Annotated in this window: 102 protein-coding genes and 2 pseudogenes (1 of these 104 running past the window's edge); 37 read left to right on the plus strand and 67 right to left on the minus strand. The window is 36.2% G+C overall.

From position 1 onward, the window contains the following. Positions 1-206: 206 nt before the first annotated feature. From IE155_RS13905 to IE155_RS13920, 4 genes are all read right to left on the minus strand, one after another. A complete protein-coding gene (locus tag IE155_RS13905) occupies positions 207-3407 on the minus strand; it encodes a DUF3427 domain-containing protein (RefSeq protein WP_189378855.1) in 3201 nt (1066 codons plus the stop codon). A gap of 23 nt (positions 3408-3430) precedes the next feature. Beyond that, positions 3431-3979 carry a recombinase family protein gene (locus tag IE155_RS13910; protein ID WP_189378856.1) on the minus strand — a complete coding sequence of 183 codons (549 nt, stop codon included), beginning with the start codon at positions 3977-3979 and terminating at the stop codon, positions 3431-3433. Positions 3980-4215: 236 nt separating this feature from the next. Next, positions 4216-4491 carry a hypothetical protein gene (locus IE155_RS13915; RefSeq protein ID WP_189378857.1) on the minus strand — a complete coding sequence of 92 codons (276 nt, stop codon included), beginning with the start codon at positions 4489-4491 and terminating at the stop codon, positions 4216-4218. A gap of 97 nt (positions 4492-4588) precedes the next feature. Beyond that, positions 4589-5047, minus strand: a complete 459-nt coding sequence (locus IE155_RS13920; RefSeq protein ID WP_189378858.1) for a hypothetical protein — start codon at positions 5045-5047, stop codon at positions 4589-4591. A gap of 529 nt (positions 5048-5576) precedes the next feature. Here IE155_RS13920 and IE155_RS13925 point away from each other — a divergent pair. The 5 genes from IE155_RS13925 to IE155_RS13945 all read left to right on the plus strand — a co-directional run bounded on the left by IE155_RS13925 (position 5577) and on the right by IE155_RS13945 (position 10946). After that, positions 5577-6899 carry an ATP-binding protein gene (locus tag IE155_RS13925; RefSeq protein ID WP_189378859.1) on the plus strand — a complete coding sequence of 441 codons (1323 nt, stop codon included), beginning with the start codon at positions 5577-5579 and terminating at the stop codon, positions 6897-6899. 378 nt (positions 6900-7277) lie between these two features. Next, the gene (locus tag IE155_RS13930; protein WP_189378860.1) at positions 7278-7856 is read left to right on the plus strand and encodes a DNA-binding protein; all 579 of its coding nucleotides are present in this window, start codon (positions 7278-7280) and stop codon (positions 7854-7856) included. A gap of 58 nt (positions 7857-7914) precedes the next feature. Then, positions 7915-8163, plus strand: coding sequence for a hypothetical protein (locus tag IE155_RS13935; protein WP_189378861.1), 249 nt, complete (start codon positions 7915-7917; stop codon positions 8161-8163). 384 nt (positions 8164-8547) lie between these two features. Next, positions 8548-10197 (plus strand): formylglycine-generating enzyme family protein, encoded by a 1650-nt coding sequence (locus IE155_RS13940; RefSeq protein WP_189378862.1) that lies wholly within the window; start codon positions 8548-8550, stop codon positions 10195-10197. A gap of 35 nt (positions 10198-10232) precedes the next feature. Then, positions 10233-10946 carry a hypothetical protein gene (locus tag IE155_RS13945; protein ID WP_189378863.1) on the plus strand — a complete coding sequence of 238 codons (714 nt, stop codon included), beginning with the start codon at positions 10233-10235 and terminating at the stop codon, positions 10944-10946. A 569-nt stretch (positions 10947-11515) separates the two neighbouring features. Here IE155_RS13945 and IE155_RS13950 read toward each other — a convergent pair. From IE155_RS13950 to IE155_RS13975, 6 genes are all read right to left on the minus strand, one after another. Then, complete coding sequence (locus IE155_RS13950; RefSeq protein WP_189378864.1) at positions 11516-11944, minus strand: hypothetical protein; 429 nt, start codon at positions 11942-11944, stop codon at positions 11516-11518. A 155-nt stretch (positions 11945-12099) separates the two neighbouring features. Continuing rightward, the gene (locus IE155_RS13955; protein WP_189378865.1) at positions 12100-13371 is read right to left on the minus strand and encodes a tyrosine-type recombinase/integrase; all 1272 of its coding nucleotides are present in this window, start codon (positions 13369-13371) and stop codon (positions 12100-12102) included. A gap of 191 nt (positions 13372-13562) precedes the next feature. After that, positions 13563-14426, minus strand: a complete 864-nt coding sequence (locus IE155_RS13960) for a YicC/YloC family endoribonuclease (RefSeq protein ID WP_189378866.1) — start codon at positions 14424-14426, stop codon at positions 13563-13565. 74 nt (positions 14427-14500) lie between these two features. After that, positions 14501-16213, minus strand: a complete 1713-nt coding sequence (locus tag IE155_RS13965; RefSeq protein WP_189378867.1) for a GMC family oxidoreductase — start codon at positions 16211-16213, stop codon at positions 14501-14503. After that, positions 16210-16920: a gluconate 2-dehydrogenase subunit 3 family protein gene (locus tag IE155_RS13970; RefSeq protein WP_189378868.1), complete on the minus strand. Its 711-nt coding sequence runs from the start codon at positions 16918-16920 to the stop codon at positions 16210-16212. The genes IE155_RS13965 and IE155_RS13970 overlap by 4 nt, the downstream gene beginning before the upstream one ends. Further along, complete coding sequence (locus IE155_RS13975) at positions 16917-17444, minus strand: thioredoxin family protein (protein WP_189378869.1); 528 nt, start codon at positions 17442-17444, stop codon at positions 16917-16919. Before IE155_RS13975 ends, IE155_RS13970 begins: the two co-directional genes overlap by 4 nt. Before the next feature lie 142 nt (positions 17445-17586). Here IE155_RS13975 and rph point away from each other — a divergent pair, with 142 nt between their 5' ends. Continuing rightward, positions 17587-18300 (plus strand): ribonuclease PH, encoded by a 714-nt coding sequence (rph, locus tag IE155_RS13980; RefSeq protein ID WP_189378870.1) that lies wholly within the window; start codon positions 17587-17589, stop codon positions 18298-18300. A 9-nt stretch (positions 18301-18309) separates the two neighbouring features. Beyond that, positions 18310-18951: an orotate phosphoribosyltransferase gene (pyrE, locus tag IE155_RS13985; protein WP_189378871.1), complete on the plus strand. Its 642-nt coding sequence runs from the start codon at positions 18310-18312 to the stop codon at positions 18949-18951. 61 nt (positions 18952-19012) lie between these two features. On the opposite strand, the gene IE155_RS13990 is transcribed toward pyrE, so the two are convergent. From IE155_RS13990 to bioH, 3 genes are all read right to left on the minus strand, one after another. Further along, positions 19013-19987, minus strand: a complete 975-nt coding sequence (locus IE155_RS13990; protein WP_189378872.1) for a putative metalloprotease CJM1_0395 family protein — start codon at positions 19985-19987, stop codon at positions 19013-19015. Positions 19988-19993: 6 nt separating this feature from the next. Then, the gene (locus IE155_RS13995) at positions 19994-20290 is read right to left on the minus strand and encodes a hypothetical protein (protein WP_189378873.1); all 297 of its coding nucleotides are present in this window, start codon (positions 20288-20290) and stop codon (positions 19994-19996) included. A gap of 131 nt (positions 20291-20421) precedes the next feature. Continuing rightward, a complete protein-coding gene (gene bioH, locus IE155_RS14000) occupies positions 20422-21210 on the minus strand; it encodes a pimeloyl-ACP methyl ester esterase BioH (RefSeq protein WP_189378874.1) in 789 nt (262 codons plus the stop codon). Between the two features lie 53 nt (positions 21211-21263). Between bioH and IE155_RS14005 the strand changes: the two genes are divergently transcribed. Continuing rightward, on the plus strand, positions 21264-22073 hold the full coding sequence (locus IE155_RS14005; protein ID WP_189378875.1) for a ComF family protein: 810 nt from the start codon (positions 21264-21266) through the stop codon (positions 22071-22073). A 27-nt stretch (positions 22074-22100) separates the two neighbouring features. Here the strand turns inward: IE155_RS14005 and IE155_RS14010 are convergent, their stop codons facing one another. Further along, positions 22101-24647, minus strand: coding sequence for a M14 family zinc carboxypeptidase (locus tag IE155_RS14010; protein ID WP_189378876.1), 2547 nt, complete (start codon positions 24645-24647; stop codon positions 22101-22103). Positions 24648-24848: 201 nt separating this feature from the next. Here IE155_RS14010 and nfuA point away from each other — a divergent pair, with 201 nt between their 5' ends. Further along, on the plus strand, positions 24849-25427 hold the full coding sequence (gene nfuA / locus IE155_RS14015) for a Fe-S biogenesis protein NfuA (protein ID WP_189378985.1): 579 nt from the start codon (positions 24849-24851) through the stop codon (positions 25425-25427). Positions 25428-25488: 61 nt separating this feature from the next. On the opposite strand, the gene IE155_RS14020 is transcribed toward nfuA, so the two are convergent. Then, a complete protein-coding gene (locus IE155_RS14020; RefSeq protein WP_189378877.1) occupies positions 25489-26829 on the minus strand; it encodes an MATE family efflux transporter in 1341 nt (446 codons plus the stop codon). An 87-nt stretch (positions 26830-26916) separates the two neighbouring features. Between IE155_RS14020 and IE155_RS14025 the strand changes: the two genes are divergently transcribed. Next, on the plus strand, positions 26917-27975 hold the full coding sequence (locus tag IE155_RS14025; RefSeq protein WP_189378878.1) for a polysaccharide deacetylase family protein: 1059 nt from the start codon (positions 26917-26919) through the stop codon (positions 27973-27975). Here the strand turns inward: IE155_RS14025 and IE155_RS14030 are convergent. Genes IE155_RS14030 through IE155_RS14050 form a run of 5 tightly spaced genes read right to left on the minus strand, consistent with a single transcriptional unit; the run spans position 27972 to position 31883 of the window. Then, positions 27972-28604 carry an SCO family protein gene (locus IE155_RS14030; protein WP_189378879.1) on the minus strand — a complete coding sequence of 211 codons (633 nt, stop codon included), beginning with the start codon at positions 28602-28604 and terminating at the stop codon, positions 27972-27974. The genes IE155_RS14025 and IE155_RS14030 overlap by 4 nt on opposite strands. 23 nt (positions 28605-28627) lie before the next feature. Beyond that, a complete protein-coding gene (gene cyoE, locus IE155_RS14035; protein ID WP_189378880.1) occupies positions 28628-29542 on the minus strand; it encodes a heme o synthase in 915 nt (304 codons plus the stop codon). 8 nt (positions 29543-29550) lie between these two features. Continuing rightward, positions 29551-30558: a COX15/CtaA family protein gene (locus IE155_RS14040; RefSeq protein WP_189378881.1), complete on the minus strand. Its 1008-nt coding sequence runs from the start codon at positions 30556-30558 to the stop codon at positions 29551-29553. Between the two features lies 1 nt (position 30559). Next, on the minus strand, positions 30560-31120 hold the full coding sequence (locus IE155_RS14045; RefSeq protein WP_189378882.1) for a redox-active disulfide-containing membrane protein: 561 nt from the start codon (positions 31118-31120) through the stop codon (positions 30560-30562). A gap of 1 nt (position 31121) precedes the next feature. Then, complete coding sequence (locus IE155_RS14050; protein ID WP_189378883.1) at positions 31122-31883, minus strand: SURF1 family protein; 762 nt, start codon at positions 31881-31883, stop codon at positions 31122-31124. 40 nt (positions 31884-31923) lie between these two features. Here IE155_RS14050 and IE155_RS14055 point away from each other — a divergent pair, with 40 nt between their 5' ends. Further along, on the plus strand, positions 31924-32133 hold the full coding sequence (locus tag IE155_RS14055; protein WP_189378884.1) for a DUF2909 domain-containing protein: 210 nt from the start codon (positions 31924-31926) through the stop codon (positions 32131-32133). 55 nt (positions 32134-32188) lie between these two features. Here the strand turns inward: IE155_RS14055 and IE155_RS14060 are convergent, their stop codons facing one another. The 6 genes from IE155_RS14060 to IE155_RS14085 form a co-directional block, all read right to left on the minus strand. Further along, a complete protein-coding gene (locus IE155_RS14060; protein WP_189378885.1) occupies positions 32189-33073 on the minus strand; it encodes a cytochrome c oxidase subunit 3 in 885 nt (294 codons plus the stop codon). 27 nt (positions 33074-33100) lie between these two features. Further along, the gene (locus IE155_RS14065; protein WP_189378886.1) at positions 33101-33679 is read right to left on the minus strand and encodes a cytochrome c oxidase assembly protein; all 579 of its coding nucleotides are present in this window, start codon (positions 33677-33679) and stop codon (positions 33101-33103) included. A gap of 11 nt (positions 33680-33690) precedes the next feature. Beyond that, positions 33691-35280, minus strand: coding sequence for a cytochrome c oxidase subunit I (gene ctaD, locus IE155_RS14070; protein ID WP_189378887.1), 1590 nt, complete (start codon positions 35278-35280; stop codon positions 33691-33693). Between the two features lie 12 nt (positions 35281-35292). Further along, entirely contained in the window at positions 35293-36810 is a 1518-nt protein-coding gene (gene coxB / locus IE155_RS14075) for a cytochrome c oxidase subunit II (protein ID WP_189378986.1), read from the minus strand. 575 nt (positions 36811-37385) lie between these two features. Continuing rightward, positions 37386-38009, minus strand: a complete 624-nt coding sequence (gene lexA / locus IE155_RS14080) for a transcriptional repressor LexA (protein ID WP_189378888.1) — start codon at positions 38007-38009, stop codon at positions 37386-37388. Positions 38010-38117: 108 nt separating this feature from the next. Further along, on the minus strand, positions 38118-38990 hold the full coding sequence (locus tag IE155_RS14085) for a DMT family transporter (RefSeq protein WP_189378889.1): 873 nt from the start codon (positions 38988-38990) through the stop codon (positions 38118-38120). 270 nt (positions 38991-39260) lie between these two features. Here IE155_RS14085 and IE155_RS18000 point away from each other — a divergent pair, with 270 nt between their 5' ends. Together IE155_RS18000 and IE155_RS14095 are read left to right on the plus strand one after the other, a co-directional pair. Further along, positions 39261-40052 carry a PEP-CTERM sorting domain-containing protein gene (locus IE155_RS18000; RefSeq protein WP_229817331.1) on the plus strand — a complete coding sequence of 264 codons (792 nt, stop codon included), beginning with the start codon at positions 39261-39263 and terminating at the stop codon, positions 40050-40052. 109 nt (positions 40053-40161) lie between these two features. Beyond that, positions 40162-40725, plus strand: a complete 564-nt coding sequence (locus IE155_RS14095; RefSeq protein ID WP_189378890.1) for a paraquat-inducible protein A — start codon at positions 40162-40164, stop codon at positions 40723-40725. Between the two features lie 75 nt (positions 40726-40800). Here the strand turns inward: IE155_RS14095 and IE155_RS14100 are convergent, their stop codons facing one another. Beyond that, the gene (locus tag IE155_RS14100) at positions 40801-41196 is read right to left on the minus strand and encodes an NYN domain-containing protein (protein ID WP_189378891.1); all 396 of its coding nucleotides are present in this window, start codon (positions 41194-41196) and stop codon (positions 40801-40803) included. A 236-nt stretch (positions 41197-41432) separates the two neighbouring features. Here IE155_RS14100 and plsB point away from each other — a divergent pair, with 236 nt between their 5' ends. Then, positions 41433-43874, plus strand: a complete 2442-nt coding sequence (plsB, locus tag IE155_RS14105; RefSeq protein WP_189378892.1) for a glycerol-3-phosphate 1-O-acyltransferase PlsB — start codon at positions 41433-41435, stop codon at positions 43872-43874. A 16-nt stretch (positions 43875-43890) separates the two neighbouring features. Here the strand turns inward: plsB and ubiA are convergent, their stop codons facing one another. Together ubiA and IE155_RS14115 are read right to left on the minus strand one after the other, a co-directional pair. Next, the gene (gene ubiA, locus IE155_RS14110; RefSeq protein WP_189378893.1) at positions 43891-44757 is read right to left on the minus strand and encodes a 4-hydroxybenzoate octaprenyltransferase; all 867 of its coding nucleotides are present in this window, start codon (positions 44755-44757) and stop codon (positions 43891-43893) included. Further along, positions 44757-45326 (minus strand): chorismate--pyruvate lyase family protein, encoded by a 570-nt coding sequence (locus tag IE155_RS14115; RefSeq protein WP_189378894.1) that lies wholly within the window; start codon positions 45324-45326, stop codon positions 44757-44759. Before IE155_RS14115 ends, ubiA begins: the two co-directional genes overlap by 1 nt. A 174-nt stretch (positions 45327-45500) precedes the next feature. Here IE155_RS14115 and IE155_RS14120 point away from each other — a divergent pair, with 174 nt between their 5' ends. Continuing rightward, positions 45501-45890 (plus strand): flagellar basal body-associated FliL family protein, encoded by a 390-nt coding sequence (locus IE155_RS14120; protein ID WP_189378895.1) that lies wholly within the window; start codon positions 45501-45503, stop codon positions 45888-45890. A gap of 56 nt (positions 45891-45946) precedes the next feature. Here the strand turns inward: IE155_RS14120 and glpG are convergent, their stop codons facing one another. The 5 genes from glpG to IE155_RS14145 form a co-directional block, all read right to left on the minus strand. Beyond that, a complete protein-coding gene (gene glpG, locus IE155_RS14125; RefSeq protein ID WP_189378896.1) occupies positions 45947-46804 on the minus strand; it encodes a rhomboid family intramembrane serine protease GlpG in 858 nt (285 codons plus the stop codon). Continuing rightward, positions 46804-47130, minus strand: a complete 327-nt coding sequence (gene glpE / locus IE155_RS14130; protein WP_189378897.1) for a thiosulfate sulfurtransferase GlpE — start codon at positions 47128-47130, stop codon at positions 46804-46806. Before glpE ends, glpG begins: the two co-directional genes overlap by 1 nt. Beyond that, a complete protein-coding gene (tdh, locus tag IE155_RS14135) occupies positions 47130-48158 on the minus strand; it encodes an L-threonine 3-dehydrogenase (protein ID WP_189378898.1) in 1029 nt (342 codons plus the stop codon). The genes glpE and tdh overlap by 1 nt, the downstream gene beginning before the upstream one ends. Before the next feature lie 9 nt (positions 48159-48167). After that, a complete protein-coding gene (kbl, locus tag IE155_RS14140) occupies positions 48168-49370 on the minus strand; it encodes a glycine C-acetyltransferase (RefSeq protein WP_189378899.1) in 1203 nt (400 codons plus the stop codon). A 204-nt stretch (positions 49371-49574) separates the two neighbouring features. Further along, entirely contained in the window at positions 49575-50372 is a 798-nt protein-coding gene (locus tag IE155_RS14145; RefSeq protein ID WP_189378900.1) for an alpha/beta hydrolase, read from the minus strand. Between the two features lie 177 nt (positions 50373-50549). Between IE155_RS14145 and waaA the strand changes: the two genes are divergently transcribed. Continuing rightward, positions 50550-51842, plus strand: coding sequence for a lipid IV(A) 3-deoxy-D-manno-octulosonic acid transferase (waaA, locus tag IE155_RS14150; RefSeq protein ID WP_189378901.1), 1293 nt, complete (start codon positions 50550-50552; stop codon positions 51840-51842). 48 nt (positions 51843-51890) lie between these two features. Here the strand turns inward: waaA and IE155_RS14155 are convergent, their stop codons facing one another. Then, a complete protein-coding gene (locus tag IE155_RS14155; protein ID WP_189378987.1) occupies positions 51891-52952 on the minus strand; it encodes a glycosyltransferase family 9 protein in 1062 nt (353 codons plus the stop codon). A gap of 56 nt (positions 52953-53008) precedes the next feature. Between IE155_RS14155 and IE155_RS14160 the strand changes: the two genes are divergently transcribed. Then, complete coding sequence (locus IE155_RS14160; RefSeq protein WP_189378902.1) at positions 53009-53752, plus strand: 3-deoxy-D-manno-octulosonic acid kinase; 744 nt, start codon at positions 53009-53011, stop codon at positions 53750-53752. Between the two features lie 16 nt (positions 53753-53768). Here the strand turns inward: IE155_RS14160 and IE155_RS14165 are convergent, their stop codons facing one another. Beyond that, complete coding sequence (locus tag IE155_RS14165; RefSeq protein WP_189378903.1) at positions 53769-54425, minus strand: TetR/AcrR family transcriptional regulator; 657 nt, start codon at positions 54423-54425, stop codon at positions 53769-53771. Positions 54426-54593: 168 nt separating this feature from the next. Here IE155_RS14165 and coaD point away from each other — a divergent pair, with 168 nt between their 5' ends. Both coaD and IE155_RS14175 read left to right on the plus strand, forming a co-directional pair. Further along, the gene (coaD, locus tag IE155_RS14170) at positions 54594-55088 is read left to right on the plus strand and encodes a pantetheine-phosphate adenylyltransferase (RefSeq protein WP_189378988.1); all 495 of its coding nucleotides are present in this window, start codon (positions 54594-54596) and stop codon (positions 55086-55088) included. Between the two features lie 41 nt (positions 55089-55129). Next, the gene (locus IE155_RS14175; protein ID WP_189378904.1) at positions 55130-55576 is read left to right on the plus strand and encodes a DUF6491 family protein; all 447 of its coding nucleotides are present in this window, start codon (positions 55130-55132) and stop codon (positions 55574-55576) included. On the opposite strand, the gene mutM is transcribed toward IE155_RS14175, so the two are convergent. From mutM to radC, 9 genes are all read right to left on the minus strand, one after another. Next, positions 55560-56372, minus strand: a complete 813-nt coding sequence (gene mutM / locus IE155_RS14180; RefSeq protein ID WP_189378905.1) for a bifunctional DNA-formamidopyrimidine glycosylase/DNA-(apurinic or apyrimidinic site) lyase — start codon at positions 56370-56372, stop codon at positions 55560-55562. The genes IE155_RS14175 and mutM overlap by 17 nt on opposite strands. 59 nt (positions 56373-56431) lie before the next feature. Further along, complete coding sequence (locus IE155_RS14185; protein WP_189378906.1) at positions 56432-57331, minus strand: ATP-grasp domain-containing protein; 900 nt, start codon at positions 57329-57331, stop codon at positions 56432-56434. Positions 57332-57351: 20 nt separating this feature from the next. After that, entirely contained in the window at positions 57352-57834 is a 483-nt protein-coding gene (locus IE155_RS14190; protein WP_189378907.1) for a hypothetical protein, read from the minus strand. A gap of 187 nt (positions 57835-58021) precedes the next feature. Further along, positions 58022-58177, minus strand: a complete 156-nt coding sequence (gene rpmG, locus IE155_RS14195; protein ID WP_189378908.1) for a 50S ribosomal protein L33 — start codon at positions 58175-58177, stop codon at positions 58022-58024. Positions 58178-58186: 9 nt separating this feature from the next. Continuing rightward, positions 58187-58423: a 50S ribosomal protein L28 gene (rpmB, locus tag IE155_RS14200; RefSeq protein ID WP_159822134.1), complete on the minus strand. Its 237-nt coding sequence runs from the start codon at positions 58421-58423 to the stop codon at positions 58187-58189. A gap of 248 nt (positions 58424-58671) precedes the next feature. Further along, positions 58672-59064, minus strand: a complete 393-nt coding sequence (locus IE155_RS14205) for a hypothetical protein (RefSeq protein ID WP_189378909.1) — start codon at positions 59062-59064, stop codon at positions 58672-58674. Further along, complete coding sequence (locus IE155_RS14210) at positions 59051-59719, minus strand: AAA family ATPase (protein ID WP_189378910.1); 669 nt, start codon at positions 59717-59719, stop codon at positions 59051-59053. Before IE155_RS14210 ends, IE155_RS14205 begins: the two co-directional genes overlap by 14 nt. Before the next feature lie 119 nt (positions 59720-59838). Then, the gene (locus IE155_RS14215; RefSeq protein WP_189378911.1) at positions 59839-60150 is read right to left on the minus strand and encodes a PilZ domain-containing protein; all 312 of its coding nucleotides are present in this window, start codon (positions 60148-60150) and stop codon (positions 59839-59841) included. A 72-nt stretch (positions 60151-60222) separates the two neighbouring features. After that, positions 60223-60894 (minus strand): RadC family protein, encoded by a 672-nt coding sequence (gene radC, locus IE155_RS14220; RefSeq protein WP_189378912.1) that lies wholly within the window; start codon positions 60892-60894, stop codon positions 60223-60225. 79 nt (positions 60895-60973) lie between these two features. On the opposite strand from radC, the gene coaBC reads away from it, so the two are divergent. The 5 genes from coaBC (at position 60974) to IE155_RS14245 (ending at position 67511) form a co-directional block, all read left to right on the plus strand. Then, complete coding sequence (gene coaBC / locus IE155_RS14225; RefSeq protein ID WP_189378913.1) at positions 60974-62188, plus strand: bifunctional phosphopantothenoylcysteine decarboxylase/phosphopantothenate--cysteine ligase CoaBC; 1215 nt, start codon at positions 60974-60976, stop codon at positions 62186-62188. Positions 62189-62258: 70 nt separating this feature from the next. Next, positions 62259-62843: a nucleoid occlusion factor SlmA gene (slmA, locus tag IE155_RS14230; protein WP_189378914.1), complete on the plus strand. Its 585-nt coding sequence runs from the start codon at positions 62259-62261 to the stop codon at positions 62841-62843. A 174-nt stretch (positions 62844-63017) separates the two neighbouring features. Then, on the plus strand, positions 63018-64475 hold the full coding sequence (locus IE155_RS14235; RefSeq protein ID WP_189378915.1) for an aminoacyl-histidine dipeptidase: 1458 nt from the start codon (positions 63018-63020) through the stop codon (positions 64473-64475). A 107-nt stretch (positions 64476-64582) separates the two neighbouring features. Further along, positions 64583-65242 (plus strand): response regulator transcription factor, encoded by a 660-nt coding sequence (locus IE155_RS14240; RefSeq protein WP_189378916.1) that lies wholly within the window; start codon positions 64583-64585, stop codon positions 65240-65242. Positions 65243-65492: 250 nt separating this feature from the next. After that, positions 65493-67511 (plus strand): HAMP domain-containing methyl-accepting chemotaxis protein, encoded by a 2019-nt coding sequence (locus IE155_RS14245; protein ID WP_189378917.1) that lies wholly within the window; start codon positions 65493-65495, stop codon positions 67509-67511. 35 nt (positions 67512-67546) lie between these two features. Here IE155_RS14245 and IE155_RS14250 read toward each other — a convergent pair whose 3' ends face one another. The 4 genes from IE155_RS14250 to IE155_RS14265 all read right to left on the minus strand — a co-directional run bounded on the left by IE155_RS14250 (position 67547) and on the right by IE155_RS14265 (position 73661). Beyond that, positions 67547-70990, minus strand: a complete 3444-nt coding sequence (locus IE155_RS14250) for a hybrid sensor histidine kinase/response regulator (protein WP_189378918.1) — start codon at positions 70988-70990, stop codon at positions 67547-67549. A 67-nt stretch (positions 70991-71057) separates the two neighbouring features. Beyond that, a complete protein-coding gene (locus IE155_RS14255; RefSeq protein WP_189378919.1) occupies positions 71058-71498 on the minus strand; it encodes a hypothetical protein in 441 nt (146 codons plus the stop codon). A gap of 163 nt (positions 71499-71661) precedes the next feature. After that, on the minus strand, positions 71662-73410 hold the full coding sequence (locus IE155_RS14260; RefSeq protein ID WP_189378920.1) for a sodium:solute symporter family protein: 1749 nt from the start codon (positions 73408-73410) through the stop codon (positions 71662-71664). After that, a complete protein-coding gene (locus IE155_RS14265) occupies positions 73410-73661 on the minus strand; it encodes a DUF4212 domain-containing protein (protein WP_189378921.1) in 252 nt (83 codons plus the stop codon). Before IE155_RS14265 ends, IE155_RS14260 begins: the two co-directional genes overlap by 1 nt. Before the next feature lie 284 nt (positions 73662-73945). On the opposite strand from IE155_RS14265, the gene IE155_RS14270 reads away from it, so the two are divergent. Both IE155_RS14270 and IE155_RS14275 read left to right on the plus strand, forming a co-directional pair. Further along, positions 73946-75790: a putative nucleotidyltransferase substrate binding domain-containing protein gene (locus tag IE155_RS14270; RefSeq protein ID WP_189378922.1), complete on the plus strand. Its 1845-nt coding sequence runs from the start codon at positions 73946-73948 to the stop codon at positions 75788-75790. 7 nt (positions 75791-75797) lie between these two features. Then, a complete protein-coding gene (locus tag IE155_RS14275) occupies positions 75798-76496 on the plus strand; it encodes an exonuclease domain-containing protein (RefSeq protein WP_189378923.1) in 699 nt (232 codons plus the stop codon). Positions 76497-76520: 24 nt separating this feature from the next. Here IE155_RS14275 and IE155_RS14280 read toward each other — a convergent pair whose 3' ends face one another. The 3 genes from IE155_RS14280 to IE155_RS14290 all read right to left on the minus strand — a co-directional run bounded on the left by IE155_RS14280 (position 76521) and on the right by IE155_RS14290 (position 79541). Then, the gene (locus tag IE155_RS14280; RefSeq protein WP_189378924.1) at positions 76521-76772 is read right to left on the minus strand and encodes an HP1242/YdcH family protein; all 252 of its coding nucleotides are present in this window, start codon (positions 76770-76772) and stop codon (positions 76521-76523) included. Next, positions 76762-77097, minus strand: coding sequence for a TraR/DksA family transcriptional regulator (locus tag IE155_RS14285; protein ID WP_189378925.1), 336 nt, complete (start codon positions 77095-77097; stop codon positions 76762-76764). The genes IE155_RS14280 and IE155_RS14285 overlap by 11 nt, the downstream gene beginning before the upstream one ends. 158 nt (positions 77098-77255) lie before the next feature. After that, positions 77256-79541 carry a S9 family peptidase gene (locus IE155_RS14290; RefSeq protein WP_189378926.1) on the minus strand — a complete coding sequence of 762 codons (2286 nt, stop codon included), beginning with the start codon at positions 79539-79541 and terminating at the stop codon, positions 77256-77258. A gap of 354 nt (positions 79542-79895) precedes the next feature. Between IE155_RS14290 and IE155_RS14295 the strand changes: the two genes are divergently transcribed. After that, positions 79896-80930, plus strand: coding sequence for a DcaP family trimeric outer membrane transporter (locus tag IE155_RS14295; protein ID WP_189378927.1), 1035 nt, complete (start codon positions 79896-79898; stop codon positions 80928-80930). Positions 80931-81153: 223 nt separating this feature from the next. After that, the gene (locus tag IE155_RS14300; protein ID WP_189378928.1) at positions 81154-82692 is read left to right on the plus strand and encodes a methyl-accepting chemotaxis protein; all 1539 of its coding nucleotides are present in this window, start codon (positions 81154-81156) and stop codon (positions 82690-82692) included. Positions 82693-82735: 43 nt separating this feature from the next. On the opposite strand, the gene IE155_RS14305 is transcribed toward IE155_RS14300, so the two are convergent. Continuing rightward, positions 82736-85060, minus strand: a complete 2325-nt coding sequence (locus tag IE155_RS14305; protein ID WP_189378929.1) for a Tex family protein — start codon at positions 85058-85060, stop codon at positions 82736-82738. Between the two features lie 163 nt (positions 85061-85223). Between IE155_RS14305 and IE155_RS14310 the strand changes: the two are divergent. Continuing rightward, positions 85224-85349 (plus strand): annotated as a pseudogene (locus tag IE155_RS14310) (transcription elongation factor GreB); the annotation flags it as partial. A 290-nt stretch (positions 85350-85639) separates the two neighbouring features. On the opposite strand, the gene IE155_RS14315 reads toward IE155_RS14310, so the two are convergent. The 3 genes from IE155_RS14315 to greB form a co-directional block, all read right to left on the minus strand. Next, a complete protein-coding gene (locus IE155_RS14315; protein ID WP_229817333.1) occupies positions 85640-86071 on the minus strand; it encodes a hypothetical protein in 432 nt (143 codons plus the stop codon). A gap of 67 nt (positions 86072-86138) precedes the next feature. Further along, complete coding sequence (locus tag IE155_RS14320) at positions 86139-87149, minus strand: alpha/beta hydrolase family protein (RefSeq protein WP_189378931.1); 1011 nt, start codon at positions 87147-87149, stop codon at positions 86139-86141. Between the two features lie 216 nt (positions 87150-87365). Beyond that, entirely contained in the window at positions 87366-87839 is a 474-nt protein-coding gene (gene greB, locus IE155_RS14325) for a transcription elongation factor GreB (RefSeq protein ID WP_189378932.1), read from the minus strand. Positions 87840-88097: 258 nt separating this feature from the next. On the opposite strand from greB, the pseudogene IE155_RS14330 reads away from it, so the two are divergent. Then, positions 88098-88274: pseudogene (locus IE155_RS14330) on the plus strand (GreA/GreB family elongation factor); the annotation flags it as partial. Positions 88275-88281: 7 nt separating this feature from the next. Here the strand turns inward: IE155_RS14330 and IE155_RS14335 are convergent. Then, positions 88282-92577: a PAS domain-containing protein gene (locus IE155_RS14335; protein WP_189378933.1), complete on the minus strand. Its 4296-nt coding sequence runs from the start codon at positions 92575-92577 to the stop codon at positions 88282-88284. Positions 92578-92748: 171 nt separating this feature from the next. Next, positions 92749-93693, minus strand: coding sequence for a response regulator (locus tag IE155_RS14340; RefSeq protein ID WP_189378934.1), 945 nt, complete (start codon positions 93691-93693; stop codon positions 92749-92751). A 263-nt stretch (positions 93694-93956) separates the two neighbouring features. Between IE155_RS14340 and IE155_RS14345 the strand changes: the two genes are divergently transcribed. The 3 genes from IE155_RS14345 to IE155_RS14355 are packed head-to-tail and all read left to right on the plus strand — an operon-like array spanning position 93957 to position 96413. Then, positions 93957-94892 (plus strand): DUF3369 domain-containing protein, encoded by a 936-nt coding sequence (locus IE155_RS14345; RefSeq protein ID WP_189378935.1) that lies wholly within the window; start codon positions 93957-93959, stop codon positions 94890-94892. 34 nt (positions 94893-94926) lie between these two features. Continuing rightward, positions 94927-95391 (plus strand): methyltransferase family protein, encoded by a 465-nt coding sequence (locus tag IE155_RS14350; protein WP_189378936.1) that lies wholly within the window; start codon positions 94927-94929, stop codon positions 95389-95391. 5 nt (positions 95392-95396) lie between these two features. After that, positions 95397-96413, plus strand: coding sequence for a WD40 repeat domain-containing protein (locus IE155_RS14355; protein WP_189378937.1), 1017 nt, complete (start codon positions 95397-95399; stop codon positions 96411-96413). A 30-nt stretch (positions 96414-96443) separates the two neighbouring features. Here the strand turns inward: IE155_RS14355 and IE155_RS14360 are convergent, their stop codons facing one another. From IE155_RS14360 to IE155_RS14375, 4 genes are read right to left on the minus strand one after another with little or no spacing between them, the layout of a single operon-like run. Further along, a complete protein-coding gene (locus IE155_RS14360; protein ID WP_189378938.1) occupies positions 96444-98201 on the minus strand; it encodes a sugar phosphorylase in 1758 nt (585 codons plus the stop codon). Next, positions 98185-99435 carry a glycosyltransferase family protein gene (locus IE155_RS14365; RefSeq protein ID WP_189378939.1) on the minus strand — a complete coding sequence of 417 codons (1251 nt, stop codon included), beginning with the start codon at positions 99433-99435 and terminating at the stop codon, positions 98185-98187. Before IE155_RS14365 ends, IE155_RS14360 begins: the two co-directional genes overlap by 17 nt. Positions 99436-99437: 2 nt before the next feature. After that, complete coding sequence (locus tag IE155_RS14370) at positions 99438-100274, minus strand: HAD-IIB family hydrolase (protein WP_189378940.1); 837 nt, start codon at positions 100272-100274, stop codon at positions 99438-99440. After that, positions 100274-101155: a kinase gene (locus IE155_RS14375; RefSeq protein WP_189378941.1), complete on the minus strand. Its 882-nt coding sequence runs from the start codon at positions 101153-101155 to the stop codon at positions 100274-100276. Before IE155_RS14375 ends, IE155_RS14370 begins: the two co-directional genes overlap by 1 nt. A gap of 232 nt (positions 101156-101387) precedes the next feature. On the opposite strand from IE155_RS14375, the gene IE155_RS14380 reads away from it, so the two are divergent. Continuing rightward, positions 101388-101990, plus strand: a complete 603-nt coding sequence (locus IE155_RS14380) for a PepSY domain-containing protein (protein WP_189378942.1) — start codon at positions 101388-101390, stop codon at positions 101988-101990. A gap of 29 nt (positions 101991-102019) precedes the next feature. On the opposite strand, the gene IE155_RS14385 is transcribed toward IE155_RS14380, so the two are convergent. Next, the gene (locus tag IE155_RS14385; RefSeq protein ID WP_189378943.1) at positions 102020-102361 is read right to left on the minus strand and encodes an outer membrane protein assembly factor BamB family protein; all 342 of its coding nucleotides are present in this window, start codon (positions 102359-102361) and stop codon (positions 102020-102022) included. Positions 102362-102418: 57 nt separating this feature from the next. After that, on the minus strand, positions 102419-103276 hold the full coding sequence (locus IE155_RS14390; protein ID WP_189378944.1) for a peptidylprolyl isomerase: 858 nt from the start codon (positions 103274-103276) through the stop codon (positions 102419-102421). Between the two features lie 146 nt (positions 103277-103422). Here IE155_RS14390 and IE155_RS14395 point away from each other — a divergent pair, with 146 nt between their 5' ends. Then, positions 103423-104133, plus strand: a complete 711-nt coding sequence (locus tag IE155_RS14395) for a DUF445 domain-containing protein (protein WP_189378945.1) — start codon at positions 103423-103425, stop codon at positions 104131-104133. Positions 104134-104362: 229 nt separating this feature from the next. Next, on the plus strand, positions 104363-105550 hold the full coding sequence (locus IE155_RS14400; RefSeq protein WP_189378946.1) for an amino acid aminotransferase: 1188 nt from the start codon (positions 104363-104365) through the stop codon (positions 105548-105550). 97 nt (positions 105551-105647) lie between these two features. On the opposite strand, the gene IE155_RS14405 is transcribed toward IE155_RS14400, so the two are convergent. The 3 genes from IE155_RS14405 to IE155_RS14415 all read right to left on the minus strand — a co-directional run bounded on the left by IE155_RS14405 (position 105648) and on the right by IE155_RS14415 (position 110316). After that, on the minus strand, positions 105648-106511 hold the full coding sequence (locus IE155_RS14405; RefSeq protein ID WP_189378947.1) for a hypothetical protein: 864 nt from the start codon (positions 106509-106511) through the stop codon (positions 105648-105650). A gap of 224 nt (positions 106512-106735) precedes the next feature. Next, positions 106736-107902, minus strand: a complete 1167-nt coding sequence (locus IE155_RS14410) for a mechanosensitive ion channel protein MscS (RefSeq protein ID WP_189378948.1) — start codon at positions 107900-107902, stop codon at positions 106736-106738. A gap of 161 nt (positions 107903-108063) precedes the next feature. Beyond that, positions 108064-110316, minus strand: a complete 2253-nt coding sequence (locus IE155_RS14415; RefSeq protein WP_189378949.1) for a TonB-dependent receptor — start codon at positions 110314-110316, stop codon at positions 108064-108066. Between the two features lie 476 nt (positions 110317-110792). Here IE155_RS14415 and IE155_RS14420 point away from each other — a divergent pair, with 476 nt between their 5' ends. Continuing rightward, a protein-coding gene (locus tag IE155_RS14420) for an ATP-binding hybrid sensor histidine kinase/response regulator (protein WP_189378950.1) crosses the window boundary here: on the plus strand, positions 110793-115343 show its 5' portion. Its footprint extends 2112 nt past the window's final position; the window shows 4551 of its 6663 coding nt (coding positions 1-4551); its start codon is at positions 110793-110795; the stop codon falls past the right edge of the window.

Here is a 115343-nt window from a genome sequence, read left to right on the forward strand (position 1 = left end):
TCTTGTCATTTTGTCACCTAAATTATCTATGAGGCGATCATATCAGCCTCTAATTAAGTGGCCAAATTCGTTATACCACTACACTTTTTTAAGTAGGAATAAAAGTGCCAAAAATATCTTACAAGGAAATCCTATGGATTTTCATTTATTTGATAAGAGAGTAGATCAAGATACTGGGAAATATTCTTAAGTTAAGTTTATGTTTCCTACCCAACAGCCAACTTAGCAGTCTCATGCCACATATAAGCTGGCATGGAATGTTTAAGCTTCCATGTAATATTCATCGGTTGTGAACCTTCATACTTTACAAAATCAACAGGTCCGAAATTAACGAATCCCATCGTTTTTCCGTATTCGTCTTTAGCCTGTTCTCTAACAAATAAAATAAACGTTCTCTTACTCTGCTTTTGTTGAATGTAGCTCAGTCCTTTACCTGATGTTGGCTTCGAACTGTTCTGCGTTTGCCAGTGAAATAATGTTGGGCTGATAGCATAGTCGTGATACATAGTTGTTGCAGAAAACTGTTTTTCACATTTATCAAGAGTCACAAATAGCAGCTCTGTATTTGCGTCTGCAATGTTTAAAATACCTTCGCGACTTGAAGATTTTCTATCAATTGAAGTGTCACCAAATGCAACCAAAATGTGTTCTTTAGGATATCTAACGTGCATTTTAAGAGGGGAGCTATCAACAATCTCATTTTCCACTGTTGGCATTGAAAACTCTTGTGTTTCAAGACGCTCTATTAGCAGTTTAATGACTTCACTTAATTCATTTTTAAGAAGTGTGATGTTTAACGCCTCGATACTAGACGATATCGAACCAAACCCTGCTTGATTAGCTGTTTTATCCCAAAAGTCATAATGACACATAACAGCAAATAGGTCTTTGTGCCTTGCAGGCACGGATTCGATATCGACTAGGTTAGTTAGGGAAAAGTTAGCCTCGCATAGGGCTTTAACAAACCTTAAATATGAAATAGATGTATTGCCTAGGATTCGATTATTGATTGCTCGGTAATAAGCTACGTATATGGGAGACTCAGCTTCATTTATATCATCCTGATTGCTTGCAGCAATTAGAGCGTTCCATCCTCCAAACTTGCCAACTTTTATTTTATAAATATCTTCTAAAGTAATGTCCGGATAGATATGTAAGAAGTTTGTCAGAGTAAGCGGTAAATCTGTAACGTGAGGATAGTTAGAGATAAGGTTAAGCAACTTGTTTTTATTTAATGTTGCTTGAGATATGTTCCTCAAGATCATTTGCTGAGTTTTCTCTTGTAACTCAATACGGCAGCCAAGAGGAAGGTGAGGAAAACCTTGTTTCACCTCTTTTGAAATAGCTTGGTTAGTTTTGCCAACTAACGCCCTAAATTTATGTGAAAAATCATATTCAGGTCTTGAGTTGCCAACAAAATCTAAAATGGTGCAGCATTCTTTGTTTTCGATTAACCGGAGACCTCGACCTAATTGTTGCAAGAATATAGTTAAACTTTCTGTTGGTCTTAAAAATAGTAGGGTATCTAGTTCAGGAATATCGACACCTTCATTAAAAATATCCACTACAAATAGGACATTAATTTCTCTCGATTTTAAGCGTTGCTGCTGAATATCACGGTCCCTAGAATTGTCGCTAGTAAGCACTCCACAGGGGATATTGCTCAAAATAAACTTCTTAGCCATATAATTCGCATGCTCTTTGCTCACACAGAATGCTAGCGCTCGCATTTGAGAAATGTCAGTAATAATTTCATTGAGGCTTTGAATAATTCTAACTACCCGTTGATCATTCAACGTATACAAGTTAGTAAGCTCAGCAACATCATATCGACCTTTTGACCATGAAATTTTCGTAAGATCTGTTTCATCATCAATTGCAAAATACTGAAATGGAGATAAATGGCGTTGATTAATTGCTTCTGGCAACCGAATTTCCGCGGCAATAACATTGCAGAAGTCTTTGAGGATATCAGCACCATCATGGCGTTCAGGTGTTGCTGTTAAGCCAATTAGTATTGTTGGCTCAAAGTACTCTAGAATTGGACGATAGCTATTAGCTGTAACATGGTGAACTTCATCAATAACAATATAGTCAAAGTAATCGTTAGTTAAGCTCAAGCTAGAAAGTTGATTATTAAAACTCTGGATCGAAGCAAATAGGAGATTAAACTTTTCAGGCTTGTGTTTACCTACCAATAGTTCCCCAAATTGACTGTTTTTAAGAACTCCGCGATATGCGCTTCTGGCTTGCTTAAGAATTTCTTCTCTATGGGCTAAAAATAAAAATTTAGCTTCAGGGTTTTTATTGTAAAACCTTGCAAAGTCAAAAGCTGAAATGATTGTTTTCCCAGTTCCTGTTGCCGCGACGACAAGATTCCTATACCTTCCATGCAGCTCTCTTTCGACCTTTAATTTCTCTAAGATATTTTTTTGATGGGAGTGCGGTTTAATATCAAAATAAAAGCTAGGCATATTACCATCAAACGAACCTCTGGCAGTTTGTAGGGCGATATTAAGCCTTTCCTTGCTTTGTGCTTTGCCATCAAATTGTTCGAAATCTGACGATTCCCAGTAAGTTTCAAAGGTGCTGAGAGATTTCTCAATAATATGAGGGATTTCTTTAGAAGTTATTTTTAAGTTCCATTCTAAGCCGCTGGTTAAGGCCGAGTGAGATAAATTCGATGATCCAATATAACCAGTGTGAAAGCTGGTATCACGCATAAACAGATATGACTTAGCGTGTAGTCGTTCTCTATTTGTATTGTAACTGAGTTTTACTTCTGTATTAGGTAGTGATGCTAAAAACTCTACGGCCTTAGCATCAGTGGCCCCCATATAGGATGTGGTGATAACTTTAAGTTGCTTACCACTGCGAGTAAATTCCTCAAGCTCCTTCTTAAAAATCCTAATTCCAGCCCACTTTATAAATGAAACTAACCAATAAATTTTGTCCGACGACTGAATTTCTCTTTTAATCTCAGTTTCGAGCGAAATACCAACGTTACTACCACAAAATAATTCACTTTGAGTTAGTCCAGTCAGGGGCATTATTGATTCAATATATTTAGGAAGATCAGAAGCAACAGGATTTTGCTTGTCTAGAAGTGCTGTAAGTATCTTGCCTTGGGTATCAATTAAATTTTCGGTGATGATTTCTCTATCACCAATATTGTCGCTTAACCATTCAATGACCTTATTGGCTAAGTTTATTTGCTCAATAATTCTATTCTCACCGTTAGGCACCGAATCCATAGCTATTTCGATAATTCTAGTTAGAAATCGAGACAACCAAGACGCAGCTTCTCCATTTTCTAATGAACGCTCACCAACATAAAAAGTTTCACGATCTAACTTTTGCTCAACCAATTGGGTGATTAGTTGTTCATATATGCCAGCCTGATTCATAAAGATCCTTTTATGTTGTAATTTTATTTATTCAGCGCTTTATTTAATGTTGGTCTACTTACACCAAAGTGACGAGCTACTTCTGCTTTCGTCATTTCTGGATCGAGTAACATAGCATTAGCTTTCTTTATATCATTTGGAGACATTTTTGCTTTTCGACCGCCTTTTCTCCCCCGCGCTCGCGCGGCATCAAGTCCAGCCTTGGTTCTTTCCGAAATAAGCCGTCTTTCAAACTGTGCAATAGAGCCTATCATATGGAATGCTAATTCACCCACGGCAGTGGTGGTGTCAATATTCTCGTTTAATGAAATGAACTGCACTCCTTGTTGTTTGAAACCATCCAATAGTTCTATGAGGTCTTTTAAACTTCTGCCCAAGCGGTCTAAACGCTGAACGATGACAATATCACCTTCTCTTAATGTATCTATCATACGCTCAAGTTCTGGGCGTTTTTTTGACTTACCGCTATAACTTTCACGATAAACTCTTTCACAACCTGCCTCTGCTAATGCATCTAGCTGTGAATCTTGAGATTGATCGTCAGTACTTACCCGCGCATAACCTATCTTCATAAAATAAAGGTACCTTTTATTTACATAGAAAACTTTACGAGTTTATTTACGTCTATGCAAGTTGTTTTATGATTAATTTGGTAATTGATTGGTGTGTAAAATAAATGGTCGTTTTATTTACATTCTAGTGAACCAAAAGATTGGTGGTTTATGGGTTAATTAAGTTGAGGCTGTGCGCTTTGAGTTAAACGCTTATCCATTATTTTTACTCCAGCCCAAACTTTTTTTATTTTAGGTTAGAATTTATCGAGAGTTTCTACACTTATAGCATCAAAGCTTTCAGGTACATCTTCACCGGGTATCATATCTGCGGTGTAATATTCATTATCATAAAAACCAGTAAAAAGCGTTTCAATAATAACGTTATCTTTCGAGCCTTCGAAGAACACAATAGACTTATTAGTTACAAAGTACCCCCCGCGCGGCGGTCGGCCAAGGCCTTCTTTTTCGTCTCTATATCGAGCGATTTTTTCAATAATTTCGGGTGTAAATGCAGCCGTATTAGTAGACATATTTATTACCTTTTTGTTTGTTATGTGTTGACTGACCAACTCCATATAGTGGTTACTGTTATTTATTATTTCAGTCAACGGTTCTTATTTATTTCTATTACGGAATTTGGATACCACGTTTAGCGCACTCTTTAATAAGACATTCATCGGATAAATCCGGTAGAAATTTTATAAGCGGATTGAATTCTTCAATATCTGTTAATAATTCGATATCAAACTGATCTGGTTTGTTCTCAAATTCAGTGACTAATCTTGCATATAAGCCATTTACTCGAAATTTTGCTCCGCTTTCCACAACCGAAGTCCAATTTGCATTGGATCCACCAGATGTAATATCTCCATCCAATAAAGCAATACCATCACCTGTAGAAGCCCCCGTATCTCGACCATGTGCTCTAGCAAAGATCCGTCCAGCTATGCTAACGGGCCTCTTTCGCACTTCAACTGTACGTTTAAACGTAATTACAACGTCAACTTTTTCAGCCGAAACATCATCACATGCACCAAAATAGTGTATTAGTTTTGCTCTGATTAGATCTTCAAACTCAGTTTGCATAACCCATCCTTCAAGCTGATAAGAATATTCCGCTTTCCCAATTCTTTTTAGTGCAGCATTGACCTTGGGCATATAAGGAATTTGAACTAATAAATTGTGTTCTAAATGTGAGATTTTTAGCATGTTTTTTACCTCTTTATGAAAAACTAAATATATTAAACACTCTGTAACCTATTGTTACAATTAGATTTCTTAAATATTCTTAATTTTTTTAATTATTATTATATTTTTTAGTAACTTATTTTTGAGGACTCCAAAAATGTACAAAATCAGCTTTTCATGAAAAATTTGAGATTCATATTCTGTTAATTACAGTAAGATATTTATGTAATAGAACAATGGTGAACGAAACAATGAAAATTGTTCCGTTCTATCTATAAGTTCAATCCTTATTTATTCTATATACAACACAAATATGTGCATAAAAGTGTGAATTTACATCATTTTTATGCGCATAAAAATGTAAAAATACAACTTTTAATGCGCATAAAAATGTAATATATTTAAAAGAATATTTTTTGGGGGTCTTATGAGACGTTTATTACTAGCAGATTTATTGAAGTGGAAAGAACAAAAACAGAGAAAGCCTCTGCTAATTGATGGTGCTCGACAAACAGGAAAAACATATCTCTTGCAAAAGTTATTTGGCCAAAGCTTCAATAATGTTTTGCGTATAGATTTTTTGGAATCTCCAGAAGTGGCCGAAGCATTCACTGGGTCATTATCACCTGATGATGTACTTAACAATATTGAACTACTAACAGGGAGAGTATTTGACCCGCAAACAGATCTACTAATATTAGATGAAATCGGTGAATGCCCAAAAGCGGTAACCTCATTAAAATATTTTGCTGAAAAAGCTCCTAATATGTATGTCGCTGCTAGTGGATCCAATATTGGTTTATTGGATACTTTTCCTGTAGGTAAAGTAGAGCAGCACAATTTGCGTCCTTTAACATTTCGAGAGTTTTTAATCGCTGCAAATGAACCAGCCGTTCTAAAAGCTTATGAAGAACAAGTCAATTCTGCTCCTGCTCATACAAAGCTTTTCGACAAACTAACTGATTATTATTTTATTGGAGGTATGCCAGAAGCTGTAAGTACTTGGTTTTCTCTTGCAGATAAAAGTATTTTAGAACGAATTGAAGCTGTATCAAAAGTTCAGGCCGATCTAACTTCTGGTTATTTACGAGACTTTGGGAAATATTCAGGAAAAGTAGATGCGGGTTTAATCGAATCAATTTTTAAAGCAGTTCCTTCACAACTATCGTTGGTTATAGATGATTCAGTGAAACGATTTAAGTTTAAGAATGTACATGAACGTAAGTCTCGTTATCAAGAACTTGAGAGCGGTATCACTTGGCTTGAAAAATGTCGTTTAGTGCTAAAAAATTATCCCACAGAAGGCAATCCTCGCAGCCCGCTTGGAGCTTATAAGAAAGATAATTTAGTTAAACTATTTCTACTAGACGTAGGCTTATTGAATCACATACTGGGAGTTAATTACAAAGAAATAAAGCAACAAGGCTATGAATACAAAGGCTATGTAGCAGAAAACTTTGTCCAGCAGGAGATTGTTGCTACTGGCATTGACCCCACCTTCTCATGGAATGATGCAAGAGCAGAGGTTGAATTCATTATTTCAAATCAAGAGGGTAATATTATCCCGATAGAAGTGAAAAGCGGTAAGCGAACTAGAGCTAGATCATTAGAGTCCTACATAAACAAATGCGCCCCTTTGAAAACAATTAAATTAACGGGGACACAAGGTTCACCAAAAACAGAGCTAAAGAATCTAGTTTTTCCTTTGTATTATTGCGAATATGCAATCCGTGAGCATATTCTGAAATGAATATATGCTGGATGTTAACAGCCTTAAGCTGAGAATACCTAAATTTGCTCGTTAGAATTGATTCTTCCTAGTTATTGATAAAAAAAACTTTGTTTGTTTGTTTGTTTGTTTGTTTGTTTGTTTGTTTGTTTGTTTGTTTGTTTGTTTGTTTGTTTGTTTGTTTGTTTGTTTGTTTGTAAGCAGTATAATTTTTAAAATTAATTTCATAAGAAAATTTATTAATTTATCAACACGTTTATTAACTTTCGCCGCTTTTACCTAATTTTTATTAAATTTCTAACATAGCTTCACAACTTTATATCCGTATTATTGCTTTTATTAACGACTGACTAGTCGTTTTTATCAAACGTACTAAAATATTAGAAAAGTGAGGTATATATGGCAAAAGCTAAAGTAACAGATGAGCAGATCATTCAAGTAGGATCTGAACTACAGAAAGCAGATAAAAATGTAACGGGTCATGCATTATGCAAGGTTTTGGGAGGAAGACCTGATCGATTAATCGAAGTTTGGGAAAAACATTTACTAGAAAGTAATAGTGATGAAAACAGTCTACAATATATTCAATTATCAGCAGGGCTTGAAGAACTATTTCAATCAATGTCTAACGATATTTTAAAAAGCATTAAGTCGGTTTTAGCTACGTGCGAACAGAATATTCTCACACAAGCTGATAAACATGTTGAGAATGAAAAAGTTGCTTGCGCTGAACGCGTTTCAGCTTTAAGAGAACAACTTAACGACGCTAATGATATTATCAATCAGAACCAAGATCAGATAGATTCATTGCTTAAAGAAAACCAGATCATTAATAATAAATATCAAAAAACAATTGAACTGGAAAAATCAGTCGTTGAGTTATCAACAAAATTAGAGGGCTACACAACGGCGATTAAAGATAAAGAGCGCATTATCACAGAGCAAGCGGCTAGGATTGAATCAATTAACGCAGCTTAACTTGAGTACTTCTTCTGAGTTATTGATTCACATACAATTTATATGAAGGATATAAATTTTGAAGTTGACCAATAATTATTTTATTGAAAAATATCCAAAGCTATTTAATGGAAGTTCCACATTCTATTTTTACAAAGAAAATGAAATATTAAATGTGGAACAACAACTTAATGAGTTAGAAAAGGTTTGCAATCAAATATCTACTATTTGTCCCAATGAAAACCTTTTAATAGATTTTGCTACTTATAAATTTCAGAACATTCAAATCAGCTTTGTGGATGAGCCTAAAAATCACATCGTTATCTAGGGCGTGTTGTGTTGAAAATCTGGATATAAAACTCCGCTATAAAATATTCTATAGAGAATAGTTCCCTAAAGATCGCTTTGCCATATATTAAACGTGTACTTTGAGCGAAAATCTCCTTTAATAGTAACACAAAAATACTTGTTGAATGATTAAGGGCGTGAAACAGATTTTAGAATACCTTTAACTAAAATTCATTTTATTGTTGACAAGTTAGCTAAGAAACAAAGATACTAATAATAGGTTCGCTTAACCTGTGTTGGATTTCTACTTCATTCAAACAAAGAGCAATTCCCACTGATAATTCAGGGCTACTGACTTTATATTCTTGATTGCCAAGGAAGTAGGACGTTATTGCGTCTGGCGAAAATATAATGGAATACCCCTGTGAATAACACAAAAAAAACTGCATTTACCGCTAAATCGTCTTTTATTGTTTTTAAAGACAGCCATTTTGCTGAATTAACAGACTTATCTGTTGATGCTATCAAAAAAACAGCTAAAGAAGTTGTGGCTAAGTCGGAGCAACACAAGTCACCTGTTCGAACCCCTATCAAGCAGAGTTCAGCACTCAACTGGATAGCAAACTCGCTAGGAATCAAAGGTGGTTTTGCTGATTATCAACAATGGTACGATAACGAATTAACTCCTTTCCTCAAGAACAATGGATTAATCAATCGAAAAGATTTATTCAGTTTTAGACGCAAAGCGTATTGCGTCCCACTGAAAACATTGACTCGGCAAAAGCTGTCGGAGCGAATATTTTTTGGCGGAAAACCTCCGGTTCACAAGGTATTTACTGGTTATAATTTTCCATTTGATACAACATTCGACGATGGTCACTTTCTCGTCAATGGCACATATAACGTTCAAAGTATTCAAAAGCTAGGAATTAAAAGAAGAGGGCCTACTCTTCCTAATTTAATTGAAGAAGACATCAAAATTATCAAAGATATAGGTTCAAAAGTTCTTACTGACTTACCTAGAGGGTTTGGTAACCGCACAGTGAAAGATGTCGTTACTGGTAAATACCTCATGGATTTAGACTTATGCTTTAATCTCATAGGAGATAACGGCGAATTCGACTTCATATATAAAAACATGCGAGATGATCCTTTTATATTCAATTTTCATAATGGTTCATTGAAATTAACTGATCTCCCGACTTCTGTTCCTGACTATAAGTTTGCACAGTGGTATTACTTTGAGTACCAAGGCCAAAGAGATTTAGATAGCCATCAAGCAGAACAGTTACACTATGAAAGTGGTGGAACAACTAAAGATTACCCTGTTGATTTTAATCATCTATTAGCTGATTTTTACGAAGTAAATGAACTGTATTCATCCAAAATTATTGGAGAAAATGTTCCGTTTAATAAACTTGATGGCTTCAACCCTGTGGAGGGGACAAACTTATTAGTATCTGATTTAATCTCCATTTCTGAATTCCGCAATTTTCTTGACCTGAACAGGAATTATCAGAACTATCGAAAAGAAACTTTTGAAGGAGAACATGAATTAAAGAAACGATCTGGCGTAGATATAAATAATCTAGATAGCGACACCTCCCTGCCTGCCGCTTGCACATATTATGATGCTCTCGCATATGCTTGCTGGAAATCCAAACAAACGAAAGCACCCATAAGGCTGCTGACTCAAGAAGAATATATTTGCATTCGGAAGCAAGGTAACCTGCTTGATTGGCCTTTTGATAGCGAAAAGCATCTTTCTTTGGGGATTAAGAAGCCGATGCCAGTTGATATGGATGTTGAGAACCTGCAAAACCTCCCCATGTTTAATATGGTTAAATTTCCTAAAAACGTTCCGTGGGTTGAAATCAATGGTGGAACTCGCTTCATCTTACTTAACTACTTTGCAGAATGGGCACTTGAGGGAACCTGTGTTCGAAGTGGAAGCTGTACAAGTTTCTATGGCGATGACATTTATCGAGATACAAACAGAGCTACGACAGGCGCTTATAAAAATACAAAAATAGGTTTTCGTCTTTGTTACGAAGTTAACACATTAAACCAATAGTTTTGTGGTGTTAACTAAACAAAGGAGAAAGCGAAATGACTTACGTGAACGAAAGTTTGGCTAAGGGTTTAGCCAATAGAGTAATTAGATCTACATATCAATCTATTTCTAATAGAGAACCACTCATACTTAGTGGCTCTCAACGACGGATTTGTAAAAGTATTCACAGGTACTGTAATAAGTATGCCAATGCAGTAATTATTGATGAACGCTACACAAATTCGAATAAATGGCAGCTCGTTTGGGGAGAGTGGACATTAATATCAAACAAAGGGATACCCTTTTTCAAACAAGGTGACATCAAAGACTACGATAAAATTGGCTTTGATCTAACTATCAACACACGAAATAGCACCGTATTTAAAGTATTTTACGTTGTTTTGTCCAAGCACGCGCTGCAAAGGTTAATAATGAGAGCTAAGCAACCAATCAAAAACTCTCATGATATATCGGATTTTTTAAATCGGTTAACAAAAAAATTGCTATTTGCTTCCTTAGAGTTGGGTATACAAAGCGAGACGTCAGATAGTAAAAATGAAGGCTATGTAAACTTTGAAGGTAAATTTTTACCTTTATCATATCAATCAGGAATTAATGTTCTAGGCCAGAAAGTGGGGTATAGCACGATAAAAACTCTGATGCCGGAGCATTTTGATGGAGCAAAAAGTTGGATTGATAAAAATAATCCCTTAGCTCATAAAGACAGTTTTTTGATTATGAGTCCATGTTTTATTTTTAGTAGAAAATAGTATTTAACTGCTAGATAAGATCGCTAAACCGAAGACATCTAGCAGTTACTATAATAAAAAACTATCCTTTCAATATCATCTTTTGGCGTAAAGCTGATATTGAATATCAGGCAAACTCTTTGAAAATACAAATTGCCGCATTAGAGGAGTCCAATTTGGACACCTCATGGATTTGAACATCTCTTGACTAAAAAAAGAACAAAAATAAGATACTAATTTATTTTTCATAAGCCAAACAAAAGTATTTTATTTATCAAAAACGTTAACATGTTCAGAGTAAACACTCAAAAAATAATTCGCTATAGAGCAGTGCGAATAGGGCTTTCCACTTCAAATCACTTTAAATTCATGTTATAACTATTATAACGATTATGACCATTATAAAGTTATATAACCAATATAAGGTGAAAATCGAGAAATCTTCCTATTTTTCAAAAAAAGCTCTAAATAACCACATTCAAAAACGTGTCAAATTTGGCAATTCGTGTGTCAAGCTTGCCAATCTTTATGTCAAATTTGCCAATTTTGTTGTCAAAAGTTCGCACTCGGTGAGTGCGAACGCTTTTTAATTAAGTAATTGAATTAGTGCTAACTTGATGCAGATTTTTTATCGATAAAGCGAGTGCGACACAGCGATCAGCAGCATATTTTGTGTTCAATTGTTGAAGCTTAGTGTTATTAATAACTTCTTGTGCAAAATCCACTTCTCCACTCTTCTCTAGTAATGAAGTAATATCTGAGATACCAACCGTTATGCCATCTGAAAATTCATCAAAACTTAACGCTTTAAAATATGCAACTGATTCTCCAGCATCAAGTGAGTAAATGAAATTATATCCCCAAACAAGTCGGCAAAAATGTTGCACAACAACTTCAGGTGACACTCCTGTGTAAGTTAAGTATTGTAAGTTGTATTGATTAGATTCGCTTAATTTATATCCGTTCAGATACCATGCGTCTTGCGGTATTATATTCCATTGATAAGCAACTCCGTTCACGAGTAGGCCAATAGAAGTTGGGTATTCATTCGTGTCATCAGATAAAAAACTAACGACAGGTGGAAAAATCTAAGTTCTGGATAAATCATATTATCTCTCTTTAAAAGCATCCCCTGAGCAAGCTCAGGAGTAGTCTATATCGGATTAGGCTGAGATTAATCTTTTAAATCAGTAAGTAATGGTGAGTATTGAACCAATGGCATGATAAGTTCAGCCAATTGATTGAGTGCATCTTTACGCTCTGGGAAAAAAGCGTAGCAGTCATAGGTTTTCTCAACGCCTTTGAGACTGTGATTCATGCACTTTTCTGCAACATCTTTTCGTACACCTAATTTTGATAGCAATGTGCGAAAAGTGCGGCGTAAGTCATGGACAGTAAAATGGTCAACTCCAGCTTCACCAAGATGATTTGGCTCTGCTTTGCGATTTCCATATGCATTACCAAATAACGTAGCGATAGCATTGTTTAAAGTATCTGGGGATACGTGAGGTAGAGCGCTTTTCTTACGTCTAGGGAATAAATAATCAGAGTGCCCTGCGAGCACCTTAAGATCATACATTAACGGCATGACTAGATCAGGAATAGGAAGAACCAATGCAGCCTCTGTTTTAGTGTTGTCTTCTATTAAGCGAAATGTCTGTCGTTTGAAATCAATCTGCGACCACTTCGCTGACATCAATTCCATTTTGCGCATACCCAGTGCAAGTAAAAGCACTAACGCAATATAAGAAGCGGTAGGAATTTTTAGCGGATGCGCTCTGAAAACAGCAAATACTTGCTCAATTTCATTCTCTTCTAAATAGCGTTGACGCTTACGCTCTGCCCCACCTGCATCTTCGGATTGTGAAAATTCTGCGGCTATATTACTAAGTACTGCCCCGTATTTCGTTGCTAAACGAAAGACTCGCTTAATAAACAGGAGCACTTGATTAGCAACTGCTGGGCGACCGGATTTAACGGCTGTTAGCAGCACATGGTCTATATCGTAGCTGTGAATTCTATCAATTCGAATGTTGCCGATATGCGTTTTTATCTCATTTTTATAGATACGCTCATAAATATCTGCTGACTTTATTTTGCTACGCTTATTCTCGATAAACTTGTTTGCCCAATCATCAAACGTAATCAGTTTTGGTCTTTTTTGTCGTTCAATGTCTAGCTTAGGGTCAATGCCATCGTTTATCTTCATTCGAAAATCAATAGCTAACTTGATTGCTTCTTCTACATCAAGTAACTCCTGATGTCCCTTACCGTATGAACCAATTTTGAACTGCCGACGCTTTCCATAAAGCTGATAGCGAAAGATCCACGAGGCTACACCGGGTTCTTTAATATCAATATATAAACTTGGGTAGACTGTCTCAAATAAAGGTGCACCATTCTCGACTAATGTGGCAACTCGATTTTTAGTTTGTAGGATGGTCATATTCATTCCTCATTTTACTCATCAAGTGGTGAGTAAATGAGGAGGCGGGGGTCCAAAAGTCACCACTTTGGTCACCACTTGGACTCTAAATTAGCTTATTTTTTTACCTATCTCAGTTAAAAAACAGCCAATAACCCGTAAAAAAATAGGCTAAACAGCCTATTTTTACGTATAATTGGCTAGTAAAGTGTTTATTCTATGTTCTGGATCTGCTCACGCATTTGCTCAATTAGCACCTTTAACTCTACGGCTGAATTAGTGATATCTGCATTAATGGATTTTGAACCTAGGGTGTTGGCTTCACGATTAAATTCTTGCATCATGAAGTCTAAACGACGACCTTGTGCGCCGCCTTTGTTCAGAATGCTTCTGGTTTCTTTTACATGGCTGTATAAACGGTCAATTTCTTCGTCTACATCCATTTTTTGCGCTAACAATACAAGTTCTTGCTCAACTCGTGTAGATTCTAGCTCAATCTTGGCATCAGTAAATTTGTCGATTATACGATTACGTTGCCATTGAATCACTTCAGGCATAAAGGCTTTTACTTTTTCCGCTTCTGCGGTAATGCCATCTAAGCGCTGTTCTATTAACAGTTTCATGTTCTCGCCTTCACTTGCTCTGGCAGCAATGAAGTCGGTAAGGGCTTGATCAAAACCAGCTAACACTTCTGTTTGGATGATGCTCATGTCAGCTTCTTCAGCTTCCATAACGCCAGGCCAACGCATTATCTCAACAGGATTCAGTTGACTATTCAGTGTTTGCTCGTTAATCCAGCCAGCATGTTCAATAAGTTGCAAGGCGAGATCTTTATTTATTGATAAGTTTGTTTTAGCAGAAGCATTGGCATTGAAACGTAAGTTGCACTCAACTTTACCTCGATTTAAGGCTTTTCTAAAACGCTCGCGTAATACAGGTTCAATACTTCTAAATTGTTCAGGTAAGCGAAAATATGTTTCTAAAAACCGTTGATTGACACTACGAATTTCCCAAACTGCGTTACCCCAGTCACCTTTCACTTCTACGCGCGAAAAAGCGGTCATACTATGGATCATAATCTTTCCTATTTTACTCTATAAAGTTTGTTTTATAAGAATGAACGAAAGAATTATGCCTTAGCTAAAGGAATTTAGCTAACGAGGTTTTGCTGCCAATGCTTAACAATATGATCTGCAACACGAAAAGCATTGGCATAAATGGTAAAGGTATAAGGGACGCTTCCGCCTGTTGGCATAAATGAGCCATCAGTAACATATAAGTTACTTACTTCATGAGAACGACAGTTTTTATCAAGCACAGATGTTTTCGGATCAACACCAAATCGACATCCTCCAGCCATTAAATTTGTTGGAGGATAACTACTTACAGATATACTAATATTTTTAGCGCCCATTTGTTCAAGTAGCTTTTCACCTTTTTTCGCTAAGTATTCGCCGACCAGTAAATCATGCTCATGTGAGCCAATGCGTACTTTGGCTACAGGATCTCCCCATTTATCCGTAATATTTTCGTCTAAGCTAACAAAGCAGTCGTCGGTTGGTAGCCAATCGTTAAATACTTCAAAACGTAATGTTTTGTATGACGTAAACTCTTTATGTAATGCAGTTTGTAGTTGCTCACCCCAAATAAGTTCACCATTACTATCTCTTTCAGTTCCGTTAGCACGTGCAATTGGGTTTTGATAGAAGAGAAAGTCGATAGTACCGCCTTTGGCTTTTCCTTGCTTATTGACACCATCAAACTCTTTATCATCAATTTGATACCAATCTTGTAAGGCTCTATTAATAAAAGGCCCTACCTGCTTAAGTTCAGCTTGTTTTGTTTCCGAGAGTTCTTCGTAGATAAAATCGCCCCGCCCGGTTCCGCCAGCGCTAAATACTAAATTTTTTCCTACCTGACCATTATTATTAGCCAAACCATTAGGATACTGTTTACTTTTTGATGCTAGTAACAGTCTTGATGTTTCAATTGCCTGACAAGCGACTACATATAAACTGGCATTTACAGTTTTTTTATGTCCGAATTGATTGTAATAATGTACAGCACTTATATCACCGCTAGCGTTACTTGCTAAGTGATACACTTTTGCATTAGGAATAATGGTTAAGTTTCCTGTCGCAACAGCGTGATTTAATAAAGCGGCTCTACCACTACCTTTTGCTCCTGTTGAGCACCCATAACTAGAACAATATCCTGAATATTCACAACTGTTACGACCCATATCAGGGCGCGACAAAACCGCTCTTGGTACAGGAATACTATGATAGCCAATAATTTTTGCCGCTTGATCTATCCATGTCGAAACAGCATGCTCAGCAAGAGGGGGATAAGGAAAATCACTTGAACGAGGCTCTTGATGCGGATGCTTCACCACTTTGCCCGATACGCCAACTACTCGCTCAACACGTGCATAATAAGGTTCTAAGTCTTGATAAGTGATAGGCCAATCTTCAACATTTGCACCCGGTATTTCACCAAACTCCGTTTTTAATCTAAAGTCTATTGGTTTTAATCGATGGAAATAGCCACTCATAAAATTAGATGAACCACCCACTACATTACCGTTCCAGAAGCTCCACCCAGATTCACTTGTTGGCTCGCCTTGCCAAAAGCTTTCTCCGCTTTCAGTTTCATATTGTTCTTCAATTACATGCTGCTCATCATTTAAGCTAGGGTTGTATGCATCACGTAAACTAATAGCAAGTTCATCTTTAAAGAATTCTTTTTCCGTTAACCATGGGCCTTTTTCTAAAATCAGAACTTTAGCCCCTGCCTTTGCTAATGTATAAGCTACAGGTGAAGCCCCTGCACCACTCCCTACAATACAAATGTCATATTTCATGCTTTAGATCTTCTTTTTACGCTTAGCTTTTTAGCTAATAAATCATGTGAGGGGGTTATTGTGCGACTAGTTTTACTATCTACTTGATTATGAACAGATATTTGGCTCCGCTTAGGAAGTTCGAAATAGCGCTCTCCCGCCTTAGGCAACGGGAAACCGGCTTGATGTTCAAGCCACTTCCAACCGACACCATCAGGATTTCCACCATACGAAGGTGGCGATAACATTGCTTCATATATATTAATTATCAACATTGCTATCCAATTATCACCCGCTGATGAACGGCTAATATCGCGTAAAACGGTTTCTTTTTCTGTATTACTTAACGATATAAAAGGTAAGGTAGTTTTCTTTTGACTATAACCATTAAGCCAACCAACACCTTTGTATATAAATTCTATTTCATCGGTGGCAGTAGGTTGTTGGTGGACTAATTGATAAAGATAATAAGTTGCTCGTATATCTTTTGCACTGATCCCTTTATTCGAAGCAGGTAAGAGATGATTAAGCACTGCATCTAATGTCAACCATGGCTCTATATTTAGTGTCGATTCAATATCTTTTTTTTGAGCAAATGACAACTGACTATACGGAATAACAGCTAAAGCACTTGAGCCAGCCGCTGATTTTAATAATTGTCGACGTGATAGTTTATCTTTCAACCATTGAGGAGTTTTGTAGTTAGAGTCGAAAAAAGTTTGTTTCATGAGGATGTATTCAGCTTCTGTAAATTTTCACTATTTTTATCTAAGCGCCATTGCTCAAGGAAAGACAGCCATGCTGTTCTTGAATAATTATCACCTTCTAATAACTCTGCTGTATCTTTAGATAACATCATTTTGCCTGTATCAGTTGAAATATACATATGAGGATAGCCTAAAACAGGTGGCAATGATTTCATAAATTTTTCATTTTCGTTTGTATCACTCACATTAATTTTTAGTAGCACAAAGTTACGATGTAAACCCTGATATATATCAGGGTTCTTTTCTAAAAATGCATCCATTTTATGACACCATGAACACCAATTACCGCCTATTTCAATCAATATATTACGCTTGGTTGCCTGAGCTAACGCTATTGCAGCTGTTGCATCTTTAAAAGGATCCCGCTTTTCATCATATACTTTACTGTATTCGGGCAAAGCAACTTTTAACTGCTCAATATTACGACTATATGTCTGGAATGATAGACATACCGAGGAGATTAAAAAGATCAAAAGTACTTTCATTTGTTATCTCTATTATTAGACTATTTAATATGACCCTGTATCTCAGTACTATATTTCAAATTAGTTACCCCGTCATTATGTCAAAATGTTACTCAAGCGATTATAATACGCAACAATTAAATAAATTTTAGGGAACCATATCATGCGTCCAAGCGGCAGAACTCTCGGTCAAATTCGTCCAGTTACTATCACTCGTCAATATACTGCTCATGCAGAAGGCTCTGTATTAATCGAATTTGGGGACACTAAAGTTATATGTACTGCATCGGTTGAAGAAGGCGTTCCTCGTTTTTTAAAAGGCCAAGGTAAAGGTTGGGTAACGGCTGAATATGGCATGTTACCAAGATCAACACATACGCGTATGCGCCGCGAAGCTGCTAATGGCAAACAAAGTGGCCGTACACTTGAAATTTCTCGCTTAATTGCACGTGCTTTGCGTGCCGCAGTAGATTTAGTGGCGTTAGGTGAAAATACCATTACGATCGATTGTGATGTCATTCAAGCCGATGGCGGCACTCGAACAGCATCAATTACAGGTGCTTGTGTCGCTCTAGTTGACGCACTTAATTACATGCGCGCTAAAGATATTATCAAAACAAACCCACTTAAACATATGATCGCGGCGGTATCAGTTGGTATTTATCAAGGTGAACCTATTGCCGACTTAGATTACCCTGAAGACTCAGCTGCTGAAACTGATATGAATGTTGTAATGACAGAAACCGGTAAATTAATCGAAGTTCAAGGTACTGCTGAAGAAGAGCCTTTTAGCTTTGACGAAATGCAAGCAATGATGGCGCTAGCTAAAAATGGCATTAATGAATTATTTGATGCACAAAAATCAGCTCTAAGTTAGGAATCAATAATGAAAGCTTATCAAAAAGAATTTATTGAATTTGCCTTAGCAAAAAAAGTGCTTAAATTTGGCGAATTTACACTAAAGTCAGGTAGAACAAGTCCGTATTTTTTTAACGCGGGATTATTTAATACCGGTGGCGACTTAGCTCGTTTAGGCCGATTTTACGCGGCAGCACTTGCCGATTCAGGTATTGAATTTGATTTACTTTTTGGCCCTGCCTATAAAGGCATTCCTATTGCGACGACAACTGCTGTAGCACTTGCAGACCATCACAATACCGACATACCTTATTGTTTTAACCGAAAAGAAGCCAAAACTCATGGTGAAGGTGGTAGCTTAGTTGGCTCGCCACTAGCAGGCAAAGTTATGCTAGTTGATGATGTGATCACCGCAGGCACAGCCATTCGAGAGTCGATGGAAATCATTCAAGCCAATAAAGCACAGTTAAGTGGTGTATTAATTGCCTTAGACCGTCAAGAAAAAGGCAAAGGTGAACTTTCAGCAATTCAAGAAGTTGAACGTGATTTCGGCACAAAAGTTATTTCAATTGTAACCTTAACTGATTTAATTCATTATTTAGAAACACAACCTGAGATGACAGAAAGTCTTGCTACCATAAAACAATATCAAGCAGATTACGGTATTTAATAATACTCAGTGATTATAGAAAAAGGAGCATCAGCTCCTTTTTTCTAATTCATATTAAATCTTAAGCGGTTAACTCGAAGCGAGAAACTGGCGGTTTTTCGTATGCTTGATTAATATTTGCGTAGAAATGTTCAATTCGATGGGCCCGTTGATCGACTTCGAGATCACGAGAAGGTGCTATTGCATCCTGAGCATTTAGCGTTTGATTAACAAAAGCATCAAAATCTTGAGATTTTTGGCTAGTTGTTTTTTCATCATCACTAGAAAGTACATCACTATTATTTATAACATTATTAGTTTCCCTCGCTTGGCTAGGGTCTTCTAGTTGTAATGCTAATAGCTCTGACTGTGCTTGTGCGATTAACTGTGCTGCTTGATTAGCAACTCGTGTATCTTGAACAGATGGGTTAGCTGGAGCAAGTGCGGCAGAATATACTTTCTGCATTTTAGCAATGGTTGCTCTAGGGTTACCTTCAACTGTTGACAAATCAACAGAAACTTCACCCTCAACCGCATAGCGTTTACCGTCTGGACCAACTTCAAAAGTGTAAGAAGGCGCTCCTGTTGTTGCCCCTCCTGCTGCTGCATGAGCCTGTTCGTGTGAGCGTACTTCTAAATCTCTTCGTTTTAATTCAGTGACTTCTTGTTGTTCAGCAAAATCGAGTCCTTTTTTATCTATTTCACTACTTTCTGAATTTTCTTCCCCACTTTCATTGCTTGCTTGTGTGCTTTTTGAATCTGAATCTTGTTCAGCGTTTTGCTGTTCTTCTTGGTGTGGCGATTGTTCATCAGAAATAGTTTTATTTTCTAATTCGGACTGTTTTTGTAATTGGGCAAAATTAATTGCTTCATTTTGTTGTCCTGGAGTACGAGCCCTGTCTTTATCGGAAGATACTCCCTTTTCTCCAGCAGATTGGCTTGCCGCAGCAGGTTGAGCAATCACTTCTCTTTGATTGTTTTCACGACGCAGAGCATCAGTCTGTGGGTTAACCACAGTTGCTAAAGGTAATGTGATATTTTGCGGCGTAATATTCATGGGAGGCTAGACAGTTACGTCAAGTAGTGTCCCCAATGTTTCATCTGCTGTTTTTACTACATTCGCGGAAGCTTTAGCCTGAAACTCGGCAACCTTAAGGTCAACTATATTTTGGTTTATATCTGGTAGATCATTTGTTTGAGTGGTTGGAGACAAATCACTTTCAACACTTTCTTCATTTGCAATGTAAGCTTGATCATTAAAATTAGCCGCTTGAGCTATATTAGATGCAGCTTGGGTCGCCTGCTCTTGCGCATTCTGAAAGCCCTGTAGACCCGAATTAAAAGCTGATTGAATTTCCATGGGTTCTCCTCAATATCTAAGTAAACGTTTATTAATTATTAACAAATGTTTACATTACAACGGATATCATCTCGGTATTTACTTGGCTAATTATTAACCAAAAAAGATAAAAAGTAAAGCTTAATGGTCGTCTAAGCCGCACCGTAATTTTCTTTTAACCAGAGTTTAAGCTCATCAAGAAAAGCATCGGGATCAGAAATAAACGGTGCATGAGACGCTCGTTCAAACATAACCTCTTCACTTTTTGGAGCTAATGTTGAAATTAATGGCACAACTTTTTTTGGTACTAAGCCATCAAGTTTTCCATACATACGTAAAAAAGGTACTGAAATTTCTTTTAACTGATGCCGTAAATCAACCTTCTCAAGTATAAGTAATGAATCTGTTAATGTTTGCTGTGTCGGTAAATTATACTGCATTACTAAATCGCGAATATGCTTGATATCATCACGAACACTAACACTACCCATCGCTTGAATTTTTAAGAAATTATCAATTGTTTTTCTAGTGTCTGTAGATAATTGACGATGAAATAGCGATAGGACTTTACGGTCAATCCCTGCCCATGAATCTTCTGCAACAAAATAAGGGGAACTAGCGACAGTTACTAATCCTAGTACTTTCTCAGGGCATGATAAAGCAATATGAGTAGCTATCAATCCCCCCAATGACCAACCTAAATAAATCGCCGGTTGGTTAATCGTATTAACAATAAGTTCAGAAACATTAGCTAAAGAATACGGCTCAACTGTTCGTTCAAAATTATCTCCAAAGCCCGGCAAGCTAATACTGATAACTCTTACTTCTGATTGTAATTGTTCAGCTAAAGGTTGCCAAATAGCGGAATTTAATCCCCAACCGTGAAGAAGAACAATAGGAATACCTTGTCCTACACTGGAAAATTTCAATAACTCTGTCATGCTTATTAACACAAGTTTAAAAAGATGCTCAGTCTACCCAAAGGCAATGAAAAATGGAATTTTTAGCCTCACTTTTAAAACATGGTGTTAATGTTGAATATTGTCGAATTTTAGTAAAAAATTTTTATCATAAGTGTGTCAAAAATACCCATTTAATATTTCACCTTTTCAAGCAGCATACGGCACGATGTGACCTTTGTAATAATTTAAGTAATGGTGAATTACTTTGCCAAACTTGCCAGCAAGATATCCCACACTTTCGCTTACCTCAAGGCGCTAATAATTTATTGTTATGGCCCGCTATAGATAAAATATTCCCTAAAAGAAAGTTCGATCGGCTTTTATGTTACGCCCCCTATGTATGGCCCTATGATGTGTGGTTAAAACAGTTTAAATATAATGCTCGCTTTGAAATAGCTCCCCTTTTAGCCCAATTATTAACAGCATCATGGCAAGAACACCTTAAACACTTTTCTAATAGTCAATGGTTAGAGGAACATTGCCTTATAACTTCAGTCCCTATTCATTTCAGTAAGTGGAAAACAAGAGGGTTTAACCAAGCCCATCTTATTGCTAAAAAGTTTGCAAAAGTCAATAAATTACCCTATCAGCCTAATTTACTTTCTCGTATTAAAAAAGGAGATAGTCAAGTTGGACAATCAGGTGCTTTTAGGCGTAAAAACTTAAGTAATGCCTTTGAAATCAATAAAGTTTTACTTAATAACGCTAAATATATTATTGTAATTGATGATGTTATTACGACTGGTACCACTGTTAATGAGATAAGTAAAATACTGAAAAATCATGGGGTAGAACAAGTGTTGGTAATGACTATAGCTCTGTCATTACCAACAAAAAATTAGCTTAGTTTATAATGTACGACTTTTTATCTATTTAGCATTCGCGCTAAACGCCTTAGCAAAAAATAAACTATTCGCTATTATTTTGGCACTACCAAACCAATACCCTCTAAACATTAAAAGATCAGAGGTGGCTATAACGCGCCCTTTACCTAAGTTATGAGCTATTATTGCACTACTATTGCTAATTTGATTAACCAAATTAGGGTCAGTATAGCCGCTTAATAATGGTGTCTTATTGTACTTAGCTACCGTAACAAAAGGGCTTTTTGCCGCTTCCATTATTATTGTGCTATTACGAAAAAGAGGTAAGCTACTGTCAGCATAGCCATAAGTAAGTGGATGACTTTGATCTAACTCACTTTCAAAAATAGCACCCGCAATACGCTTTTTAGCCGAAAGTTTTTCTTTATCTTGATAAGTTAAGTTGTCCGTTACAAATAAACTATCAATTTTATCTTTAGAGATAAAAGAAGCTTTTAAAATTTCTTTCTCCGATAACCATTGGCTAGCACGTTTTTGTGCGAAAATAACACCCCCTTGCTTAATCCAAGTTTCAAGTTTTTTACTAACACTGCTATCGAAGGCTTTATAATTACCATCAACCATTAAGATATGGCTATAAACACTTAAATCTATTGAATTAAGTCTATTTTTCTCAACTACACTAACAGGAATGTTAAGCAAATTATCAAGGTAATATAACAACTCTGCCGCTTCATATTGTGACGTTGGTTTGCCTCCAACCAATAACACTTTAACTGGATTCACAACACTAAAAGAATTACTACCAATATCTATTCCTTTGATAGTTAACCCCGTGCCTAAAGAATATACTGGAATATCGTATTCAGAGATAACTTTGTTGACCTTACTAAGCCATTGTTCTTCTTGTTGAATACCTGCTGGAATTACAATACTACCAGCAGAAAATGAGCGTGTGTTTCCAGAAATTTCGCTGCTAAATGCTTGAGTCGCAACCTTGGTTTTTATCCCTTCTTCTAAGAGCGCATTCAACATTTTGGGTGCATAAAAATCATGCCATTCAAATACGTAACTATAACTTTCTGATAAAGGTGCTGTTGTCTGTTTAACGGGCATATCCCACGTATTTTCAGATAAACTTAAGCCACGTGTGCTATCCACCTGAAAAAAATCGATATTCATGGCTAATGGCATAGTCCAACCGGACACATCATAAAAAGTGTTATCTTTAAAGTTAGTGCCTTGATTAAATAATGCTTGAATAACATGGTATTGGTTTTGGGCTAAAGGCACATAATAACTATATGCTTTACTATAAACATTTCCTTCAAAGCGAAAGTCTTCCTTTAACGGGTAAACATCAATTTGATGCATTTTTAATTTATTTAAAAATGTCGTTAATCGAGCTTTATCAAAGCGCTCACTGATTAGATAACCGTTAAAATCTGCTTTTTTAATGAGTTTAGGAATGTTGTCATAGAATGTTTTACGATAATCTTTAAATTTTTGTTTATTTTCCCAAGCACCTTTTATGGTTGAAAGCGATGTAAGTACATGATTTTTAATGCCATATTCAAATGTTAATAGTCCATTAATGCTATCTTGCTGAAACCCTCGGCTACTCGCTTGCTCAAATAAAATACCTACACCACCATGAATATCAGGGTAAGTAGAACCTTTACCATAATAAAAGTCATCAAAACTTTCTTGGCTATAATATAAACGATTCTCTTTATCTAACGCACTTGCATGAAATGTTGCGATTAATTGCGTTAATTCCGTTCCTTTTTTAGGTGTTAATGGATGTGTACGTGAAGGAATACCCGGTTGAAAAAAGTAACTACTATTTGCCCCCATTTCGTGAAAATCACCGAGTACATGAGGTTGGTACTGATGGAAAAACGGTAAACGATTACGACTTTCTTTTTGCGCAAGTAATAACCAGTCTCGATTTAAATCAAATCCAAAATGATTGGTGCGCCCTGTGCGCCAATCTTGATGATGTTCAATATGATTTGGATCTGAATTGGGTGCTATACCTCTATGTGTATTTACCCAACTGACAAATCTGTCCATACCATCAGGGTTTAGGCTGGGCTCCATTACAATCACAGTATCTTCTAACATTTTCTGAACTTCAGAGTTAGTACTAGCTGCTAAATGATAAGCGACAACCATAGCAGCATTTGCACCACTAATTTCATCCCCATGAACGCTATAACCCAACCATACAACTAATGGGTCACCCTGACGTTGTTGACCCACTTTACGATTTAATAGCTGTGGCAATTTGGCTAAATTTTCAGGTGAGGAGAATGTTAATAATATTTGCTTTCTATATTCTGTGGTCAATCCAATATTTGTTAATTTAACACGCTCAGATTGATTCGCTAATGTTGATAAATAACTAACAAGTTGATCATGGCGAGCATGACGTTCACCAATACCAAAACCCAATATTTCTTCCGGCTTTAAAATATTGGCCATATAGTTTTGCTCACTAGGCAGATACTTTTCAACTTTTGCGGCACTAACTTGGGCAGTCAAGAATGCCAAGATGAGGGTGAACAATGGATAAAAATGTAATTTCATGATTAAATTCCTCAATAACTTCCCCTTAAAATATCAAAGTCTTATGAGTGCTTCCAGTTTATTAGATCTTTTCTATCTCGTTTTTATCTATGGTAGGGAGTTTAATCACTTGAGTCTCGGTAATACGAGGAGTAAAATGGTATTACCTGACTAATTTAGTCGGGTATAATGTTTATTTTCAAAGAGAGCGAACCAAGCACTATGATTACTATTTCAGAAACAGCTCAAGCCCATTTTGTAAAATTGTTATCTCAACAAGCTGAAGGCACTAGCATTCGCGTTTTTGTTGTAAACCCAGGAACCGCATCGGCTGAGTGTGGTGTATCATACTGCCCTGCAGATGCTGTTGAAGAAGATGATATTGCCATACCTTTTGAACACTTCTCGGCCTATGTTGATGCTGATAGTAAACCTTTTCTTGAAGAAGCTGAGATTGATTTCACCTCTGACCAAATGGGCTCGCAGCTCACATTAAAAGCACCAAATGCTAAATTGAAAAAAGTAGCGGATGATGCTCCATTGTTTGACCGCGTAGACTACTTTCTAAAAACAGAAGTAAACCCACAGTTAGCTGGACATGGTGGTGAATGTACTCTCATGGATATTACGGAAGATGGTTTTGCCATTTTACAGTTTGGCGGCGGATGCAATGGCTGTAGCCAAATAGACGTAACAGTTAAAGATGGTATAGAAAAGCAGTTGCTAGAAACAATGGCAGGTGAAATTAAAGGCGTGCGTGATATGACAGAGCATGAGCGCGGTGAACACTCATATTATTAAGACTGCCCTACTATAAAATTGAAAGCCAAATTAGCATAATTTGGCTTTTTCGTTATTGCCCTTAGCTAGATTTTTTTGTCCATATATTAAAGTAGAAGTGCCAAGCTAAGCCTGTTCCTCTTAGTAGCATTAAAATAAAAAATGCACCCCAAAGCCCCTGATTTTCAAAATCTTTTAGCATAAACCACGCGGGATAAAAGCCTAAAAGTGTTGCCACTATCATGCTATTACGCATAGTTTTAGCTTGCATTAAACCAATATAAATCCCGTCTAATAAGTAACTCCAACATGCAACTAAAGGTAAAGCAACAATCCATAATAAATAACTATTTGCTAAAGTTACTACACTTTCTATATTAGAAATTAAACCGATAAACTTATCTCCAAATATTAAAAAGATTATGCTATAAATAATTGCAAATATTATTGTCCATAAAGTTGAAACTAGCGTTGCCTGTTTTAGCTGACTTTGTTGATTTCTACCACTAGCATTACCCACCATAACTTCTGCTGCGTTAGCTATACCATCTAAACCAAAAGAAATTAGAAGCAGAAAGTTCATAAGAATAGCATTAGCGGCTACAACATCATCGCCTAATCTTGCTCCTTGAAAAGTGATAAAAATAAAACATGACTGTAATAACAGTGTTCTTATCATAATGTCACGGTTAAGTTTAAAATAACCAGATAATGCAGCTTTATTAAATATCTCTTTGGTGCTAACTATTCGCCATTTTTCATGTTTTAGGCGAGTATTCATACCGGTTAAGAATATAATTAAACAACCAACAAAAAGTCCTATATATTCTGCGATCAAAGTTGCCCAAGCGACACCTTTAACTTGCCAGCCAAACCCCCAAACAAATAATAGATCTAAACCAAGGTTGGTTAAGTTAGTAATGATTAAAATCCACATTACCGCTTTAGCTCGATGGTTACCAAGTAACCAACCTAGTATGACTAAATTTGCTATAGCAGCAGGAAGCCCAAAAATACGTATTTCACTATATTCTTTCGCATAAAACTGTACTTCTGGAGAGCCTCCTGCAAAATAAATAGTTGCATTAAGGTAAGGCCCTTGAAATAAAATAAGGGTAAGACCAATCATTATCGCAACAACTATACCGCGCAATAGGACTAATTGGCTTTCTTTAGCTGAACTCTTACCATAGGCTTGTGCCGCAAGCCCTGTTGTCGACATGCGTAAGAAACCTGAAAACCAAATTATAAAAGTAATAACCATTGCACCCACAGTGCTACCACCAAGAAAATACGAATGTTCTAAATGCCCAATTACCGCTGTATCAACCAAACCCAATAAGGGCACAGTAATATTTGATAAGATCATGGGAATTGCTAAAGAAAATAATTGTTTATGGGGTAAATTTCTCAATGACTTCAATTAAATCTGCCCTTACATTGAATAATGATTAAATAAAAATAGCGAACACTGTATTATAGGTTTACTACATTGCTAAAGGATAGGGATATGATACATACAATTAAGTTAACGGCAGTTTTATTATTACTAACCGTATCAAAATTGGCCTTTGCGGCTGTAATTCTTCAATATCATCATGTAAGTAATGACACGCCTGAAAGTACAAGCATTTCACCGTTACAATTTGAAGCTCATATGCAATATTTAGCGGATAACGACTTTACCGTGGTGTCATTGTCTGAGCTTATGAATACCATAATGAAACAACAACCACTAAAAGACAAAATGGTAGCGATTACTTTTGATGATGCATACTTAGATATTCTCACTCAAGGGAAACCTATTCTCGACAAATTCAATTACCCTTTTACCATTTTCATTAACCCGAATATTGTTGAACGAAACCCTAATGGCTACTTGAGTTGGCAACAATTAAAAGACATGGCCGATGATGGTGTTATTATTGCTAATCACGGATTAGAACACGATTCTTTAGCACGTATAGTACATAACTCCACTGACAAAAATTGGCGCGATAAGCTCACAGACGACTTATTAAGCTCAGAAAAAATTATAGAAGAGAAAACTGGACAGAGTTGGCGCTATTTTGCGTATCCTTATGGTGAATTTACACCTGAAATACAATCTTGGTTAATGGAGAATAACTTTATTGCTTTTAGTCAACAAAGCGGTGCTGTTAGTTTAGCAACTGATTTAACCAACGTTCCTCGTTTTCCGGCTTCAAAACCCTATGACAAAATAGCAAGCTTGCGAGATAAACTTTACTCATTACCTTTCATGCTATCGTTAGATAGCCAAAATGCTCAAACTATATACCCACAAAACACATTAAAGTCTGTCTCATTTAATATAGTAATAGATGACTTTCATAAGTCACAACTCAATTGCTATGTATCAGGTTTAGGGAAACAAAAAGTTGAGTGGCAAAGTGATAAAAGTTTTACCATCAACTTTAGCCAACCTTTATCTACAGGAAGAATTCGCTGTAATTGTACAGCACCTAGCATTAGTCAGCCTGGTCGCTACTATTGGTATTCAAAACCTTGGTTTATTTTAACCGAAGACAGCCAGTGGTACCCTCTTTAGTCAGTATATAATTTAACTATTTTTGTAAAGTCGCTCACTAACTGACTGCCATCTACGCTTGGCACTTGACCCAACTCATGTTGCGGTTTAAAAATTGCCGCAATTTTGCCTTTTGGATTTAGCAGAACAATAGAGCCACTATGATCAACTAAATAACTATCTTCACTTGAGTCATCAGCAATGGCATACATTAAGCCTAGATTACGGGCAAATGGATACAATACATCATGACCAGCCGTCACTGCTTGAAATTTAGCATTAAAATACGCAATATATTGGGCTAATTTCTCTTGTGTATCTCGTTTAGGATCAACAGACACCAAAACCACTTGACTACTTGGTGCTATAGCCTCAAGGTCATCATAAATAAAATTTAATTCCTGTAACGTTGTAGGACAAACATCTGGACATGATGTATACCCAAAAAACATCCACGACCAGCGACCTTCTAAATTTTTATTCGAAAAATTATTACCATGATGATCAACTAACGAAAAAGGTTGAATCTCTCTTGCTTGTTGGTAATAAAGTGCAAACTCTGGTTGCTGTAATGTTGAAGTTGACTTAAAAACAAAAAGACCACTTGTTAACGCGACCACTGCAACAATCACTATTAATAATTTATTCATACTAATATTAAATTTTGACCTTGTTAATGTATAGGAAGTAGATAATGATCAAGTAATAGCACTATAAATAACGCCATTAAATGAATAATAGAAAATTTAAACGTATCCATTGCAGTATTCTCATCTGCATTAAATTTTAATTTCCATGCATATACAAAGAAACCTAAATTTAATACTACGGCTCCCACCAAGTAGAGCCAGTTGCTCATTCCAACTAAGTAAGGCAATAGTCCTACAATAAATAGCAAAATGGTATAGAGTAATATTTGAGTTTTAGTAAAATTAACGCCATGCGTAACAGGTAGCATCGGAATATTTACTTTAGCATAATCATCTTTTCTATGAATAGCTAACGCCCAAAAATGGGGGGGTGTCCAAGTAAAAATTAACAGTACTAGCAATAATGCATTAGGATGAATTTCATTTGTCATGGCCGTCCATCCGAGAAGCGGCGGAATAGCGCCAGCTAAACCACCAATGGTTATATTTTGTGGCGTTGCCCGCTTTAAATACATTGTATAAATAAAGCCATAACCCACTAAACCAGCCAAAGTTAACCAAGCTGTTAACGGATTAACTAAGCTATACAGCATTGCAAAACCTAAAATCGCAAGTAGAGCAGCAAAAGTAATGGCATTTTTAGTAGTTAAACGACCATTAGGAATGGGACGATGGTGGGTTCGCCCCATAATACTGTCAATACGTTCATCACAAATATGATTTATAGCTGCGGCCGCTGAAGACAACATACCAATCCCCAACATTGCAGGAATTAGCAACTGCCATGGAATAGCACCAGGTACTGAAAGACACATACCAACGAGTGCCGTTAACACTAATAAAGCAACAACCCGAGGCTTAGTTATTTCATAATAGTCACGCCAACTTGTTTGTAAAACAGTATCGTTTGCAAGCTCTTGTGCTGATGTGTTACTCATAATGCCTCCTATGTTTTTCTTGCTAAACTATACGTTAATGCAATCAACATTAACATTAAGCCCGCCGCTACAATATTATGACTCACAGCAATTGCTAACGGCAGTGAAAATACAATATTACTAATACCCAAACCGACTTGTGCTATTAAAAAGACTACAACAGCAACTGCCATATTTTTAAAAAACAGCGTTTCTGCCTTGAGAAATATACTAAGTGTAAGCCACAATAAATATAATGTTGTTATGATTGCTCCAATTCGATGCACTACATGAATAGTAATTCGTTCATCATGTTCAAAATGACCAAATTCATAACTATTTCGTTGAGGAGGAATAGGATCAAATGATTCTTCAAAATTTAACTCTTCTATCCAATTACCTTGGCAAATAGGTAGTTCTACGCACACTAAAGCTGCGTAATTCGAAGATGTCCATCCCCCTAAAGCGATTTGTACTGTTAGAATTATAATACCTAAAACACCAAAACGCGTATAACGCCTAATTCGAATATCTCCACCAGGCACCCGATATGGTTCAAGCCGCAAATAAAGCAAAAATAGCAAGCACAAAGTAGTGAATCCGCCAAGTAAATGCCCCATAACAACTATAGGCATTAACATTAAGGTTACCGTCCACATCCCTAAAAGTGCTTGAAAAATGACAACTAAAAGAATAAGTATGGGTAAGAAAACAGGCGTACCTTCTTTCCTATTTTTAATCGATAAAAAGGTGATTGCTAAAATAAATAACCCAAGGGCACCCGCAAAGTACCTATGAATCATTTCGTTCCAGGCTTTTTCAGTATCAACAGGCCGATCAGGAAAAGCTTGCTGTGCCTTTTCTATTTGCTCTGTCGTTTTCGGTACATCCAACATACCATAACAACCTGGCCAGTCAGGACAACCTAAACCAGCATGGGTAAGTCGCGTATATGCACCTAAACTAACTACAATAATAGCTAAAAATATACTTACTAAAACTAATAGTTTGAGGTTCTTTTTTTTATCATCTCTCATACTAGCCAATCCTTGAATATTTTAATAATTTTTTCATGTCTGCAATAATTGCGTTACCTAGTTGAGATACGTTCTCTGCCTCTGTAGGTAATTTATAAGACAATACTACATTACTTAAAGGATCAATAATTATCAGTTGCGGCTTATCTAGGTTTTGTTTCGCTTTCTCAGGTAATGTTTGTGATTGCCACTTTGAATGATGCATAGATTGACGCATTTTGTCAGTAATTGCAGTTTGTGTAAGAGCAACAGGTAATACTCGGGGGATTTCTTTGCCTAAAAGAACATAAGCATTATTAATAGTAAGTAAAGTGCTCTCACATAAATCATCGCATTGCTCTGGAAGGTTAACCAGCATTAACCATTTATGATTAAATTCATCAGCTTTTAGCCCCAAGTCAGCTAAAGTAAGATGATTATTTACCAACTCACCTTGGTTAGTCACTCCATAATCAAACCAACGATTATCTAGTGCTAATTTGGCTAATATCACGGGTACTAAAAATACACCAATGACGAGTAATAAATATTGTCGAGATTTTGTCAACTTCAAATCAGACATGTTACCCCTTTTTATTATTGTTTTTATTATCATAACGAGCCCAGTAAAGACTCGCATAAATCATTAATACTAGCCAAGCTATCGCCAAACTAAACCATTGAAATGCATATCCTCGGTGCTTTTCAGGCGGCATAACTATCGGTTGCCAATTTTTTTCAAAACCTATCACTTCTGTTTTATCTAAGTAAACAACAAAGGGCAATAACTTTTGATTAATAATGTGTGAGAATTTATTTAACTCAATTTGTTGTACTCTCAATGGCCAACTCACTTCATTAAACGTTTCTTCACTTAGGACAATACCATTATCTACAATACGTATGTGACCTTTAATAGAGTACTCTCCAGTCAATGCTTTGATATTCGGTAATATATTGCGATCTTTTGAACCTTGAACCCAACCTAAATTCACCAACACACTCTTATCGTTAAACTTCAACACTTGTAACACTCTATAACCTAATCGGCCTTTATATGTTTGGTTATCATGTAAAAATATAAATCGCTCATCAAAGCGACCCGTTAACTGTAGTGGTATATCATTAATATCTTGTAATTTATTCATGACCTGTTGAAATGAGTCAAAACTAAGTGCTTCTTGAGTTTTATAAGACGCAATGCTGGCTAAACGCTGCTCTTTTTCATGCGCTCTTTCACTTTGCCATAATCCGAGCTTGATTAATCCAGCAAAGACAAGCAAAGTAAAAATAACCATAAGCCAGTTTAATTGGCTAATATAAAAACGTATTACAGCTAACTTCATATATTACCGAATAACATTAAAACTATAAAAAGAGAGAGTTATGATCATTAAAATAATTATTGTTGGATTACTTGCTTTTATGATTTACAACTTATTTAGGGCGTTAGTTTTAATGAATAAAAACGATCCTAACCAACCAAGTATGTCTAAATTTATCGGTCGAAGAGTTATGACTTCTGTCTTTATTGTTGTGTTATTACTTATCGGAATTTTAACCGGAGTGATTACACCTAATCCCAAACCTTTTTAATAAAAATAGCTCTACCGAAGCAGAGCTATCGATCTTATTTTTACTTCGCTATTACTTATAAAATATAAACAAATACAAATAAAAGCACCCAAACAACATCAACAAAATGCCAATACCAGCTTGTTGCTTGGAAAGCAAAATGACTTTTAGGAGTAAAGTGGCCTTTAAAAACACGCACAAGCATAACAAACAGCATAATGGTGCCTAATGTGACATGCATACCATGAAAGCCCGTCAACAAATAAAAGGTATTACCGTAGATACCACTTGTTAAATAAAGCTTCATTTCATCAGCATAGGCATGGGCATACTCTAAACCTTGGCAATATAAAAATACCACACCTAATAAAACCGTTAACCCCAACCAAAATTTAAGTTGACCTCTATTATCTTTTTCTAAGGCAATATGTGCAAGGTGTGCTGTTACAGAAGAAGTCAAAAGCAAAATAGTATTAATTAATGGTAAGCCATACCAGCCCATTCCTGTAGTTTCAGTACCGTCTGGTGTTTTTATCAAAGGCCAGGTAGCACTAAAGTCTGGCCATAATACCTCTCCTGTCATTGCATTATTGCCTGCACCATCTAACCAAGGTATTGAAAATGTTCTAGCGTAAAGCAATGCCCCAAAAAAAGCGGCAAAAAACATAACTTCTGAAAAGATAAACCAACTCATTCCTTGTCTAAAAGAGTTATCCATTTGCCCGCTATATTTACCGGACATAGATTCATTAATAACATTATTGAACCAACCAAACATCATATAAACTACCATAGCAATACCGGCAATTAAGATATAACCACCATAGCCTGATTGTTCATTCTTAAGTTCAGTCACATAGTTTGCAGCACCCACTGCAATTAAAAATAAAGCAACGGCTCCGATAATTGGCCAGTGACTTTGAGCGGGTACATAATAATTTTCATATTCTTTTGTTGTCATAACTTCCCCCTGTGTTGAAGTAAAAACCTAAGATGCAACCTTGCCAGTGATATCGTATAACGTGTATGACAATGTAATTGTCGACACATCTTCTGGTAACTCAGTATCAACATAAAATTGTAATGCCATTTCAATATCATCCTGAGCTTTTAATGGTTGATGGTTAAAACAAAAACACTCTATTTTTTGAAAATAAATAGCGGCTTGACCAGGAGAAACTGATGGGACAGCTTGACCTACAATGTCATTTTGCGATTCATTCTTTGCATAAAATTTAACGAGTTTCATTTCACCAGGATGGACTTTTATTTCATTTATCATAGGTTCGAACAGCCAAGGGATCCCTTGCGCTGTTCTACTGATAAATTGCACAGTAATCACACGACTTTTATCAATACCATTTTCATTTATCGTTGCCGCGGTAGTTGCTGTTTTTCCATTTAATCCTGTTATGTCACAAAACACATCATATAAAGGTACTAAAGCAAAACCAAAGCCAAACATAGCAAAAACAATAAGAACCAGCTTTTTAACTGTTTTAGTTTTCGCCTTAGCTTGTTCATCTTGACTAATTTCTACATCATCTTGATTTTTTTTAGTACTCATATAACCCCCTATTAATCAATTTTAGGTGGTTTTTCAAAGGTATGGTATGGCGCAGGACTTGGCACAGTCCATTCTAATCCTTCTGCTCCATCCCAAGGTTTAGCTTCAGCTTTTTCTCCGCCGCGAATACATTTAATTACAACCGCAAGGAAAATTAATTGTGATAAACCAAAGGCAAAACCACCTATACTCACCCATTTATTGAAATCAGCAAACTGTAATGCATAGTCAGGAATACGACGAGGCATACCAGCTAATCCTAAAAAGTGCATGGGGAAGAACAGGATATTAACTGAAATTAACGAACACCAAAAATGGGCCTTACTTAATTTGTCGCTATACATATTACCGGTCCATTTAGGTAGCCAATAATACGTCCCTGCATAAATAGAAAATAATGATCCCGTTACTAATACATAATGAAAGTGTGCAACAACAAAGTAGGTATCATGATATTGAAAATCTACCGGCGTTAGTGCCAACATTAGCCCTGAAAATCCACCAATCGTAAACAATATAACAAAGGCAATCGAAAACAGCATGGGGACTTCAAAGGTCATAGAACCACGCCACATTGTTGCTACCCAGTTAAATACTTTCACCCCTGTTGGAATTGCAATTAACATCGTACAGTACATAAAGAATAGCTCGCCAAAAAGCGGCATCCCTGTAGTAAACATATGATGTGCCCATACAATAAATGATAGGAAGGCAATTGAAGCCGTTGCATATACCATTGAGCTATAACCAAATAGGCGTTTACGGGCAAAGGCTGGAATAATAGTAGAAACAATACCAAAGGCAGGCAAAATCATAATATATACTTCAGGATGACCAAAGAACCAGAATATATGTTGGAACATAACAGGGTCACCACCACCTGCGGCATTAAAGAAACTCGTACCAAAATAGGTATCAGTCAATACCATAGTAACAACGCCTGCTAACACTGGCATAACAGCGATCAATAGATAAGCTGTTATGAAAAATGTCCACACAAACAATGGCATCTTCATGTACGTCATACCCGGCGCACGCATATTCATAATGGTAACAACAACGTTAATTGCCCCCATTATTGATGAAACACCCATAATATGTACGGCAAAAACAAAAAATGCTGTGCTTCCATTTGAATACGTTGTCGATAGCGGAGCGTAAAAAGTCCAACCGAAATTTGGAGCACCTGATTCCATAAAAAATGAAGCAAGTAATATTGAAAATGCAAAAGGCAAAATCCAAAAGCTCCAGTTATTCATTCTAGGCAACGCCATATCAGGCGCTCCTATCATCATTGGAATCATCCAGTTAGCAAAGCCAGTAAAGGCCGGCATAATAGCCCCAAATACCATGATCAAACCATGGACAGTAGTCAACTGATTGAAAAAGTCAGGCTCAATAAACTGTAATCCTGGTTGAAATAGTTCAACTCGGATCATCATTGCTAGTGCGCCACCAGTTAACAACATGATGAATGCGAACCATAAGTACATAGTACCAATATCTTTATGGTTGGTTGTAAATAACCAACGCTTTATCCCCGTCATTTTATGATCATGATGATCGTGCTCATGCGAGTCATGAATAGCTTCTGTAGTCATTATTCTTCCCCCCTACTTAGCACTTGCAGCATCAACGTCTGCGGGTTGTATTGTTTCACCAGAGTCATTACCCCAAGCATTTCGCTCATAGGTAATAACGGCTGCAATATCTGTTTTTGACAACGTAGCTTTAAAAGCTGCCATCGCTGGATTTTTCTTACTACCATTTAAAACCATATCAATATGCGCACTAACATCACCTTTAATAATAGGACTTCCAATTAAACTTGGAAAAGCGGGAGGTAAACCAGCTCCTGTAGGTTGGTGACAAGCGGCACAAGAGGAGTTGTAAACAGCTTCTCCTTTAGCCATTAACTCCGCTAAAGAATATGTTTTAGATAAATCCTCAGTTGTTTCTAGAGCAACTTCAGTAGCTAAATCATCAGCTCCCTGCTCAACAACTTCACTTTCAGCAGACGGCGTTGACTGACCAGAAGCCGCTTGAACATCGGCTGCTTGTACAACATCACCGGTGTTATTGCCCCAAGCATTACGTTCATAAGTAACAACTGCAGCGATTTCTTTCAAACTAAGCTGCTTGCCATATCCCTGCATACCAGTACCAGATCGGCCATTAACTACGATATTAATATGGTCATCAATACTTCCAGTTGTTGTAAAAGGAGTACCTTTAAGTGCAGGAAATGCCGGTGGTAAACCTAAACCTGTAGGTTGATGACATGCAGCGCAATAAGCGGTATAAGTTTGTTCACCAAGCTGCATTAATTCCTCTTTAGAGGCGGTTGCATTTAACGAGGCTGCTTCTGCTGCGGCAGCATCAGCTTTTAATTGATGCTGTTCTTCTAGCCATATCGCGTAATTTTCTTCCGATTTAACTTCAACCACTACAGGCATAAAACCATGATCTTTACCACAAAGCTCTGCACACTGCCCACGATAAATACCCGGTTTAGGCACTATTGCCCAAGCTTCATTAATAAACCCAGGGTTAGCATCTTGTTTTACTGCAAAATCAGGCACCCACCATGAATGGATAACATCATCAGAAGTAATTAAAAATCTGACTTTTTTGTTCGCAGGTATCACTAAATGTTTATCTACTTCTAGAAGATAATGTTCACCTTTTTCACTGGTTTCACCATTATGATTTTCATATTGTTCACGAGGGGTAGATAGAACGGAATAAAACTCTATATCTTGACCAAAGTATTTATAATGCCATTTCCACTGAGAGCCAGTGACTTGAATTGTTAGCTCTGAGTCTTCATTATTTTCCATGGAAATTAATGTTTTAGTTGCGGGTATCGCCATACCGATCAAAATAAAAATAGGAACAACTGTCCAAATAATTTCAACCTTAGTACTTTCATGAAAAGTCGCAGCTTTAGCTCCTTTTGATTTGCGATGAAAAATCATTGACCAAATCATAGCTCCAAAAACTACTACACCAATTGCCGTACAGATATATAGTGCGGTCATATGTAAACCATACACTTCGTTACTTATATCTGTTACACCTTTGGTAAGGTTTAACTGTTTTTCTGCCCAAGCCATACTAGGGAGTAACATTCCTAGTAACAGCCAACTCAGGTTACGTCTTTTCACACGACATCTCCTTCACCCCTTTAGTCTACAAAAAACATTGATTAAGAGTTCGACTTAGCTCTAAAACATCTGTTTTTGTTATTTGTTTTATTGTTATTTTATGATGATTTTTTAACCAAGTTAAAATTCATCTTTTTATTATCATTGATTGATTTCTGTTCTAGAATTACTTAAAAGTTGATCTAGGTCAAATCAAAAATTATTAAAGGTTTTATAAAAAACCTAATAACAACAATAGAGTACAAACTCTAAACGAGTAAAGGTCTTATTTTACATGGCTTACGTCAATTGTTTATCTTTTGTGCAATTACTCTAATAAATAAAAATTAGAATAAAATAATTACTGAATGTTTTTTAATCTATTACTTTAATACAGCAATTTTTCTAATTTAATTCAAAAGCTTTGTTACAGACAAATAGAGAACGAGCTTTAATAAGGTCCGATATTAAAAAAAGATGAGCATACGACTTTTAATTTATTAGACAAATAAAAGAAAAGCCGCAGGGAATAGGCATGTTTAGTGTTTTTTTCTTGGTAATTACATCCAATCCGCAGATCGAATCACACCAACAGCAATACCTTCTACGTTAAACTGCTGTGTAGCTAAATCAACTTTAATTGGTGAAAAATCAGAGTTTTCCGCATGTAAGTAAACAATATTTCCTTCACGTTTAAATCGCTTCACAGTTACATCATCTTCAACACGTGCAACAATTACTTGGCCATTTTGTACATCAGTAGTTTGATGAACCGCTAATAAATCACCATCAAGAATACCAATATCTTTCATACTTTCGCCATTGACCCTTAAAAGGTAATTCGCTACCGGATGAAATAAATTCCCATCAATTTTATAATGATCTTCAACATGTTCTTGCGCAAGAATTGGTTCACCTGCAGCAACTCGACCTATTAAAGGTAACCCAGCTTCTTCTGCAAAAGTTTCAGCTAAACGAATACCACGTGAAGTACCTGGCAACATTTCTATATAGCCTTTTTTAGCCAAGGCTTTTAAATGTTCTTCTGCAGCATTCGCTGATTTAAAGCCGAAAAAGTTAGCTATTTCAGCCCGCGTTGGCGGCATTCCCGTGTCAGATATAGTTTCTTTTATTAAGTCAAAGATTTGTTGCTGTCTTGTTGTTAAAGGACGTAGCTCTGTCATAGTTATTGCTTTAGTTGCTCTAGATGATACTGTTATTGTATACAGACTGTTAATAAACACAAGTACTATATTTACTACAAGGTGTATACCCTAAACTTAACTATAAAACTACTTTGATGGTTGCTTATCTTTAGCAAAAATAACGAGGCCAATACCGCCTAAAACGAGTATTGACGATAAAATCAACCTAATAGTTAAAGATTCAGCGACAATGAAAACACCGCCTATTGCAGCTATAACTGGAACAGTCAATTGTAAAACAGCAGCTTGAGTTGTAGCTAAATATGGCAACACTTGATACCAAATAGCGTAACCAATACCAGATGTTACAACCCCTGAAATAATAGCTAATAATATGCCTTGATTAGTTACTTCAATTTGCTCGAAAGTGAATAAAAATAATACGACGACAAAGGGCAATGTTCGAACAAAATTATAGCAAGTATCAACTAAGGGACGATCACTCCCTTTACCAATAAGAGTATAAAGACCCCAAGTAATACCCGAAATAGCCATAAGTATCGCACCTATGAAACTAGGTTGAGACATTAATGGATATACCAAATAAACAAAACCACAAAAAGCAATGATAATACCTAGCCACTCTCCTACAAAAATTTTTTCTCCCTTAACGATGGAAACACACATAATAGTAAGTTGAACCGCACCAAATAAAATCAATGCCCCTGTTGCTGTATCTAATGAGATGTAACCATAAGACAGAGTACATGCATAAATAAATAGTGTAACTCCACCTGACCAAGATCCCTTTTTAGTGTTTAAATTACCTGCTCCCATATACACTAAAATTAGTAACGCAATAGCTCCAGACATTAAACGAATTGAAGTGTAACTGGCCGGATCTATTAATTGACTTTCTAGTGCTAAACGACACAGAACAGAATTGGCAGCAAAGGTGCATAAAGCAATAGTAGTTAAACAGGCTATTTTTAATGTTGATGGTTCATTTATGGAATTCATGCTTCAGTTTTAATTAATAAATTCAATTTATAGTGTTATACAGCATTCCCAGATCAGTAAACACTGAATTAATACCTGTAATGCGAATTTTATTTTCAACTGTCAGGTTTATTTACAACATATTAATTAGCCTCATTATAAAAAAATTAACCTACTGTAATTATTGGTATTTATTTATCGGTATGAAAATTGCTCAACTACATTATAAGTAACTTGTTCACGTATTAGGTTGCCCTTAGAAAATTAATAAATATAAATCTGGAGCAAAATATGACATTCAAACAAACATTCAAAACATTATTAGCTTGTGTTGCGTTAAGCTTTTCAGTCAACTCAACAGCTAACATCATTGATTTTGAAACCTTTAAAATTCGTAATAATAACGGGACGACAACAAGCCCTTACGATGCAGACTTAGAAATCACTGAAAATACAGCTGGTGATGGCTTCCACGCAATAACACCTCGTAGCGGCCAAAAAGTAGGATACGGTACTAACGCTTTTGATGGAATGCAAATCAACCAGTTTAATACGGTTAATTGGTCTACTGACAGTAATGCTACAGGCGCTCACCCTTATTTGAACATGTGGGTGACCGACGGTTCAAATTATGCTGTTATCTCTTCAGAAAACACTTATATGGGCACAGACTTTCAAACTAGACAGCAGTGGAAAATATTCGAATTTGATAATACTGTAAGTTTAGATTGGTTATTTGATTCAGGTACTGGAAGCCGAAGTAGTCAATACTTACAAAGAAACGGAACTAACGTTTCATTAGCTGATTTTTCTAATGATATTAAATTATATTCTGGTCCTGTTGGCGCTACTCCTGGTGTAGGTAGCGGTGCTCCACGCGGTGGCTTCGGATTTAATGTAATATTTGGTGATACTGCCGCTAACTTCACCCAAGGAGCAGGCTATTTCATCGAGAACTTAACTGTCTCTGTTGGGCAGACTGATTATGAAGCCGGTAATACAGCAACCGTACCAGAACCTTCTACACTAGCTATTTTTGCATTAAGTCTGCTAGGGTTGACCGCTAGACGCATTAAAAAATAAGATTAAACGTTATTGAAAAGCACCAAGCAGTTTGGTGCTTTTTTTTGTTTATAACTTTTGTAAAGCCATTTAAAATATATTAATTAAAACTTTGTTGGATTTACTTCTGTTGACTAAACATATTGGATTTTTTTTAAATATTGTTGCCATAGGGCTATTTATTCCAGGTATATTGCTACCTATGTTTTCATTAGATATGAATATGCTTGCTGGTATTGGCACATCGCAGTTAAGCACAAATATCATCAATAAAGAACTTTCATTGCTCGGCACTATAAGCGAACTTTGGCAAGATCAACGTATTTTAGTCGCAATACTTATTTTTATATTTTCTGTCATAATTCCCATAATTAAGAGTTTTTTATTAATCATTGCCTACCTAAAAAAACATACTCGGCTTGAAAAAAAATTAATTAGTTTTGTCGGAGCTATTGGTAAATGGTCAATGGCCGATGTTTTTATTATTGCCATATTTCTAGCCGTATTATCAACAAACCACGATGAAACAACAGCTGAACATAAACTCAACCTATTTGGTTTTAATATCAACTTACAAATGAGTAGTGAAACATTGTCATCTGTTGGGCAAGGCTTTTATTATTTTGCGGGTTACTGTTTAGTTTCACTGTTAGCATGCCAAATCGCCCAATGTGGACTATCAAAGAAAAAATAAAGAAAACACTTTAATTGCCCAGCCTTTGGTCTCTGATTAAACAACGGGCAATTAAATTGTGAACTAAGAGACAATTTAAAGTAAAAATTCTTCATTGATTTCGGTAAAGTTATCAACAGAATTAATTAACGATTGAGCCGTTAATTGATGAACACCATAAACATGAGTTTCAACACAAAATTTATTGCGGACTTTATCCATTAACATATCAAAATCACCTTTAGCTGAGCCATCACTCCGTTGGATAAAAGGTTTCAGCTTTACATTAAAACCAATATGCTTTAATGCTTTTTGAAACTTATGTTGTTGATCATCATTACTACGCGCTATCGCGTAAGCATTAGCAATAACGATATCTCCTTGTTGGCTGATATCTCGCCAAAATTGACGATAGTTGAATTGCTTAGAAAAACGATCACGAGTGGTATAATAAATATTCTGGACATCTACAAAAATTGCAATTTTAGTCATAATTAGGCGGTATTCATTTGAACAGTAATAAGGCTGACAACATAGCATATTTTACCTTTCGTATGCTGATAACGTTTTTAATTATAGTTGCCTATTCGTTCTCTTTTAACCAAACACTTCCTGAACTTCATCAACTCAGCTAAAATAAGCGATATAATTAAAAAATGTTAAGCTATACGCAATAGATGCGGGTAACACAAACTATATAACGCCCCTAATAACACTGAGCCGACAGAATGTTCCTTTTAAGAAAATTATTTTATTTTTTATTAACTCTTCCAATTCGTTTTTTAGTTAAATGTAAAATTGTTAAAGATGAACATTTAGATACAGATGGATACTCTAATAAAAATCCTATTTTTTATATTTTAAGGCATCAATCTGCTAGTGATTTATTGTCATTACAAAAAGCATGTAAGTCTTTAAACCTTCCTGATCCTTTAGCTAAAGTTAACATTAACGGGCAATATTTTTGCCGGACTCTCTGTTTAGAAAAACCAACACCTTTATTTAAATGGCGAAAGGCAGGTCAAACAAGCGCACTAATGGAAGGCACAGAAATACTCAAACAACATCAAATAGACTCTAAGATACACGCTCAATTAGTACCTGTTAATATTGTTTGGGGGCGAAAACCAAATAAAGAAAAACGAAATGCTAATGTAGGAACCATTCTAGCCGACCAAGAATCTCCAACGTGGCTGAGAAAACTATTTATTGTTTTATTTTTAGGGCGTAATACTATGGTTAGGTTTAGCGAAGGTGTTTCTTTTCGTTATATGGCTGATAAATACGGTACTAGCACTAAAACATCGAAAAAACTCTTACGTGTTGCGCGTTTTCATTTTTATCGCCAAACAATTGCCGCGACAGGGCCTCGTTTAATGCATCGCCAGCAAATGTTTAAAACTTTATTAGCGAATCCCTCAATAAAAAAACTACTTGAAGATGAATCTCAAGGCGATAAAAAACAATATATAAAAGTAAAAAAGCAAGCGTTATCGATTATGGATGAAATAGCCGGTGACTATCGGGAGTCTATGATACGTGTTGGCGAACGCATATTACATTGGCTTTGGTATAAAATTTATAATGGTATAGAAGTTAGCAATGCAAAAACGCTCCGTGACTTAGCTGATGAAGGGCATGAAATTATCTATGTACCATGCCATCGAAGCCACATGGACTACCTTTTGTTGACTTATATCATTTATCAACAAGGATTAGTAACTCCTCGCATTGCAGCAGGTATCAATCTAAATTTCTGGCCTGCCGGACCAATTTTTAGAAAGGCTGGGGCATTTTTTATCCGACGCAGTTTTCGAGGGAATCGTTTATATTCCACCATTTTTCGTGAATACCTAGGTTTACTTTTTGAAAAAGGCTATTCAGTTAAGTTTTATTCTGAAGGTGGGCGTAGCCGTACGGGTAAACTACTTGCTCCTAAAACAGGAATGCTCGCTATGAGTATTCAAAGCCTATTACGAGGTATTGATCGACCACTCACCTTAGTCCCTGTTTATTTAGGTTACGAACATGTAATGGAAGTAGGCACCTATCATAAAGAACTCAGTGGCAGTCAAAAAAAGAATGAATCAATATTAGGTGTATTTAAAGCGATTAAAAATCTACGAAATTACGGTAAAGGTTACGTTAATTTTGGTGAACCAATTAATATCAATCAATTCCTTAATCAACAGGTCCCAGATTGGAAAAAAGATATCGATCCGATTGATCCACAAAAACCAAATTGGTTAACTCCTAAGGTAAACCTACTTGCTGATCAAGTTATGATAGCCATTAACAAATGTGCTGCACTTAATGGTGTATCATTAATTGCTTTAATACTTCACGCAACAAAAAATAAAGCAATGTCACGCAATGAACTTGCAACTCAATTAGACTTTTTTTTAGCTATCCAAAAGCTAGCACCTTACAGCGAACAAATGACAATACCTTTGTGTAGTGGCGCTAAACTCTTAGATGATGTTATTGCGTTAGATAAAGTTGATATTAATCAGGATAGTTTTGGTGAAATAATCTCTCTTTCTGAATCAGCCATTTTAGAAATGCGCTATTATCGGAATAATATTCTTCATACCTTTATGCTACCAGCATTAGTATGTCGGGTACTCCAATGTAATACTAAGGTTAATATTGACACCCTCACTCAAGAAGTCCAACGTTTTATTAGTGTATTAAAAAATGATCTTTTTTTATGGCAAACTGAAGAAATGATTGAACAGCAAGTACATGCTATTATTTCAGTATTAGCACAAATGAACATTATTAAAGGCTCGAAAGCAGGATTTTGGTCAATTGTTAATAACGATGATAACAAAGCTAAAATTGCTTTATTAAGTGAGTGTGCCAATGAATCACTCCAACGACTTCATATTATTTGCTCTTTAGTTAAACGCCTATCACCTATTGGTAAGTCAGAGCTAGAAGAAAAAGTAGTTTCAATTGCTAAGCGCTTATCTGTTCTTAACAATATTAATGCTCCAGAATTTATTGATAAAAAAGCTCAAGCATCGTTAATTCAAACAATGAAGAATGAACAGTTTATTGGTGTAGACGATGAAGGGAAATTGATATCAAATAGCACATTGGATCTGCTTAAAAAATCTACAGCAAACTTGATTGATATCAGTGTATTACAGAGTGTTGCTCGATAAGTTAATGGTAATTAAATTATAAGTATTCAACCCAAATACCAAGAAAAATTACCAATCCAACCCAATGGTTATTTAAAAAAGCACGAAAGCAGGCTTCTCTTTGCCGATTAACAATCAGCATTTGTTGATAACAAAAAAAGCCTGCAGCAATAACAACGCTTAATTGAAATGGCCAACCAAATGCCATCAAATCTCCTACAGTTAACAATAATGCTAACGTGAATAATTGGAGTAAACCAACTATACGCTTGTCATGTTGGCCAAATAATATCGCTGTAGATTTAACGCCTATATTAACATCATCATCTCGATCAACCATGGCATAAATAGTATCGTAAGCAACAGTCCACAGAAGATTTGCGACAAATAATAACCATGCTTCTATGGGTATCTCTCCCTGACCTTCAGCAAAAGCCATAATCATTCCCCAGCTAAAAGCTGCCCCTAAGACCACTTGGGGTAAATGCGTATAACGCTTCATGAAAGGGTAACTAGCAGCCAAAAATAATGCCACTAAAGATAAATAAATACTAAACCACGATAATGTAAAAACCAAAGCACAGGCACAGCCGATAAGAAAACCAAAAAGGCTTAGAGCTTGCTGGCTTGTCATGAGTCCACTGACTAATGGACGCATTTCGGTGCGTTTAACTTTTCCATCAACATGCCTATCGGCATAATCATTTATTACGCAACCAGCACTTCTCATAATCCATACGCCTAGTGAAAAAACTATCAAGAGATGAAAGCTAGGCAAACCATCAGATGCAATCCATAATGCCCAAAATGTAGGCCACAACAATAAATAAGTACCAATGGGTTTATCAATCCGGGTAATTTGCTTTATTGCTTTCCAGCTTCCAAACAAAGCGTCTGCTGTCATTAGTTAATATCCTTGTTATATGCAAAAGCGCCAGGTAAAAAAACTTCAGCAACCATTAATGGTTTATCCCCTAACAAAAATACCGAACGACGACCCCAAAGCTCATTTTGTTGCCCAAGTGAAAAAGATAACGCTAGTTTAAATACCGAACTTTCCTCTGTAAAACTTGCTACCTCAATATCTTTACGGCATAGATCTGGTGAATTAAATAAAACTTGTCCTAATGATTGTTCACCTAATTGGGCCAATTGACGTTCTGACCCAGTTAAAGTTCTCAATGGGATTAAGCTTCGTGCAAAAACTTGTGGAATATCATCACAAAGTAAAAGCACTTCTCGTACTAATACTTGCTCTCCTTCATAAATATCAGCATTAGCTTCTTTAGGATGACAAGCTTCAATCTGTTGACCTAATAATTTAACACGAAAATATTGGCAGTGGTTTTTCAAACGAGCAGTTAACGAATTTGCATCAAGCAACCAATTCAATAAGCGATGATCTAATGTCACACTTGCGGCATTTCGCCATTGAGCATGCAGATTTACAGGAAAAAGTGAATGATGATGCATATTGTTTTTTGATAATATTAGTACTAAATAACGGGCAATATCATATCAGCTTTTAGCAAGTAGTGTTGAACTTTCCTTTAAACTCTCCTTGATAATTTAGGTGATAAGTTTCGCATTATCTCAATTTCAGGTTATGATAAATGTATGTATAAATTGCTTTATCAATAGAGCCCAATGAAAAGATTATTACTGCTACTCTCTTCCATACTAATGCTAGTTATTTCTAATAAAGCTTTATCAGCAGATTATGCTTATTTCGGTTTTGAACCAGAAATAATTACTAATTATGTCGCTGTTAAGAAGAAAATGGGATATGTCAGACTAACAGTAGAACTTATGATTGAGGAATCAACTAACTACGAAGTCGTAGAGCACCATGCTCCGCTATTGCGTGATGCTATTATTAATATTATTGGGCAACAGCCCGAAGCTAAAATAAAATCAATTAATGGCCGATTTGAAATTCAAAAACTATGCGAAGAAAAAGTTAAGAGTATTCTTCAAAAAGAAACCGGTAAACCGCTTATTAAAAAGTTACTCTTCACTCAGTGGCTTGATAATTAGTAGTTAAAAAACGAAGGATATTATTTTAAACATATCCTTCGGCTTCCACTAAAACTTTAGCTCACACGCTTGATTTTAAAACGCCACCAAGCTAAAAAACAGCCACTAATTAGTCCTAATAGATGGGCAGTATTTGCCATATTCACAGGCATAAAGTCTGTATAGCCTAATAATAACCAAATAAGCAAAAAACCCACAATGGGTTTTGACAAAGATAAACCTTTATCTGGCGCTAACCAACCAGCCCACCACGCATAACCAACTAAAGCATATACAACACCAGATAAGCCACCAAAGTTTGGACCGGACACAAGAAATTGACCTAAATTGGATAAGATTGCCGATAAAAAGAACAACTGAATTAGTTCTCCTTTTCCGAATATCTTTTCAATACTGCCTCCTATCTGCCACCACCACATTGTATTAAAAACAATATGCAGCCATGAAAAATGAAATAATGCAGGTCCAACTAATCGCCAAGGTTCCGTAAATAAAACGTCAATGTCATTATTCGTTGTATAAAAGCGCAGCCATTCAAATATACTCGCATGCCAACCTAATAGACTTAATATAAATACCAACCAACAAGTAGAAAATACAAGTAAAGTAACGACACCCGCATGCTTTAAAAACTGTTGTGTGAACGTATTAGCAGGTACACCACCATGAATTTCAGTTACTTGCGCATTATCCCATGCCGCTTGCTGATATTTAGGGTGGTCAGGTTGTTGAATAAACTCTTCAAATAAAATCCTCGCTTGCCCTAAATAATATCCGTTGACTAAAACAACAAACCTGCCGTTAGTCGCTTTAACTTCAGCCGTAATCGATTGACTAACCAAATAATTACAAAAAAGCAGAGCTATATTATGCTGCCCTACTTCGACAAGGGGCTCTAAAGATGAAGATTCCATTAGTTTTCCGTGGTATCAGGATACAACATAGACCATTGTGTAAAACCACCATCAAGAGAATAGACATCGGTGAAGTCTTGACTTAATAAGAACTGTGCGGCTTGTTGACTTGAAATCCCATGATAACAACAGACAACTGTAGGCGCGTCAAAATCAGCATCACGTAAAAAATCTGGCAATGATTCGTTTGTTAAATGAATTGCACCTGGAATATGACCATGCTCGAAAGAAGCTTGATCACGAATATCAAGCACTACATAGTTACTGCTTTCAATATCTTGAGCTAATTCATGACATTGCATATGTTTAAATGTTTCACTAGCCATTAACTTTCCCAATCTAAGATTACTTTACCTGATTGCCCTGAGCGCATAATATCAAAGCCTTGCTGAAAGTCATTCACTGAAAGACGATGCGTGATCATTGGAGTTATATCCAACCCAGATTGAATTAAGCTCGCCATTTTATACCAAGTCTCAAACATTTCTCGACCATAAATGCCCTTAATTGTTAGTCCCTTAAATATAATTTGGCTCCAATCAATTGCCATTTCGTTACCTGGAATTCCTAACATAGCAATTTTACCGCCATTATTCATATTTTTTAGCATATCGGTAAATGCAACTGGAATACCTGACATTTCGAGACCTACATCAAAGCCTTCTGTCATACCAAGTTCAGCCATAACATCGGTCAATTTTTCTTTGCTGACATCAACGGCTCGAGTTGCTCCCATTTTTTTAGCTAGATCAAGCCTATATTCATTGATATCAGTAATGACTACATGGCGAGCGCCTACATGCTTTGCCACAGCTGCGGCCATAATGCCAATTGGTCCTGCTCCTGTGATCAATACATCTTCACCCACTAAATCAAATGACAAAGCGGTATGCACTGCATTTCCAAAAGGATCAAATATAGCCGCTAAGTCATCAGAAATTTCATCGGGTAATTTAAATGCGTTGTATGCTGGGATGACTAAATATTCAGCAAAAGCTCCTGAACGGTCTACGCCAACACCTACAGTATTACGACATAAGTGAGTGCGTCCACCACGACAATTGCGGCAATGTCCACAAGTAATATGACCTTCGCCAGAAACGCGATCACCAATGGCAAAGCCTTTAACTTCTTGGCCCATATCAACCACTTCACCTGAGTATTCATGGCCAACTACCATAGGCACAGGAATTGTTTTTTGTGACCATTCATCCCAGTTATAAATATGAATATCTGTACCACATATCGCGGTTTTCTTTATTTTAATAAGTAAATCGTTATGACCCATTTCCGGCTTAGCCGTTTCAGTCATCCAAATACCTGGTTCTGCTTTTAATTTAGCTAAAGACTTCATATTATCTCCTTAGATCACAGCCATTTCTTGACCAATACGAACAAAGGCATCAATCGCTTTATCTAATTGCGCTTTACTATGTGCAGCTGATATCTGTGTACGAATACGTGCTTGCCCCTTAGGTACAACTGGAAATGAAAAGCCAATGACGTAAATTCCTTCTTTAAGTAATTTATCAGCCATATCACTCGCAACTTTTGCATCGCCTAACATCACAGGCACTATTGCATGATCAGCACCCGCACAAGTAAAACCAGCAGCTTCCATTTTGCTTCTAAAGTAGCTGGCATTATCTTTTAAAGTTTTTCTTAGCTCATCTCCATCAGCCAGTAATTCTAATACTTTAATTGACGCATTAACGATCGCAGGAGCAAGAGAGTTTGAAAACAAATACGGACGTGAACGTTGGCGCAACCAATTAATGACTTCTTTTTTACCTGAAGTGTAACCACCTGAAGCACCCCCCATCGCTTTACCCAAGGTTCCGGTAATTATATCCACGCGCCCCATAACTTTGCAGTACTCATGGCTACCTCTACCTTTATCTCCAACAAAGCCCACCGCATGAGAATCATCAACCATAACTAAGGCGCCATATTTATCCGCTAAATCACAAACTGCCGATAAATTAGCAATAACACCGTCCATTGAGAAAACACCATCAGTGGCAATTAATTTAAATCTTGCGCCTGCAGCATCGGCTTCTTGTAAACGAGTTTCTAATTCAACCATATCGTTATTAGCATAACGGAAACGTTTGGCTTTACATAAACGTACACCATCAATAATTGAAGCATGATTCAATGCATCACTAATAATGGCATCTTCAGGGCCTAATAATGTTTCAAATAGTCCCGCATTAGCGTCAAAACATGATGAATATAAAATAGTATCTTCCATACCCAAAAAGTTACTTAGTTTTTCTTCAAGTGTTTTATGAATATCTTGCGTACCACAAATAAAACGTACAGACGCCATCCCAAAACCGTGCTCATCTAAGCCTTCTTTTGCAGCTGCAATGAGTGCTGGGTGATTAGCTAAACCTAGATAGTTATTAGCACAAAAATTAACAACTTCTTGGCCAGTATTAACGGCTATCTGAGCTTGCTGTGCTGTAGTAATTACCCGTTCAGCTTTGTATAAGCCTTCTTGTTTTAGTTGTTCATGCTCGTTGTGTAAATGCGTATAAAAATTCGTTGTATTAGATGACATAAGTGCCTCAATATTTATAATTGTTTCTTTTGGCTATAAGGATCATCACCACCCATTTAAGACGGTAAAAATCACTATGCCTAGTATCAAAATTGGCATTATTATACGTTAATATTTATTTCATCACAGTGAGAAAAATGTTTAATTTGAATGTTGTAGCAGAATAGCAAAAACGAATGAGCAATATACAATATGAAAAAGGAATTACTGGCTCAATGTCTTATGTAACCAAATAGCTATGTTATCAATAAGATACTCTTTATCATAAAAAAGTTCATGACCAAAATTGTTACCTTTTAATATTTGCATTGTAGAACGGTCATCACCATTCCATTCATATAACTCTTTAGATATTTGATATGAATTTGCATGATGTACAGAACTTAGAAAATACGCAGGAATATCAATTAAATTTTTGTATTTTTCTTTCTCCATATGAGTAAATAATGGTGTAATCATAACAAAACTACGAATACGAAGTTTTTCAGCCAAAAAAACCGCTTGTGGGGCTGTACACCCTGTTGAAACTACAGATATTGGTTGTTCTAATCCGATTTTAGTTTGCAAGTATTTATATGCGGCGACCAAATCACTTTCCCAATAAGAAGTAATTCTCACAACTTCACTTTGATAAGTATTTAAATCTTTTGAGCTTTTTTTAATAAAATCATGTGAATAAATAACATTTGAACTATAACCATAACCGCGTAAGTCAAGCGCTAATGCATGTATTCCTTGTTGAGATAGTGCATTGGCTAAAGCGTTATAACTTGCGCCATTATTGGCACAATCGTGAAGCAGTAATACGCCTGGGCTTTGCTCGGAACCTGAATAGTAATAACCGGAGAGTAATAACTCATCCTGAGTTTTAAACTTCACTAAATTATCAGGTTCTTTTGTAACCTCATCTTCATAGAGTGCTGCTTGTTGTCCTAACCCCATAGGTATGTAGCTTAAAAGTGTAATAAATAATAGTGAGTTACATAATTTAAAAATTTTCATTGGGGCAATTAGCTTAATCCTTAATCAATTAATAATCAGAGTAACGCAATTTTTCTAATATCGCTAGAAGGGTATCAACCAACTCAATCTCTTTTATTATACCTAATATATTCTGAAACTCGCATCTTCAAGTAGATAAGGTATAATATCGGCAGTATTTATTGATGGTTCCTATGTGTGCGTCCATTTATTTCCTTACTTTTTTATCGTTTTTTACTACTGTGTATACTCCCTTTCGTATTGATCGCTTTAATCATTCGTTCTAGAAACAATGTTGGTTATCGTCAGCGCTTAAACGAGCGGTTTGGCTTGGTTAACTCCTCATTTAAAAAAAACACTATAATTATTCACGCATCAAGTGTTGGGGAAGTACTTGCGCTCAAGCCGTTTGTTGAAAAGTTATTACACCAAAACCCTAGTTTAACCGTGACTTTCACTACATTTACTCCTACAGGCTCCACACAAGTTATAAACCTGTTTACAGAGCGAGTACAACACTGCTATTTACCTTTTGACTGTTGGCCTTGCACATCTGTTTTTCTTAATGCCTTACAACCAAAAGCCATGGTTTTTATGGAAACTGAAATTTGGCCCAATTTATTAGCCCAGTGTAAGCATAAAAAAATAAAACTATTATTAATAAATGCACGTTTATCTGAAAAGTCAGTAAAAAGTTATCGAAAACTCAATTGGCTAATTCAACCAAGTTTATCGGCATTTGATCATATATATTGCCAAAGTTCGGATAACCTAGAGCGATTTATTAAGCTTGGCGCTGACATAAATAAAGCCAGTGTTTCCGGAAACTTAAAATATGACATAAGTATTAACCCTAGCCTTGCAATTAAACAAAAGGAGCTAAAGCAATTCCTGCATCACGATAGGAAGGTATGGGTTGTTGCCAGCACTCATCAAGGTGATGAAGATATTATTTTATCTGCTTTTAAGCAGATAAAAATTACCTGCCCTGATCTTCTTCTTATACTGGTACCACGCCATCCTGAGCGGTTTGATACGATTGCGAAATTATGTCAGCAGAATTTTAATACTATTCGACGAAGCCAAAAGTTAAAAATAGACACAAATACTGATATTTGGTTACTCGATAGCTTAGGTGAACTTTTAGCCGCATATTCTTTGGCAAATATTGTAACAATGGGAGGAAGTTTTAGTAACATCGGTGGGCATAATCCATTAGAGCCCGCATTATTTAAATTGCCTATCATCGTAGGACCAGATATGCATAACTTTACAGAAGTCATGCTCCAATTAACACAGCAGAAAGGTATTATTGAGCTTACCCACATGAACAACATAAATGAAAAGCTATGTGAACAGGTAATTAAACTATTACATAATCCAGAAATAGCAGAGCAATATGGCAATAATGCATTTCAAGTGGTACAAACTAATCAGGGTGCGAGTCAGCGTTCTCTCGATAAATTAATTGAGTTAATCAACAAATTCTAATACCCCATCATGCAACTCGATATATGGATTAAGTAGCGATTAATGGCTTTATTTCAATTCAGGATAATTATCAGCAATAAGCTGGCGAATTTTATCTTTAACTTGTTCTACTGTAATAGCGTTCATCAACCCTGCTCCCTTCGCACGGATCCCCCAAGGAAGTTTAGCTAGCACTTTGCCGTATTGTTGTTGCACCATTGCTTGATAACAGCTTACAACATAATGCTGATAATTATACGGCCCGGTTCGATGTGGATTACTGTGAGCATATAAGCCAATTACAGGGGTATTAACAGTAACCGCCATATGTGCGGGCCCCGTATCAGGAGCAATCACTAAATGCGCTAGTTTTAATACAGCGAGCAATTGCTTCAGTGACGTTTTTCCAACCATATTCGTCATTGTTATAGAAGCTCTAGACATAATATCTTCCGCCAACAACCTTTCTTGAGTGGTCGGCCCCCCACAAATAACCACACTAAAACCTAATGCATCCAAATGCTCCGCGACTTTAGCGTAACCTTCACTATGCCAATTACGTTCAGCTTTGCTAGCTGCTGGACTAATAACGGCAATAGGTTTGTCTGACAATAATTGCTCACTTGCCCATAGCATATCTTCGTCATCAATTGGCATTTGCCATTTTGGGGGCTGTATAGGTACATTTATCGCTTGAGCAAACCCCATAAAGCCATCAAGTACGTGTGGATGCGATTGCTCAGCAATCTTACTATTGGTAAAGAGCCATTGCCCTTCTTTAGCACGAGAGCGATCGAAACCTATTTTGACTTTTGCTGATATACATAAACTTGCCAAACTGGATCTTAGAGCCACCTGCATATGCAAAAGCACATCAAATTTATGCCCTTTAAGGTTTCGATGTAAATCTACATAGCCTTTAAACCCTGCTTTTTTATCAAAAATAACAAACTCAACCCCAGGTAAACCTTGCAATAACATCGCTTCTACTTTACCAATTACCCAAGTAATTTTAATATCAGGATAATAACGTTGAATAGCTTGCACCATTGCAACCGCATGGCAAACATCGCCAATAGCAGAAAGTCGTAAAATACATAATTTTTTTGGCGCAGTTATTTGACCTAGCATCACTGAATCACCACAATATAGGTTATAGTTATTAAATTCATTATTGGCGTATTATCTTGAACCCTTCGACAAATGTAAAACACTGTCATCAAAAAGTTTTTCAACAGAAAAATATATATGCTGTTTACGATGCAAATTTAGTGACCAACTTTACCCCTAAAATGCTCACCCCACACTATTGGCAAGAGAAAAATGCTGTTAAAGGGCAAGCACACGGAAGAGGTATTACCTACTTTGTAGAAAATAATAGTCAGCACTGGGTGTTAAGGCATTATTATCGTGGTGGTTTAATAGGTAAATTTAATAAAGATAGTTATTTTTTTACCGGTTATAAACATACGCGCGCCGCGAAAGAGTACCAATTATTGCATCGTTTAGTTGAGTTAAACTTACCGGCACCTGCGCCTGTTGCATACGCCATACACCGTTCTGCTTTTTTTTATCATGCAAATATTTTAACCAGTCGCATTATTGACTCTAAAGACCTAGTAGCTTTATTAACCAAAGCTCCTCTTCCTGAGTCGTTATGGTTTGCTATTGGCCAATGTATCGCAAATTTTCATAGCCATGGTATTTATCATCATGACCTTAATGCCCACAACATTCTTATAGATAAAAACAATAAAGTATGGGTAATTGATTTTGATCAAGGGGAACAACGTGTAATACAAAAAAGTTGGCAACAAGCTAATATTAAACGCCTACTTCGGTCTTTCAACAAGGAAAAACAAAAACTACCAAGTTTTCATTGGCAGTTTAATGATTGGAAAATCTTAATGGAGGGATATTTAAGTAAATAATTTATAATTAATAATGTTAAGCAAGTGACAATGCTTCGTTATAACGCTCACGATACATCTTACGTGCAGCTAAAAAGTCATCCATAGCAGAGTCTGTAATATAAGGACGGATCATCACTAAAATCTTTAAAACGCCACCGTAAAAAACTGAATCGTTTATTTCAGCATTTTCATTTTGTGTTTGATAAAAACTTAACCAAAACGTATTAATTAAACGTAAAATGCTAACAATATCAGGCAATTCTTCTTCATCAAAGATCATCATATCAGCATCGCGTAATGCGTTTAGCATCTCAGTTAAGCGTTCGGTAATCGTGTATTGAACTTCTACATATTTCTCCCGTAACACCGGATTCTTAGCTAATAGTACGGGAAGATTTACGTAAAAAAAACGGAACTTCATGAGAGCTTGAAAAACTGCATCCATATAAAGAATGACAGCGTCGAATGGCTTTATTTCAGGTGATACTTTGGGAAAAGTATCTAATAACAGATTTCTTGCATATTCCTCATATATAGACAAAATAATGTCTTCTTTATTACGAAAATGATAATACAAATTACCCGGGCTAATATTCAAATGAGCGGCAATATGATTCGTTGTAACATTACGCTCGCCTTGCTTATTAAATAACTCGATACTCGCTTGAATTATTTTATCACGGGTTTTCATTCTGTTTTCATCCACCATTTTGACTAATTATTCACTTATCATACTATCAAAGCTTAAATAGGGTAAATCTTTTTGAGTAAATACTTTAGAACTAAAGTCTTTTTTATTACTGATTTACGCCGAATAACTGTCTACAATATCATTTAAATTTTCATTAATTCAATAATTATACATATGAAAGCAATTTATCCTGGAACCTTTGATCCCGTAACTAACGGCCATACAGATCTTATCGAGCGCGCTAGCAAATTATTTAGTGAGGTTGTTGTTGGTGTTGCCGCGAGTCCAAGCAAAAAACCTTGTTTTGATTTAGCCACAAGAGTTCAAATGATTGAACACGTCACAGCCCACCTTGATAATGTAAAGGTTGTTGGCTTTAGTGGTTTATTAGTTGATTTCGCAGCATCACTTAATGCCAATGTGTTATTGAGAGGATTACGTACAGCATCTGATTTTGAGTATGAATTTCAGTTAACCAATATGAACCGACGTTTATCTCCAGAGCTAGAAAGCGTATTTCTAACCCCCGCAGAAGAGAATTCTTTTATCTCATCCACTTTAGTAAAAGAAGTTGCTTTACATCACGGTGATGTTAGCCAGTTTGTTCACCCAAAAGTTAAAAGTGCTTTGATAAAAGCACTTCAGTCGTCTATGATGAAATAAGTTAATGCCATTAACGCTGATTAATAAGGAACTAAATCGCGATGAAATATCTAATTACTCTAATCACCTTTCTACTCGTTGTCAGCTGTAGCCAAAAAAATCAATTAACTTACGAAGAGCGTGATATTGAATATAAGCAATATATTACACATAACAACATAGCCGACTTAAAAAAAGTAAAAAACTATCAATTTGCAGGCTGGCAGTTTTTATCTCGAAAATTTATAATTTTATCTGGTCGATTTAAACGCAAATATCTTATTGAGTCTTCTAGCAATTGTTACAATTTAGAGTTTGCCAAAAGTTTGATTATTAATCGGTCAAGCAAAGGGAATTTACATGCTAGGTACGATTCTCTCTCTACGAACGAAGACCCTAATTTACTTTGTCGAATTCAAACTATTTATCCGTTAACTGTTGAGCAAGCTAAAGAACTAGCAAATATTGGTGTTCCAACGAATGAAGATACTACTAGCCTTGACAGTTAGGGCAAAATACTGAGCTGCGATTCGATTGGCGAATCTCTTCTAAAATGGTTTCGCAAACCACACATTTTTTTCCTGCACGCCCATAAACATTAAGTTTTTGGGCAAAATACCCCGGCTTTCCGTCTGTTTGGGTGAAATCTTTTAAGGTGGTTCCTCCTTGTTTAATAGCCGCAGCTAATACTTCTTTAATTATTTGGGTCAGTTTGTCAAAACGTGCCTTCGTTATTTTGTTAACAGGTGTTAACGGTAAAATTCCGGCAAGAAACAAAGCCTCATTTGCGTAAATATTACCAACCCCCACCACAATATGACTATTCATAATAAAAGTTTTTACAGCCACTTTTTTATTTTTCGCTTTATCAAACAAATATCCCATTGAAAAACCTTCAGATAAGGGTTCTGGGCCTAATTTCGCTAATAAGCCTTGCTTGTCAACATGTTGGTCAAACCATAAAATTGCGCCAAAACGGCGTGGGTCGTTAAATCTTAAACATTTATTATTACTAAACATTAAGTCAAAATGATCATGCTTTTTTATTTCAGGAAATCCATCCAATACTCGGATAGTACCTGACATTCCAAGATGAATAACTAATGTCCCTTGTTTAAACCTCAATAACAAATATTTCGAACGGCGTTCTACAGAAAGTAAGTTATCACCTTTAATTTTATTAATCTCATCAGACACCGGCCAACGAAGTTGTTTATGACGAATAATAACATCAGTGACGGTATTGCCACACAAATGCGGACTAATACCTTGGCGGCACACTTCTACTTCAGGTAACTCTGGCATAATACTAATTTACTTTTAGGTTTAAATATATTGAAGGTTTAATTTTATAATGTACTGTTTTATAAAGTAAGATAATGCATACGTTCAACGAATGCTTTAGCAAAGCGTCTTGGTGATTCATTATCCATGTTAAAATATAATGACGGCTCAATAAGCTCCGCTTCCATTAATGCAAAACCATTTTTATAACGTACAAAATCAACTCGGGCATACAATGGCATTTGATGTAATGAGGCAATAGCCTTAATAGTATTATCCGCACGTTCGATCAATGCATTTTCAGGTGTTACCGACATTATTTGACCGCCATGTTCTTCTTGCACTCTAAAATCATTAGCTTTAGGTGTTTTCAAGATAGTATGACTATAGTGCCCATTAAAATAAAAAAGTGAAAATTCACCTTCACTAAGCACACACTCAACAAAAGGTTGTACCATGTAATCGCGTGTTTTAAAGGCATTGTTTATAGCATCAATACTCTCATTAATATTAGTTCTATTTAAACAAAATGTATTATCCGCATTTGCGCTAATACGTGGTTTAATAACAATCTGATCTTGATTAAATATCTCAAAATAACTCAGTATGTCATCAGCACTTAACTTATGTTGAATAAGTCGCTCATACCAAGCTGTTGGAACAATTAATATATTTTGTTTTTGTAAATCTTGCAGATATTGTTTATCAATATTCCAAGTTACAATGTCTAAACTATTTTCCAAATGTGCGCTTGAAGATTCAATAGCCTCTAATACTTTTAAAAAAGCAGTTGAATCTTCTTGGTAATCCCATGGAGAGCGAATGATGACAGCATTATACTTCGACCATTCAACATTGCTTTTTCGCCAAGAAACCATCTCAATATTCCAACCAAGATCCGCCAGAGGCAATTCTATTAACTGATCATAAGTTTCAAAACCATCCAAACAATCCATGGTTAAAATAGCACATTTATTCATTATTTTTACTCACAAAAGTATTAAGAAAAAACAGCGTCAGGAAAAAGTTGAGAATATAACTCCAAAGGTAAAGAAAACCACAATTTTGTCACATGATTAAACATCAATAACTCGTAGTCTGTTGCAATTAAACTTACGTTTATTATTTCTAGAGAATCTGCAACTTCAACTTCAATAACTAGCGCAAGTTTCAAATCAACACCATCAGGCTCATTTACCACTTGGCCTTCAAGTTGCTGCCATGAACGCATCATTTGTGTCAGTGCTTGTCCTGAAATGCGTTCAGGTGTTGCTCGCCAATTTCGACCAACACGCTCAATAGATAATTCATTATTAATTCGCAACGTCAGGATGACCGCATCAGCACCTAAAACAAATTGTTCACCTGATTGCTCTTCTTTACTTGTAAAAACATTTTTATGAGTTGCATTAATTAATAAAATAAACCCCATTATCGAAAAAATAATGACATTATTCCAACCCGAACGAGATAATTTAATCATAAAGACTATAATGAATAACTAATAACATAACGCCATGATAAAAGATTATACAAACAAATGTAATTTCATTTGATAACACTCTCCAATTTATAGCTAGAAAAGTGTCAACCTTATTTAGGACGGATCAAAATACAGATAAAAAAAAGCTCAGCATTTGCTGAGCTTTTTATAATATGAAAAACTAAAACTACTTAATTTTAGCTTCTTTGTAAACTACGTGTTGACGGATTCTAGGATCAAACTTTTTGATCTCCATCTTTTCAGGCATAGTCTTTTTATTCTTATCAGTAGTATAAAAATGACCTGTACCAGCACTTGAAACTAAACGAATTTTATCACGCATGATGGTTCCTTAAACTTTTTCGCCACGGGCACGAATGTCAGTTAATACTGCATCGATACCTTTTTTATCGATAATACGCATTCCTTTCGGAGTTAAACGTAATTTAACGAAACGGTTTTCACTCTCAACCCAAAAACGGTGAGATTGAAGGTTTGGTAAGAAACGACGACGTGTTGCGTTTCTTGCGTGAGAACGGTTGTTCCCTACGACTGGTTTTTTGCCTGTTACTTGGCAAACTTTAGACATATGAGTACTCCAAAATTAATTTCAGCTCGAGCTTTATTTCCCCAAGACCGTCGCCCCGGGATCCTGAAAAAGGTGGCATATTATAGAGAAACTAGTTAGTTAAATCTAGTTTTTATCATCAATCTGTTATATAAGTTTATTAACACAATATTTATCAATAACTTATCTTTATTTGTGGCACTATTAAAGTAATAGAAAACAAGCTTTTTGTTGTAAAAACAAACAAAGTGACCATGCTTTAAACATAATTAGTCTATATCTGATGCGAGTAACTTATTTATTTTTTCTTGTTGCTCTGCATTACAAAGTTCATCAATGAGGATTCTAATAATACGAGATTTAGCAAGATTACTATCAACCGCTAATGCTTGTAATTGCTCTATCGCCTGCTCACTCAAAGTAAAAGTTGCATGGCGGAATGGTTTGCTATTGGTTTTTCTTCGTTCTTCCCTCTGTTTTACTTCAAATTGTTTGGCTGCAGCTATCGCTTCTTTTAAGCCTAACGTTTGCGACTTTTCGCCGCTTACTATTTCAGGAGCACCTTTAGCGTAATTTTCAGCATCCGCAATAAATTCATCAACAGTAAACTGTTTTTTCTGTGTTTTACCTTTGTTAGACTTTTTTAAATCACTTAAACTCATGCGAGTCGTCCGGTTTCATTGCTAATAACTCTTCAGCTATTGCTTTCATTTCTTCAGCAGCTTTACTTGCAGGATCACTTTCTAACACTGAAGAACCACTTTCTTCACTATCATCATAAACATTTCTACTATAAGTAACGGCCTCTAATACATTAATTCCATAGGAGCTACACACTTCTTTAGCTTCAATTATACGACCTGCTTGATTAGGCAATGATGGGCACTGTGTAATAACAAATGAAGCAAGCATTTTAGGGTTAACCATTTTACACGTACTTAACATATCTTCCATATGAGGAACGGTTTTTAAGTCTCTGCGCTTAGGTCGTAACGGAATAATAACATGGTCCGCTACAGACATTGCAGCGCGTAACGCTAGATTATCCTGACCGCCACAATCAACCACTACATAATCATAATGTTGGTTTAAACTTAGTAAATCGTTGCGAATTTTGCCATATAGTTGGATACAATTAATTGCTGGTAATGTTGGATCGGCATTTCGTGCTTGAATCCAATCAGAAGTTGTTCGTTGCGGATCACAATCAACCATTAAAACTATTGCCTGTTTATCGCGAGCAAAATATACGGCAAGATTTTGAGCAAGACAGCTTTTACCACTACCACCTTTCTCTCCACCTACTAAAATCATCATATTGCCATTTCCTTCTTGTACTACTTAAATACTTACCCAAAACAACCCAAGGTTATCCTTGAGTATCATTGCAACGATCATTAAGTATAGTTCATAAACACGTTATTCGCGTCAAATCACTATTCATCAAATTTCAATGCGATTTCATACCAGCCATTTTCTTGTTTAATACAGCGTATCACACGTCCCGTTAACTTTTGACTACGAGGATCTGCGGCTTTAAAAATGACGGTTACCTGTGTGCGTATTTCAATCGGTTGATCACAATCTAATTTAAGACCACCACGCGAAAAGTCTAAACAGGCTATTTTTTTTACTGATTGTTGTCCTTGTGCGTTTAACCAAACAATATCAATAATCTCTTTTTCCATATCTAATCGAAATGACTGTCTACGCTCTTCATTTTCTAGTTCTTGCTCATCATCTGTCATCAGTTAATCCTTACATCCTGCTTCTGATTTTATAAAATTAACTGTCATTGCACATAGTTGCAACTATTTTCATTAAAGAATGCCGTGTTCTGCAAATGAATAACAATGATGATTCGCAATAATCATATGATCGAGCACGTTTACATCAATTAATGCTAATGCTTGTTTCAGGCGTTGTGTAATTTGTTTGTCAGCTAAACTCGGTTCAGCGATGCCAGAAGGATGATTATGAGCAAAAATAACAGCATTAGCACCATGTTTAAGTACTTGTTCAATAACAATTCTTGGATAAACAGCCGCCGCATTAACCGTACCTTGAAAAAGCCTTTCAAACGTAATGACTTGATGTTGATTATTTAATAGCAACATTGAAAACACTTCTCGTGTTTCATGCCTAAGTTCGGCCATTAGAAAATTTTTACTTGCTTGTGAAGACGTCAATTCATGCCCAAGAGTTAGCTCTTCAGCAAAATAACGCTTACTGAGCTCAAGACAAGCTTGTAGCTGTACATATTTAGCAATACCTAAACCGTTAACTTGACAAAAAGCATCTTTATCCGCTTGATAGATCGCCCCAATGCTTCCGAAGGTTTGTAGTAACTTTCTCGCTAAATCAACAACATGACACCCTTTAACTCCTGTACGTAAAAAAATCGCTAACAACTCGGCATCGCTTAAACTTTTTGCCCCTAAATTAAGAAGCTTTTCTCTAGGTTTTTCTTGCTCAGGCCAATCTTTTAACATAACTACTTCCTTGTAAAAAATTCAAATTATTATTATTTGGTGGTATCGTATCGCCAAACATTAATAAGATTAGCAGTTAATGAGTATTCTTCAGGGAAAAAATTTAGTACTAGGTATTACCGGTGGAATTGCAGCCTACAAAACTCCAGAGCTTGTCAGGCGATTAAAAGATCAAGGCGCAAATGTCAGAGTCGTTATGACAGAAGGTGCAAAAGCATTTATCACCCCGCTAACATTACAAGCCGTTTCCGCTAATGCTGTCTCTGATAGCTTACTTGATACACAAGCTGAATTAGCAATGGGCCACATTGAGCTAGCAAAATGGGCTGATTTGATTATTATCGCACCCGCTACTGCTGATGCGATTGCTCGCATAACTGTAGGCATGGCCAATGATCTATTAACCACTATTTGTTTAGCCACTTCGTCAAAAATTGCTATTGCTCCAGCAATGAATCAACAAATGTGGCATGCTCAAATTACACAAGAAAATATTACTCAACTAGGCAAACGTGGGACTGAAATTTGGGGGCCAGGCAAAGGTGAACAAGCATGTGGCGATGTTGGTTTAGGTCGCATGTTGGAAGTTGATGATCTTGTTGAGTTAACTTGCCAGCACTTTCAAAAAAATACGCAATCTAAGCTATTAACTGGCCAGCATTGGCTTATCACGGCAGGTCCAACAAGAGAAGCCATAGATCCTGTGCGATATATTTCAAACCATAGTTCTGGAAAGATGGGCTACGCTATTGCACAAGCGGCTGTTAATGCTGGTGCTACCGTTACATTAGTCTCGGGGCCTGTGACTTTAAGTACACCGAGTGGTGTGAACAGAATTAATGTCAGTAGTGCAGAAAATATGCACCAACAAGTCATGACTCAGGTTGAAAACACTGATGTTTTTATCGCTTGTGCCGCCGTTGCTGATTACAAGATAGCTGAAGTTTCAGCACAAAAAATTAAAAAATCAGCGGAAACCATGCAAATCAACTTGGTTAAAAACCCCGACATTGTTGCTGACGTTGCCGCATTAGCTAACAAACCATTTACTGTTGGTTTTGCTGCCGAAACACAAGATATTGAACATTACGCTAAAGATAAATTAAAACGGAAAAATCTCGATTTAATAGCCGCAAACGATGTCGCTAAAAATGGTCAAGGTTTCAACAGTGATAATAATGCGTTAACCGTTTTTAGTTATAATAAAAAGTTCGAGTTACCTTTAGCAAGCAAGTCTGATGTAGCTCAACAATTAGTTGCGTTAATTGCACAACAACGAGATGAAAAGCAATAAATAACAAGATACAATGCCTTTATAACCAAGCTATTTTTCAGCCAATAACACGTATTAGAGAACACTATTTATGTCGGTTAATCCAAAACCCAACCGTAAGCAACAAATATTAGAATGTTTAGCGTTAATGCTACAAAGTAGTCCAGGTGAGCGCATAACAACGGCCAAGCTTGCCGCCGAAGTAGGTGTTTCAGAAGCTGCGTTATATCGCCACTTCCCATCTAAAGCACGCATGTTTGAAGGATTAATTGAATTTATTGAAGAATCAACATTTTCACGTGTAAATATAATACTATCAGACCATAAAGAAGCGTTGGTTAGATGTCATCATATTTTGCATGTTTTACTTGTATTTGCTGAGCGTAATCCTGGTATGTGCCGAATATTATCTGGTGACGCTTTAATGGGCGAAAATGAACGCTTACGCGCTAGAGTTAATCAATTTTTTGATAAGCTAGAATCTCAATTTAAGCAAATACTACGCGAACGTAAACTACGTGAAGGCAAAAGCTTTTCCATAGCTGAACAACCACTAGCTAATATTCTAGTTGCTTTTGCCGAAGGAAAAATCGGTCAATATGTTCGCTCAGGTTTTACCAAAAAGCCTAGTGAAAACTTTAATGATCAATGGCAATTTTTAATGGCAAGCAAATAGTTTTTACTTCAAAATACATCTATATATGCTATCTCTGTCAGGGATAGCATACACTCTCAACACATTAACTTTTCCCATAGACATGCGTTTAATCTTATCTTTCGTTATTATATAAAAAATAATTACGTACAATTTTAAATATCACTCGACATAACAATAATAAAGGATGACTCTTTGACCACCCTATCGCAATTAAAACCAACACTTTTATGGCAACTTTTTGAGCAAATTTGTGCTATTCCACGACCATCAAAACACGAACAAAAAATTTCTCTATGGCTGCAAACTTGGGCCAAAAACCTCGGACTGGATGTTAGTGAAGATAGTATCGGTAATTTACGCATAGCAAAGCCTGCAACTTCAGGTTTTGAAGATCGAAAAGGCGTAATATTACAGGCGCACATGGATATGGTACCGCAAAAAAACACTAATACCGTTCATAATTTTATTACCGACCCTATTAAAGCCTATATAGATGGAGATTGGGTAAAAGCGCAAGGCACTACATTAGGTGCTGATAACGGTATAGGACTCGCTTCAACTCTCGCTATACTGGCAAGTGACGACATTGAACACGGCCCATTAGAAGTACTTATCACTATTGATGAAGAAGCTGGAATGAGCGGTGCATTCGGTTTGCAAGCGGGTTGGTTTACAGGTGATATTTTAATTAATACCGATTCTGAACAAGAAGGTGAAATTTATATGGGGTGTGCTGGCGGTATCGATGGTACAGCTAGCTTCGAGATTGAGTATCAAGATGTCCCCAAGAGCCAACAAGCTTTTAATTTAAATTTATCAGGGTTAAAAGGTGGTCACTCTGGAGTAGACATTCACTTAGGTAGAGGTAATGCTTGCCAATTACTTGCACGTTTCTTGTTATCTGCCTGTGAACAATTCGACATGCAATTAACAGATCTATCAGGCGGCAGCTTACGTAATGCTATCCCAAGGGAAGCTGATTCAAGTTTTGTCATTGCAACTAAAGATGTAGAAGCATTTAAACGCACTTTAGAGGTGTATCTCGCAACAATTAAACAAAACTTACATGCCGTTGAACCTGATATCGAAATGTTGCTTATGTCACCTGAAACATTTGATCAATGTTGGAGTAAACATTGTCAAATGACTATTTTACGTGCTTTAAATGCTTGCCCCAATGGTGTCATACGCATGAGTGATGACATTGAAGGCATCGTAGAATCCTCATTAAATTTAGGCGTAATGCGAACTAAAGGTACTAAGTTTGAAACATTGACGTTAATCAGAAGTTTACATGACGATGGCCGCCTTGCTACTCAAACAATGGTTGAATCTGTATTTAAATTAGCGAAAGCTAAAATTGAGTTTTCAGGAGCTTACCCAGGTTGGAAACCCAATACCCAATCTCCGATTATGGCGATAGTGCGTAACACTTATCAGCAACTCTTTGGTAAAGTTCCAGAAGTAATGGTGATTCATGCTGGGCTAGAGTGTGGCTTATTTAAATCAGCCTACCCACATTGGGATATGGTGTCATTTGGCCCAACCATTAAATTCCCTCACTCACCAGACGAAAAAGTAGAAATATCAACTGTTGAACTCTATTGGCAGTTACTTGTTGCCGTTTTAAAAGAAATACCCAAAAAATGATGTAGACTCTAAAAATTAATTAAAATGTTCATTAGTCGTTTGATTAGTGAACATTTTATATTATTTTAGGTATACTCTATGCTGTTTGTAATTTTGAGAAGAACACTATGATCCAGCCAGAAAAAATTATAATAGCTGATGATCACCCTCTATTTCGTCAAGCGCTATTAGATACATTAAAAGTACAATTAACCGAAACATGTTGGGTAGAAGCACAAACAATCGAAGAATTAGAACAGCAGCTAACAACGAACAATGATGCTGACCTCTTGTTACTCGATTTAAATATACCGGGTGCTCACGGCTTTAACACTTTAATTCACGTGCGTAATCATTTCCCACAAATTCCTGTCGTAGTTGTTTCTGCGCATGAAGACCAAGAAACAATAGCCAAAGCAATGGAATACGGTGCGTCAGGCTTTGTCCCTAAATCAACTCCAGTAGTAACCATATTTACCGCTATACAACATGTATTAGCTGGAGATATATGGGTGCCTGAATATTTCCAAGCCCAACAAGACAGTAGTGAAAATAGTAACATTGCCGAAAGGGTAGCGAGTCTGACACAGCAGCAATATAAAATACTAATGATGTTCGCTCAAGGTATGCTTAATAAACAAATTGCCTATGATCTGAATGTCTCAGAAGCAACAATTAAAGCACATGCAACTGCCATTTTTCGTAAGTTAAATGTACGAAACCGAACGCAAGCAGTTATTGCAATTGGTCAATTAGATATTTCTGAATCAAGCTTTTCTGACGAATAAACTCTATATTTGAAACCAACTGTCGCTTTATAGATCATAAAATTAATACATTACAACTAATCCTATAAAAGGTTTCAAAACATTAACTATTGTCAATGTCATGTTGTAATATTAATAGTTACTCGCTATGGTTAAACTGGATATAAAAAAACTTACACCATTATAAAAATAATATTCAAAGCATAAGAGGGGCATAATTTTGGTTAAATATACTGTCTTTTAGCGTATTCTTCCAAAGTTAGAACGATTCATGAACTTAAAAGTAACTCATAAAGTCATTCTAGGCTTTACAGTTATATCGCTTTTACTATTTATTACTAGCATAAGCGCTATTCGTATATTAAGTGACATTAAGAATGCTACTAATCAAGTAGCAGACTTTGCAATACCTGTTCAACATATCAGTAGTAAAGTGCAAATTTCTTTATTAAAGCAAGCTAAGTTGTCTTCTAGTATTCCCCTCACAACTAACTTAGAACAGTTAAATATTATAAAACAGAAATTTAATGAAGAGCATACACAGCTAAACCAGCAAGTAAAAGAAATAGAAAACTTGTTTTCTAAACAAAAAGAATCAGTATTTATAAAAGAATTTAATGAGCTTTATTCTCCTTATTTGGCAACTGTTACGACTATGTTTGCCAAGAAAAAATTTGTACTAGAGCAATACGCCCAGTTAAGTGATATGCAAACTCAGCTCACAGCACGTTTTCGCAGTGTTGAAGATAAGTTGGTCGATCTCTCTTATATTGAGGATGATAATGAAGATTTGTTAGCACAAATATCATCAGCTTCCGTCCCCATAGAAAGCTATGTCATGAATATGGGAGAAACTATTACAAACTTAGTTGATATAGTTAGCTTTGAAGAAGCTTCTAGTGTTAAAGATACCTTGGAAGTTGGTTTAAACAACACTACGCCCCTTTTTGATTTCTTAAAACGTATAGTCAAAGATCATTTTAGCTCAGAAACTGTCAACAACATATCAATAGAGTTTGAACAACTAAAATCCGATTTACTTGTAAAAGATAATATTTTCGCTGTAAAAATGGAGCAGCTGGAGCAAATACAAGCATTAAACACCTTATTAATAACCTCAGATCAACAAGCTGAGATCTCTATCGATAGTATTGATAAAATAAGAGAAGCGTTTGATAACAAAGTCAGTCAATTACAAAATGGAATATTTAACGATATCAATCAAGGACAAACAACCAGCTGGGCACTCTTAACAATTATTATTATTGTTAGCTCGATTATTTCTTATTTCACAGTACGCTCAATGAGCACTCCGTTAGCACGCATTAATAAAATACTCTCCTATATTGCTAAAGGTGATTTATCCCACCAATTAACCGTTTCTTCTGATGATGAATATGGCGAACTATCAAAAAATGTGAATTTAGTCGTTGCTCACTTACGTTCGTTGGTTGGGGAGATTAGTAGTAACTCTCATTTACTAAATAATGCTGCCGAGCTTTCAAGCACAGAAATTGCTGAAGTAGTGGCATCAATAAAACGTCAACAGCAAACAGTCACAGAAATGACAACGGTAACAAACCAACTAAGTCAAAATGCTAACCATGTATTAGCACAAGCTAAAACCGCTGAACAACAAATGAATGACGCATTATCTCAAAGCGATGATTTAAAAGATATTGCCAATAAAACCAATACTCGCATTTCTACTTTAGTTAATGAGCTTGATGCCACCAGTAATTTAATGGCTACTTTACAGCAAGAATCAGACAATATTGGTGGTATTATTGAGACAATTCAAAGCATTGCTGATCAAACAAACTTGTTGGCATTAAACGCCGCAATTGAAGCAGCTCGTGCTGGCGAATCAGGGAGAGGTTTTGCTGTTGTAGCCGACGAAGTTAGAATGCTTGCAAGTCGTACTCAAGAGTCTACCGCTGAAATAAATAATATGATCACCTCTTTGCAAACACAAACCAAAAAGGCGGTTATAGATTTAAGTGAAGGTAAATCTGAAGCTAACAACTGTAAAGAATATACAGATAAACTTTTAGAAACCCTATTACTCATCAATAGTGCCATTGAACAAATGCACTTAACGAGCTTAAATATTGCCGAATCAACCACTGAACAAAATTCGTTAAGTAATCAAATTAATGACAACATAAAAGATGTAGTTGAGTTAAGCCAGCACAGTAATGATAAATCCCTTGCCACTTTGTCATACAGTGAACAAGTAGCCGGCTTAGCGCAAAAGCTAGATCAATCTGTTGATAAGTTTAATATTTAATTATGTTAGTACGCCAGAGAGCCCCTATAATTAATTTAATCTATCGTCGAGTATTTTGCCTGTAATTTTTGCGCTAGCATCGCTCCCATCATCGCTCTTAATGCCGCTGGTTTAACTAGTTTACGCATATAACCAACATCAGCTTCATCTGTTTTTTGCTCAATATCAGGGTCTGTCGTTGCTGTAATTAATATAGCAGGAAGATAATGATTACATTGCTTACGCATTAACTCGATTAAATTTAGTCCGTTGTGATCGTTATCCAACTGATAATCCACAAGTAATATTTCAATTTCATCAATATGATCATTAAACAACTGTTGTGCTTGTTGAAATGACTCTGCCGAAATGACATTACACTGCCATGCTCCTAATAACTCTATCATGCCACTGAGGACATCTTGATCATTGTCAATACACATCACAGTTACCCCCTTTAAGCCAACTTTAGCTGCGGGTTTTTCAATGGCTAATTTAAACTGGGGTTTTGATTTTTCAACCGAAACGCTAAATTTACAACCTTGATTATTTTCTGATTTTAGCCCCAATTTATGACCTAATAACTGACTTAAACTTTGAGTAATATTTAAACCAAGTCCTAATCCGCGCCCACCATTAACTTGAGTGTTATTAAGCTGGATAAACTGTTCAAATACTACTACTTGCTTATCTACCGGAATACCAGGGCCATTATCTAATACATAAATATCTACATTATTATTGAGCGCTCTTGACGTTAATAAAACGGTGCCAGGACTGGCATAACGAAAAGCATTAGCAATAAGATTCTGTAAAATTCTACGAAGTAAGCCTCGATCTGAACGTATCCAATGTTTAGTGGACGACACTTTAAATTTAACTTTATGTTCAATTGCAGAGGCAGAAAACTCTTGTGCTAGATCTTTAAATAATTCATTTAGTGAAAAAGACGTAAATTGTGGCTTAATATTACCACTTTCAATACGAGCTATTTCTCCTAACTCCGACAACAAATCATTAGCCACTTTCAATGAGCGGTCGATATTTGACACTTGTCGTTTTTGATCATCATTTAGATTATCTTGGCTAGACAACGCCGAAGTAAATAAACGGGCAGCTTCTAATGGTTGCATTAAGTCATGTGAACAAGCTTTTAAGTATAAACTTTTTTTAACATGTGCTTGTTCTGCTCTTTCTCTGGCTATTGCTAACGCCTCATTGGTTTGTTCTAATTTTTGAGTACGCTCTTGAATAATGGTTTCCAGATCGACATTAGTTTCTTTTAATACTTTTTCAGCTTGCCGATAAGCCGTGATATCAGAAAACAACATAACAAAACCGCCACCTGGTAATGGGTTACCTTCTATGCGAATAACTTTACCATCATCATGTACACGTTCCGAGCTATGTGGACTACCATTACGTAAATAATGCAACCGCTTACTCACTTGTTGTTCAATATCGCCCTCACCGACTAAGCCTCTTGCAATGTTAAATCGAATTAGTTTTTCAATTGGGCAGCCTTTATAAATTAATTCATCAGGGTACTTAAATATATCGAGGTATTTTTTATTCCAAGCAACCAAATTAAGTTCGTGATCTACAATCGAGATACCCTCACTGGCATTTTCAATCGCACTTTGAAGTAAGTGTTCACTATACTGTAACTTTTGACTTGATGCTTCTTCTACTAATAACGCTATTTCGTCTATTGCGATATCTCGGCCATCAATAGCCGACGACAATACCAAGCGAGCACTAGACGATCCCATAACACTTGCCAAGGTATTTTCTGTATGCTGTAACAACATTTGGTTATAGGGAACGTTACCAAGCTGTTTTCTAATGGTATTACGTTGAAACTTCGCGAAACTGTTTTTCGCTTTTTTAACTCCAACAAATCGAGAAACTAATAATTCTAATTCTCGATAATCAATATGACGATTAATTTGAGAGGTTAATACTTTAGGCGTTTGCCATTCTAAAAATAGTGATGCTTGAACTCGCTCTTGTACACTTTGTCGACTTATTTGTGATAATGCCCACATAACAAAAACGTTAGAAGCTAAGCTTACCAAGCTTGAAATACTCGTTGCTGGTAACAATCCATCATTAAACGGTTGTTGGTATAGACCAAATTGCGGTAAAAAATTTAAGATAAGCCACAGCATAAAACCAACTAAAATTCCCCCATAAACCCCAGTTAATGTAGAACGACGCCAATAAAATGCTGCAATTAATGCAGGTGTTAACTGGGCAAATGCACCAAAAGCCACTTCTCCTAGTGAGCTAAGGGTATCAGGCGATGCCATCAAAAAAACACCGTAACCTAATAAAATAACAATAAGAACTAAGAACTTACGAATATAAAGTAAACGTGAGCGAAAGTGATCGTAATTAGTGGTGTTGGCTTTATGAGACCTAAACAACATTGGAAACACAATTTCATTACTCAGCATCGTACTTAATGCTATTGATGAAATAATTACCATAGAACTAGCCGCTGAAATGGCCCCAATAAATGCCACTAATGTTAACCACGTCTGTTGCTGTGACCAGGGTAAAAATAATACATAAGCATCGGCAGGGACAGTATCGCCAAGCAGCATATCGCCCGCCAACCCAAGAGGGGCAGCAAACAAAGCAAACACCAATAAATATAAAGGAAAAACACGACGCCCTAACCAAGTATCTTTTTGATCTTTTAACTCCACTACCATCACTTGAAACTGTCTCGGTAATGATAAAAAAGCCGCCATAACAATCACTAGCATCGCAGACATTGATAGAATATTCGAAAGATTAGTATTGTGATATAACTGGCGATCCGCGCCTGATTGCTCCCAAATAACATGTGGTGAATCAAATAAGAAAAAAGTTACGAATATTCCAACCGCAAGGAAAGCCAATAGTTTTACAAGGCTCTCAAAAGCGATGGCAAGCATAACGCCAGGGTGACGTTCAGTTACATCAATATTTCGGATACCGAAAACAATGGTAAACCCCGCCAATATAAAGCTAACCACTAACCCGAAACGCCAAGTACTGAAAACAGTATCTGCTTGAAGCTGCTGAAACGAATAGACTATAGACTTAAGCTGTAGCGCTAAGTATGGCAAGGTGCCGATTAAAGCAACCAATGTAACTAAAATGGCAAGATTATGAGATTTACCAAAGCGTGCGGCCAGTAAATCAGCAACAGACGTTAAATTTAACTTTAGACTGACACGGATAATTCGTTGAATAAACGGCCAAGCAAAAACAAAGAGTAAAATAGGTCCAAGGTAAATCGGGACATGAGAAAGAAAATTAGTGGAAGCTTGCCCCGTGGTACCCAAAAAACTCCAAGAAGTACAGTAAACCCCTAACGTTAACGCATAAATAATTGCCTGACTTTTTTTAACAATTTTATGGCGATACTTATCACCTAAATAGGCAATTAAAAATAATAGACATATATAACCAATACTAATAATGGATAATTGCCAATTAGGGAACATATGCGTCTCTTGTTAGTCAGTCTAATTAAAAGGTTATTTATAATAAAATACGACCATAAAAATGATATTACCTATGAGTTTGGGTGATAAATTCAGCAATATACTTACCCCCCTTAATTTCAGTAATCAATCGTAGTTTATATTTATTTCCATGGTTAGCCACTAAATCAGCTAACGGTGTTTCTCGCTTCCAATAATACGGGTTATCTTTCATACCTAATTGATAAACAGTAGGCTTATTGTTTTCATCAACTAAAAATACCGTGGCAGTATCTAAAGGGTAAGTAGAATTTACCGTTGTAATACCTGCATGGTGTGTAACATTAACTTCAAATTCACCTGACTTTAAGACACATTGCTGGTTAATTACATCACAACTGCCCTCTACCTGTAATTCAATGACTTTATTTTCGTGTGCTTTATTTTCAAGATACATATCCGACAAAATATAGCCACCGAGAATTAATATTGGAGCAACAAAAAGCGCTGTTTTAGTATGACGATTCATTAATAATCCTATCGTTCTTTTGAATGTGTTTTTTATTAATAATAATTAGCTTAATCTACTTTTAATAGGCCTAGTTAAACTATCATAAACTAAGCTAATTATTATTGCTTTAGAAAATAAAGGCTCCGCTAATGGGAGCCTTTATAAAGGTTGTCACATTAATCTAATGATCATGTGCTTTCGCAATTTCACCGTGAGGTGTACGGAAGTTTGTTACCATTTGTTGGATATGAGCTGGCGCTGGGCCAGTAAATGTAAGGACGATAAATGCAACCGCAAAGTTCACTAATGCACCAACAGCCCCAAACGCATTAGGTGAGATACCGAAGAACCAATTTGGTCCCATGTCACCTAAGAACGAAGTACCATGAATAAACATAATCCCTTTGTGTTGGAAAACATATAGCATGGTTACACCAATACCTGCACACATACCTGACACTGCCGCTTTACCACTCATTTTCTTTGAGAATATTCCCATCATTAGTGCTGGGAAAATACTAGATGCAGCTAACCCAAAGGCGAGTGCAACAGTTCCTGCGGCAAATCCCGGCGGATTTAAACCAAGCCAACCAGACACTAACACGGCTATTGTCATTACTATACGACCTGTTAATAGCTCATTCTTTTCTGATAAGTTAGGCGTTAACACCCCTTTCATTAAATCATGAGAAATAGAGGAAGATATCGCTAATAACAAACCAGCTGCTGTTGAAAGTGCAGCAGCTAAACCACCTGCAGCCACTAACGCAATAACCCAGTTTGGTAAATTAGCAATCGCAGGGTTAGCCAATACCATAATGTCTTGATCAACTTTTACCATTTCATTGGTAGTTGAATCAGCAGTATATTGTACTTTGCCGTCGCCATTTTTATCTTCAAATTTTAGTAAGCCTGTATTTTCCCAGTCTTTAAACCACTGAGGACGTTCGTCATATACAAGGTTTTGACCTGCAGCTGGTTCAATCGTATTCATTAGGTTAAAACGCGCCATAGCACCAACAGCTGGTGCAACTGTATAAAGTAATGCGATAAATACTAGCGCATAGCCCGCGGATTGACGTGCTGCTTTAACACTAGGCACAGTAAAGAAGCGCATAATAACGTGAGGTAAACCCGCAGTACCGATCATTAATGACATGGTATAAGCGAACATATCAAGCGTACCACCCATATTAGCCGTGGTGTACTCTTTAAAGCCTAACTCAGTCACCACTGTATCTAACTTATCTAGTAAATAAACACCACTACCATCAGCAAGTGTAGAGCCTAAACCTAATTGTGGAATAGGGTTACCTGTTAACTGAAGTGAAATAAAGACTGCTGGAATGGTATAAGCAAAAATCAATACACAATATTGGGCAATTTGCGTGTAAGTAATACCTTTCATACCACCTAGTACCGCATAAACCCAAACCACAAACATACCAATATATAGGCCAAGTTCGTAGTCAACATCGAGGAAGCGAGAGAATGCAACACCCACACCTTTCATCTGGCCTATGATGTAAGTTAATGAAGCAAGAATTAAACATATAACGGCAACAATACGCGCCGTATTAGAATAATATCTGTCCGAAATAAATTCAGGTACGGTAAATTTGCCATGTTTACGCATATAGGGCGCTAAACACATCGCCAATAATACATAACCACCGGTCCACCCCATTAAAAATACTGAACCACCGTAACCTAAAAAGGCAATTAAGCCTGCCATTGAAATGAACGACGCAGCACTCATCCAATCGGCACCAATTGCCATACCATTTTGCATTGGTGTTACACCACCGCCAGCAACGTAGAAATCACTCGTTGACCCTGCTCGAGCCCACCATGCAATTGCAAAATAAAGTGCGAAAGAGCCCCCGACAGCAATCCACGTATAGATTTTTAATTCATCTACTCCGCTCATTACTCTTCCTCCACATTATGTTTTTTATCAAGATCGTTCATTTTCTTGGTATACCAGAAAATTAACGCTAAGAATGTATATATTGAACCTTGTTGTGCAAACCAGAAACCTAGTTTGTACCCACCTAGACGAAATTCATTCAATGGCTCGACTAAAAGTATACCGAAACCAAATGACACGACGAACCAGATAGCAAGACATATGAATATTAGGCGAAGATTATCTTGCCAATATGATGTGTTGTCTTCCATTATTCTCTCCTAGCAAAATTACTACTTGAACAATTGTTCTGTTAGTAACGCGTTTTATATTTATTAGTACGCTTGTTTACCTGTTATTGTAATTAGCAAAATTCGCTCTAAGGTGCTGTTCAAGTAGAACAAATCTTCATTACGAATTTTAGCTATGGTAAACACTATCAATCTTTTATCTGCCTAGGTATTAAACTTTAGTCTAGAGTGAGGTAATTAACGTTGACTTAGTTTAGCGATATACACTACAAACAATGCATAGCCCTAATAAACAAGGCACTTTTATGGAACATGAATTAACTGAAATAAATACATTTCTACATACCATCCCACCTTTTGATCAGTTAACGATAGAGATTATTGCCCAATTAACGAAAGCAATAACTATTAATTACCTACGTAAAGAAAGCCATTTACCGCCTAAAGGATGTGATGAAAAAACACTTTATATCATTCGAAAAGGAGCATTAGCTTATAGTTCATTACAAGGTGAATTATTAGGAAAATATGGAGAAGGTGATATTTGTAGTGTCTTTATTTTTCCTGATCAAATTGATGAAATAAAAGTGCATGCAGAAGAAGATACCTTGTTATATTGCTTACCCTTTTTAGCCTTTAGTAACATAACAGCGAACTTTAATAACGTTATTCGTTTTTTTGAAAATAGCGCTGAAGAAAGATTGAATACTCAAATGACGCAACTTAATGAGGACGCTATTTTATCTTCATCATTAATGGATACGTCTGTTAGTCAATTTTGTCATGGTCCTGTTGCAACTATTGAAAGTTACTGCACCATTCAACAAGCAGCTATCAAAATGACCGAGCTTAGCTTCTCATGCTTAGTGGTTATAGAAGCAGATAAACCTGTCGGTATTATTACTGATAAAGATATTAGACGTCGTTGTGTCGCCAAAGGTTTATCTTTCAACCAGCCTGTATCAGATATTATGACCAAAGATATGCTGACACTTAATGAAAACGATAGAGCCTACGATGCCTTAATGCTAATGACAGGTAAGCGTATTCATCATTTACCTGTAACTCAAAATGGCAAGTTAACTGCCATGGTAACCATTACTGACTTGATGAATAATGAAGGTCAAAATGCCATCAACATTACCAATATGATCCGCCGAGCAAGTAACCTTGATGAATTAAAAGTCATAAGTGCTCTACTACCAAAGCTTCAAGTTAAAATGGCAAAACTAGGAACAACAGCGGATCATATTGGTAAAAGCATCAGCGCCATAACAGCTGCATTAACCATTCGTTTAATTGAAATGGCCGAAGAAAAATATGGTCCTGCGCCTGCCCCATGGGCCTGGTTAGCTGCTGGTTCTCAAGCTCGGCAAGAGCAATTTGCCCATTCAGATCAGGACAATGCCATTATCTATTCTGATGATGTAATAACGGAAGATAAACCATGGTTTAAACATGTGGCCACTTTTGTCTCAGATGGGTTAGCGACTTGTGGTTTTATCTATTGCCCTGGCGACATTATGGCAACCAATACACAGTGGTGCCAGCCACAGTCTACATGGCATCAATATTTTGACCAGTGGGTAACCAAACCCAGACCACAAGCCTTGTTAAATAGCAGTGTCTTTTTCGATTTAGTGACAATTTATGGCGATAACTCGTTAATTGATCAAGTAAGAGAAAAGTTATTACAAAAGACTAAAGGTAATAGCTTGTTTTTAGCGCACTTATCCAGAAATGCACTAATGCTAAAACCACCACTCGGTTTTTTTAGAGACTTTGTTTTAATTTCAAATGGAAAAAATAAGGCGTCATTAGACTTAAAACATAATGGCATAGCACCAATTGTAGACTTGGCAAGAATCTATGCGTTAGCTGAAGGAATTGCAGCAACAAATACCATCGAACGTTTAAAGCTAGCCTCAGGAACGCCTTCATTAACTAAAGCTTCTGCCGCAAATTTGATAGATGCCTATGAATTTCTAGGAATTTTACGTATGAATCATCAAGCAACAAAAATTCAAGCAGGTGAAGCACCAGATAACTATCTCGCCCCTAAAAATATTTCAAAGCTTGAGCGGGAACATTTAAAAGATGCTTTTAAAGTAATAAAAACCATGCAAGATAATAGACAAACCACACTGTAGGATATTTATGTATAGTCATCATCCTTTATTTCGCTGGTTAATTGGCTACGAAGCCAAAAGAAAACGTGCATTTGCTAAAGCACCAGAAAGCCCTTTGAAGCGTTATTTAGCACACCCCTTACCCAGCCCTGATATGCCTTTAGATCAAATAAAGATACTCTCAGTAGATTTTGAAACAACTGGGCTTAATGCAGTTAATGATAAATTGCTCAGTGTTGGTTGTGTCGAAATATCTGAACAACAAATCGCATTAAACACTTGCTACCACAAAATCATTAATACACCAGACGACCTTGTACCAGAAAACGTTATCATTCATCAAATAACTGATGATCAAAAAGCTCGGGGAGCTCTATTAAAAGAAGTACTCGACGACCTTCTTAACGCCCTCGCTGGAAAAGTGATGTTAGTACATTTTGCCCGAATAGAGCGACAGTTTTTTCATCAGGCTTGTTTAGAGGTTTATGGTATAGCTGCGCCGATAGCTATGATTGACACCTTAGCCATAGCCAAACGAAAGCTCGATAAACGTGATGTTGCTTACGACCCTTCGGAGCTAAGGCTAAGTAATTTACGTCATGCTCATCAATTGCCACAGTATTCTGCTCATAACGCCCTTAATGATGCCATCGCCACTGCTGAATTATTATTAGCGCAGTTGTCTAAAATGCCAAACAACATTAAGTTAAAAGATATTTTATTATAACGGCACGATAATAATCTATCCTATTTAAGCTGTGGCTTTTGTTTTTTTAAGCATAGCAAAAAGCTGATCTTTTAAATTCAAACGCTGTTTCTTCTGTAATTCTAAATATTCATCAGTAGTATTTTCAACCCCTTGCTCGATACGATGAATTTCATGGTCAACCTCATGATATTCCTTAAATAAACGAGCGAAGTGGCCATCACTTATTTTTAAGTCGTGAATTTCTTTTTCAAATTCTGGAAATTCATTATGTAAGTCATGTTTTTCAATTGACATAGTTTTCTCCTAATTGTGCGCAATTAATACATAGTGTTGTATAAGGTAGAGCAGCTAATCTTTCAGGTAATATTTCACCATCACATTCAGCACACCTTCCGTATTCATTATTCTCTAAACGCAATAATGCGACTTTGATCAGCTTTAATTCAGCTTTTGCTTCTCGATGAATTTCATCTAATACTTCATCATTTTCACTTTCAGTAGTGTGCTCTGTAAAATCAGCAGATCGCCCCTTTTTAAAATCTGCCTCAATAGCTGAAATACGTTTAATCAATTCTTGTTGTTTGTTTTCTAATAATTCAAATACTTGTTGTGAATTCATCGCATTCTCCTCAATATGAATTCATCATAACTCATGTACTTTTGAATACTTTGATTTGGCACAATAAAACGTTAACTGTGTAACTTATTAATATTAAATTAAGTATTTTAGACACAAAAAAAAAGGAGCTTTCGCTCCTTTTAAATTTCTTGCTTAAACTATTTATTTAAACTAGTGAATACAAACTCTTTAGGGGGTGTTTCCCCCATTAAATGAGTTACAAAATAATCCCAGCGTTTACGTAACATAAAAGGCTCTCGCGAAAAACCATGGTTACGATTAGGTAACATAATCATGTCAAAATCTTTATTTGCTGCGATCAATGCCTCAACAACTACTAATGTGCTATAAGGCGGGACATTTGTATCCGTTGTGCCATGGGCAATTAATAGCTTACCTTTTAAATTTTTTGCAATAAGTTGATTAGCTTGGCTATCATAATTTGTACTGCCATCTTCTTTATTGACTAATGAGCCATGAAACTTTTCACCCCATTCATCTGCATAATTGCGGTTGTCATGATTACCCGCCTGCGAAACAGCTACACTATAAAAGTCTGGATACGTTAATAACGCTCTTGTAGATGCAAAGCCACCACCAGAGTGCCCCCAAATACCTACACGACTATCATCTATCCAAGAATATTTTTCCGCTAATTGTTGAATAGCCGCGACTTGATCTGGAATTCCACTATCACCCATATTGCCATAGTAGCCATCATGAAAGCTTTTTGAACGTCCCGGTGTTCCTAACGCATCAATTGCTATAACAATAAAACCTAATTCAGCTATAGCATTATGATCATTTCGAGACGCCTGAAAATGACGTCCTCGAATACTGCCCACTTGTGGACCTGGATATAGGTAATTGATCACAGGGTATTTCTTAGTTGCATCAAAATTAGAAGGTTTAAAATATAAGCCATGAATATCGTGCTCACCATTACGATCTTTCACAACAAAGGGAGTAGGAGCTTGCCAATTAGTTGCCACTAATTTGCTTATATCCATTTGTTCAATAATAAAGCCAGAACGAGATTCTGTACTACGAACAAACGTTTCGGCCGGTAAAGTTGGAGTTGAGGCAGTATCTACAAAGAATTTACCATCATGCTTTAATGTAATTTGATGGTGTTTTTTCTCGGGTGTTAACAGGGTTAATTCAGAACCGTCTTTCTTTATACTATATAAATAATGGAAGTAAGGATCACCACCTTCACGGCCTGCACCAGTAAAAATTAGCTTATTAGTATTCTCATCAACATGCAGAAGTTCAAGTACAGTCCAATCGCCTTGAGTAATAGGATGTTTAACTTTGCCTGTTTCTACGTCAATGAGGTACAAATGCCCCCAATTACTACGTTGTGAAAACCAAATGACTTCGTTCGTTTTCGACAAATACTGCCAACTAATACCACTTACACCTGACTCAAAGAAGGTTTTTACCGTTTCAGTAAAAATAGTTTTTACTTCACCCGTATTAGCGTTAGCAATTTTTAACGTGGCGTTTTTATGATCTCGACTGGAAGATACAAAAGCAAAACTTTGCCCATCTTCAGCCCAATCAATATCTAATAAACTGCCATCTCTCCCTGCAACATGATCAGTTATGGTTGACCGATGTGCATCAGGCTCCATATCAAGCTTCACAAGTTCACCGGTTTCAACATCAATAACCACGCGATGAATAGTAAAGATGTGTTCATCACCTGGGAGCGGATATTTCCAAACATCAATTTTAGGATGCCCAACAGCGGTTGATACTATTCCCATATCTCCAACTTTACGGCCATCATGCTTAAATGTTGTCAATTTTTTAGAATCAGGAGACCATTTTACAACAGGAGTATTTTTACGTATCCAACCTGCATTATTAGTTGCATACCCAAAATCTTTCATGCCGTCTGTCGTTAATTGTGTTTCCTTGTTATTCGATAGATCACGCATCCATAAATTATACTCGCGAATAAATACCGCTCTTTTACCGTTTGGAGAAACTAATTCGTTGGGCTTTTTTGTGTCTTTATCATGGCGGCACAAATAACTGTCCAAATCACATCGATAGTTATTACCGGTTACAGCAACATGCAGAATATTTTTTGCGTCAATATCAATTTGATAAAAAGGTAATTGATTTTCTTTTACTTCTGTTTCTGTGATGCGAGCTAAAGATTCAGCTAACTTCTTATGATTAAAAGCTAATGCTTTCTTTTGCGTATCAGCATTAACACTAAAAAATTGATTGCCATTTTTAGTAAAACTTCGATAGCTCAATTGACCGTTACTCATCCAACGTGGGTAATTAACCGTTCCCGTAACTAGCTTACTCGTTGTTTGTGATAAGCGTTGCTCAGCACGTTTGTAGTCACTTTCAGTGATTTTTTCCGCATTAATGGTTAACGATATCAATACCAATAGCGGAGTGAATGAAAGGATTTTCCTCATAACACATACCTTTTTATAATAATTATTGCTAATTGTAACAAGTCACGCCGTAGAGAAAAGTAAAATTCGTTAACCTGTTTAGATAAATAAGATTCTTATTATGGCTAGACTAGCTGAAGCTCACTACCACTAAAACGCTTTTATATAAAATAACCATTTGCTCATAAAGCTCACCAATCCCTAGACTAAAGTCTATAGCCAATTGGTTAAATCTTAGACTTAGGTCTAATTCCTAAATATCGAATAACTCTCTACCTTATTAAGGTCTTTAAAAATAATTTATAACGATAAAAAATAGTCAGAAAAGAACATTTTCTTTTCCAAGGCTAAATATACAGAAACGGGGAAGACAAAATGTTTAATAAGAAAAACCTATTAATGGCAACAGGATTGCTGGCTATTTCAAGCGCTGCAAATGCAGCTTACACCATAAAAATTAACGATACCGATAGCATTAGCTTTGGCGGCTATTTGCAAGCAGATGTTCGCTACGTTGATGGTAATGTCAATTCATATCTAGGTGATTTTTGGATTGGTAATGCTGCAGAAGGCGACGTTTCAAGCGTTAAATTCTCCGCCGCTTCTTCACGTTTAAACACTAAGTATGTTCACGGAGATATTACCGGCTTCGTAGAAATGGACTTTTATACAGGCACTGGGAATGAAGTACTTACAAATTCAATTAGCCCTCGACTACGCCACGCATTTATCAAGTACAAAAACTGGACTGTTGGTCAAACGTGGTCAACCTTTATGAATACAAGCTCTTTAGCGGAAGCTGCCGATTTTGGTGGCCCTTTAGTTGCATCAGCATTTATTCGCCAAACACAGATTCGTTATACCAATGGTAATTTCCAAGTCGCTATTGAAAATCCAGAATCTTACGGCGGAGATGCAAGTCAAGACTCTATACCAGACGTTGTCGGTAAATATACCTTTAACGGTGATTGGGGTAACATTTCAGTTGCAGCGGTTGCCCGTCAACTTAATACGGTAGGCGGTGAGTCTGAATCTGCACTGGCCTACGGTATTTCAGGTAAAATTAAAACTATAGGCAACGATGATTTTCGTTTTGCATTTCACGGGGGGAATGCCGGACGTTATGTTGGTGCAACAGCTGCTACCGATTTAGTAGGCGAAGAAGTTGAAGATGTAACTTCGATTATGGTGGCTTATCGCCATTTTTGGACTGAGACCTTGCGTAGTAATATTTTCTACGGTAATACTGAAACAGATGAGTCTGATCGTGATCGCACACATTGGGGTATCAACATATTTAAAAGTATAACTAAAGAATTATCTTACGGTGTTGAAGTTGGTAACTACGAAGTTGCTGATATGGATTTAGATTCTAACTATGCACAAGTTTCAATTAAATACGTTTTATAATAAGTTCTTGCGTTAGTTAACCTCTTTGAGGTTACCTTTGGGGAGGTTTATACTTCCCCTTTTTTATTCTATTAATTTCTCAATTACACATTGTTAACCAATAATAAATAACCGTCTGTTTCTATTATCTTTTAGTTTTGTAATTCTATTTGTCGGTATATATACTAGAATTGATTAATATGAAAATTTTTCATTATTTATAATTTTAATAGGTAAATCCAATATGACCCCAAAATTATCTGGTACTGAAGTTACTTTTCACGAGCAAGAACAATTAATTTCTACAACAGATCTTAATGGCACCATTACTTATGCAAATGATAACTTCTGCCGTATCGCTGGATATTCAAAAGAAGAGTTGCTCGGCCAACCACATAATATGGTTCGCCATCCTTACATGCCTAAAGCAGCATTTGCAGATATGTGGGGGAAATTAAAAAAAGGTGATTCTTGGAGAGGCCTAGTCGTTAATCGTTGTAAGAATGGTGATTATTACTGGGTTGACGCCTATGTAACACCAATATATGAGCAAGAAAATATCATTGGTTATCAGTCTGTGCGAGCTTTGCCAAAAAAAGAAGATAAGCGTGTTGCAACAGCACTATATCAACAGCTTAACGATGGTAAAAGCATTTCTGAATACTCTACCAATATCCCCTTAAAACGTATACTTTCTGCGGCAACCATTTTACTTAGCCTTATTTTTACTTATATAAATTTTGGTCTTTTTGCGTCTCTCATATCTCTTATTAGCTTTAGCCTATTAGCACTCATTTATTTAGAAGAAGTTATACAACTTCCAAAAGTGATTACGCGAGTGAAAAATAATTCTGACAGTATTTCTCGTTATATTTTTTCAGGAAAAGGGATCTCTTCATTACTCAATTACCCCTTCCTGATGCAAGAAGGTAAAGTACGAACCATTTTAGGTCGTAGTAGAGATTCAGGTGTTAAATTAACCTATTTAGCCAATGAGCTTGGTCAAAGTTCACAACAAACACTAACAGGATTAATTGAAGAAAATCATCAACTGACACAATTAGCAACGGCAATTACACAAATGAGTGCGACCATTGGAGAAGTTAGCCAAAATACAACAAGCGCTTACGATCAGGTAATTGAAATAGTGAGTGAATGTGATCATGCTATTACCGCAATCACATCCACAGAAAGTAAGATTACTCATCTCTCGCATGAAGTTGAAGAAGCGGCGTCTACTGCTACGGTGTTAGTTGATGATGCTAATAAAATTTCTACTATTATGAGTGAAATTCAAGGTATAGCCGATCAAACTAACTTACTCGCCCTAAATGCAGCAATTGAAGCAGCTCGTGCTGGAGAGCAAGGGAGGGGATTTGCAGTGGTTGCAGATGAAGTTCGCACTTTAGCAAGCCGGACTCAAGTGGCTACCGAACAAATACAAAAATCTGTTGTTGAATTACAAAATACACTACAGCAATGGAGCCAAGTAATGCTGACTAGTAGAGACAATGCCAATATTTGTGTTGAAGATGCATTAATCGCAAAAACTAATATGGATAAAGTAAAAGTAATGGTTGATACGATTAGTGGGATTACTGCTCAAATAGCTACAGCGACAGAAGAGCAAAATGTAGTCGCCGAGCAAATTAATGAAAATATCCATAGTATTGACAATATTTCAAGAGCTAACACCTCGAGTGCAGAAACAGTGACACAAAACAGTACTGCAGTAAAAGGCAATGCCAAATCTCTAGAACTACTTAGCTCTACATTCAGGTAGAAGAAAACAACTTGAGTTAACCACTCTTTCGGTTAGCTCAGCCTTATTTTTTTAACTTTGCAAAAGCATCGGCAAACGCATTTCCCATCATTGCATTTGACGGTGTTTTTTCTATCTTACTTGGTGCTACTTTTGTTTTACGGTTACCTTGTTGTGCTTTTTCAGGTGATTTAGCAGGCTTAGTTGTAGCCGTTGAAACAGCTTCATCTAAACGCATTGTTAAACTTATACGCTTACGTGGTACATCAATTTCTGTAACTTTTACTTTAACAATTTCTCCTGCTTTAACCACTTCGCGTGGGTCACTTACAAACTTATTCGTTAAAGACGAAATATGTACTAAACCATCTTGATGAACACCAATGTCAACAAATGCACCAAAATTAGCCACATTTGAAATAACGCCTTCGAGTATCATTCCAACTTCAAGATCATTTATAGTGTTAATGCCTTCTTTAAAACTCGCTGTTTTAAACTCAGGTCGAGGATCTCTTCCTGGTTTTTCCAATTCTGCGATAATATCTTTTACGGTAACTTCACCAAACTGTTCATTAGTAAAGCTTTTGATATCCAACTGCTTAAGCTTTTCACTATTGCCAACAACCTCAACAATTTCTGTGTTAAGTTGCTTGATCATGTTTTCTATTATTGGATAAGTCTCAGGATGTACCCCTGAAGCATCTAATATATTTTCACCATCACGAATACGTAAAAAGCCAGCCGCTTGTTCAAAGGCTTTAGGGCCCAATCGAGCCACTTTTTTCAGCTCTTTACGATTATTAAAACGGCCATGCTCATCTCGATAGGCAACAATATTAAATGCCATAGTTTTATTAAGCCCTGCTACACGTGTTAATAGTGCAATGGAAGCACTATTGACATCAACACCTACGGCATTTACACAATCTTCAATGACATTATCTAATGATTGGCTTAATTGGCTTTGGCTAACATCATGCTGATACTGGCCAACTCCAATAGCTTTTGGATCAACTTTTACCAATTCAGCTAATGGGTCTTGTAAACGTCGAGCAATGGACACCGCTCCGCGTAATGAAACATCAAGATCTGGAAATTCTTTTGCGGCCAATTCTGACGCAGAATAAACGGAAGCGCCCGCCTCGCTAACAATAAGCTTATTAGGTTTATTATTTTCTAACTCTTGAATAGCTTCTGCTACCAACTTGTCACTTTCGCGCGAGCCAGTACCATTGCCAATAGCAATTAACTCAACTTTATGTTGCTTACATAAATTAACAATTGTACGTTTTGATTTTTCCCAATTATTTTGTGGTGCGTGTGGAAATATTGTCACTGTTTGTAAAAGTTTACCGGTTGCGTCAACAACAGCTAGTTTACATCCGGTTCTTAAACCAGGATCTAAACCCAAAGTAACTTTAGCCCCTGCTGGTGCTGCTAATAATAAGTCTTTTAAGTTTTCTGCAAAAACTTTAATCGATTCCGTTTCAGCTCTATCTCGTAATTGACCTAATAACTCAGTTTCTAAACTTAATGAAAATTTAAGTTTCCATGCCCAACGAACTACTTTAGTTAAAAAAGCGGCCCCCGCTTGTTGTGACAAATTTAAACGATAATGATCATGAATAATTTGTTCCGCACTTGAATAATTCGTATTTTCTTGCTGAGGATCAACATTTAGTGCTAACTGTAAAAAACCTTCATTGCGCCCGCGAAGCATAGCTAACGCGCGATGAGATGGTACTTTATTAAGGAGCTCACTGTGTTCAAAATAATCTCGATACTTTGTCGCATCTGATTTTTTTTCCTTAATAACAGTACTCGTTAAATGCGCTTGTTTTAATAAGTGATTACGGAGTTTAAGTAAAAGATCAGCATCTTCACTCATACGCTCAATTAAAATATAACAAACCCCATCAAGTACTTGTTTTTCATCTGTGTAACCTTTTTCCTTATCAATGTAAGCGATCGCTTCATTTTCGGGATCAAGTTGCCAATCACTAAACAACTTATCTGCTAATGGCTCGAGCCCAGCGTTAATAGCCATTTGTCCCTTTGTTTTACGCTTGGGGCGATAAGGTAAATATAAATCTTCAAGACGAGTTTTATTATCAGCCGTCTGTATTTGCTTAGACAATTCTGGGGTGAGTTTATTTTGTTGTTCTATGGTTGCCAAAATCACTTGTCGGCGGTCATTAAGCTCACGTAAATAACTTAAACGTTGCTCTAAATGACGCAGATGATTGTCATCTAAACCATTAGTTGCCTCTTTACGGTAACGTGCGATAAATGGCACAGTCGCACCATCGTCAAGTAAATTAATTGCAGCATTTATTTGTGATGTTTTAACGTTAAGTTCTTGAGCAATTTGTTCGGCAATACACGTCATCTAACTATTATCCTAATGATAAAATTTATAAATATTTAAAATTGACATTGGCTTGATAATTTTTCACCTTATTCTGATAATAAATAAACAGTAAAAATCAACAACCCCTAATATAATGCCGCATAGTATAACGCTTTAACGGCAAATTATTAGTAACTTTTAAATGAAAAAATCAAATTACATTACCCGCGAAGGCTGGGACCGGCTTGATAAAGAGCTAAAATATTTATGGAAAGAAGAACGCCCTCGTATTACTCGTTCTGTATCTGAAGCCGCGGCTTTAGGTGAACCGCCCAAATATAGATTTCTAATTTAATCGTCAATGAAGATAAATGTCTGAACCTTTACGATAAATAAATGGCTTTATGAATGCTCCATCTTGTATGCTAGGTAAAATAGTCCACAAAATCATTCGTTGTTTCATTATATCCCCTTTCTCCTTATACAATTTAGCAAGCACAAGAAAACCCACAACTAATGAAAGTTTAGATGAATCGTAGATTTTTTCTTTGTTGTCAAAAAGTGTTTTTAAAATATAAGTTTGCAGCAAGGCTTTGAAGGTTTCATTGTTATAGATACTTAAGGACATTTTTTTATCTCAGGATTCACATATCTCTCTTTATCAATGTACTCTGCTAAATTAGTTTTAGCTTCTATTACCGACTCTATAAATTGATAGGCTTTAAATACCCCTTTAGCTCCTTTTTCTTCTATGGCACTTAATAATAGACTGTTTGGACAACCAGGATTTACTTCAAAAAAAGAGTTTTTCCCTCCGACATTTTCACGATCAGGTAACATTTCAATCAATAAAATAACAATAGCATCATGACATTTAGCTATAGCCGAAATATCATCTACAACCTGCTTACTCATATTTACTAGGTCTACTTCATTTAGACGATCTTGCATAGAAATCAACCTATAAAGCTCATCATAGTAGGGATTATGGTATTCTTTTATCAGTAAAGGAATACTATGCTTTTTTTCAAATTCTATTGCGTCAGCCACAAAAGGAACACTACACATTACCACAAAAAAAACTCTAATAAGAAACCAGTACATAGCCTCCATCAAATTACAACTTTGCCTTAAACCAGCTGATAACTCTATGTATCATTTCGCGCTCATTTACGTTGATGATATGTCCGTCTTCCTTATAAATTTCAAGTTCATAAGGATGCTCACGATTTTCAAGCAGGCGGGCTAAATCTGTCGCATTCCTAACAGAAACCTTTTCATCCTTGGCACCATGAATTAGCAAAACAGGAACATCTTTAGGTAAATCATCTACCCAATAAACTACCGATCTTTCTTTTAACTGCTTAACACTTGCTAGAGCGTAATTAGGGATGCGTTTAGAATATACCTCCTCCATTTCTGGTCTTTCTTTTAAGTTCGTAATCAAGTTTGTTGGCGCGGCTATAGTAGCAATAGCCTTGATCTTTTTTGTCTCAGCAAGCGCCCTTAATACTAAAAACGACTGCATTCCCCCTCGACTTGCACCATACATTCCAACCCTAGCCTCATCTGCAGGGGCAATAAAAGGCAATAGCTCTAATAATGAAATAACATCATCAACATCTTTTCCACCAAATTCATCCGTTCGCTCCTTTGAACCTCCCGCTACGCCACTATACTGCGTGCCGATCACAACAAAGCCTTCAGAGGCAAAAGGAAATATATTTTTCATCTGAGAAATAAAACTAACAGCACTAAAATTTCCATTACCACCACGGTTATAAATTAATACCGGCAAGTCACCACTAACGTTTTTTGGATGGGCATAATATCCTCTAACTTCCTTGCCATCGACTTCATAAGTAAAGTTCGAGCAATGTAATGTTTCCAAATATCGATTAAAATCGCTTTTAGAAAACTTACTATCGAACCAATTCATTACCATTTTTTCTCTTTGTTCAGCATTGGGTCCCTTTGAATTCTTACCCCTTATAAACTCTCGCCAAGAATCGTAACTAACAGTAACCCCATCAAAACAATTACTTTCATCCTTAAACAGTGTTGCTGCATTTACAACGGATACATATTGTCCTAGCAATAACATAGATAATAATACTACCAACTTCATGTCTTAACCCTTCCCTCTAAATACATATTTACTAACTCAAACCTTGGAACTTCAGTTACATCTCTTTTCCTCTACAGACATACCCTATAGCACTTAAAACGGCTTGAGATCTATGAGCGATTATCACTCTAGTTATATCCAAATCGGCAATAGCCATATAATCATCAACGATTTACCTATTTGTTTTTTTATAAAGCTTATTGGCTAATTGCTCTGTTAATTTTGGTAATTTATAGAATTCACATACCATACAACGTTACCAGTGGGTGTTTTGACTACTACTTCATTATCTACCGTTTTTTTTAAACAGGCCCGCGCCATTGGAGAATCAATAGATATATAATCATTTCGCCCGTAAATTTCCTCTGGTCCGACAATGCGAAATTGAAGGGTTTTACCGTCATCATTTTCTAGTTCAACCCATGCTCCAAAAAAAACTTTGCCGTCTTGTTGAGGGCTATAATCAACTATACGAATATCTTCAAGAGTTTTAGTTAAGTACCTAACTCGCCTATCAATTTCACGCAATTTACGCTTATTTTCTTTATAATCTGCGTTTTCAGAACGATCACCAAGACTAGCAGCCCACGCAACTTTTTGAGTAATTTCTGGACGCTCTATTTTCCATAAATATGTCAATTCTTCTTGTAATTTGGTGTAGCCTTCTCTGGTGATCAGTTTAGTTTTCATTTAAATAGGGCCTTCTAAATATCTTAATGCTTTTCAACACATCCACTATGGTAGGTTTAAATATAATTTTATTTTTCAACAACTACCCCACCAGTATTTCATTGTAATAAATACCCATTTCGTCTTATATAAGTTAGATAATATGTATTCAAATATAGTTCTATCTAATAATGTTAATGTATTATATTCATCTATAAACTCATTGTGTAGTAGTCACATAGCACCTGACTTAAAACCAACCATTTTAACAAGCAAGAAGTACGCTACCGCTTGGTTGGCCCTGATGAGAGGGACGTTAAAAATGGATAAATTAGTATCGACTCGCCAATGGCTAGAGCGCTACTCGGCAAACAAGTCGATGACGAAATAGTCGTAAAAACACCAGATGGTGAGAAATTTTTTGATATTATCGCAATTAGTTATCAGCGCAATTAATCATCGGCTAAACGATTAAAAAACGCTGTAAACGTTCAATTACTTTATCTTTATTAATTGGCTTTGAAAGGTAATCGTTCATACCTGCCGCTAAACATTTCTCTTGGTCTCCCACCATAGCATTAGCGGTCATAGCTACCACAGGAATACTTCGGTAACGCTCGCCTGCAGTAGCATTTCTTATTTCTATTGTTGCTTGATAACCATCCATTTCAGGCATTTGGCAATCCATAAAAATGAATGTGTAAGGTTTGTCATCACTACTTTCTTTTAATTTAACTAAGGCTTCGACACCATTATTAGCAATGTCACACGAAAGTCCTAACTTTTGTAACACTCCCTGAGCCACCATTTGATTGACGCGATTATCTTCTACTAATAATATTTTGGCATTTTCTGGCCAGCCATAACTATGCCCTTTCGCTTTATCCGCCCTTTTTTGCTCGTGGGAAATTTTTAACTCTTCCTGCTTAATTTCATTTTCTAAAGCGGTAAGTGCTAATATTAAATCAGAAGAAATAGCCGGCTTGGAAAAATAATGGTCAACTTCTAATTCAGCTAAGTGTTCTGCTGTCACTCTCGCCGCCATTGGTGTCATCAATACAATCTTTATTTGCTGATAGTTAGCTTGGTTTTTTAAATAAGTTAAAATATTACGCTCGCTGGTAGCAAACATGTCATAACTAATAATAATTAAGTTAAAAGGTTGATGCTTTTCATTTTGCGTTTGGCATAATGCAAATACATCTTTTTCTGTTGATGCTGATTGTGCATTTAACTGCCATTTTTGTAACTGTCGCTGGATAGTTTGCGCATTGGCCAAGTGACTATCGACAACCAATATTTGTGCATTTTTTGCTGCTTTGCAACACAATGATGAAGTTTCATTTTTGGCTTTATTTAACACGATATTACCAACAAAATTGCTCCCTTGAGCTGAGCTATTTTGTAATGCAATACTACCTTGCATGCATTCACAGAGTTTTTTTACAATAGCTAAGCCTAAACCTGTGCCGCCATATTCCCGCGTAGTAGATGCATCAACTTGGCTAAATGCTGAGAACAATCTATCCTGTTTTTCTTTTGCTATTCCAATACCTGAATCTTGTACTTCAAATGATAACTGCCACTCTTCTTGAGAATAAGAGGTTAACTTTAATCGAATAAATATTTCACCCGTTTTTGTAAACTTAATCGCGTTACTGACTAAATTAGTTAATATTTGTCGAATACGATTTGGATCACCCTTCACTTTACTCTCACTAACTTCAACTAAATCTAAAATAAGCTCTAAACCTTTATCTTGAGCTTGCAATGCCATAGCTTTAGCAAAGTCACCTACCATTTGATGTAAATCAAACTCAATGTTTTCAAGTTCAAGTTTATTGGCGTCTATTTTAGAAAAGTCGAGAATGTCATTGATCAAAACAAGTAATGAATTAGCACTTTCTTTAGCAATAACCACACGATGCTCTTGTTCATTGGTAAGGTCAGTATCATTTAATAACGATAACATGCCAATAACACCATTCATTGGTGTTCTAATTTCGTGGCTCATACTCGCTAAAAATTCATTTTTAGCTTTTACAGCGGATTCAGCTAACACTTTAGCTGAAATTAATGCTTGTTCATTCTCTACGCGATCGGTAATGTCATAATTAGTGCCAATTATCGATATTGCTGAACCTTGTTTGTCATAACTGACAATACCAGACGCTTTAAGGTGACGAATTTCACCATTTGGCCAAACAATACGAAATTGGGTATCTAGCTTAGTATTTCCTGCTATCGCTAGTTGCAATTCTTGCGTTGCTAATTCAATATCGTCAGGGTGTACACAGCTACCCCATGTACTGAGTTTTTGGTCAAATTCACTCTCTTTTATGCCATAAAGTTTACAAACCCAACTGTCCCATTCAAGGACATCATCAATTAAGTCATATTCCCAAATACCAAAACCAGCATCATCTGCCGCCAACTTCATGCGTCGATTATGTTGAACCCGCTGTGTTTCAGATTCTTTTTGGTCTGTAATGTCTATCATGGTGCCAATAATCCGTTTGGGTTTACCATCACTTTCAAATTCAACCGCTTTTCCTGTATCTAACACCCAAACCCAATGCCCTTTTTTATGCTGCATTCTTATTTCACAGATATAAAAATCATCGTTATTATGATGATAAGAAGCATCAAGCTTTTCTTGAAGTAAATGTACATCTTCTGGATGCGCACGTGACAACCATGTATCACGTGTTACTGGCGTTAACTCTTTAATTGTATAACCAAGAATGCTTGCCCAACGATCATTAATAATGATTTTGTCTACATCAATAAGCCAATCCCAAATACCTACGCCTGTGGACTGTAAAACAAACTCTAACCGCTTATTGCTATCATTAAGTGATTGCTGTGCAGAAATTCGTTCATTGATATCCTGAAATGAACCATATAGTCGTACACATTCACCATGTTCAAGTACTGCTTTGCAACGCGCAGATACCCAAAGGGATTCACCACTGGTATTGACAATTTGTAGCTCGGTATCAAATGAAGAGCCATCACTCATGACTTTTTCTACTAGAGCTTGAATTTTTTCGCGACTTTCTCCTTCTTTATAAAAATTCATCGCACTTTCTAAACTTGGTTCAAAGTCATCTGATACCCCATGGATCTCACGTACAACTTTCGACCAGTAAACCTTATCGTTAACTAAATCAACCTCCCAAGCACCAATTCGAGCTTGCTCTCCCATTTGTTCAACTAATGTATGTTGTGAGTTTAGCTCTTGCTCATGCGCTAAACGCATTAGTTCTAAACCGACCCAGTTAGCAAATAATTGTATTAACTCTAACTCTCTATCGGTAAATGGGCTTGGGGATGATTCTGGCCCTGAAAAGTTTAAAGTGCCAAAGCATTTACCGCCCACATAAAGCGGTACACCAATATAACTTTCTAAACCAAAGTCTTGATAACAGGGATGATTAGCAATACGGCTTTGACCTGCATGATGAAAAGCAACAGGGCTATTTGAAGTTAGGGTATGTGAACAATATGTATTTCCTACTTCAAAAACATCACCAGGATTAATTTCATTATTGGGCACATGACAATAAAGCACTTTATATTCTTGTTCATTGATTTGACTAATAATGCCTAAAGGCAACTTAAATAACTGGGTACCTAAAGCAAGTAATCTTTGAATTTTTTCATCAATAGATTTATCAACACTTGAGGTAATTTGATGTAATTGGTTTAAAGCAAGCTCTGTTTGTTTAATGCCATTAATATCATTTTGCATAACGATAAAAGAATCTATTTTTTGGTTATGCTTTTTTATTGGAACAATAGTTGTATCTAGCCAAAGTTCCTGACCACTTTTAATTTTATTAATTGACTGTCCACGCCAAAATTCTTGTTCTAGACACTCTCTAAAGATGTTTTTAAAGTCTTCAGGTTGATAAGAATCGCCACAAATTGAAAAAATATTCTTATTGAGTATCTCATCCTCTTCATATTGATAAAAATCAGTAAAACGTTGATTAATACACGTTATCTCGCCCTGAATACTAAAACGAAATACAATTGCATGAAGATCAATAGCAAGCTTTAATTCTTCTTTTGCAATTTGGCTGTCCAACATTTCTTGATAATTTTCTTCAATACCCCGTTGCATAGGTCGAAAAAGTTGCCAATAAATAATACATAGTGAAACAACAACACCAAGCCAAATAAAAACGCTAATGACCTGGATTTCTACTGCCTTACTCTGAGAGTTTTTTTCTAATAATTGTACGACAGCATCTAGATCAATTAGAATTTTCTCAATAGTTTCCGGATGAAACTGTTCTTCGATAATAGCATTCGCTTCATTTAATCCTTTTGTATTACTTAACTTGATAGCGGCTTGAATGTATAAATTAATTCGGGCTTTTAACGCATTAGAAAAGGGAACGAGTTTGCGATCTAATGGCAATAGCCATTGATTAACTTGGGCATATATTAACTTAGATAAGTAGGCTTGAGCTTGCTCAAACTCAACTGCTGTTTGCTGTAAGCGTTCCCTTGTATGCTCATTAACACCAGCACCTTTCATTACATTTATATGATGTTGTGCTAATAGAGCTATTTTCTGAGAGTACATTCTCTGACTACCGGCAATATCAATAATTTCAGCAACTTTTTCTTGTTGGTGAATTAGTGCTATTAATAAAAAATAGGAAACTGTTACCAGAACCCCAATCAAAGTAAGGGCTAGCTTATTTTTGGATTTTACAGTTCGATGTAAATTTTTTACGGCAGGCATGGCCTTCTTCGTTTGTCTAAGTACTTTGATGATATACACTACTGTATCGGAATGTATTAGTTTTTAAAATGTAAAATTTAAAAATACAGGTAAAGTGATCAAAAACTATCATAAATAAAAAAGAGGCTTTCGCCCCTTTTTTATCGTCTTACTCAATTAAGCTCTTATTAATTACGCTATTTTTAAATAATCTTTAATTATTTCAGCACCGCTATCTGCTTGAATTGGCTTGAAAATAAAGCCTGAAATTCCTAGATCTTTACACTTATCAACTAAGACTTTATCTGTCACAGATGAAAGCATAACAATTGGCACATTTGAACCAGCCGCTCGTATTTGTCGTAAAGCTTCGTCACCATTAACCTCACCCATTACAACATCCATAAACATAAAATCTGGCGATTCCGAGGCGACCATTGTAACTGCACTAGCGCCATCATCTGCTTCAATAACATTATGGTAACCAAGTTGCGCTAAATAACGCTTTAGTGCCTTTCGAATCATTGCACTGTCATCTACTAATAAAATCTTACTGCTTGTCTCTAATGTTGTAGTATGCGTATTTTCAATACCACGACTTTCTTCACGCTTGATGCCGACTTGTTGATAGTCAACACTACGTACAAGTAGATTAAAGTAATAACGCCCGACACCTTCAACTGTAATTGGCACAGTAACAACCTCTGTAACGCCTGCTAAATACTTCGCCATATCACTAACATCATGCACAAAATAAGGACTAGAAAAATTATATTCTAAGCTGTATCGACCATGTAAATCGGTAGAACGGCCAACAATAGTGTTACCCCATTCGGCTAAGGCATTACTCAGCTCTTCTGTAATTTCTGTATGCTCATATTTCTCATCAAACATTTTTTCACAAACAGAATTTCCTATTGCGATAGCTGTTTCAGGGTAATGATGCATCATAATTACGCCATCTAAATTCCCTGTAACATCAGAGCAGACCGCATAACCTTTAAATCGAAAATCATCAACATTATCAATAAAAGGATCGCCTGCAGTACCTTGTAAATTAGTCATCGCTTTTAAACTAGCGATTGACTCTGTAATAAATGGATAGAGAATGACTTTATATATAGTGTCTACAGACATAAGTTTACCTTAGGTTTTTGTTATTATTTCGCACCAAATTACTAAACCCAAATCTTTAATGCAAGTAAGCAATGTATATGACTACTCTTTTTATCTTCTAATCTTCAACTTCAAGGGGTAGAGTTATGCACTAAATAACTCGCACAAATAAAATTATCGGCATACACTAGAAGTACTTAACAATAATACTGAACAATGAATAACTGTTGATTTTTCAGACTTTTTTTAAATATAACATCAACGGCCCAGAGTAAGGATTAGATGTGGATTGGTTAGCAGAAGATACAATTACTACAACAGATAACACATTACCCCCGTGGAAAGTGGTTATCGTTGATGACGATGACGAAGTACACAAAATAACTAAAATGAGCTTAAGTTCATTTGAATTTGAGCATAAAAAACTTGAGTTTATTCACCTCTATAGTGGCAAAGACGCAAAAAAATATTTTTCACAGCACGATGATATTGCTTTAGTTTTTTTAGATGTTGTGATGGAATCTGATCACGCAGGTCTTGATGTTGTAAAATATATTAGAGAAGAATTAGATAACCATTACACCCGTATAATTTTGCGAACCGGTCAACCAGGTACAGCCCCGCAAAACGATGTCATTAAAAATTATGATATTGATGGCTATAAAGAAAAAACCAAAACAACTATCAGCACATTAAATCATGCTATCCATATTGCTTTACGTTCATATCGAGATTTAATTCGTATAAAAAACTATCAGAAGGGCCTAGAAGCGTTAATCGATTCCATCAATAATATGACGCAAATTGACAGTGTAATAGACCTGTCAAATGCTGTATTACAACAAATTAAAAGTGTGCTTAATACAGAAAACACCCACTTTTTAATAAAAGATAGTGCCGCTTTTTCAATGATCAGATCTAATAATAATCATTGGAACCTTTCTATTAACGAATCAAAAGCATTATTTGTTGATGACAGTAAGCTGATACAAAATACTCAGCCGATAGTAATGCATGCACAGCAGTGTTTTGCTAATAAAACTCACGTTATAGCACCACCATATTATTGTTTCTACTATCAGTCTAAACGCGGCACTGAAACAGCTTTTGTCATAAAATGTTTAGGTGATTTAAATTCAATGTCACATAAACTTATTAAATTATTTTCTATTAATATGATACTAACCATTGAAAATTTATTAATAGATAAAAATAGTTAATTTGAGCATATTAATTACCTTAATAAATAATAACATGATGAAGCATTTTGAGCTGAAAATTCCACCTTTACTCGTATTAGTATGCTTTGCAGGTTTTATGTGGCTAACAGCACATGTATTTGAGCAACAAACTATTGATATCAAATATAATATATTAATTTCATTAAGCTTTTTATCATTAGCGTTTCTCATACTTCTCGCTAGTAGCTACCGTTTTAAAAAAGCAAAAACAACGGTAAACCCTATAAAACCCGATAATAGCTCATCACTAGTAACTTCTGGTATATATGGTTTTTCTCGAAACCCAATGTATTTAAGTTTTGCAATGATGTTAACCGCTTTGGGGATTTATCTTTCAACAATTCAGGCGTTGGTATGCGTTCCTGTATTTGTTGTATTTATAAACCAATTTCAAATTAAGCCGGAAGAAAAGGCCCTATTACAAATATTTGGTAATGCGTATAGTAACTATAAAAAAAGTGTACGAAGGTGGCTATAATCAAGATGAAATCTACCATTTTAAACTCCCGTTTCAAGTCAGTTAAAACAATCGTATTTTTGGTATTTATCAATTTTATTTTAAGTAGCTGCAGTGACAACACCCTATTAGAATCACCGGCGTTAGTTACTCAGCATTACACTGAAAAAGAGATATTAAAAGCGGCTGATATTTCTAACGATGGAACTTACTCACTGCTTAGTAATAATCAGCATGTGTGCTTATGGGACAACACTAAAAATATAAAAGTATATGAATGCCTTAATGGTCTTGAGGGGCAACTAATTGAGCTTGTTGGTATTTCAAAATCTAATAAATATTTTTTTACCTCTAACCGCGTTAATGTGCACTTGTATCAATTAGAGACTGGTCGATTAATAACAGTATGGTCTGCGGGTGATAATATTATTAACGATATCGCGATGTCCGCTGATGATTCAACTATCATATTAGGCTTTCGTAATGGGCAAGTCAGTGTTGTCGGTGTTCACGATAATCAAATTAAAACTTATGATATACATCGTCTCGACATTAATAGTGTGGACCTCTCTGATGATGGTCAATTAGCATTCACCGGTTCAAGCGATAAAACAGCTAAACTCTGGCAAACACAAAATGGTGAAGTAAAAAAGTCATTTAAACATAGCATGCGAGTGAATCATGTTACCCTGAGCAATGACGCTAAGTTAGCTTTTTCATTAGATGCAATTGACGACAGATTTTTTTGGCTATTGCCAAGCGGACAGCTATTTTCAACGCTACAAAGCTCAGTACGATTTATTGAGTTTAATCAGTCACGGTTTTCGCCCGATAAACAATGGCTCCTTACTGGCGGACCAAGACAAAAACTACAACTTTGGCGACTAACAACAGGCGAATTAGCGGCTCAATGGACAACATTTAAACCCCAAGACAAAATACGTTCTTCAGTACTTAGTGTGCGCTTTATTAACCCTACTACTGTGGCATCCGTAACAAGTGACGGCGTATACCAAACTTGGCAAACTCCAGTATTTCAATAATTTGACTCTATTGTTCTGATAATAGTTAATTTAACCATTATGTCCTTTGTTCGATATCCAAACACTCTGATAAGGTAATAGCGTCAGCTCTTGAGTTAATTCAGTAATTTCACTGTCAGTAATTAACTCATACCAACTTTCGGTAATAATTAGATTTAGTTCACTTAACGGTAATAATTGTGGCTGGTCGGTCACATTACTAATACAAAAAATTCGTTGTTTTCTATCTAAGCTTTGTCGCCAAAAGCCGAATAACTGTAAACCTAAATGTAACGTAAATTGTGTCGCATTAGGATGAAAAGCTGATTGCTTAATACGAATATCTAATAAGTTTTTCATACTAGAAAGCACCTTAGCATGATGCATGCTTTCATCCGTTAACGCCTTTTCTAATGCATCAACTTGCCATCGATGACGGTTAATTGATCGGTTATGATGAGTATTTTCCAGTTTTTGATAATCATTTTGTGTACCCAGCATACTATGAATATAAATACCTGGAATGCCTTCAAGAGCAAGCATTATGGCATGAGCACACATAAAGCGTTCAAAATTCCATTGATCCGGACCAGAAATAGTTCCTTGTAATGCATCATATAAAGAAATATTCATTTCATACGGTTTTTGCTGTCCGTTGTCGGATGTACGCCACGATATTTTTCCACCAAAATCTTGCACCGTAGTTGTCAAAATTTGTATTTCTTCATCACTAAGTAAACCTTCGGCAGGTCTTAAACCTATACCATCATGTGATGCAATGAAATTAAAGTATGTAGTCCCATCTTGAGCAGGTGGCATGCTCATTAGCCAACGTTTTAAATATAAACAATTACCGGTTATTAATGTATTAAGCAATAAGGGTGGCAACGAAAAGTTGTAAATGGCATGAGCTTCGTTCGCGTTACCGAAATAGGTTAAGTTTTGCGTATTAGGAATATTAGTTTCTGTAATAATAACCGCGTCATTTCTGGCATGCTCGATTAAGGTTCTTAATAAACGCACTACCTCATGAGTTTGCGGTAAATTAATACAGGATGTTCCAATAGTTTTCCACAAGAAAGCAATGGCATCAAAACGAAATATTTTTACGCCAGCATCTAAGTATTGCCTAATGATGCTCACAAAGCTTTTTAAAACCTCTGGATTTCTAAAGTCAAAGTCCACTTGATCTTCACTAAAAGTACACCATACAAACTGTGTTCCTTTACCCGTTTCAACTTCACGTAATAAAGGTGAGGTTCTAGGACGCACAACTGCCGATAAGTCATCTTCAGGTGAAGCCGTATAAAAATAGTCAGAGCCCTGACCTTCACCTTTAATAAAATTATCAAACCAAGCACTTCGGCTAGAGCAATGATTTATAACGAGATCTGACATTAAGTGCCATTGTTCAGAAATTGCCTTTATATCTTGCCAACTACCGAGGGACTCATTTACTGAAGAATAGTCAATAACCGAAAAACCATCGTCTGAGCTATACGGGAAAAATGGTAAAATATGTACACTATTAATACTTGAACCAATGCTTTCATCTAAAAAGCAATGCAAGCTTTGTAATGGCGGGCAATTATCTTCAATGATACTGTCACCATAAGTGATCAGTACAACATCCTCTTCTGTCCAATGATTACAAAATGGCTCAGGTGGCAATGCGTTAGCATCAATATGCATTAATGTGATTAATGACGTTGCTAATTCATCTACCGACTCATTAAGTTTAACCTCTTGATATATCATACTTAATTGTTGCGCTAGTTTTTGCGCTAACGGGCTAACCTGCATTTGCATAAGTACCTTTTTCTGCCGAAAATTCTTCGTTATCTAATTCAACCGCTTCTTTAAGTTCAGCTAATACATTGGGCATTGCGCTCACCACTCGATTCCAAGAAGGTATAAAGGGTGTTTCCATCGGTTGCTCTAAGAAGGTGTGTCCCGCCGTTAAAATATTTTGCGCAAACATTTCTACCGCCTTTTCTTCATTATGAATATCAAGAGACAGGCCGTTCATAATGGCGTCATTACGATACGTTTCTACATAATCAAGAGCAATACGATAATAAGTTGCCTTTAATGTTCTAAACTTTTCAGTCGTAAAGGTTTCACCTTGTGTTGCTAATTTACGTATAAGTGCCTTACTAATGTCAATCGACATTTTTGATAAGCCGCCATTCTCATTATCTAATGAAAGGTCTTGATGTTTATGATCATAGGTAGAAGCGATATCAACCTGACACAATCGGTTTGATGAATAATTACGATGCATTTCTGACAAGACACCAATTTCTAAGCCCCAGTCGCTTGGAATACGTAAGTCATTCAATACATCTCTTCGAAAAGAAAATTCACCTGCTAACGGATATAAAAAACTATCCATATAGTCTAAATAATCACAATGCCCTACCGTTTTCTTTAATGCTTTAATTAATGGGGTTACTAATAACCGTGACACTCGACCATTAATTTTTCCATCCGCAACGCGTGCATAAAACCCTTTCGAAAACTCATAGTTAAACATAGGGTTAGCCACAGGATATAATAAGCGAGCAAGTAGTTGACGATCATAAGTTAAAATATCGCAATCATGTAAGGCAACAGATTCGGCCTTACCCGATGCTAAAATATAGCCCATGCAATACCAAACATTTCTTCCCTTACCTAATTCTTTTGGTGCTAATCCCAGTTTTTGCAGCTTAGCATCAAGTGCCTGTAATCGAGGCCCGTCATTCCACAACACTCTGTGATGTTGTGATAATTGTCCAAAAAACTTTAACGCATGACGATACTGCCCTTCATCCGCGCGGTCTAAACCAATAACTATTTCAGAAAGATACTCAACACCTTTAATTTTATTAATAATATCAGGTAATGCTTTACCTTCTAATTCAGAGAACAGAGAAGGAAGTATCAAGCCCAGTGGTCTTACTTTAGAAAATTCTAATAGATCCGCCTCTAAACTTTCAGGTTCTCGTTGTGATAGGTTATGTAACGTTGTCACCATGCCATTTTGATAAAAATCAGCCATAGTTATGCTCCCTTAGTAAGTTTTGAAGATAAAAGTTGCTGTAAGCTTTCAGCCCAGCCTTGTGGACCATATCCTTGGGTTTTAATTGTTGAAACTTGCCTTTTTAATACGGGGAAATCATTAACTGGCGAGCGAACTTGAATTGCAATATTTGCTGCTTCAAGCATAGCAATGTCATTATCACCATCCCCTAAAGCAATAGTGACCACTTCGTTATCGTTATAAAAATCTCGATATAAGCTGGCTAACCAAATCATAGCTTGCCCTTTATCGCTATAACCGCTTACATGTAAAAATCGCCCACCTTGAAGTACGTTTGCACCTAAATCACACAGTAATTGAATAAAGTCTTCTTTTTCACTATCACTGCCTTGCCAATGTAAAGGTTCTCCAAATAAGCGCTGCTTTGCTTGCTCTGCTTTTTTTTGTGTTAAGCCTGTTAACTCTATTAATTGTTCAACCGTTAATTGCGAGAATCCTTTGTAGTTTTTGTGAAAAGCCTGACAGTGCTCTGTTAATAGATCTAACCAATGCTGACGTGGTAAACAAAATGATTTAACCCAATAATTATCGATTTGCACTGTATCTTCAGGTTGCTGAGCAAACGTAGATATAGGAATAAAGACTGCAGCACCATTTTCTACAATAAATGGTGTCGTGATTGCTAATTCTTTTGTAATAGCAGTTAACTCAGCTTTGGTTTTACTTGTATTTAAAATAACTGGTATATCAACAGCTGCTAACTGTGCCAGAGTTGACAGGGCAGCATCAGCTTTATACGTATAATGATCTAACAGGGTACCATCTAGATCAGTAAATATAAGAACACGCTCTGGCATTATTTAGTTTCCCCACAGGCGAAGTCTATGATATTACGTTTGCTATCGAGTACAAGTACTCCATCAGCTGACTGCCCAAGCGTTGCAATACCATGCTCAGTCAATCGTTGAAAGTATTGTATAAATTCAAATACCTGTTCAGGTGTCATTACTTTGTTCGTTGCACTTAGCTTCGTCTTTTTTGCTAATTTTTCTTCTTGTTCTAGCCGCCATTGGTACACACAGTCAAATGACGGCGCTTGTAAAACTAACCAATAATTCATGTATTGATACAGAGGTTGATAATGATCTTTTAATTGTTGATTAACATAATTTCGCCAAATTCCTTCTGGATCATGTGTTTTTTCTAATGTATTAATCGGTGTGTTCAACTGTGAAGTTGATTGCGCTTCTACCCCCCAGCACCAACCTTCGAAGAGAACAATATCAACAGGTTGACTTATTTGTTGCCATAGAGATTTCTCATAAGGTTCGTCCATAGCTTTGTTAAACCTTGGGATCAGAAAACCACTTGTTTTACTTGTAAATTTTCTAAATATATCGGCCATTGCTTCACTATCGTGCGTGCCTGGCACACCGCGTGTTGATAATAATGGATGAATACTTTGAGCTAATTGTTGTCGTTGGCTACTAGATAGATAAAAATCATCTAGTGACATTACGACAACATTAAGCGATTTTGTTTCACCAAGGTATTCAGCAAGGTATGCGGCAAAGGTGGACTTCCCACTGCCTTGGCAGCCATTTATACCAACAAATAAAGGCTTCATTGAATTTTGATATTCAAACAATAATTGCTCAGCAATGGGCTGATAATAACGGTTAATTGTTTGTTCAAATGTATCGGGTAAATGATGTTGTTCAATAAACGTAGCAAGCATAAACAGTTATCCCCAATAAATATTTCGTAGATATACTCATTTCAACTCTTATGCCAAGAACACCTTTTTCAATAACAAAGTAGTTAACGATATGAATAGTAAAGAAATAAGTTTAAAATCAACAACAAAATTCCAAGGTTAACATTTATCTTTGGTTAGCATATTTGCAATAAACTCGCACCGGCGCACAATTTTGGTGCAATATTTGGTTTAATTTTCAAGGAAATGTTTCATGCGTACTTTACATAAAATATTAGGACTTTTCATGTTGCTACCTTTTATCGCATGGGCAATTACAGGTATTTTTTTCTATTTCAAACCTGGCTATCAAGAAGCTTATCAACCGCTTTTTATTCAACACTACCTGCTGAACAAGAACATTACCCTACCAGAACAACATGATTGGCTCGCCATAAAACAAGTAAAAACTATTTTGGGCGATCACTTGTTAATCAAAAATGCTCAAGGTTGGCAACAGTTAAATCCAGAGACTTTTCAGCCTTTAGACTCTATCTCCAAGGAAAAAATAACGATTCTAGTTAATGATGCGATTAAAAATAATCCTTCGCGTTATGGTGAAATAGTCACAGTTAATGGTTATGAAATTTTGACGTCGACTGATGTACGAATAAACCTCAACTGGGAACAACTTTCTCTACGCCAGCAAGGTAAAGATACAGATTTTATCAATACAATTTATGACATACATTATTTACGTTGGACGGGTATAAAATCACTAGATCAAATCTTAGGAGTTATCGGTTTATTATTAGTGGTTTTACTTGCAGGAATAGGTACTTATTTAACGTTTAAAGGCGATAGCTCTAAACGTTAAATAATTTAAACATTATAGTGTTATTTAATTTAGCTACCAGCAGTGGTTGTTGAAGCCGAACCAGCAATAACCACGGTCGATACTGCCGCTTGCTGTGCTGCTATTCCACTTATCACTGAAGAGCTTTGCTGCTCACTAGCCATAATACAGGAGCCATAACCCAAACCTTTTAATGTATTCTCCCATAAAATACTACCATCAGATGCATTTACACAAAACAAATGCCCACCTGAATAAGCAAAAACACAGTTGTCTTCATAATATACATTGGTGAGCATTGAACTTTTTACTTTTGTTTTCCATAGCTCCTCACCATTTTTTTTATTTAAGCAAACCACATGGTTTCCTATTCCTAAAAACAATTTATCCATCGTGAATTCCTTATAAAGACTAAACCAAACATTAGATTATGCGTAAAGCCAATTAAACTATTTTACAATCCTACTTTGTACGGGTGTTTGACATATATCTAACACTGGAGGCGGCTTTTTAAAAAAGAATGCATTTTCACGTATTCGACGATCGTGCAGTTTTTTTCGATAATCATCAGTATCTGTTTTTGCCACTTCAATATTAATACGTTCTTTTACAGGCACATCACTCATTAATTGCATGGAAATTATCGATGTATAATCGTTTTCTTCAACCGCTATATCACCATCAATAACTGCAGTACGCTTAATGGTTTGTACATTATCCATACCATAAACAACCCGTCCAAAAACCGTCATTAAACGATCTAAATAACGTGTTGCCTGACCAATTGTTATATAAAAGTGACTGGTAGCAGTATCTGCACCCGTTTGTCTGGCCATGGCAATAACACCTGGACAATGTAACATCCATGCTTTTTGTTCTTTCGAATCATATCCCAAGGCAAACCCGTCCTTAAAGCCAGTTTGTTCTACAAACATATCGTTAGTTTGTACCTGAGTAAACTCGAAATTTTTATCCGTAGAAAACTCCCCCTCGAATGCTAATAAAGGTACGGCCTTATCTACAGCACTGCCATCTTTAGGACCACCTTGCGCAACAAAACCATCAATAACGCGATAGAATTTAGCGTTATTATAATGACCAGAACGGGCTAGTTCAGTAAACTGTTTAACATGGTTAGGAGAAAATTGAGGTGCTAATTCGATTACAACTTTACCATGAGGTAAAGTAAGTAATACCGCATTACTTGGGTCAATCGCACGCCATTCATTCGCCTGAGCAACAATCGAAAACAAAAATGCAAAAATTGATGTAACAGAGGCGTTCAAGATTGTAATCGTTATCTTCATAATCTCACAAATTGCTTTTAATACTTATCGGATAGTAAAGCAAATACCACGTCTTGATGCTAGTTAAACTTTATCAATATGAAGTAATTGGTCTTTTTAGTTTTGCTTGATAAAATAACGCCAATTTACAACCAGTGCAGAACATAATGAATAAAAGCTTTATCACTAACTTTCTCGCATTAATTGCCATAATAGCGGGTCATTTCTTAACACAACCTATTTTATTCGCTGTTGGTTTATTTGCCTTATCAGGAGCGGTAACCAATTGGTTAGCTATACATATGCTATTTGAAAAAGTCCCATTTTTATATGGCTCTGGTGTAATTCCTGCTCGATTTGAAGACTTTAAAGCAGGTATCCGTAATTTAATGATGGAACAATTTTTTACTGAAGAAAATATTGACCGGTTTCTTTCAAATAGTAGCGGTAAAGCCAGTAATATAGATTTATCGCCAATTATCGAAAAAGTCGATTTATCACCCGCTTTTGATAATTTAATAAAAGTTATTGAAACCTCTTCATTTGGCGGCATGTTAGCAATGGTTGGAGGAAGTGAGGCATTACAGCCACTAAGAGAACCTTTTATTGAAAAAATGAAAGAAACAATGTCTGACTTGTCTCAAAGCGACGCGTTTAGCACCTTATTGCGAGAAGAATTAGAACAACCTAATATGATATCTAGCATACAAAATAAAGTCAGTGATATTATCGAAAAGCGATTAAATGAACTCACCCCACAATTAGTAAAAGAGATTATTCAAAGCATGATCCGCCAGCATTTAGGCTGGTTAGTTGTTTGGGGAGGTGTTTTTGGTGGAGCGATTGGCTTTATTGCCGCGATCACTAATAATTTTTAAATATTAAACTTTTTATGTTAATTATCATTTGATAAAACTTTTCATACATCTTTACACTATTTATTAGTTTTTATTGGCATATAAATTCACTATTTTTTTCGCCTAAATGCTTTAAAAATAGCCTTAATAGGGCTATGCTTGCCCTTTAACAATAGGGAATTAACTCTACTGAAAGTGCGATGGCGCATTCTCAGTTCAATTCCACTCTTTTTATAAGGTAAACGGAGAAATGTTTGGTAGCTTAAAGGCATTACCTGCCGATCCAATTTTGGGTTTATTGGCAAAATATCGTGAAGATTCAAATCCAAATAAAATTGATTTGGGTGTTGGAGTATATAAAAATGAAGCTGGACACACAGCGATTCTAGGTTGTGTAAAAAAAGCTGAAAAATATCGTCACGATAATGAAGATACCAAAGTTTACATTGGTCCAGCCGGCTCACCGTTATTTAACAACGAGATGAGCAAATTAATATTTGGCTCTCACAAAGTGTTAATTGAAAATCGTGCTCGCACGGTATCAACTCCTGGTGGTACAGGCGCATTACGTGTTGCTGCCGAATTTATTAAATCTTGTAAAGCAGGTGCAACAATTTGGGTAAGCAACCCAACATGGGCTAACCACACTGGTTTATTTCAGGCGGCAGGCTTAACGGTAAAAACATATCCTTACTATGATTATGAAAATAAAAGCTTAGACTTTGACGGCATGTTAGCCGCACTTAAAGAAGTCAGTGCTGACGATGCTGTGTTATTGCACGCATGCTGTCATAACCCAAGTGGTATGGACTTAACCAATGAACAATGGCAACAAGTTGCAGAAATAGCCAAAGCGAAAGCATGGTTACCTGTCGTTGATATGGCTTACCAAGGGTTTGGTGATGGTCTAGATGAAGACGCTTACGGTTTACGCCTTATGGCTGATAGCGTTGAAGAAATGATCGTTTGTAGTTCATGTTCAAAAAACTTTGGCTTATACCGTGAACGTATTGGCGCAACGACCATAATTGCAAATTCAGCGGCAAATGCTGATATTGCTAATTCAGTCTTATTATCAGTTGTACGCTGTATTTACTCTATGCCGCCAGCACACGGTGCTGCATTAGTTGAAACCATTCTGCATTCTGATGAACTACGCCAGCAATGGCATGTTGAATTAAAAGAAATGCGCGATCGCATAAATGGCAATCGACAAGTCATTGTTGATAAGTTGATTGAAAATGGTGTAACACGCGACTTTAGTTTTATAACTCGTCAAAAAGGCATGTTTTCATTCTTGGGTATTACTCCTGAGCAAGTGCAACGCCTACAAGATGAATTTAGCATTTACATGGTAGGTTCTAGCCGTATGAGTATCGCTGGTATTGCACCGACTAATATTGATTATTTAGCACAATCTATTGCTAAAATACTTTAATATCTCCTACAAATACCAATAAAATGCAAAAAGCCGAGTAAGTTTAATTACTCGGCTTTTTAATTATCAACGCCTGATATTCGCTTAATAATTCACGTTAAGCGCGTTTAGCATTTGCTGTAAATAATAAGAAAAACAACCCAATAACTAATAGTACATACGTCTGAGATTCTGGTACTTGTATCACTATATTATCATCTGGAATAGTAGGCGATAGTTCAGTTCTAACTACCTGAACATTCGCTGAAATAGTATGGTTAGTATAAAATCTCACATCATTCAATGTCGCGCCATCGCCTAAAATGAATGCGCCTTTATCAGCGAGAAAGGTACCACTAATGTCTGCGCCACCAAAGTTAAACTCTGAAAACCCTACACTTTTATTGATAAAATTAAATATAACATTAGCAGAAGTTAAGCCTCCTGACAGTAGTATTCCTGCACCTGAACCAACTTTAGCATCACCAAATATATTAATAACAATCTGATCTGCGCTACTTCCGTTGATCGTTAAATACTCACCACTACTTAATAATAAAGAATCTATCGTGTAATTGTTTTCAAGGCTGGCATCTAAAGTAGTCGTTTTATCTATTGTCCCAAGGTGTTGAGCACTAGTTGTAAACAAAGACGCTTGAAGATTCGCATTTGAAATATCACTTTCTAATTGCCCACAAGAACTCTGTGAACCATCAATTTGAGCACCAGCACCTATAGAGAAGGTATCAGAACATGCATTACCATGAACTTTAGCGCCTGAAGCTAATGCTAAGTACCAGCCGGCACCAACACCACCAAAAATTTCAGCTTCACTACCTAAAATAATACTTGACGTTTTACCACCTGTAGCCATGGTATATTGCTGAGCCACCCCAAAATCAATTACACCAGCAATACTTTTATGGCTAGTTGATAACGATAATAGGGCGACATAAATCACTAAAAGAATACAATTTTTCATAACAACCTATACAAATACAAAAAATGACAGCGCTATCATACAAGGAGTTGTTACATAAATAAACTAAAATTGTTGGAAATAACGTCAATAGATATTTCAAATAAGATAAGTACGAAGTTTAAAAAATAATGTTAATTTGAACCAACATCCGTTTTTCAACGAGATTAATATTCGAACATCCTTTACCTTCATCACATGAAGGTAAAGGATGAATACCAGTTATTTTAACCATCTTTATTTGGGGTGTTTGGTATAGGTTCAATCAAAATTTCACTTTTGAAGTTAAACAACTTCCCACTCCAAATAAATACTTGCCAGACTAAAACACCGAAAGGAATGTAACCAAAGTACCCCAGCAAAGGCATTTCTGAAAAAATGTGAATGACATCCACATAAGGAATATTATAAACCCAATAATTAGGGTTTGTTATAGGCTCTGCACTCGGATGCATTGACCCATAATTCCACATCTCCCAAAAGAAACCATTTAGCAATGAGGAAACACCAATAAGTACACCTGCTGTCCAGTTACCTTTGGCTATATCGGTAAAGGGATTCCAAATATTATATTTTAGTAAGATGCCTGTCATAACCGCAAAAGGACCTATCCATACTGCCCAAAACAATGGAAACGGCCAATAAACCATCGCACCAATTAGCACAGCACCAATCAAAATCATGGTATTACCTTTGAGCACCATTTTAGGACCATTTTGATAGCGAGCGTTCATTGAAGGGAATGTTTTGAGTAAATTGTACCATTGAAATAATACAGGGGTAACAGTTGAGTAGGTAATTAAAAACTCAATTGTTAATATGGTTTTTGACCACGTCATAAACTCGGCATTTGGGTAATACCAATTACCTAAGACAAAGTAATCAAAAAATTCAAAATATGCCCAGCCTAATATAGACACTAAACCACTAATCAATAAAGTAATTGGTTTTTTTGAAAACAGTGATGCACCATTATTTCTTTTATAAACAATACCGTCTAAAAAGAAAATAAAGCCCCACCACAGCGGTGTAAACGCCCAAAAGACCAAATCACCAAAAGGTGTAACACGAGTCCACATTAACCACCAAAAAAAGCCCATAACCATTCCGCCAGCCCAAAACCACCAAGGCAAGCTAACAGTAGATTTAGGTCGAGGAACGACAGGAGCGCCTTTAAAGCCAAAATACTGAGGAACAAGAATTAAACCACCAATATATATAACGCCCGCAAGCATGGTTAAAAAATACGAAAGGCTAAAGCTAGGGACTTCTCCTCCATAGGTTGGAGGAAACTCTCCAAAACCTGGAGGTAAATGAGTAGGATATTTAAACCATGCCACAACTAAGGGCACAAGAAAGGTGAGTAAAACAGGCCAAAGTAACTTCCATTTCATTGCGTTGTCTCTCTTTTTAGTTTTTTAATTTACAACCTTTAGTGGTAAACCACCTCCTTTGTCTAAAGGTAATATATAACTGAAGACTATGTCTATAACTATTTGGTATAGATAATAAGGCCCCTTAATAGGGGCCTTACATTTAGCTCGTTAAGGTTTGTTTAAAATTTGTAATTAAGTTCAACACCCAATTGCCTTGCCTCACCTTTTAATTCTGTTACAGCGCCTAAAGCGGCAATAGAATCAAACCTTAATTCAGCATACTCAACGTTGGTTAGGTTTTTCCCCCAAAGTGACAATAATAAAGCATTACTTGCCTGATAACTTATACGCCCATTAGCAAGGGTATATCCTTTCTGCTCGGTGTAAATGTTTTCATTCTGATCAAAGTAAAAATCTGACTGATAGTCAAAGCCTAATTGTGAAGTCAGCATTTTTCCAGCAAGTTGTGTTTCATAAAGAACAGAACCACTGATATTCCATTTTGAAGAAAATGGCAGACGGTTATCATCAACTAAGATATTATTTTTTTGATAATGGCCAATATTCGCCTTGGGTAAATACCCCACGTTAATATTAAATTGTAAATTATTCGTAGGTGTATAAGCCATCTCTAATTCGGCACCATAGATAGTCGAATCACCGGCATTTTTTAACACGTGATAAGGCACCACACTATTTGGAATATTAACAAACACCTGCTGTTCTCGATAATCATAATAGAATGCAGCAATATTTAATTGTAAATAGGGAATAATATTTTGTAATTTTCCTCCCACCTCATAAGCATGAAGTTTTTCTGCTTGATATTCTGAATCTCGCGCTTGTAATTCACTGGTAGAATAGCCCCCATTATAACCACCACTTTTATAGCCGCGTGTATAGCTTACATAAAGACTATTATAAGCATTTAGCTTTTGCGTTAAGGCTAATTTTCCTGACCATTCTCCATCAGTAACCTCACCATTAAAATCCCATAAATCGGGAATCAAACCAGTGATAATATCAAGATCTGCATTTGCATGATATTTAGTGCTCTCATCGGTATAGCGTAATCCAGTAGTTAACGTTGTAGCGTCAGTGACCTGGTAATCTAACTGCGAATAAATAGCCATTGAACTATTTTTCAATACATTATTATAACGATACTCTGCTGCGTTAGTTGCTAATTGAGGTATAGCTCTAAAATCACGAAATAAATCAAAACTATTATTTTGCTTGGTTTCTTCACTTAAATAAAATAGACCCGTTTGCCAAAATACCTGCTTTAAATGGTAGGCTATATTTAACTCATGGGAAACAAGTCGGTTACCTGTGCCCATAGAGCCTTCAATATAATTACCGATACCATCCGAATCCCACAAATGATCTCGCTCTAAGTCTCGTAAGCCACTGATAAGCGTTAGGTCAATATTTGGATTTATATGCCACTGAACATTAAGACTTGCTCCCCAACTATCACTTTCGTGATTTCTATCAGCGGTATCGGCTTTCACATCCCAAAAATCAGAGCCACCCACTTGTCCGCCAAATGCGTCCATACATATGTCAGAGCCAGCTTGTTCTGGCGTGCACATTCCTGAACCATCAAGATTTAAAATGCCGTTACTGGCAATAGGTTTAGGCTTTCCTGACCATTTTTCCTGATGAACTTTAGCTAAAATAGTGACATCATCAAGTTCAGATTTCACTATCAAACGAAAGTTTTGCTGTTTTAATCCCCCATCAGGAGACCCCTCCATTAAGTTATTAGTGGAAAAATCATAATCGTCTTGATTGAAAGCAAATCTCATTGCTGTGGTATCAGATAAAGGAATATTTATCGCACCATCTACTGAACGATAGCTATATTGCCCTATGCTCGCATTTATATAACCACCAAATTCAGCATCAGGTTGCTTAGACATTAAGAGTATGGCGCCACCTGTTGTGTTACGACCAAATAATGTGCCTTGAGGGCCTCTTAATACTTCTATTTGCTCAATATCAAATAAGTTAATTGATAAATTATTGGCGCTGCCACTAACAATTCCATCACTATATATAGCAATGGGGGAAATAGTAGAAGTGTTATAATCGATCATACCTACGCCACGAATACTAAATGCTGGTGGTGTGCCTTCTCCCGCATTATTCGTAATTTTCAGATTGGGGACTGAATTAGCCAGTTGTGTAGTATCTTTAATTTGTAATCGGTCAATATCTGAACCATCAATTGCAGTAACAGCAACAGCAACATCAACTATACTTTGCGCCCTTTTTTGCGCATATACTTCAATAACTTCAATGTCTGCAGAGCTTTCTTTAACTTTACTTGCTTTTAATTCAAGTCCATTTGCGTTTACTGGGTTAGATACACCCGTTACAAGCATTCCTGCTGCAACTGAAAGGAATAATGTGTTTAACTTGAACATTAAAACGCCTTGATTGTAATACTAAATTCATTAAATTTAGGTGTAAAACATCGCAAAAAAATGGCTAAAATGAATATGATGATTAATAATCATTTATATAGCTTTAACTTATTTTTCACCACATTAAATTACACTGAATTATTAAAAACTCTAATAAAGTTAACAAAAAGTTAATTTACAACTAAATAATGAGTAACTTTTATATCAAAAAGCTTGATATATAATAGGTAGGTACTAGTGTAGTTACATAAATTACTTTTTAAAAGTAAGTTTATAAATTTACACTCATTATTTACCTCGAATAAAAATAGATTTGATGGAAATTAGAAAAATGAGCACGATAAATACAAAAATAATGTATTTATCCTAAGATCAAAAATACACTGCTGATCAATTTACTCAATTAGTACTAATCCGTAGATAAGCAGAAACGACATTACTGAATATAGTAGATTTATCAAGGAATCCTCATTTTTATGCTTTCGTTTAAAGATTACAGTATCATCAAAGAATTAAATGCAATATCGACTTCTATCAGTGCTTTTTTAGCACACAATGCCAATAATGAAAAAGTATTAGTCAAACGATTTAAAAAAAATGACAACAAACAATCAACTGTACAGTTTAAACAAGCAATATCACTTGCAAACTCTATTGATACAAACGGAATAGTACAAACAATAGAATCCTTTGAAGATCCTTTTTACTACTACGCCATCTACCCTTACCATCAACAATACACATTATATGACTATAGTGAGCAATCGGATAACCTTGAAAACCAATTAATCATTGCGATCAACCTTTGTAATTTAATCAGCCTTTTACATGATAAAAAACTCGTCATTAACAACATTAATGCTACTAACGTTTTCGTAGATGATAAATTAAAGGTATATCTTTTTGATTTATCATTAGTGAGTCAATATAGTTCTATCCATAAGCGTATAAATAACAATCAACTAGACCAATACAATCTCAAAGCCATGTCGCCAGAAGCAAGTGGCAGAATAAACAAACCTGTCGAGTATTATTCCGATATCTATTCATTAGGTGCCACACTTTTCAAATTATTTACTGGCCAATACCCTTTTGAATTAGAAGATGACATTGAATTAGTGCACGCTCATATGGCTGTTGAGCCTAAGCTAGCTAATTACTATCAACCAAATGTTCCAGAGCAAGTTGCATTAATTTTAGATAAGTTATTACAAAAAACTCCCGAGCAACGCTATAAAACGGTTGCCGGTTTATCAGAAGATTTCCAACAATGCCTACATTTATTAACAGAAAACGGTGAAGTGACACCTTTTGAACTTGCCCAGCGCGATATCAGCGAAACATTAACCTTCCCTGGCAAATTATATGGTCGCGACCAAGAAGTTAAAACTTTATTTAACGCTTACCAAACAGTACAAAAACAACACAGCACTCAACTTTGCGTAATAAGTGGCTACTCTGGTGTCGGGAAGTCTAGGTTAATTAAAGAGATACACCACCCCATCAACGAAGAAAAAAGCTACTTTGCTAGTGGTAAATTTGAACAATATAAAAAATCTACCGCATATTTTGCATTAATAGAATCATTAAAAGAATTAATTGAACAAATATTGGGAGAAAGCAAAGAAGAATTAGCACAATGGCGAAGTATTATTCAACAAGAACTCGCTGATAATGGTAGACTGATAACCGATTTAATTCCTGACTTAAGCCTCATCATCGGACCACAAAAACCGGTTGAAATATTAGGCCCAAGTGAAAGCAAAGTACGATTCGATAATACCATCATCAACCTATTCAAAGCCTTAGGTACTCGGCAAAAACTAATCACTTTATTTTTAGATGATATGCAATGGTCTGATCTCGCGACTATAAAATTATTGGAAAAAATAATAAATCATCCAGAAATTAAGCATTTATTGCTCATCATTGCTTATCGCGATAACGAAATTGATACTTTTCATGTACTCAATCATTTTTTAAGCATCATTGATGACTCATCCACTTTTCATAGCCATATCAAGTTAAAGCCACTAAAGGCTAATGTCATCAAACAATTTATTGCTGACACCTTACTCCTCGATGCATCGAAAGTGACATCTTTTTCTACGGCTGTGATTAAAAAAACAGGGGGAAATCCATTTTTTACAAAAGAGTTCCTCAAATCTTTGCAAGAAAAAGACTTGCTTTTCCTTGACGAAACTAACCAGTGGGCATGGAATATTCCCGAACTAGACAAGTTGTCAGTCACGGATAATATTGTTGACTTAATGGTAGCTAGGATAAGAAGACTGTCTGAATTTCAACAAGATATATTACATGTCACAGCCTGTATTGGAGCAAGTGCTCACCTAAATATTATTGCCGATATATTACATAAAAAAAATGATGTGATTATGCATCATTTAAAAGCAATGATTGAACACGGCTTAATTAGCGCATTCTCTCAAACTGATAATGACACCATAGAAACGATCCGTTTTGTCCACGATAAAATACAACAAGCCGCTTATTCACTTGAACGTCCCATACCAAAGTCCGCTATCCATTATAGTATTGCGGAATATTACCTTGCACTGTTAAACAAGCATCATGACGTTAATATTTTTGATTATATTGAACATTTAAATAATGCCGCTCCTCTATATATTGATCAAGATAAAGAGCTATTACTTGTCACCTACAATATAGAAGCTGGACAAAAAGCACTGACAGCAAACGCCTACAGCAACGCTTTTTATTATTTTGAACAAGCCGAACAATATTTAGGAAATAATCGATGGAATACCCATTATTTGCAAGCAAAACAGGTTATTTTAGGTAAAGCAAATGCTAGTTACTTAACGCAAGATTTTGAACAAATAAATGAAATTTATCAACAAAACCAACAATACTTGAGCAATAAAGTCGAAAAAGTAAATTTAGCTAAAATACAAATATTAGCACTAATTGCGCAAAATAATATGCCTGAAGCCTTATCATTAGGATTATCTATACTCTCTGAATTAGGTTTTGACTTAGCACACCAAAGCGATATTGCAAATCGGTACTTAAGCTTAGAAAATTATTACGAAAATAAGCCAATTAGCCAGTTTATTGATTTACCTATAATGACTGACGAAATAGGCTTAGCTGCTTTAGATATTTTAAATACAATCCAAACGCCCGCATACCTAATCAATCCTAATGATTTTTTAGCCGTCGCTTATACTTCAATGAAAATTTGTTTAAGCTCGGGTATATCAGCAATATCAAGTAAAGTGTTTGTTACCCATGCTTTATTATTATGCGGAGCTTTTAACAAGTTTAAAGATGGTTTAGCTTTTGCTAATTTAGCAACCGAAATTAGCAATAAATTTCCTCTCCCATACAGAGAAATTGAAGTTGAATTTACCCGAAATGTTTCAGTTATCCATTGGAATAAGCATCTAAAAGAAACATTAGCACCACTTGAACATAACTTTTACCATGGAATTGATGTTGGTAATATTGAGTATGCTTTCCACTCTATTTTATTTTTTTGTACCCACCAACTTTTTTCGGGAGAAAGCCTAGATAAAGTTGATGCCATCTTCAAAAAATACAGTCAACTGATGGCAGAAAAAAAACAGGCTTATCAGCTTGGCTTAACGCAAGTTTGGCACCAGTTTTTGCTGAACCTAAGCGATCATAAAAAAATACAAGTGAACTTTGAAGGTCCTGCTTTTAACGAATATAAATCTCTATATTTCTTGCAAGAAACCAATAACACCACCACATTATTTGCTTATCATAGTGCTAAAATGGCCTTAGCCTATTTGCTATCAGACGATGTACAAGCTAAAGAGCAATTTGAATTAGCCGAGCCGTTAGCTGCATCAGTCGTCTCACTTTACCATTTTTCAGAGTTTTTTTACTATGGTGCATTAGTGCTTGCCAAGCAATGTAAGGCATTAACACAGGAGTCACAAGTATTTAAAGACATCTTTGAGAAGCTTAAACAATACCAACATTTACTTCAGCTTTGGGCACAAAATGCTCCTGAGAACTATTTACATAAAGCACAGTTAATTGCCGCAGAAATTGCACATATTGAAAAACAACCTAACGCATGGCAGTTATATGATGATGCTATCAATAGTGCTAGTCAGCAAGGTTATATTCAATATCAAGCACAAGCGCAGGAGTTGGTCGCTCAATATTGGTTAACTTTTGATAAACCAGATATTGCTACTAATTACCTGCAAAGCTCCTATGAAAAATTCTTAATATGGGGCGCGCACGCAAAAGCAAAACAATTAAAGCGTAAATATAAATCACTCAGGTATTTTAATCATGCCAAAATAAATAGTGAGCTCTCATCAAGCCCTAAAAATTCGTACACTCAATCCTTAGATTTAGCTTCAGTCTTGAAAGCTTCCGAAACCTTGAGTGGGGAAGCCGACTTACAAGCGTATTTACATCGTATGATGGTGATAATTATAGAAAATGCAGGCGCGCAGAAAGGTGCATTATTATTACAAACCGAAGGTATTCTCAATGTAGAAATAGCTATCGGTAATTATGGAAAAAGCGCCTCTGAAAACCAATTACCCTACAGTTTGATTAATTATGTAGCACGTAGGCAACAAGCAAAAATCATTGAAAATTCAGTGGCAGAATCTAAGTTTTCAAATGACCCCTACTTTGAAAATAATCACCCAAAATCAGTTATATGCTTACCCAGCATTGTAAAAGGCAATTTAATGGGTGTGGTGTATTTAGAGCATTATGCAATTGAAAATGCATTTACAAATGAAAGGGTGAGCGTACTACAACTGCTCGCTGATCAAACTGCTATTTCTTTCGATAATGCAAAACTTTACCAACAAGTGCTGTCATATAGTCGCAACCTAGAGCATCAAATTCATGAACGTACTAAGGAGCTTGCTTCAGAAAAAATTAAAGCAGAACAAGCAAGCCAAGCAAAATCTAACTTCTTAGCAAACATGAGCCATGAAATAAGAACACCAATGAACGCAATAATTGGTTTAAGTCAACTTGCCTTG

It is taken from the genome of Thalassotalea profundi (assembly GCF_014653195.1).
Classification (GTDB): domain Bacteria; phylum Pseudomonadota; class Gammaproteobacteria; order Enterobacterales; family Alteromonadaceae; genus Thalassotalea_B; species Thalassotalea_B profundi.

Excerpts from the sequence above, each read along its gene's own strand:
- IE155_RS14295 (WP_189378927.1), top strand. The coding sequence starts at position 79,896 with ATGTTTAATAAGAAAAACCTATTAATGGCAACAGGATTGCTGGCTATT.
- IE155_RS14185 (WP_189378906.1), bottom strand. The coding sequence starts at position 57,331 with ATGAATAAATGTGCTATTTTAACCATGGATTGTTTGGATGGTTTTGAA.
- IE155_RS14360 (WP_189378938.1), bottom strand. The coding sequence starts at position 98,201 with ATGCAAATGCAGGTTAGCCCGTTAGCGCAAAAACTAGCGCAACAATTA.
- IE155_RS14165 (WP_189378903.1), bottom strand. The coding sequence starts at position 54,425 with ATGAAAACCCGTGATAAAATAATTCAAGCGAGTATCGAGTTATTTAAT.
- IE155_RS13965 (WP_189378867.1), bottom strand. The coding sequence starts at position 16,213 with ATGAAATATGACATTTGTATTGTAGGGAGTGGTGCAGGGGCTTCACCT.
- mutM (WP_189378905.1), bottom strand. The coding sequence starts at position 56,372 with ATGCCAGAGTTACCTGAAGTAGAAGTGTGCCGCCAAGGTATTAGTCCG.
- IE155_RS14370 (WP_189378940.1), bottom strand. The coding sequence starts at position 100,274 with ATGCCAGAGCGTGTTCTTATATTTACTGATCTAGATGGTACCCTGTTA.
- IE155_RS13930 (WP_189378860.1), top strand. The coding sequence starts at position 7,278 with ATGGCAAAAGCTAAAGTAACAGATGAGCAGATCATTCAAGTAGGATCT.
- IE155_RS13960 (WP_189378866.1), bottom strand. The coding sequence starts at position 14,426 with ATGATCCATAGTATGACCGCTTTTTCGCGCGTAGAAGTGAAAGGTGAC.
- IE155_RS14415 (WP_189378949.1), bottom strand. The coding sequence starts at position 110,316 with ATGTTCAAGTTAAACACATTATTCCTTTCAGTTGCAGCAGGAATGCTT.
- greB (WP_189378932.1), bottom strand. The coding sequence starts at position 87,839 with ATGAAAACTAAACTGATCACCAGAGAAGGCTACACCAAATTACAAGAA.
- IE155_RS14250 (WP_189378918.1), bottom strand. The coding sequence starts at position 70,990 with ATGTTCCCTAATTGGCAATTATCCATTATTAGTATTGGTTATATATGT.
- IE155_RS14085 (WP_189378889.1), bottom strand. The coding sequence starts at position 38,990 with ATGAATTCCATAAATGAACCATCAACATTAAAAATAGCCTGTTTAACT.
- IE155_RS14060 (WP_189378885.1), bottom strand. The coding sequence starts at position 33,073 with ATGACAACAAAAGAATATGAAAATTATTATGTACCCGCTCAAAGTCAC.
- IE155_RS13915 (WP_189378857.1), bottom strand. The coding sequence starts at position 4,491 with ATGTCTACTAATACGGCTGCATTTACACCCGAAATTATTGAAAAAATC.
- IE155_RS14055 (WP_189378884.1), top strand. The coding sequence starts at position 31,924 with ATGATCATTAAAATAATTATTGTTGGATTACTTGCTTTTATGATTTAC.
- IE155_RS14335 (WP_189378933.1), bottom strand. The coding sequence starts at position 92,577 with ATGCCTGCCGTAAAAAATTTACATCGAACTGTAAAATCCAAAAATAAG.
- IE155_RS13970 (WP_189378868.1), bottom strand. The coding sequence starts at position 16,920 with ATGAAACAAACTTTTTTCGACTCTAACTACAAAACTCCTCAATGGTTG.
- radC (WP_189378912.1), bottom strand. The coding sequence starts at position 60,894 with ATGTTAAAAGATTGGCCTGAGCAAGAAAAACCTAGAGAAAAGCTTCTT.
- IE155_RS14210 (WP_189378910.1), bottom strand. The coding sequence starts at position 59,719 with ATGATGATTTTAGTAGGTGGAGAGAAAGGTGGTAGTGGTAAAAGCTGT.
- IE155_RS14395 (WP_189378945.1), top strand. The coding sequence starts at position 103,423 with ATGAATAAAAGCTTTATCACTAACTTTCTCGCATTAATTGCCATAATA.
- IE155_RS14365 (WP_189378939.1), bottom strand. The coding sequence starts at position 99,435 with ATGGCTGATTTTTATCAAAATGGCATGGTGACAACGTTACATAACCTA.
- IE155_RS14300 (WP_189378928.1), top strand. The coding sequence starts at position 81,154 with ATGACCCCAAAATTATCTGGTACTGAAGTTACTTTTCACGAGCAAGAA.
- IE155_RS14380 (WP_189378942.1), top strand. The coding sequence starts at position 101,388 with ATGCGTACTTTACATAAAATATTAGGACTTTTCATGTTGCTACCTTTT.
- tdh (WP_189378898.1), bottom strand. The coding sequence starts at position 48,158 with ATGAAGTCTTTAGCTAAATTAAAAGCAGAACCAGGTATTTGGATGACT.
- lexA (WP_189378888.1), bottom strand. The coding sequence starts at position 38,009 with ATGACAGAGCTACGTCCTTTAACAACAAGACAGCAACAAATCTTTGAC.
- IE155_RS13975 (WP_189378869.1), bottom strand. The coding sequence starts at position 17,444 with ATGAAAGTACTTTTGATCTTTTTAATCTCCTCGGTATGTCTATCATTC.
- ctaD (WP_189378887.1), bottom strand. The coding sequence starts at position 35,280 with ATGACTACAGAAGCTATTCATGACTCGCATGAGCACGATCATCATGAT.
- IE155_RS13945 (WP_189378863.1), top strand. The coding sequence starts at position 10,233 with ATGACTTACGTGAACGAAAGTTTGGCTAAGGGTTTAGCCAATAGAGTA.
- coxB (WP_189378986.1), bottom strand. The coding sequence starts at position 36,810 with ATGTTACTCCCTAGTATGGCTTGGGCAGAAAAACAGTTAAACCTTACC.
- pyrE (WP_189378871.1), top strand. The coding sequence starts at position 18,310 with ATGAAAGCTTATCAAAAAGAATTTATTGAATTTGCCTTAGCAAAAAAA.
- IE155_RS14280 (WP_189378924.1), bottom strand. The coding sequence starts at position 76,772 with ATGTCAATTGAAAAACATGACTTACATAATGAATTTCCAGAATTTGAA.
- IE155_RS18000 (WP_229817331.1), top strand. The coding sequence starts at position 39,261 with ATGACATTCAAACAAACATTCAAAACATTATTAGCTTGTGTTGCGTTA.
- IE155_RS13920 (WP_189378858.1), bottom strand. The coding sequence starts at position 5,047 with ATGCAAACTGAGTTTGAAGATCTAATCAGAGCAAAACTAATACACTAT.
- IE155_RS14260 (WP_189378920.1), bottom strand. The coding sequence starts at position 73,410 with ATGAGCGGAGTAGATGAATTAAAAATCTATACGTGGATTGCTGTCGGG.
- IE155_RS14175 (WP_189378904.1), top strand. The coding sequence starts at position 55,130 with ATGAAATATCTAATTACTCTAATCACCTTTCTACTCGTTGTCAGCTGT.
- slmA (WP_189378914.1), top strand. The coding sequence starts at position 62,259 with ATGTCGGTTAATCCAAAACCCAACCGTAAGCAACAAATATTAGAATGT.
- IE155_RS14005 (WP_189378875.1), top strand. The coding sequence starts at position 21,264 with ATGGAATTTTTAGCCTCACTTTTAAAACATGGTGTTAATGTTGAATAT.
- IE155_RS14190 (WP_189378907.1), bottom strand. The coding sequence starts at position 57,834 with ATGATTAAATTATCTCGTTCGGGTTGGAATAATGTCATTATTTTTTCG.
- plsB (WP_189378892.1), top strand. The coding sequence starts at position 41,433 with ATGTTCCTTTTAAGAAAATTATTTTATTTTTTATTAACTCTTCCAATT.
- IE155_RS14390 (WP_189378944.1), bottom strand. The coding sequence starts at position 103,276 with ATGAAGATAACGATTACAATCTTGAACGCCTCTGTTACATCAATTTTT.
- IE155_RS14270 (WP_189378922.1), top strand. The coding sequence starts at position 73,946 with ATGGAACATGAATTAACTGAAATAAATACATTTCTACATACCATCCCA.
- IE155_RS14115 (WP_189378894.1), bottom strand. The coding sequence starts at position 45,326 with ATGCATCATCATTCACTTTTTCCTGTAAATCTGCATGCTCAATGGCGA.
- IE155_RS14205 (WP_189378909.1), bottom strand. The coding sequence starts at position 59,064 with ATGAGTTTAAGTGATTTAAAAAAGTCTAACAAAGGTAAAACACAGAAA.
- IE155_RS14350 (WP_189378936.1), top strand. The coding sequence starts at position 94,927 with ATGATGAAGCATTTTGAGCTGAAAATTCCACCTTTACTCGTATTAGTA.
- IE155_RS14355 (WP_189378937.1), top strand. The coding sequence starts at position 95,397 with ATGAAATCTACCATTTTAAACTCCCGTTTCAAGTCAGTTAAAACAATC.
- IE155_RS14255 (WP_189378919.1), bottom strand. The coding sequence starts at position 71,498 with ATGAATCGTCATACTAAAACAGCGCTTTTTGTTGCTCCAATATTAATT.
- IE155_RS14120 (WP_189378895.1), top strand. The coding sequence starts at position 45,501 with ATGAAAAGATTATTACTGCTACTCTCTTCCATACTAATGCTAGTTATT.
- IE155_RS14025 (WP_189378878.1), top strand. The coding sequence starts at position 26,917 with ATGATACATACAATTAAGTTAACGGCAGTTTTATTATTACTAACCGTA.
- rph (WP_189378870.1), top strand. The coding sequence starts at position 17,587 with ATGCGTCCAAGCGGCAGAACTCTCGGTCAAATTCGTCCAGTTACTATC.
- IE155_RS14050 (WP_189378883.1), bottom strand. The coding sequence starts at position 31,883 with ATGAAGTTAGCTGTAATACGTTTTTATATTAGCCAATTAAACTGGCTT.
- IE155_RS13955 (WP_189378865.1), bottom strand. The coding sequence starts at position 13,371 with ATGACCATCCTACAAACTAAAAATCGAGTTGCCACATTAGTCGAGAAT.
- IE155_RS14410 (WP_189378948.1), bottom strand. The coding sequence starts at position 107,902 with ATGAAATGGAAGTTACTTTGGCCTGTTTTACTCACCTTTCTTGTGCCC.
- kbl (WP_189378899.1), bottom strand. The coding sequence starts at position 49,370 with ATGTCATCTAATACAACGAATTTTTATACGCATTTACACAACGAGCAT.
- glpE (WP_189378897.1), bottom strand. The coding sequence starts at position 47,130 with ATGGCTAGTGAAACATTTAAACATATGCAATGTCATGAATTAGCTCAA.
- IE155_RS14065 (WP_189378886.1), bottom strand. The coding sequence starts at position 33,679 with ATGAGTACTAAAAAAAATCAAGATGATGTAGAAATTAGTCAAGATGAA.
- glpG (WP_189378896.1), bottom strand. The coding sequence starts at position 46,804 with ATGGAATCTTCATCTTTAGAGCCCCTTGTCGAAGTAGGGCAGCATAAT.
- IE155_RS14385 (WP_189378943.1), bottom strand. The coding sequence starts at position 102,361 with ATGGATAAATTGTTTTTAGGAATAGGAAACCATGTGGTTTGCTTAAAT.
- bioH (WP_189378874.1), bottom strand. The coding sequence starts at position 21,210 with ATGACAGAGTTATTGAAATTTTCCAGTGTAGGACAAGGTATTCCTATT.
- IE155_RS14240 (WP_189378916.1), top strand. The coding sequence starts at position 64,583 with ATGATCCAGCCAGAAAAAATTATAATAGCTGATGATCACCCTCTATTT.
- ubiA (WP_189378893.1), bottom strand. The coding sequence starts at position 44,757 with ATGACAGCAGACGCTTTGTTTGGAAGCTGGAAAGCAATAAAGCAAATT.
- IE155_RS14290 (WP_189378926.1), bottom strand. The coding sequence starts at position 79,541 with ATGAGGAAAATCCTTTCATTCACTCCGCTATTGGTATTGATATCGTTA.
- rpmG (WP_189378908.1), bottom strand. The coding sequence starts at position 58,177 with ATGCGTGATAAAATTCGTTTAGTTTCAAGTGCTGGTACAGGTCATTTT.
- IE155_RS13990 (WP_189378872.1), bottom strand. The coding sequence starts at position 19,987 with ATGAATATTACGCCGCAAAATATCACATTACCTTTAGCAACTGTGGTT.
- IE155_RS14045 (WP_189378882.1), bottom strand. The coding sequence starts at position 31,120 with ATGTCTGATTTGAAGTTGACAAAATCTCGACAATATTTATTACTCGTC.
- IE155_RS13910 (WP_189378856.1), bottom strand. The coding sequence starts at position 3,979 with ATGAAGATAGGTTATGCGCGGGTAAGTACTGACGATCAATCTCAAGAT.
- IE155_RS14040 (WP_189378881.1), bottom strand. The coding sequence starts at position 30,558 with ATGAGAGATGATAAAAAAAAGAACCTCAAACTATTAGTTTTAGTAAGT.
- IE155_RS14320 (WP_189378931.1), bottom strand. The coding sequence starts at position 87,149 with ATGAAGTTGGTAGTATTATTATCTATGTTATTGCTAGGACAATATGTA.
- IE155_RS14010 (WP_189378876.1), bottom strand. The coding sequence starts at position 24,647 with ATGAAATTACATTTTTATCCATTGTTCACCCTCATCTTGGCATTCTTG.
- IE155_RS14030 (WP_189378879.1), bottom strand. The coding sequence starts at position 28,604 with ATGAATAAATTATTAATAGTGATTGTTGCAGTGGTCGCGTTAACAAGT.
- rpmB (WP_159822134.1), bottom strand. The coding sequence starts at position 58,423 with ATGTCTAAAGTTTGCCAAGTAACAGGCAAAAAACCAGTCGTAGGGAAC.
- IE155_RS13995 (WP_189378873.1), bottom strand. The coding sequence starts at position 20,290 with ATGGAAATTCAATCAGCTTTTAATTCGGGTCTACAGGGCTTTCAGAAT.
- IE155_RS14145 (WP_189378900.1), bottom strand. The coding sequence starts at position 50,372 with ATGAAAATTTTTAAATTATGTAACTCACTATTATTTATTACACTTTTA.
- IE155_RS14275 (WP_189378923.1), top strand. The coding sequence starts at position 75,798 with ATGTATAGTCATCATCCTTTATTTCGCTGGTTAATTGGCTACGAAGCC.
- IE155_RS14400 (WP_189378946.1), top strand. The coding sequence starts at position 104,363 with ATGTTTGGTAGCTTAAAGGCATTACCTGCCGATCCAATTTTGGGTTTA.
- IE155_RS14375 (WP_189378941.1), bottom strand. The coding sequence starts at position 101,155 with ATGCTTGCTACGTTTATTGAACAACATCATTTACCCGATACATTTGAA.
- IE155_RS14100 (WP_189378891.1), bottom strand. The coding sequence starts at position 41,196 with ATGACTAAAATTGCAATTTTTGTAGATGTCCAGAATATTTATTATACC.
- cyoE (WP_189378880.1), bottom strand. The coding sequence starts at position 29,542 with ATGAGTAACACATCAGCACAAGAGCTTGCAAACGATACTGTTTTACAA.
- IE155_RS14155 (WP_189378987.1), bottom strand. The coding sequence starts at position 52,952 with ATGCTAGGTCAAATAACTGCGCCAAAAAAATTATGTATTTTACGACTT.
- IE155_RS14245 (WP_189378917.1), top strand. The coding sequence starts at position 65,493 with ATGAACTTAAAAGTAACTCATAAAGTCATTCTAGGCTTTACAGTTATA.
- IE155_RS14285 (WP_189378925.1), bottom strand. The coding sequence starts at position 77,097 with ATGAATTCACAACAAGTATTTGAATTATTAGAAAACAAACAACAAGAA.
- IE155_RS13925 (WP_189378859.1), top strand. The coding sequence starts at position 5,577 with ATGAGACGTTTATTACTAGCAGATTTATTGAAGTGGAAAGAACAAAAA.
- nfuA (WP_189378985.1), top strand. The coding sequence starts at position 24,849 with ATGATTACTATTTCAGAAACAGCTCAAGCCCATTTTGTAAAATTGTTA.
- IE155_RS13905 (WP_189378855.1), bottom strand. The coding sequence starts at position 3,407 with ATGAATCAGGCTGGCATATATGAACAACTAATCACCCAATTGGTTGAG.
- IE155_RS14215 (WP_189378911.1), bottom strand. The coding sequence starts at position 60,150 with ATGACAGATGATGAGCAAGAACTAGAAAATGAAGAGCGTAGACAGTCA.
- IE155_RS14305 (WP_189378929.1), bottom strand. The coding sequence starts at position 85,060 with ATGACGTGTATTGCCGAACAAATTGCTCAAGAACTTAACGTTAAAACA.
- coaBC (WP_189378913.1), top strand. The coding sequence starts at position 60,974 with ATGAGTATTCTTCAGGGAAAAAATTTAGTACTAGGTATTACCGGTGGA.
- IE155_RS14265 (WP_189378921.1), bottom strand. The coding sequence starts at position 73,661 with ATGGAAGACAACACATCATATTGGCAAGATAATCTTCGCCTAATATTC.
- IE155_RS14340 (WP_189378934.1), bottom strand. The coding sequence starts at position 93,693 with ATGTCTGTAGACACTATATATAAAGTCATTCTCTATCCATTTATTACA.
- IE155_RS14405 (WP_189378947.1), bottom strand. The coding sequence starts at position 106,511 with ATGAAAAATTGTATTCTTTTAGTGATTTATGTCGCCCTATTATCGTTA.